This is a genomic window from Porphyromonas uenonis DSM 23387 = JCM 13868, assembly GCF_000482365.1.
GTDB classification, from domain to species: Bacteria; Bacteroidota; Bacteroidia; order Bacteroidales; family Porphyromonadaceae; genus Porphyromonas; species Porphyromonas uenonis.
Genome location: NZ_KI535308.1, coordinates 179,494 through 284,322, shown reverse-complemented (window position 1 = coordinate 284,322; position 104,829 = coordinate 179,494). Strand labels below are relative to the sequence as shown.

Genomic DNA, 104,829 nt, shown 5'->3' with positions numbered 1-104,829 from the left:
CAGGAGGCTACTCGTCTCGCTTTGACGGGAACGGGTGCTGTAACCTTTGACACAACGGGCGCTCTTCTGCTAGACACGAGCCGTGCGTCCCTACAGGTGGCTACTCGTCTCGCTTTAACGGGAACGGACGCACGGATCGTGCGTCCCTACAGCGGTTACACGTCGGAGCTTCGCTACAGGTCTCGCTTTGACGGGAACGGGTGCTGTGTAACCTTTGATACAACGGACGCACTCCCGCTAGACACGAGCCGTGCGTCCCTACAGGTGGCTACTCGTCTCGCTTTAACGGGAACGGACGCACGGATCGTGCGTCCCTACATTTCGCTATTCGTCTCATCATCCTATTCGTCTCATCATCCTATTCGTCTCATCGGGTTACTCGTGAGATTTTCGGAGTTGAATTTACGGGTCTCAGTGTTGGCTTGCGCATCTAAAAAAAAAGTACCTTTGCGACAAGCAGCGCAGTAACATACAGACAAACAGACAAAAAGAGCTATGATGTTAGGAAGAACGAGCGGACTTCTCGCGATATTGGTTGTAGTTAGCTTGATGCTCACCCATAGCCTCAGCGGAGAGACGCTTCAAGAGAGCCTTAGCGGAAAGATGCTTCAAGAGAGCCTCAGCGGAGAGACGCTTCAAGAGAGCCTTAGCGGAAAGATGCTTCAAGAGAGCCTCAGCGGACAAACCGTCAAAGAGCAAGCTCAGCAATCACTGCGATCTCAAAACGCACAGCTCCAATCTCAGGATGCACAGCTCCAATCTCAGGATGCACAGCTCCAGTCTCCGAGCGCACAGTCCCAGACGCAGCGCACGCAGCAGGGAGAGATTTACCGCGGGCAGCTCAGAGATAGGATGACCCAGGAGCCTATCTCTATGGCGACTGTCATATTGCTTTCGGCAGATTCGACGGTGGTCTCCACGACGCTTTCGAGCGATGGGGGAACCTTCGAGCTTTCGGGAGCGGGGGCGCATTGGCTTCAGGTTAACCATCTCGCGTATCAGACCCTTCGCGTGAGCCTTGACGCTCCGCTGCCTGACGTGCTCTATATGGATCAAGCGACTGGTGAACTGGGCGAAGTGGTGGTCAAGGCGGAGCGTCCGCTTATGAAGCTCGTCGATGGAACCACTCCGAGCTACGATATTGATCAGCTCTTTGCGCATAGCTCCGTCACGACCGCTTATGAGATGCTGGGTCAGCTCCCTGGGATGTCGATGCAGGGCGATGTCCCGACGCTCGTGGGGACCAATGGGTATACCTTGGTCTTCAATGGTCAGCCCTCGAATGTTCCTCAGGATATGCTGCTGGAGCGCCTCAAGAGCATTCCCCGAGAGATGGTCGCTAGTGTGGAGATCTCCTATACTCCCATTGCCCGTTATCGGGCTAAGGGTGCTTCGATCAATGTGGTCTTCAAGGGGCAAGCTGCGGGCAGCTCTCTGGGTGGCACCTCTGGTCAGCTCTTTACCGAGTATAGCAATAAGTACTACAGCAACTACGCTGCGGGTGGTAGTGTCAACTACTCCGCTCCCAATGGCTTCTCCGTCACTGCCAATTATAGGGCTAGTCTAGGTAAAATCCGAAGCGACTTAATCTACGACATAGCCCCCTTTGGTCGCTATACCAAGGGGCTTGAGATAGAAAACAGCGGCTACACGAACTATAACAAGCACACCCTCTTTGCCGAGCTGGGGTATAAGTTCGGGCGGCATGCGCTATCCGTTGACTACTACGGGAGCTTGACCCCTCCCGAGGGTACGAACCGATACCAAGTCAACCAAAAGGAGCGTGAACCTCTAGAGTCGCTCAATAAAGGCAATGATAATACGCATCACGTCGCCATAAACTATAGGTTGGGTGGCAACTTGCTGGCGGGTCTCTTCTACACGCACTATCGGGATCACAGAGAGGTGCTCTATGGTATGGAGCAGTCTCCTCGCTCACCTTATGCTACGAGCTATACGAGCGATCAGCTCTCGCAGGTGTGGGGCGGGCATATCGACAATAGTCATAGCTGGGATGGTGGCTGGGGTCTGTCGTACGGCTCCAAGGTCTCCTACTCCAAGACGATCAATGGACAAACCTACCTTTGGCGAAATGGTCGGGAGGTGCCAAACGACGCAGTGTCAGGAACCAGTAAAGAGCTACTGGCGGACCTCTATATAGGCGGTAAAAAGCAGTTTAAGAATGGGCTAAGCCTCGGGCTAACTTTAATCGGAGACTACGCCAACTATATAGGTGCGGATGAGACCTTTCAGATTATACCGCAGGCGAGTCTCAGCTATGCACGCAATCCCAATCATGTCCTACAGGTGAATATTCAGTCCAGCAAGAGGGATCCGAGCTATTGGGAGCGTGAACCCTTCTCACGGGCGGATGATCGCTATCAGCTCTGGGAGGGTAATCCACAGATTAGGCCTTACGTGACGTACAGTGGACAGGTGAACTACATCTTCAAGCAGCGGTATGTCTTCTTCTTGAGCGGTTACTATCAGCCTCATCGCTTCGAGCAGCAGATGTACCTAGACCCCTATAGGAGTCGTATAGTCTACAAAACGTGGAACTGGCACTATGCCAGTAATGCTAGTATCGGAGCTGTCGTGCCACTGCCTCAGACCAAGTGGTGGAACGCGCGCCTGACCCTCAATGGTCAGCTTAACTCGGTCAAGCTAGAGATCCCCTACGAGCCGACCTATCAGTGCACCAAGCCTATGTACTATGTCGCCCTCTCTAATGAGTTTAGGCTCAGCCAAAAGCACAATATCACCATCGGGCTAGACGGAAGCTATCTGCATGGAGCCATACAGGGCTACTATAGTCTAGGCGATATATACAACATCGCTTGTCGTGCTAAGTGGACCAGCCAGGATAAGAAGTGGAGCCTCACCCTGCGAGGGGACGACCTCCTCAATGCGGGTGTGCCTCGGGTGCGAGTCAACTACGGCATCCATCAGGTGGACTTCCGACCCTCACGCTACAATACCCGCTTCTCAGTTCATCTGAGCTACACCTTCGGTAGCTTTGACAAGGTGCAGACGAAGGAACCCACACAGCTCTCGACCGACCGCTTCGGCATCTGATACCCTGCTCTAGCGAAATGGACACTAGGGATCCATAAGATCCCTGCATAAAAGCAAGAGGAGACGGCCACACTGGTTGGTCGTCTCCTCTCTTTACGTGGGTTAGTGTAGTCGCTTAGCGATTCTGGAGTACGATGCGATGCAACTCTCCTGAGATCTGGAGTAGGTAGATCCCTGCTGGCAGATGGCTCAAGTCCATCTCAGCCACGCCCTGCGAGTCTGACCTAGCGACTGCCGAAGCCTCGCCCCCTACATTGTATAGCGTCAGTGGCAAATGTGGCGCAACACCTGCGATGTGTAGCTCCTGAGCCGTGGGATTGGGATAAATCTGCAACTGTGTACTAGCTACGTCAGTGATGGCAGTGCTCTTCTTGAAAAAGACTTGGACCTCGGTAGCTTGCTTGACGACAAATTGCTTGCTCGTCGTGATGTCCTCGCTTCCCGCCATGATCTTGTCCAGCTCAAAGCCCGTCTGCGGGGTAGCGATGATCGTTAGCTTGAGACCTTCGGGCACCTTGGAGAGTTCCACATCTTCCTGCACCTTTGCTGTACCCCCATCGCCAGTGACGAGTGTTACTGCGTAGGCATCAACACCCTTGTAGTCATCTTGCTGGTCATCTATCACCTTCCATCTGCGCGTGATCGCAGTAGCTACATCCTCCTTTGTGGCGATGTTGTCTTCGTCATCCTTACTGTTTGTCACTAGGGTTAGCCAACCGCCATCTTTAGGTGCTGGTAGCCTATTCATCAACTGTGTCATAGCCTTCCCTCTTATCTGATTGCCAGCACAGTTGACATCATTTAGGTGGCTCAGGTTGGATAGGTCTAAAGCCGTCAACTTATTGGCAGAGCAATCTAAAAAAGCTAGTTGCTTCGTCTGAGACAGATCTAGGGAGGTGATATTATTCTCAACACAGGTAAGGTTTTTTATAGCCGTCGCATTAGAGAGATCTAGCGAGGCGATGCGATTTTTTGAACAGTCAAGGTGCTCCAGCTTTGTCATTTGAGATAAATCTAGGGTACTAAGAGCATTCTCCTGGCAGAGGAGCGTCTTAATCTGTTGAGCTGATGCGAGACCCTTGAGCTCCGTGATATTATTGTGTAAGCAGTGGAGCTCCTTTAGAGCCACACTACGAGACAAGTCTAGAGAGGTGAGCCTGTTGCGAGCGCAGTTGAGCGTTTCTAGCGAAGGCATGTGTGTGATGTCTAGCTGAGTCAGCATGGCATCTGATACGAAGAGTAGAGTGAGCTCACCTTGTATCGTCAGCGTCTGCTTAGTTAGCGTGTATTTAACAGGAGTACTAGAGCCTGACCTAGAGGGCTGCTCCTTGATGCCGTCAATAGACACCTTGTTGATGTCCTTGGCAAGGAACCCGATTTCAATCATTTCGCCCTCCTTATGAGAGGTTGTCAGCGTAATGTAAGTATCCGTCTGCTGAGCAGACAGAGTCAGTGATGACCAGAGCATCACGAGAAAGAAAGACACCCCGAGGGCGTGGAGAAAGATCTGTTGATTACTTTGCTTCATATTATAAGTTTGAGATTATAGATTTACGAGTCCACACACCGGTGAGCGTGCACGCGAGCCCGCTCACAAAGGTTACGGTTGTAGACGACCAGCGCCTGCCTCAGAGTGATAGCAGAGAGCTGAGGGTCAAACCACCCACACAAACACATGACTAGTCATTCCCGAGTGCAAAAGTACAAAAAGCTTCGAATTCTATATGCCTTGGCAGATCCCAACGTAGGGCTGACGTATGATAAAAATGAGTTCGTTTCATTTCCTACCTAGGAATTGCCCAAATTCCTCCGTAGATATTTTTGATTTGCTACCTAGGAAATGGGCAATTCTTCGGACTTATTTTTTGATTCCTCCGAAGTTTCATTTGATTCCTCCGAAGAATTTTTTATTTCCTAGGTAGGAATTGGGCAAATTCCTAGGTAGCTATTGGGCAAATTCTTAGGTAGGAATTCCATTCTTCGGGAGGAAGGCGTGATCAGAGAGGTTCCGTAGCCACTTTGTAGTGATAATCGAACGGTCTATCCCTAGCTATCGTCATGCGCCGCTCCTAGACGGCTGGTTATACTGCGTCAGCCCTGGCGTGAAGTCAGCGTTGTGAGTCGCTATCCACGAATTGTTGTATTTTTGTCCAGACACTTACTACAATCTAATCTCTGAACGTATGAAGATAGCAGTCGCAGGCATGGGCTATGTGGGACTCTCGGTGGCGGTGCTCCTGGCGCAGCACCACGAGGTGGTGGGCGTGGACGTCCTGCCCGAGCGGGTGGACCTGATCAATCAGCGTCAGTCACCGATACAGGATGACTACCTCGAGGAGTACTTGGCGACACGACAGCTTCGGCTGCGTGCTACGCTAGATGCCGAGGAGGCTTATCGAGGGGCGGACTTTGTCGTGGTGGCCACGCCGACTAACTATGACTCAGTGCAGAACTTCTTCAACACCTCTGCTGTCGAGGTGGTGGTCACTACCGTACGAGCCTGCAACCCTGCAGCGACGATTGTGATTAAGTCAACGGTGCCCGTGGGCTACACGGCTCACCTGCGCGAGTTGATGGGGTACGAGGATATACTCTTTGCGCCAGAGTTCCTTCGTGAGAGCAAGGCGCTCTACGACAACCTTTACCCTTCGCGCATTATCGTGGGTTATGACAAGCAAAGTAGCCATCAGCGAGAGCGTGCTGAGCGCTTTGCCGAGCTGATACGTGAGGGGGCCATTCGCCAAGATATGCCTGTGCTGCTGATGGGTACGACGGAGGCTGAGGCGGTCAAGCTTTTTGCCAATACTTACTTAGCGCTGCGGGTCTCCTACTTCAACGAGCTAGACACCTATGCCGAGCTCAAGGAGTTGGATAGCAAGAGCATCATTGAGGGCGTCTGCCTAGATCCTCGCATTGGCGATCATTACAACAATCCCTCCTTTGGCTATGGAGGCTACTGCCTGCCTAAGGATACGAAGCAGCTCCTTGCTAATTACGATGCTGTGCCACAAAATATCATCGGCGCGATCGTGGCGAGCAATCGTACGCGCAAGGACTTCATCGCTGATCAGGTCCTCAAGATGGCGGGCTACTATAGTTATATGGAGGAGAATCAGTACGACCCGACGCAAGAGCGTGAGTGCGTCATCGGCATCTACCGCCTGACGATGAAGAGCCACAGCGACAACTTCCGCCACTCCTCGATCCAGGGGGTGATGAAGCGCATCAAGGCAAAGGGGGCTAAGGTGATCATCTACGAGCCTACGCTGGCTCAGCATACGACCTTCTTCGGGAGCCTTGTGGAGAATGACTTAGCGACCTTTAAGGCTCGCTCTCAGGCGATTATTACGAACCGCTACCACGCTGATCTTGACGATGTCGCCGAGCGGGTCTACACACGAGACATCTTCCGCCGTGATTAGAGCGGGGGGTACACTGTTTCTTAACAGATCCTCAACATACAAGTAGTACATTTGCCTCAATACCATTGTATCGCAACTTATGGGCAAAACAACGAAACGCAAAGTGAACAAATTCCCCTACATAGATCGAGATGTAAGCTGGATGTCCTTCAATCGGCGCATCCTCCTAGAGAGTGCTCGAGAGGATGTCCCGCTGATGGAGCGACTAAACTTCCTAGGCATCTACTCAAACAATCTGGACGAGTTCTTTCGTGTGCGTGTGGCTTCGCTACGTCGTATCGCAGAGGACGAGGACTTATCAGCACCGCAACGTAAGGAGGCGGAGCGGACGCTGCGTAAGATCTACAAGCTCAATAAGGAGTACGCTGAGACCTTTGAGGAGAACTTTCAGCAGGCTCTGGATGATCTCGAAGAGGCTGGTATACGAGTGGTCAATGAGCTGGAACTGACGCCCCGACAGAAGGAGCAGGTCTTTGACTTCTACATTAGGAAACTGGGAGCGAGTACCAATCCGCTCTCGCTGCGCAAGATGGACTTTTCGGCAGATCAGATAGAGGAGTCTATCTACCTAGCTGTGCAGATGAAAGAGCTAGAGCCGGGGTGTGACAAACCACTGCGTCAGAGCGTCGGCATCATCAAGGCTCCCGTAGAGAAGTTCGGCCGATTCATCCGCATCGCTGACGACGAGGAGGGGAGGGTCTGCATCATGTTTCTCGATGATGTGATTCGCTTCAACCTTAAGTATATCTTTGCGGGCACGCGGTGCAATGACTTTGAGGCTTACACCTTCAAGTTTACCAAGGATGCGGAGATGGACATCCGTGAGGAGGATGTCGATGTAGGGGTGGTGCAGCGTGTCTCCAAGGGGCTGCGTCGTCGTCGCAAGGGCGAGATGCTCCGTGTGGTCTACGATGCCGATATGCCTGGCTCACTGCGCAATAAGATCTTTCGTAAGGCGGGACTAGACAGCAACGATGCCAAAGTGGCTGGCGGGCGCTACCACAACTTGCGTGACCTGATGGACTTCCCCAAGTGCGGTCGCCAAGACTTGTGCAATCCGCCACAGACGCCGATCCTAGGCGATGGCATCGACTTCACGGAGAGTATGATCGATCAGGTGCTGCATCAAGACCGGCACTTGCACTTCCCCTATCACAGCTTTAACCGCTTCCTGCGCCTCCTCCGTGAGGCAGCTATTAGCGATGAGGTGCGGGAGATCAAGTGTACGCTCTACCGTGTCGCTAAGGACTCGAACGTGATCAACGCCCTGATTGCTGCGGCTAAGAACGGTAAGAAGGTGACGGTCGTCGTGGAGCTACTGGCGCGCTTTGACGAGGAGAGCAACATAGCCTGGGCTAAGGAGATGATCGAGGCGGGTATCAATGTGCTCTTTGGTCCTGAGACGCTGAAGATACACAGCAAGCTGGTCCATATCACGACCCGACATGGAGATATAGCCTGCATCGGTACGGGCAATATGCACGAGGGCACAGCGCGTGTCTACACTGACGTGATGCTTATGACGGCCAATAAGAATGTAGCGAAAGAGGTGGCGGATGTCTTTAAGTACATCGAGAAGCCTTACTTGGATACTCGCTTTAAGGAGTTACTGGTTTCGCCAAATGATATGCGCCGTCGCTTTATCGCTCTGATCAATCGGGAGATCAAAAATAAGCTTGCTGGCAAGCCTGCGTACATTATGATAAAGGTGAATCACATCGTCGACCCCGCCCTCATCAAGCGTCTCTACGCCGCCTCTCAGGCGGGTGTGGACATTGATCTCTTGGTGCGTGGCAACTGTTCGCTAGTGCCGGGTGTCAAGGGAGTGAGCGAAAACATTCGCGTCTACGGCATCATAGATCGTTATCTGGAGCACTCGCGCATCTTTATCTTTTGCAATAATGACGATCCGCTCTACTTCATCGGCTCGGCCGACTGGATGCAGCGCAACCTAGATCGTCGTATCGAGGTGGTCGCTCCTGTCTACGATAAGGAGATACAGCGAGACCTGCATCACATCGTGGCATGCGGACTGCAAGATGTATCGCAGGGACACTACGTCAATAGTCACGACGGGCGTCCTCGGCGTGAGGATGCTCCGACGCCATGGTACCGCTCGCAGACTGATCTCTACGCTTACTACCTACAACAAGACATAGACACTGATACGAAGATATGAGAAAGCTTAACCTCGCCGCCATTGACATCGGCTCAAATGCCGTGCGGCTCCTCATCAAGTGCGTCAATAGTGACCTCTCCGAGCAACCGCTCAGCAAGGTGCAGCTCTTGCGTGTGCCACTCCGACTGGGCGAAGATGCTTTTATCTCTGGGCAGATATCTAAGAGGAAGCAGCGTGATATACTCTCTCTCATGAAGGTCTACAAGCATCTGATGAAGATCTACGACGTGGCTCACTACCGCGCTTGTGCTACCTCAGCGATGCGCGAGGCGAGCAATGCTCAGGAGATCGTGGACAAGGTGCTCCGTAAGACAGGCATAGAGATAGAGGTGATCTCTGGCGAGGAGGAAGCAGCTCTCGTGGCGCAAAGTAAGGTACATCGTGTCATCACGACAGATCGCAACTACCTCTTTGTGGATGTGGGCGGAGGTAGTACAGAGTTGAACCTCTATGTGGGTGGAGAGCCTGTCGCGACTCGCTCCTTTGACATCGGCACGGTGCGTATGCTGAGCGGGGTGGTGCGGGATGCAACCTTCGAGGCTTTTGACCAGTACCTCGCGGATCTGTACAGTCAGTATGGAGCTGCAACCATCGTTGGTACGGGTGGCAACATCAATCGGCTTGCTCGGCTCAATGGCACGACTGACCTTGCCAAGCCTGATACCCGCTTTATCTCTGCTGAAGCGCTACAGGAGATCTACGAGACGCTTGCGGCGCTGACAGATGAGCAGCGGATGACCCGCTTTAATCTGAAGCCCGACCGCTCCGATGTGATCGTCCCGGCGGGCGAGCTTTTCACCAGAGTTGTTGCTGCCCTGCACGCCGATCAGGTGATCGTGCCAACGATTGGCGTGGCGGACGGCATCATCGATCAGCTTTACCTGCAGGTCACAGACTAAACTTGTATATTTGCTCTAGGCAAGGCTACGAAGCTAATCTTTTAATTCACACTTTAATCTACCAAGAAGCATGATACAACCCTTCACATACTACAATCCCACGAAGCTTGTCTTCGGCGAGGGACGCATTGTCGAGCTTCCTCGGCTCATTGATCCACACTACCGCGTTCTCCTTGTGATGGGCGGTGGCAGTATACGCAGCAATGGCGTCTACGATGCCGTGTGCCAAGCACTGGAGGGACGCTCGGTGACGGAGTTCTGGGGCATCGAGTCCAATCCTACGGTCGAGACGATCCGTAAGGCTGTCGAGCTGGGTCGTCAGGAGCAGTGCGACTTTGTCCTAGCCGTGGGTGGCGGCTCAGTCATCGACGCGAGCAAGCTGATCATCGCTGCGATGTGTAGTGACCAGGACCCCTGGGATATAGTCCGTGCTGGCAAGCATAGGGGCGAGCATCTACCTCTTGGGGTCGTACTCACGATCCCTGCTACGGGGTCGGAGATGAATAGTGGAGGTGTCATCTCTTGTCGTGAGACGCAGGAGAAGTATTCATTCTCGAGTAAGCATCCATGCTTTGCTATTCTAGACCCTCATGTGCCGACCTCGCTACCGCCTTACCAGGTGGCGTGCGGACTGGCTGATACCTTCGTCCATGTTATGGAGCAATACATGACGACGATGCGGAGTCCGCTCCTGATGGATCGTATGGCTGAGGGAGTGCTACAGACGCTCATTGAGATAGCCCCAGGGCTGACGCACAATCATCAGGATGTCGACCTGATGGGCGAGTTCATGCTCTGCGCTACCGTGGGGCTCAATGGCTACCTCTCGTGGGGCGTAGACCAAGACTGGAGCACGCACTACATAGGTCACGAGGTGACCGCCCTGACGGGACTAACGCACGGCCATACGCTCGCCATCATCCTGCCCGCTACGCTGCAGGTGATGCGCCATCTAGGCAAGCAGGACAAGCTCTTACAATATGCGGCTCGCATATGGGGCTTGACCCCTCAGGCGTGCCAAGGCGAGGATCATGCTATCACGGCGGCTATCGAGGCGACGAAGCAGTTCTTTGCTAAGCTCGGTCTTTCGGTCACGCTACGCGATGCGGAGGTTCCTCATGAGGTGATCGACGAAGTGGTACGTCGCTTCACGGAGCGTGGTACCGTGCTCGGAGAGCATCAGAATATGACGCCCGAGATCGTACGACAGATCCTGGAGTTGGCTTACGAGTAAGTCGCTTCCGTAAGAATGTGTATCTTTGTATCCGATAAAGCTTGAGGCGCTCCTCGCTCTAAGTTCATATGGGCGGGGCTGCACCTCCAAGAGTTAAGTGTAGACATCATTTCAAACAACAGATAAGCAAGATACACTATGCAAAAGAATCAGGACTGGAAGTCCTATTATCAATCTCACCTGACCACCCCCCTAGCAGCCCTCAAGAAGGAGCTCACAGAGGGGTGTAACATTGTCGTAGGTCATGCGGCTGCCGCCCCAGACACAACTCTCAAGAGTATGATGGAGCATGTCGCAGAGCTACCCACAGGTAATATCTTTCACGTCCTGTATTATGGCGCTGGCTACCAGTTTACACCTGAGATAGCGCAGCACTTCAATCTCAAGATCAACTTCCTGGAGGCTAACGCTCGTAAGGCGTGCCGTGCGGGGTTAGTGGACTTCTTCCCCTGCCACTTTCACGAGGTGCCAGGGCTTTTTACCGATGGTTTCTACCCTGTGGATGTAGCTATCGTGCAGTTGACTAGACCCAATGAAGAGGGCTACTGCTCCTTCAGTCTCTCGTGCGACTACACCAAACCCGCTACGGAGGCTGCTCGTGTTGTGATCGCAGAGGTCAATGATCAGCTCCCCTTCATCGGTGGCGACAACCTGATCCATGTGACGAAGCTGGATCATATCATCGAGGTGAGCACGGCTGTGCCCGAGGTTCCACCCGCTGTGCCTGGTGAGATCGAGCGCAAGATCGGTGAGATCTGTGCTTCGATGATCAAGGATGGCGACACGCTACAGCTAGGCATTGGTGCTATCCCAGATGCAGTCCTGAGCAACCTTAAGGATCGCAAGGATCTAGGTATCCACTCTGAGATGATTACCGATGGTGTCATGAAGCTGATGCGTGAGGGTGTCATCACGGGCAAGCGTAAGACGCGCAACCCCAACAAGGTGGTTACGGCCTTTGCGATGGGTACGAAGGAGCTGTACGACTTCTTCGACCACAATGAGGAGGTCGAGATGTATCCTGTGAGCTATACGAATGATCCCTTTGTCGTGGCAAGCATCGACAACATGGTTTCGATCAATTCTTGCCTAGAGATCGACCTGCTCGGTCAGGTCAATGCCGAGAGCATCGGCTACAATATGCTGAGTGGCTCTGGCGGTCAGGTAGACTTCATGCGTGGAGCCAGACGCTCCAAGGGTGGCCGCAGTATCCTCGCCTTCGCCTCTACAGCCAAGGGTGGTGAGATCAGCCGTATCGTGCCTACTCTAGCAGAGGGCGCAGCGGTGACCACTGGTCGCAACGATGTGGACTATGTCATCACGGAGTATGGCATAGCGCGCCTCCGTGGCAAGACGGCTCGTGAGCGCGCTGAGGCGCTGATCGGCATCGCACATCCTAAGTTTAGGGAGATGCTACAAGAGGCTGTCATCAAGCGCTGGGGCAAGTAGTCCTAGCTTACCGACCATCATATGCGAGTCTTCTCAAGTAGCGACACCAGTACCGTTGCTCAGAGGAGACTCGCTTAGCTTTTTGATAAAACTAAAGAGCCGTATCGTATGAATGTTCGCATAGAGCCTAGCTGGCATCGGGTGCTAGAGGAGGAGTTCGGAAAGTTTTACTTTGAGACCTTGACCACCTTTGTGCGCTCGGAGTACCAGACGAAGAGGATCTACCCGCCTGGGAGACAGATCTTTCGAGCCTTTGACCTTTGTCCCTTCGAAGATGTACGGGTCGTCATCCTCGGGCAGGATCCTTACCACGGCGTGGGGCAAGCCGAGGGGCTAGCCTTCTCCGTGCCAGAGGGTGTCGAGGTGCCACCCAGTCTGCGCAACATATTGACCGAGATCGCCTCTGACCTAGGGCATCCCTCGCAGATCGTCGGGGGGCATCTAACCCCCTGGTGTAGTCAGGGAGTCCTCTTGCTAAACGCTACGCTCACGGTTGTGGCACACGAAGCTGGCTCGCATCAGGGGCACGGGTGGGAGACCTTCACCGATGAGGTCATCTCGCTCTTGAGTAGCCAGAGAGAGCACCTCGTCTTCATGCTGTGGGGCAACTATGCGCGCTGCAAGCGAGCGCTGATCGACCGTCAGAAGCACCTCATCCTCGAGGCGCCTCATCCTAGTCCGCTGTCGGCTCATCGGGGCTTCTTCGGCTGTCGGCACTTTTCCAAGGCCAATGCTTACCTACAGCGATACGGCTACGAGCCGATTCGCTGGTGATAAGACCGTAGACAAAAGGAGACTGTTGCATAAAGGCGAATCGCTGTGTTGCTTTCGGGATTCGGCTTCGGTCACATACGGAGGTATGCTCCCTTCAGACCTCACCCTCAGCGCCTTGCGCTTCATCCTTTCTGCAAAGTCTAGACAATCTTGCAAGCAAGATTGTGAGACTGTTGACTTTTGCAACAGTCTCATAAGATAGAGAGAGGGTCGCTATTCGTATGAGTAGCGACCCTCTCTAATGAAAAGGCAAACAAATAAGGTATAAGCTATAGCCTAGCTGACACGCATACGTGTGTAGCTAGGCTATTGTGCTGTATATCTGTTTTAGCAGACGCCCTGACCAACCATTGCCTTAGCGACCTTCATGAAGCCGGCAATGTTAGCACCCTTGACGTAGTTGATGTAGCCGTCTGGCTCCTTACCGTACTCTACGCACTGAGTGTGGATGTCCTTCATGATCTGGTGTAGACGCTCGTCTACCTCAGCCTCAGACCAGTAGATGTGAGCTGCGTTCTGTGACATCTCTAGGCAAGAGCAAGAGACACCACCGCAGTTGACAGCCTTACCAGGAGCGAAGATGATGCGCTTCTCAACGAAGTACTCAGCAGCCTCTGCTGTACAACCCATGTTAGAAACCTCAGCAACGATCGTTACACCGTTCTCGACGAGTTTCTTAGCATCGTCACCGTTGAGCTCGTTCTGGATAGCGCAGGGGAGAGCGATATCTACCTTGTGCTCCCAGGGCTTCTTGCCTGCGAAGAACTTAGCGCCAAACTTCTTAGCGTATGGCTCTACGACGTCGTTACCGCTGTTGCGGAGCTCGCACATGTAGTCAAACTTCTCCTGAGTGCTGACACCGTTCTCATCGTAGATGTAACCATCAGAACCAGAGATGCAGACAACCTTAGCACCTAGCTCAGTAGCCTTCATGGTAGCACCCCAAGCGACGTTACCGAAGCCTGATACAGCGACCGTCTTGCCCTTGAAGTCAATGTTGTGCTGCTTGCAGATATCATTGACCATGTAGATAGCGCCGTAGCCCGTTGACTCTGGACGGAGGCGTGATCCACCGAACTCATGACCCTTGCCTGTGAAGGTACCTGTGCACTCACGAGTGAGCTTCTTGTACATACCGTACATAAAGCCTACCTCACGACCACCGACACCTACGTCGCCTGCAGGGATATCCATGTCCGGGCCAATATACTTGTAGAGCTCAGTGACATAAGCCTGGCAGAAGCGCATGATCTCGCGCTCGCTCTTACCCTTTGGAGAGAAGTCAGAGCCACCCTTACCACCACCCATAGGAAGTGTAGAGAGGGCGTTCTTGAAGGTCTGCTCGAAGCCGAGGAACTTGAGGGTAGAGAGGTTCACCGTGTGGTGGAAGCGTGTACCACCCTTGTACGGGCCAATGGCGTTGTTGAACTGTACGCGGTAACCGAGGTTGATCTGGACCTCACCCTTGTCGTCCACCCAGGGGATACGGAAGGTGAAGATACGGTCGGGCTCGACGAGGCGCTCGACGATCTTGTTCTTCTCAAACTCTGGATGCTGGTTGTAAATGTCCTCGATAGAAAGGAGGACCTCACGGACAGCCTGGATGAACTCCGGCTCGCCGGGATGCTTTGCCTCTAGCTGGGCAATGATCTCACTTGTCTTCATTTGATTTAATGATTAGGATTATCGGATATGTACCACAAAGTTACGCCTAATTTCCCAATGAAGCAAGCCCTCAGCACACCAAAGTTCAAAAAGCTGAGTCAAGTCCCTCCATTCCTACTTGGGGCGCAGGAAAAAAGCCGTCTGGAGCTGACGCGCTGTGCCGACAACTTTGGGGTCATACGAGCTATTTGCCAAATAACTCATCAAGAAATCTCAAATCTCTACCGAGAAAAGCCGAAATAGATCGGAAGTTCGAAATAAAACTTCGGAAGAATGAAATGAAACTTCGGAAGAATGAAATGAAAGTCCGGAGGAATTTGCCGATTGCTCCCTGGAGAATTTCAATTTCCTCGTGAGAAAGCAGTATCTGGGCGCATCTCTCTACTTATAGTATTCAGAATTTAACCAATCGAAGGGAGGAGGTATGACAGGCTTCGAACGATAGATGCTGAACGTTCACATCGTTTTGATATACAACAGATTACCGACTATTTGGTATTGCTGTTTTAAGGATTACGCTCTACCTTTGCACGGTGTAAGGGTGTCCATAGGGCGATGCTTTTTCACCTCCTCGCTGAATGCTCTTGCGCATAGGATCTATTTTAAGTAAAACGGCTCCAAGTATATAACAACAGATCAATATGAGACAATCAAACAATCAATCCCTAGGCGCATTGGGACGCCTAGGACGCTCCATGGGGAGCAAGCGACCGCTCGCTTATCTAGGGCTGGTCTGCTCTGCTGTGGCGCACGTGGTGGCACTGGTGCCATTCATCTTTATTTGGCTTATCCTGCGGGAGTTGCTCGGTGGCTCTGTGGACTCAGGTGCCATCACGCGATGGGCTTGGTGGGCAGTCGGGGCGGGACTGCTCCATATACTCCTCTATGCGGTGGCGTTGGTGCTGACGCATGTGGCAGCCTTTAGGGTAGAGCGGACTTTGCGAGGGGATGCTATGAGGCGTATGCTGGAGATGCCCTTGGGCTTCTTCGATCAGCAGAACCTAGGCAAGCTCAAGAACGTCATCGACGACAATGTTGGTCTGACCCACACTTTCTGCGCTCACCTCTTGCCAGACCTCGTTGGGACGCTGGTCTGTTTTGCGACGCTCTGCGTGATGATGTTTGTCCTGGAGTGGCGCATGGCTCTGCTCTGTCTCATACCAGTCTTGATACAGCTCCTAGCGATGGGCTCGATGATGACCAACAAAGCGTACCGTGAGAGTATGGGTGCCTATATGAATCACCAGCAAAGGATGAGTAGCGAGGCGGTTGAGTATGTGCGTGGTATGCCTGTGGTAAAAGCTTTCCAGCAGTCGATCTACTCCTTCAATGCTTTTCACCAGACGCTACTGGACTATGCCAAGTGGGCGAAGGTGTATGCTCGTAGTTGTCGGCGTATGTTTAGCATCTACACGGTAGCTTCCTTTGGCTATGCCTTTATCTTGGTACCCTTTGCCTATTATCTCTTGAGCCGAGGCGAAGATATGGTCGGTGTGGTGAGTAGCTTGGTCTTCTTTATCCTCGTGACGCCCTTCATCGGGGAGTGTACGATGCGACTCATGTATGTGGTCAGTGGTAAGCGTGAGGCTGTGCAGGCTTTGGATAGGCTGGATGCCCTCTGCGATGCCTCTTTGGGGGCAAAGGACAGTACGCCTCTCAAGCTTTCTAGTCATACGATCCAGCTGGAGGGGGTATCCTTTAGATATACTCCAGAGGCTCCTCTGGCGGTGAGTGATGTGACGCTCACAATCCCTGAAGGTGCCTGCGTGGCTCTCGTAGGAGCTAGCGGTAGTGGCAAGACAACGCTGGCTCGTCTCGTGGCTCGCTTTTGGGATGTGGAGACAGGGCGGATTACTATCGGGGGAGAAGATATAAGTCAGGTTGCTGTCGAGGAGGTGCTACGGCATATCTCCTTCGTCTTCCAGAGTGAAAGGCTCTTTAAGAAGTCCATCCGTGACAATGTAGCCTACGGATCTGCTAAGGCTACGGACGAAGAGATCTATGCGGCCCTCGACAAAGCGCACTGCCTAGAGCTGGTGCGTAGTCTGCCACAAGGGTTGGACACGGTCATCGGCTCTAAGGGTGTCTACCTCAGTGGGGGAGAGCAGCAGCGGATCGCTCTGGCGAGAGCCTTCCTCAAGGATGCGCCTATACTGCTCCTTGACGAGGCTACCTCCTTTGCCGATCCTGAGAGTGAGCATGCGATCCAGGAGAGCCTGCATCGTCTGATGGCGCACAAGACCGTCCTGATGATAGCGCATCGTCTCTCCTCGGTGGTCAATGCGGATCTTATTGTGGTGATGCAGCAGGGACGCATCGTAGAGCAAGGCACCCACACGGAGCTACTGGCTCGTACTAATGGACTCTACGCCTCTATGTGGCAAGAGTATCAAGAATCTATCAAATGGACTATATAAGCTATGAAGCATCTAAATCTAATCAACTGGATGGAGCGCAAGATGGCGCTCTCGCCTAGAGGAGCGCACAACTTCCTCTCGGCTTGTCTCTGGACTGGTGTGCAAAACCTCTCCTTCATGCTCCCCGTGATGCTCGTTTACCTCCTAATGATGGAGCTATTTGGCGAGAGCAGAGACCTCACCCTCTGGGCACTGGTAGGGATTGCACTCTTATCTATAATAGGTATGTATGTCATCACTCGCAGACAGTACAACAGCACTTTCCTAGCTGTCTACAGCGAGAGTGCTACGATGCGCATACGACTAGCGGAGAAGATGAGACGACTCCCGCTCTCCTTCTTTGACCGTCACGATGCAAGCGATCTGACAAGTCGTGTGATGTCTGATGTCTCATTTCTTGAAAACGCATATTCGCATACTCTGCCACAGATGGTAGCTTCCTTTATCGTCCTCATCTTGGCGGGATGTGGATTAGCCTTCTTAGATTGGCGGTTAGCCTTGGCACTCTTTTGGGCAGCACCCGTGTCGCTTCTGATCCTATGGGGATGTCTGGCTTCGCAAAAGCGCTCCTTCGTCAAGCTCTCCAAGTCGCAGCTCTCTGTGAGCGAAAAGGTCGAGGAGGGGCTACAGCTGCATCAGACGATCAAGGCATACGGTGGCGAAACGCTCTATATGACAGAGCTGGATGCCGTCTTGGCTAGTTATGAGCGCACCAGCCTTAACTCCGAGATAGCTAGCTTCGTCGTGGTCAATGGACTACGCTCTTTGCTACAGCTGGCGATACCGACGCTGGTCATCGTGGGGAGCCACCTTTACCTAGCGGGAGAGGTGTCGCTCGGCATCCTCCTCTTCTTCCTGCTCATCTCTGTGTCGGTCTATACACCGCTGACTATGCTGATGGGGAATGCGCTCGTAACGCTCTTTGCCTCTGTGCGGATAGATCGTATGAATGAAATCTACAATATGCCGACACAGGAGGGACGGACAGACTTTGCGCCTAAGAGCTTCGACCTAACGTTTGAGGATGTATCCTTTTCCTACAATGAGGGTGCGCAGGTGCTGAATCATGTCTCCTTTACCGCCAAGCAGGGCGAGGTAACGGCTCTCGTCGGTCCGAGCGGTGGTGGCAAGAGCACCTGTGCACGACTAGCCTCCCGCTTCTGGAACTGTCAGAGTGGGGTCGTATCGCTCGGGGGCGAAGACTTAACAGCAGTCGATCCAGAGACACTCCTTAAGTACTACGCCATCGTCTTCCAAGATGTGGTACTCTTTAATAATACGGTGCTGGAAAACATTCGCATCGGACGCAAAGAGGCGACAGATGTCGAGGTCCTCGAGGCGGCTCGGCTGGCGCAGTGTGACGACTTTGTAGCGCGGTTGCCCGAGGGGTACCAGACGCAGATAGGGGAGAATGGCAGTCGCCTCTCTGGTGGTGAGCGGCAGCGCATATCGATAGCTCGAGCTATCCTCAAGAATGCTCCGATCATCATCCTCGATGAGGCGACAGCAAGTCAAGACGCGGAGAGTGAGACGCATATACAGCGGGCTCTCTCACAGCTTACGACTGATAAGACGGTGCTAATCATTGCTCACCGTATGCGCACGATACGCAATGCGGACCGCATCGTAGTACTCTCTGGGGGCGCGGTCGCTGCCTCTGGCACGCCTGACGAACTGTACGATGTGCCGGGCTACTACCGCACCGCTTGTGACCTGCAACGGGTAGAGAGCTAGGCGAAGGCAACTTAGCGGTAGCTCGTACTGCCCCCTTTGGCGAAAGCGGTGGGGCGGACTTAGAATCTCTTTGTATTGTGCTGGCTTAGTAGTACATACGAGTTCCAAAATCAGTTCCCCTCTTGGAACTTTTTAGTTCCAAGGGAGGAACTTTTCAGTTCCAGCGGAGGAACTTTTTAGTTCCAGCGGAGGAACTGGGTAGCAAAGAGACAAGAAAAGAGGAGACGACCAGCTTGTGTGCCGTCTCCTCTTGCGTTGATTGGGGATGTTGTGTCTAGAAGTGTGGGTAGACTCGATCGACGAGTGTCTGGCAGACCCGCTCGATGAAGTCTCTCTCGCCTAGCTCGGAAGACATGATGTAGAGCGGTACACCCTGCTCCTCACGGTGATACGGGGGTTGCAGGTAGTCTCGCTTGACCACTTGAAAACCGTTGCGCTCGTAGTAGTTGATGCGTCGTCCTGCGATCTCGGAGAGTGTCTCAGGCTCCACTTCGAAGTAAAGGGGGGCACGCCCGATGTACTCCTTGACCGTTTGCAACGTCTGCTCGCCTAGGCGATGGTTGCGTAGCTGTGGTAGGATGGCAAAGTGCTCTCCGTAGTAGAAGTCGTCAAAGTGCCACAGCGTGACGAAGCCCACGACCCCTAGCTCGGGATGCTCTAAGAGGAAGAAGTGGTAAGCATCCTGCTCCCCGATGAGCTGCTCCAAGTCACTCCAAGGACGACGCTCACTGAGGGGAAAGGCCTCCTCGTAGAGCTGTCTGAGCGTAGGCAGATGGCTCTGGTGCGTCTCATTGCAGAGATCACACCGCGTCATGCGAACGAGCGAGACGAGTGGGGTAGCGGATGCGTCTTGTCTCATATTACTTGCCATAGTTTGGGTCGATGGCTACGATGCCGGGGAGAGCTTTTCCCTCGATAGCCTCTAGGAGCGCACCGCCACCGGTAGATACGTAAGACACTTCGTCGCCTAGCCCGAGTTTGTTGATGCAGGCGACACTATCCCCGCCACCGACGAGCGAGTAGGCGCCCTGTCGTGTAGCCTCGGCGACTGCCTGAGCTATAGCTTCGGAGCCACGAGCGAAGTTGTCAAACTCAAAGACTCCCGCAGGTCCGTTCCACAGGATCGTCTTGCTGGTCAAGATAACCTCACGGTAGTCGGCACAAGCCTGAGCGCCTATGTCCATACCCATGCGGTCGGCAGGAATCTGATTGGTCGGGTAGGTCTCGGCAGGCGCATCGTTGGCAAAGTCGCACGTGGCGACCGTATCTACGGGTAGGAGGAGTCGTACGCCCTTAGCCTTAGCGCGCTCCATGATGTCTCGTGCCACGTCGATCTTGTCCTCCTCACAGAGGGAGCGACCGATCTCGCCACCCTGCGCCTTGACAAAAGTGTAGGCCATACCGCCTCCGATGATGAGGTTGTCTACTTTGTCCATCAGGTTGAGGATGATGTCGATCTTGGAGGAGACCTTAGAACCTCCTAAGATAGCGGTAAAGGGGTGCTTAGCACCATGCAGTACACGCTGTACAGCCTCGACCTCTTGTAGCATGAGCATGCCAAACATCTTCTTGTCTGCTGCAAAGTACTGAGCGATGAGAGCCGTCGTGGCGTGTGCTCGGTGTGCTGCACCAAAAGCATCGTTGACATAGACGTCTGCTAATGTAGACATCTCCTTAGCGTAAGCTTTCTGACGCTCCTTGAGATCAGCCTTAGCAGCTTTGAGCGCTGCCTCATCGGTGTACTGGTCGGGATTGTTTAGTTTACCTTGCTCCTCCTCCTCGAAGCGTACGTTTTCTAGGACTAGTATCTCGCCTGGCTGGAGTGCTTGCGCCATCTCTTTTGCCTGTGCACCACGGCTCACGGGGCAGTGGATGACGGGTACGTGGGTGAGTTCCTTGAGGTGGGGCACGATGAGCGCGGTAGAGAGCTTGGGATCACGGCCTTTGGGGCGACCGAGGTGCGTGGCGATGATGACGCTACCGCCGTCGGATAGGATCTTGCGTAGCGTAGGCAGGGCGGCACGCATGCGGGTATCGTCGGTGATCTGCCCCTTGTCGTCAAAAGGTACGTTGAAGTCTACGCGTACGAGAGCACGGAGACCCGAGAAGTCGAACTGATGAATGTTTGTCATGAATAGAGCTGTGTATTTTGTCTGTGTGAATAAACTTAGAAAGTATTGATGCGCTGATGGAGCCAGGTCTGTATCAACTCCAGCAGATGGCTCGGTACGCCTAGCTGCCTCAGGTCGTACATGCACTCGCCGTAGGCGGAGATGAACCGCTTCTGTTGCTGTTCGTCAGCCGATGCGAGGAGCTTGCCCAGAGCTTGTAGGGTGCCCTGCAGATCTCCGCCGACGAGCGTAAAGAGAGCGGGCAGTAGAGGTACAAACTCTTTATATTGAAGCTCCAGAGAGTCTTTATCGAGCTGATCGTACGAGGTGACGGGGCGACTGGCGTAAGCCTTTGCCTCCTCCCAGCGCTGTGTCATCATGAGGCACCAAGCGATGAGTGGATAGAGCGTGTCGGGGTGCTCGTCCTCAAATTCGCACTGCAGGAGCAGCGGGAGTGCCTTGTCGTAGATGCGGAGCTTCACATAGAGCACGCCGAGTAGTCGCAAGATAGCGAGCGAAGGCCGCTCAGGCTCTGCTTGCTGGCGCACCTGCTCTAGTAATGAGATAGCGAGCATAGGCTGCTCCATGCGGTAGAGGATCTGCGCGATAAAGAGCGGGCTCGTGTCTCCCGAGAGTAGCTGCGGAGGGATCTGCTGCATGACGAAGTAAGCCTGCATGTACTTCTGCTCCTCGTAGTAGGTCTGCGCAAGGCGGTACATAAGCTGCGCACGAGCCTCAGGCTCTGAGGTGCGTCCCAGCTGAAACTGTATGGCTGCCTGCTCGCCCGCGTACCCCTTCGTCTGAACGCAGTAAGCGCGCAGTAGGTCGAGATGCTTGTCGCAGAGCTTCTCCGATTGTTCCTGCGCAAAGGGATTGGGCTGGCCAAAGTGCATCATAAAGGGTGTCTTAGCAGCCACCTTTGCCTCAATAAAGGTGAAGATGCGTGCCAGCTGGCAGATGTAGCCTTGTAGCGCTTTCGTATAGTCGTCCGCCTCCAGCGTCCGTCGCTCCTGTGGACGGATGTAAGGGGTGCGGTTGATCACGTTTTCCATAGCTAGGACGCCCTGAGAGATGCCTTGTAGCACCTGTCCAGGCAGTTGGCTAATCCTAAAGATGGAGCCGTAGAAGTCTATGTCTACCTGCTGGAAGATGGACTCACGCAAGAGCGTCATAATCTGATCCTCGCCGAGCTGGTACTCATTGCTAAACTGCGCCATCACGGCTGCTAGCGAACTGTGCTGCAGGTCAAAGGGAACTAACCAATGCGCCTCATCTTCAAAGAAAGGTCCCTGCAGGAGCGAGTTCGTTGCAAAAGCATTGACATCGAAGCCTCGAGCCACGAGACGCTTCAGCGCTTCGTAGCCCTCCTGCACATCGCCCACGAGAGGGAGGAGCTCCTCCTCATCCCCAAAGACACTCTCGAAGGTGGCTGGCTCCTCACTGTCGCCCGTCGAGGAGATGATCTCCTGAAAGCGCTGCTGAAACTCTGGGCTGTTGAAGCGCCCGAAGAGCTTCTGCACATACTCCACAACTTGTGGCGTGTACTTCATGCGGAGGCGATGGCTCCAGATCATGTCGTATTCCTCGAGGGTGATCGCCTCGCCGATCTGCTGAGGCTTGTAGGGGAGCTGCTCCTCATAGAGTGCCAGACGGCTACTGTATAGTTCGCCGACGAGGAGCACCCCGACGACGGCACGAATGCGCACCATCGTCTGTTCGCCCCGTGTCTCCATCAGCTTAGCGAGTAGCCAGCAGAGCTTGCCCCAGTGCCACGACCTGAGCAAGGCTAGGGTGACAGCTGTGAGTGCTGCCTGCTGTATGTAGTCGTCTAGCTGGTCCAGCGCGGTGCCCACCTCGTCGCTCCACTCCTGTGTGTAGAGGAGGCCCATCGTGAGGCGCTTGACCAGTTCGTCGTAGCGTGGCCGGTCAACCGTTGCGAGGTTCGACTGGAGCGTCAGTTGCTCGACAACCATTGCGAGTCCTCCATTGTCTAGCAGTAGCGCGTAGTAGTTTGATTGCTTCTCGTATTGAGGCGACTGAGCCACCCACTCCGTATCTCGTAGCGCATCGGTCACCTCGTAGAGCGTCCGGAGCAGGTAGCTGTAGTTCGTCACCAGCTCAGGGTCTTGTATCGGAGACTCTAGGTATTGTAGCATCGTCTCTAGGATACGCTTTGCCGAGTGGTAGCGGTCGCGTTGCTCCACAGGGATACGCACGTGAGACTGCATCTGCTCGCCTAGTAGCTTGACCGCTTGGGCGATCTGATGCTCAGAGATGAGCTGGTAGATGTCGTCTGTAACCATATATAATGTATACCTGCTCTTAGATGCTTAGCTGCTCACGTATCGCCTGGATACGGTCACGGAGTAGTTGCTCGGGATTGTCGCAGGCAGGTTCAGTGCCACGCTTGTAGGTGACCCCAATGTAGTACTTAATCTTAGGCTCCGTACCTGAGGGACGTATCGAGAGGACCGTCCCGTCCGCCGTGTGGTACTGTAGCACATTGCTGGTCGCAGGCATCTTGATCGGGAAGATTTCGCCACTCTTGAGGCACTTACCCTCGAGAGATTGATAGTCTAGTATCTTTACCACGGGACTGCCCGCCAGCTCCTTCATCGGGTTGGAGCGGTAGTCAACCATCATCTGGCTAATCTCCTGAGCGCCCTTGATGCCCTTGCGCACTACGCTAATGCCCTTTTCGAGGAAGTAACCATGCTCGTAGTAGATCTTCTCTAGGAGCATATCAATGGTCAAACCCTTGTCCAGTGCCCAAGCGGTCAGCTCTGCAAAAATGGCGCAAGCCGACACCGAACTCTTGTCTCGTACGAAAGTCTCCCAGAGGTAGCCGTAGCTCTCCTCGCCACCACCTATGTAGCGGCGCTTGCCCTCCTGCTCACGGATCTCGTTGGCGATCCACTTAAAGCCCGTGTAGCAGTCCATATAGTCCACTCCGTAGTCCTTCGCAATGGCGGGGATCAGCTCCGTGGTCACAATCGTCTTGACCACAAAGTCATCGGGACGCAGGTCGCCCATCTCTTTGCGGCGGGCTATCGTGTAGTAGGTCAGGAGCGCGCAGATCTGATTACCATTGATCAGGTGTAGCTCGCCCTGCTCGTTGCGTACAGCGACACCGATGCGGTCACCGTCGGGGTCACTCGCTAGGACGAGATCAGCGCCTGTAGCCTCGGCACGCTCCATTGCCAGCTTCATTGCTGCTGGCTCCTCGGGATTTGGCGAGACGACCGTTGGGAAGTTGCCATCGATCACATCTTGCTCCGGCACATGGATGATATTCTTAAAGCCAAAAGCTTCTAGTGCACGAGGTACGATACGTACGCCAGTACCGTGAATAGGTGTATACACGATCGCCATATCACGATGACGCTGCACCGACTCAGGCGAGAGCGATAGGGTACAGACATCATGGATGAAGCGGTCGTCCATCTCGGCTCCGATCATCTCGACGAGCGCTGGATTGCCCTGCCACTTCACTTGGTCAATGTCTGTGATGCTCTTCACCTCATTGACGATTGCCTTGTCGTGCGGGGCGATGATCTGAGCACCGTCGCTCCAGAAGACCTTGTAACCGTTGTACTCCTTGGGATTGTGCGAGGCAGTCACCATGACGCCACTCTTGCAGCCCAGCTGACGGATCGCATAGGAGACCATCGGGGTAGGGCGCAGCGCATCGTAGAGGTAGACCTTGATGCTGTTTGCCGTAAGCACGTCGGCCGTCGTCTGAGCGAAGAAGGGGCTGTTGTTGCGCCCATCGTAGCCGATAGCTACGGAGATCTCTTCGCCAGCGAAGCACTGCAGGAGGTAGTTCGCCAAGCCCTGCGTAGCCATGCCGACGGTGTATTTATTCATACGGTTGGTACCAGCGCCCATGATGCCTCGTAGGCCGCCCGTACCAAACTCTAGTACTTGGTAGAAAGCCTCCACGAGAGGCGTCTTGTCCTCAGCCGCGAGAAGAGCCTCTACTTGCTGACGTGTCTCACTGTCGAAGGCGGGTGCGAGCCACTGCTTGGCACGCTCTTGTGCCTGCTGTATAAGTTCGGGTGATAAAGTTGCCATAGTTTGTTGTGTTGTTAGATCTTTTGAAAGTACTGTTGGCAGGTTGGGTAGACCAAATCGTAGCGCCACCCGTGCTGCCGTTGTGGATTTGTAGCGAGTGGTCGGAAGGCGCACCATATACCGAAAATGGCTTGCACTAGCTTACCTCTCGCAGTAGGAGCAAAGTTAGCAAAATAAGCGATATGTCCTCTCTGATTACCCCTTCCTCCCGAAGAATAGAATTCCTACCTAGGAATTTGCCAAATAAGTACCTAGTAATTTGCCCAATTCCTATCTAGGAAATCAAAAATACTTCGGAGGAATCAAATGAAACTTCGGAAGAATCAAAAAATAAGTCCGAAGAATTTGCCCATTTCCTAGGTAGCTATTTCCCAAATTCCTAGGTAGGAAATGAAACGAGCTCATTTTTATCATGCGTCACCCCTGCGGGTAGGAGAGCCCCCGTACCAAGCAGTAGCCCCACCCGGCACGAGTACCGAGTGGGGCTACAAAGCGTGTGGAGCTGAGGCTCCGTGTATAGTCTATTGCTAGAGGATCAGTCGGAAGGTACGTACCTCGCCTGCCTTGTGAGCTGCGACGATGTAGATGCCAGACTGAAGCTGCTCAGCGATGAGCTGCTCAGGCTCAGTGATCTGGTAGCGACCTACCTGAGCACCGCTAGCTGTGTACAGCTCGATTGTCGCACCCTGTAGACCCATCACGAGGATACCCTCGGGAGTGGCTACGACACGTGCGGTCTCACCGTCGATACCGTCGATAGCCGTAGCCTGTGGGGTGACGATGATGAGCTGCTCAGAGCAGAGTCTCGTCTCGCCCTGACGCGCTGTGACGGTCACACGGTAAGCGGTCTGCTCGCTGAGGTCAACGAACGGTAGCGTGATGCGACCATCTTGTAGCGTGGGCGGAGCCTGGAGCGGGGAGAGTTCGCCTAGAGGCGAGCCGTCAGCAGCGATGCTGATGATATCTACAGCGGTAGTATTACCCTCCTTGTCCACCTTAGCCAGCTCAACCATATAGCTCTCAGCCTTGGCAATCGTAGCAAAGGAGATGGCGAAGCTCTGAGCCTGCAGTGAGCCTGCGACGAGCTTAGCATCTAGCTTACCATCGATAGCCTGAGTCGTGAAGGTGGTCTTACCCTGAGCGACCGTCTGCAGAGCGGGCATGATGGTCGCCTCGACGGTGACCTCATAGCGTGTACCCATCTGTAGCCCCTCGAGGGTGGTGTAGACGTAGCCGTCACGAAGCTCTAGCGAGCGGAGCTGCTGCGTAGGATCGAGGCGCATCGTCTGCGTCGCACTAGCGTCAGCACCTATAGGACGATAGCTTACGGTGTAGCTCACCTGCGTGGGGAGTGCCTGCCAGCGTACCTGCGCTGTCGTTTCGGTTGTTGCCATCACCTCAAGCGCTATCTGCTCCTTGGCGGGCTTTGCAGAGGCATCCTGCTTGATGTGCAGATTGTCCATAGCAAAGTAGCTAGGCGCATTGGTGTCGCTCGACTGGATGGAGAACTTGAGCGTCTTGACCTCACCGAGAGAGGAGAGATCGACCCACTTCCAGTCATTGACCACTTCGCGCTTCTTATTGCGATAGTCGATGAGTGGTACCTCGACCTTCTTACCATTGTCAGCCGTGATGGTCACGATAAAGAAGCTACCCTCCTTAAAGGCGGGACTTCCGAAGTTTTTATCGCCTTGGGTGGCAAAGCTCTTGACCCACGCTGTGTTGGTCAGATAGACACCCTCGAGCTGCACCTTGCGGTCGCTACCAGGCATGACCGTGACGACGGGATTGTAAGTACCCCATTTAGGATTGTCGCCTGGACAGTAAGCCACGACATACTGCTTGGACTTACCCTCCTGCTCCTGACCACCACCGACGACGTTGTTGTACTGTTGCGTCGCAAAGTCGCCCGTGTAGGTCGTATCGGCACTAGCTGCTAGGGCAAAGCCACTCCAGCTCTTCCACTCAGCATTGTAGCTGTTGGAGAAAGCAAACGAACCGCTGCCGAATGGCGCCTTCTGATTGTAAGGCTCCTCGCTAGAGAGTGGCTGCTCCTCAAAGGTTGCCACCATCGCCTCGCCGTGTAGTCCATTGACGTAGACGTAGACGCTCTCGGTGACTTGGCTACCAGCAGCATCGGTCACAGTGACACTGTAGCGTGTCGTCTGCGTAGGAGCTACGGAGACAGTCTGTAGCGAGTCGCCTTGTGACCACTTATAGCTATAAGGCGCTACGCCTCGGATCACCTCAGCCGTCAGCTGAGCCTGCTGCCCGAGATTGATGCTCACGGGAGCAATAGCGAGCTGCATGGCAAGGGCATCGCCGTTGTAATCGTCGATCCATAGCTTGCCACGGCTCTCGAGGGTCACCTCACGGATGTCGCCTCTCTGAGCGAGGTCTACGTATGCCCACTCCTGCTCAGTAGCGGGGAGCGTGATACGCGTACCGCCATCGATGCGCATATAGACAGAGCGGTCTGCCATGAGCGAGAAGCCTCGCTGTGGTATCTTGCCCTTGGAGTTGGTCACGGTGATGGTCACCTTGTCGCCCGCCATCTCAGCAATCTGATTGCGTGAGCGGGTGAAGTCCTCGACGACCTTGACTCCTGCGAAGCTATTGGTCCCTGAGTAGACGACATCGCCCTCTATGGTGCGGTTGTCCTTCTCAAAGGTAGCCACTCGTGTAGGCATATAAGTAGTAGTAAAGGTAAAGAGGAGCTCAGGCTCAGCGTCCTTATTATTGAGTGTGCCGTGGAGGAGTCCGTAGACCTCATAAGTGGTCTCAGGCTCTAGACCCATGATGGTAAACTCAGTCGTACGCTTGCCAAGAGCGGTGAAGTGTCTGCCCTTCTCTCGTATCGTAGCGGCATCTGGAGCTGTCGTAGCCTCCTCGCCCTTTACGATCGTCATCAGGTAGACGTCGGTCATCTGGTCCGGCTCGACAGAGATCGTAGCGGACTGATGTAGCGCACGAACCACCTGCTTGTTGGTTAGCTTAGGAGCCTCGTCGGTTACATTAGGATCATGCTCGTAAGCACCAACGGTCGGATGCTCTTTGTCACGAGCTGTGCCAATGAGGTCCATCGTAACAGCAGCGTGCGGAGCACCCTGTGGCAGTACGGTCATATCCTTCGGGTAGAGCACCTTGTCAGAGACGAAGGCTACCTCTACGACCTTGGATGCTGTGCTCTTTGTCGCCTCCTGATAGTTGGTCGCGTCGTACTTCTTACCCTTAGCGGTGATCAGTACGCCCTTGCTGTCAGAGGTGTAGAGCGCATTGCGGTCGCAGGTGAGCTGCTCGTTGGGGAGAGCTTGATTGCTAAAGAGGATGCCTCCACCGTCTCGGTTCTGTAGGATATTGTCTGAGAGCTGAGACGAAGAGATATCGCCGTTGAGCATAAGGAGTGCTGTGCACTTGCCGTCACGAGCTATAGCGGTGTTGAAGACAAAGTTCAGTCCTGTCACCTTGCTAGCTGTAAAAGCTCGGCTAGTAGCAGAGCCACGTGTGATGCGTATCACATTGTTGGCGACGAGTAGCCCCTCGCCCTGCACCTCACGGACATTGATACCGACGAGGTTGCTGAGTTTATAAGCTTTGGGCTGTGTTATGTCAAAGTCATTGCCGATGATCTTAGCATCCGTGTGGAAGGTAGCGTCGATACCGCTGTAATCCCTCTGAGGAGCGATCTGCTGTACCATCTCGTTGCCCTCGATAAGCACTTCGGAGGCACGCGTGACGTAGATAGCCTTACCACTATGATCTACGAAGCGGTTGTTGCGCACCGTATAGCCCTTACCCACGGGGTTGGCAACGGTCGTCGTACCACCGATCTGTAGCGCAATGTGTCCACCCTCAAAGAGCGAGTTCTCAACCAAGACATCACAGCTCTGTGCGTGTGGGTTGCTAGCTCCCTCTACCTTAACAAGGCTAGGGGACATGTTGTAGTTAGAGTTGCTCGTGTTCTTGGTGTAGACATGGCAATTGTCCATCGTGAAGTGCGATGAGTTCTCCTGAACGTAGACCATCGTTGGAAAACCCAGGTCTGTCGAGTGGATCGTCATATTGCGCAGCGTCACGTAGGGGGTATTGCGTACGGTCATCACACCATAATACTCACGATAAGCATTTGGTCCCGTAGGCTTATTGTAGCCATTGGCAGAGATAACGACCTCGTCACGAGAGTTGCCGAGACCAACGATGGTGATGCTGTTCTTGGCAGAGGCTCCGGGGACACGCTCTAGGAGAACTGTCTCAGGATACTCACCTGGCTCGACCTCTACGGTGACGGCGCCAGAGACACCTTGCTTGGTTAGATCCTTAGCGGCAGCAGCTAGACTCTTGTAGGAGGCAGCACTGCTAGAGCCAACACGGAGCGTGCCTTGGAGTCCACCCTGGCGCGTCTTCGTGTCAAAGGGCTTCTCCTGCTTCACCTCGTGCTTGGTACCTCCGACGGTCACACTCTTGGCGGTCACCGAGATTGGTGTGCCTGCCTTGAGGTCGCCAGCGAGCTGAGCCTTGACCCAGTAGTACTGCGTGCGTGCTAGCGTCAGTGTATCGGCGGGGTCAAGCTTAAAGATGACCTCCGTCTGCGTAGCTTGTGGCTTGGAAGTAGCGATCAGATGAGCTTCGTCAAACTCATTGATGGCTCCCGTAGCGTAGAGTGCAAGCTCCTCGATGCCTTCGCTAGAGATCTCTAGCTGTAGCTTCTCAAGGGTCGTTTTGCCTCTTTCACCAGCGGTGGTTAGGTCTATACGTACTGCGGGAAGTGAGCTACCCGAGAGTACGCCCTGCTTGTCTGCGGGGAGAGCCGTGGCAGTGACCTTCTCGACGAAGAGGTCGCGAGGCTTGACACTCTCTACACGAGCAGCCCACCCGTAAGCGTATTCGTTCGAACTCTTGTAGTAGACCGTCAGCGAGCCGTCCTGCTCTTGCGAGGTGAAGGTTCTGACACCAGTCTGCTTGAGTATATTGTTATCTCCTGTGGAGAGCAACTTGCTCTTGACCGTGTGGTCACGTCCAGAGTAGATGCCGAAGGTGGCACTTCTTAGAGCTATTGAGTCGATCGTGAGGGTTACCACCTCGCCCTCATGGGCTGGGAGGAAGGTCACGTACGATCCAGTGTTCTTGAGCACCTTGCCATCGGGGCCGCCCTCGTCGTAGTACGATAGGGGCGTGGTGACGGTCACCTCTTTGTTGTCGCCCGATGATGGGTGGTTGAAGATGTTGACCAGCTTGTACGATCCCTTAGGATCAGCGTTGCGAACGTCAATAAGCTTACCAGCAACAGTTAGCTTGGCGATAGCCACGTCTATGCTGTCAGCTGCTGGAGCATCCTTGCGAATGTCTATTGCGAGGATGTAGTTATTGGCAAACTCCTTCAGCGTGCCGTTTTGCTTTAGAGCATCGGTTGGGAGGTCGACGCTTTGCATCGTTGGCTCCACCTGAGCAGCTGCGATGAGCTTGTTCGTATCGAGTGTCCCCTCAGCCGTAGCGGCGTAGAGAGCTACGCGCTCGATCTGAGGAGCGCCACCCTTGAGGTCTACCGTGAGACCGTCCATGAGGATCGGCTTGCGGTCACCGATCGTATGTATGTTAAGAGCTAAGACGGGGTTCTGCTCAGATCCGACAGCAATGAAGGGTAGCTCGAGTTGCTTTGCAGCGGCTGAGTCAACCTTCATATCCTGTGGTAGGTACTGCTTGATCTGACCACGCCAGCCTATATAGCCCTCTCCACCTCTTGCATCAAAGACGAAGGTCAGATACTTTTGGGTAGAGCGCAGGTAGTCGGCAGGCTTCGTCTTGAAGGCTTCTCGATCGGGCTTTAGCTCAAAGAGCAGGGGAGCTGTGGCATCCTTGCCGTCATAAATCTTGAGCGTAGGCTTGCTACCCCAAGAGGAGTAGTAGAAGCCCCACTCATTGATGTCTAGCTGGATGACGTTGTCTGGCGCGGTAGCCTCAAAGGTGACGCTACGCTCGCCTGCATCGGTGTCATAGCTAGAAGTGCGGTAGTGATTGGGCTGAGGCATGAAGTTCCAAGGCTCGTACACCTTGATATGATGCTTACCGAGGGTGAGCACCATCTTATTCATTACCTCTAGAGCTTCCGTGCGGGTGCGCTCCTTCTCGGGTAGCGTCTTCTCGCCTGCTGAGAGGTGAAGCTTGTCAATGGAGAGGTTGACCTTATTACCCTTGTGAGCAGTCTCCTGGAGGTCTACAGCTAGGTAGAAGTGGTTAGCCCCCTCACGCAGTGCTTGAGGCGTGGGGAGCGTGGCGGTGAGTGCCTCGGCAAAGTCCCAGCGAGCGATCTCCTTAGCCTTCGTAAAGTCATCTACGATCGGGCTGTAGTAGAGAGCCACCTGCGCTACGTCTGTCGTCTTGCTAGTAGAGCTTAGGTCTAGACGCTGCAGTGTGACAGGGTCTTTGGTTCCCTGAGCAACGAGCGTGAAGGCAACCATGCCGATCTGCTTGACGCTTGCATTGATAGGCATTGCAAAAGTGTCGACTTCGATGGTTCTACCCGAGAGCGAGTCAACCGCCATCGGCGCTGGATCGATCTGAGAGACCAGAGCCTCAAAGCCATCCTTGGGAGTCCCCGTATTCGTCACGAGACGGATCGTCAGACTACCGTCAGGAGCTGTCGAAGTTGCCTTGTAAGCTTTCTCCTTGTTGAGCTTGATGATGAGGTTGTCTGCATTGACCTCTGAACCATTGTACACCTCAACGAGATCGGCACGACTGATCGAAGAGTAGCTAAAGAGATCTAGCTTCGTAAAGTCTACCTGGATCACCTTGCCAGCAGTCTCAGGCTTGAAGACAGCGTATCCGTCAAACTTCTCGCTGATCGGCTCATACTTACCGCCATCATCGTATAGCGTCAGAGACTTGTCGCCTACGGTGTAGGTTTTCGGAGTCTTAGCGAGTGCGTAAGCATCCTCTACGGTGAGCGTCTTAGGCTCTTGGAGCGTTACCTCGTGATCGCCCAGAGTTGTCGTGAGCTTCGTCGTCGCGACATCGATACGGCTACCAGCCGCCACGTCGCTCTTGAGGTCAACGACCAGAACTAGATCATAGTTAGGCTCAGAGAGCGTGTACTCCTTAGAGAGTGTGATGGTCCCCTCGGCAGAGACTTCGGTCGTCTTGCCGAGTAGCTTGCTTGCGTCTAGTTGTTTGGGCTTACGGCGGTTCACCTCGTAGAGGTATATCGCCGTGATATCGCTCGGCTTTGTGTTGCTGAGCTTGTAGTGCAGAGCCGTCAGCTTGGGAGCCTTGGCTAGTCCCTCGGTTGTAATCTTGAGGTTAGAGACGATGAGCGACTGCTCACCGATGTAGGGATCGTGGCTAGCGCTCTTGTCCTCTAGGATAGAGGCAACCTTGATCGCAGGCTGATCGACCGTGCGTACGATGATCTTAAAGCCGGCACCTGGATTAGCCTTCGTCTTGCTACCGATTGTTATCTGACCGGACTTGCCACTGGAGCGAAGCTTAAGGGGTAGCGTTGGTCTATCCACCTTAGTAAACTTCCTGATAATGGCTCTCTCGTTAGGAGTTCTATAAGGACTGTAGTCTACATAGCCCTCGAGGATGTAGAGTTCGTCTTGATTGGCTAAGGCAAGCTCCTGTATCTCTATTTCAATACATTTGCCAGCTTGCTCTGGCGTGAAGACGATCTTACCTCCTTTGTTTGCCTGGGCATTGCCATCGGCTCCTCCACTATCGTAGAGGATCAGCGGGGTGTCTCCCACTTTATGCTCGTTATTGTCCCAAGTCGACGTGGGCATCAAGAGCGTGTTGTCCTCTTGTCCCCACACGATCGGTGGCAGGAGTAACCAGCAGAGTAGTAGGAGCGTTGTCGTTACTGTTCTTTGCATAGTAATTGAGTGAATATATAGTTTGTTATTGTCTGCATATACGATAAGTCGCAAAGGCTCCGCCCTCTAGGCGTAAGAGTGCGACGTAGCAATCGTTCATAGCGGGCAGAGCGACCGTCGCACGACCTACAGAGATCGGATGCGTCAGGACGAGTTGCCCGTCTATATTATATAGGTATAGTGTACCCGTCACTTCGCTCTCGATCTGTAGCATGTTGTCGCTACTGGAAAAACGCACGGCTGGCGTCGCTGTAGGGGGGGAAGTGATGCTGGTGCCTTTGGCGAGGGGCTTGATGCCCGCAAACTCGGTCGAGACTTCGCCCGTCTCATCGGTCTGCTGGTGGACGCCCGTCTGCACCTTGAGGAAGTCGATACGATCTAGCTGTACCAGTTCTCCCTTAGCACTGACCGCACTGTCTATATCAATGTAGCTACCCGGGGAACCGTTAGGGTGATTGTCCGCATAGCCATAAGCGTAAGGCTGAGACTGCCAAAGCCCTCCCTCATGCTCTTGCTTCATACAGTCCGGTAGGCGGACCCCCGAGAAGGTTACTTTGTTACCCTCCCAGAGCGGGTAGTAGCTATTGGTCGTGTGGTACTTATTGCGTGGTATGAGTCCCGACTCACCCTCCGAGTCGCTCCAGGCGATCGGGTCTTTGTACGGGTCTTTTGGCTTGTAGTAGGTGATCGTGTAGTCTAGGTTGCTCCGATAGTCCTCGCTGCCACGGATGCGGTACCACGGGTCGTCCGCCAGTCCGTTACCATTGGCATCTTGGCTCACATAGATGATGCCAGGCTCGGCATTACCGATGAAAGCATTGCCCAGTATCGCAAAGTCCGCTTGGTTGGGCTGATTGACTAATGCGGGCTGTATACGAACGATGATGTAGCCGCCCCATCCGCCGAGAGAGAGGAAGCTCCCATCCTGGACGAGGATGCGCTGTGCCTGCTGGAGTAGCTCTTGATAAGTTGATACGCCCTTGCTCGCCATCACTTCGCTCCCCATAAATTGTCCAGGAGCTGGGTGGTAGGCAATCACCTCCGTGATGCGGCTCTCCTGCGCAGAGAGCGTCGCCACACCGAGGAGGAGACCGGTGAGGATGTGAAGTATAACGGGGTAGATATGTCTCATATCGTAGAGTCTAGAGGATTCAAGATACTGTCTCAGTACCGCATGGTAGACTCTACGACTCAACGACTTTACGGCTCAACGAGCCATGAACTAGGAGTACCTGTCCTAGTATCTAGTGCTAGAGAGCATACGAGCGCCCTCCTTGCCAGAAGCGTATCGTGCTGCAAAGTCCACGTTGCAGACTGATAGAAAAAAGGATCGTGGCAGGTCTTCTGGCTTAGCTCGCTAAGGTGTATCCTTCCCACCCCTGAGTGACGTTTGCGGGGCAGTGGCTTCATCAAGTCGATGACACATTAGCCTTTGGTGAGCTTTACAGCAACGGGTTTGCTCAGGAATTGCACCTGATTCCCTCTTCGAGTGGAGTGGCGCGCCTCTCCACTAACCAAGATCGCTGGCAAAGGTACTAAAAGCAATCAACAATACAGTTACGCAAAAGAAGCCCCGCAAGTCAACTCGTGACGTGGGGCTCCTCTAACCTCTAATGTCTAACCTCTAATGTCTAACCTCTAATCTCTATCCCTTATCCTTTGTCTCGAGAATGTTTGAGGTGAACTCGAGCCAGCTCTCGCTCTTTTTGTAGAGCTTGCTACTTCCCTTCGGTACAATGAGTTTGCGGGGCGTGCCAGCTACGCTAAACAGGGTCATCAACCCCACCTCCACCTGCGCGGGGTCAGCCACACGGATCTCCACCTTGCGAAGCTGATCGCAGAAGGCAAACGCCATATCTCCGATCTTGCGCACGCTCTCGGGTATCACTAGGACCTCAAGTTTTTGGGCATCGTAACCAGCATTCTCAGCGATCTCTTGCACCGTGTCGGGGATTCTATAGACATCATCATACAGCCCCGCAGGATACTGGATTAGCTGCGTCTGCTCCTTATTATATAGTACCCCGTCGATAGAGGAGTAGCTTGGATTGTTCGGATCCACCTCAATCTCGAGGAGCATGATGCAGTCGTGGAAGGGGGAGACCCCGAGACGAGTCGTCTGTGCAGGCAGAGACATAAAGCTGAGACTCGAGCAGCGGGCGAAAGCATACGACCCCACCTCCTCTAGATGATCTCCGAGCATGACCTCCATTAGGAAGTAGTTGCTTGCGAAGGCTAGCCCCGCAATCTTACGCACCTCCTCAGGTATCGTAAACTCCTGCTCCTCTTTAGACGCAGGGTAGTGTATCAAGACACTCAGATCCTTACTGTATAGGATGTTATCCCGCACAACGTAGTGCTCACTCTCTGGGGCTACGGAGATCTGCTCCATAGCTAGACAGTCCGCAAAGACCCCATCGCCTAGACGCTCTACCGAGGCGGGGATCAGCACCTTCGTGAGGTCACTACAATTGCTAAAAGCCATCTCCTCAATCACCCGAATGCCCTCCGAGAGCGTGAGACTGCTGAGCTGGATGCAACCATTGAAAGCGTTGTCCCCGATCTCCTGCACATTGCCCGGGATGACCAGTTCGTGGAGCGCCATAGTACCCGCAAAAGCACTGCGCTCGATCCGCTCCACCGTGTCAGGGAGGACGAGCTCCCTGAGAGCGACACACTCGCTAAAGGCAAAAGCCCCCACACACTTCAGTCCCGAGGCAAGCTCTAGTGCGAGCATACTGTCACAAGACTCAAAAGCCCCCTCGCCAATCTCCGTGACGCTCCCAGGGATCGTCACAGACTCCAGGCTCTGACAGCAGGCGAAGGCGCTCTCTCCGATATGGGTCACCCCCTCGGGTATCTCAACGCTTGTGAGCGCCGTGCAGTCATAGAAGGCGTAGTCACCGATACGGGTCACGCCCTCCTTCAGGATGACCGTATCGATCTGCTCTCTGAACTCATGCCATGGGTTCTCCGCAATAGGGTAGTCGGGTAGAGCTCCCGTACCTGATAGCGTGAGAGAGCTATCCTTGGGGTCATATCGCCACAAGAGTTGCCCCGTCTCACCGCTCTTTGGCATCTTAATCTTACTCATTGATTTACTCCTTATTTAGTTAGTTTGGTGAGCCACTCGGCGATCAGCTCCAGTACCTCGGGAGCGATCGTCTCACTGATCTGATAGTACTCGCTCACGGCTCCTGTCGTCGCATGCTGGAAGAGGTGGTTCAGCCCCTCCAGCTGGCGCACTTGCCGTGGTGTCCCCGTCGGGAGACTCTGCTCGATGACGGGCAGATGCTTGTCCGCTAGCACCTGTTGGTCTAGCGAACCGTTGAGCGCCAGCACTGGGCAGTGCGTCTGCGCTATATCCCCCTTCGGATCATACTGTGTGAAGTAGATAAGCCAAGGGTTCAGCCCGTCGGCAACCTTCTTGAGATCCAAAACCAACCCAATAGGGAGCTGGTAATGTCCCTCCGAAAGAACCTTGGTGACCAAAGCTTCGCCACGCAAGTCGCTCTGAGTCGCTTGGTCAAAGGTCGCCACAGCAGCTCGCAGATACTCTGCGCGAAGCTCTTTTGGTACCTCCGCCCGAGTTAGGCCCAGGTCCATCTGGTCTTGTAAAACCTCCTTGCCAGGCAGCGTGCTACCCGCTAAGCTGATGATGAAGTCAGGGACGCCGCGAGCTGCCAGCATGAAGGCGATAGTACCTCCCTCGCTATGTCCCAGCACGCCCACCTTGTCGAAAGCCTTCCGACCACGTAGGTAGTGAACTGCAGCCTGAGCATCGTCCGCTAGCGTTGCGGTGGTCGCCTCGGCAACAGTGGCCGAGTCTATATCGTCGTGATAGCCACGGTCGTCGTAGCGTAGCGTCGCTACGCCCTGCCGAGCCAAGTAGTCCGCCAGCACAGCAAAGGGCTTATGCTCCGCAAGGGTCTCATCACGATCCTGTATACCCGATCCAGAGACAAAGAGAACGATCTGCTCCACACGGCTCTCCACCTGATGTCCGACAGGGTAGGTGAGCGTGCCGTGGAGCGGTGCCGTGCCATTGTAAAAGGTCACCTCCTCTGTCTCGTAGGGGTAGGGGGGCTGTGGTGTCTGCGGACGATCAGCCTTGGCGGGCTGGCTGGCTCGTACGAGTGTGAGCGGTAGTGACATACCGCCCTGCGCAAAGGTCCCTACGATGGTATCGCTACTCACGAGCTTGCCCTCGTAGCGAACGTATAGGTTCGGGATGGTGATGACGATGCCATCGGCAAGCTCGATTGTTGCTTCGATACCAGTCGCCATCTGCGACGGACTATCCATTGTGCAGCAAATACGCTCTTGCTGATCCTTGCCGATGTTGAAGCGGAGGGGTAGCTCCGATCCAGAGATTTGCAGGGTGCCCTCCCAGATGCCGAGGGGAGGTGCCTGCTTTGTCCCTTGTTGCGCCGATAGGAGCAGTGCGCCACAGAGGTAGCAGCAGAGGAGAGCGAGTAGTTTGCGGGCTGAGGTCATAGGTTCTGTTATATATATTATTGTGTTTCGCTTAGAGTCCGTGCACTTTGTTGGGGTTGGCTTTGATAAACTCCTTCCAGCTCTTGGCACTCTCATTGGACGTAGCCACCGCATTAGAGGTTTGCAGGAAGTGACAGTAGGCGACCGCCAAGCCATCGGTCGCATCGAGCTTCTCGGGCATCAGTTCAGCGGGAATGCGTAGCACCCGCTGGAGCATCGTCGCCACCTGCTCTTTGGAAGCTTGCCCCGTACCCGTGATCGCCTGCTTGACACGCATCGGCACATACTCCGCAATGGGTATATCTCGGCTGAGGGCCGCCGCCATAGCGACCCCCTGTGCCCGCCCCAGCTTGAGCATCGACTGCACATTCTTACCATAGAACGGTGCCTCCAGAGCCATCTCGTCAGGTAGGAACTCATCGATCAGCCCCGCCACACGCTTGTAGATGCGCCCCAGACGGGTGTAGTGGTCCTCGTAACGGCTCAGCTCGATCACCCCCATGGTGAGCATCTCGGCATGCTGCCCCCGCACGGAGAGCAGCCCGTAGCCCATCACAATGGTGCCGGGGTCAATGCCTATCAGTATGCGCTCGCCACGTGACTTGCTCATAGTGCGATCTGTCTCATCGGTGTGACATGATATAGGACGCGCTCGCCGAAGGTCTTGCCCAGCAGCTCCAGTCGTTCGCCTAGTACCTCAGAGAGATAGTGCTCTAGATCTCGTTCCTGCTCTAGAGAAATGAGTAGAGCTAGGACCATATCGTCCACCGGTTGCGCCATCTCCACGACAGGCGCTTGCGCCATCACCTCGAGGAGATCCACCTGCGCCACGCCCTCATCGTCACGGAGCAGTGGCACCAGCCTAGTGCGTAGGAACTCGTCAAGGAGCGCATACTCCTGAGCTTTGAGAAAGAAAGAGACATTCACTCGGTACATAAGAAGCAGTAGTTAACTAAAGAGTATCGTGCGACTAATCAGCCACACGCCACAAAGATACCAAAAAAGCCCCTCCGCTCCGCGTCGCCTTGCCGGCCAGGGCTGATCCATGGTAAAAACAAGCTCGTTTCATTTCCTACCTAGGAATTGGCCCAATTCCTCCGTAGATATTTCTGATTTGCTACCTAGGAAATGGGCAAATTCTTCGGACTTATTTTTTGATTCCTCCGAAGTTTCATTTGATTCCTCCGAAGAATTTTTTATTCCCTAGGTAGGAATTGGGGCAATTCCTAGGTAGCTATTTGGCAAATTTCTAGGTAGGAATTCAATTCTTCGGGAGGAAGGTGTAATCAGAGGGAATCCGTAGCGACTCTGTAGGGATACTTGGACCGTGTATTCCCAAGTATCTTCATGCGTCAGCCCTGCTTTGCCGGCTGCTCTCTCCTTGCGCTTTTTATGACTGACATCGTGCTAATCGACTTGCGAAATTTAGGTCGTCCTCAACTTAACAACATGAGGCTGCCACTCCACAAGGAGTAACAGCCTCACTAGCTCAACCAAGTAATAGAGCCCCCCTCTTAAGTTACTTAGTTGGCCTTAATTCACTACGATACGCTGTGTGTCAAAGAGATTCTCTAGAGATACCACCTCTATGGTCTCTGCGCAGGCACTCTTGTTCGAGAGGAAGGTGCATCTGAGTGTCCGATTAGCCGGCAGTGTAGAGATGATCGTCGTATAGCATGAGCGACCCTCTGGATTTGGATCATTTTTGGCAAGGCCGAAGGAGAACTTGCCCATACTGCCATTCTCCGTTGTTACATCTGGATAGAAGTGCTCCGTAAAGAAGCGCAGGCGCATCGGGAGCTGCTGCGCTCTAAAGTCTTCTGGTAGGGTTATGACGAAAGAGAGCGCACCCTGCTGCTTATTAACAGTAGCTGTAACCGTATTGCTAACCGCAGACTGCCCATTCACCTGAAAGAGCTCGTAGCTGTAAGGCTCTCTCACCTCAACCCGTACGATGCGCATGAGGTCGGGGTCTCTCGTTACACCTACGATAATGTCGGAGATACGTCTCTCTCCAGGCTGAACGGGTTGAAGCGTCGCCGTGATGACTCCTGCTGGCGTGATAGTGACCTGACTGTCATCTGTTATGGCGGGGTAGTTGGTCTCATTGCGCACGGCAACGATCTGGAGCTTATCATTTTGAGCTGTGGCACTGCCCTCAGGGTAATAGTTTGCCTTAAAGGTGAGTGTCCCCTCTCCATGTATCAAGATATAGCTGCTCGCCTCGACCTCTAGTCGTCCCTTACCGTCGGAGTACGAGGGGTAGGCTTGCAGCTCCTCAGAGAGTGCGAGGTTATTGACCGCTGGCCCTGCGAGTGCCTCGTCTAGTGAGGGTGCCCCAGTGGCTAAGGCATCATTGATGGTCACCTTGTACCAGTAGTTGCGCAGCAGGTCGTAACGCTCTAGACGATTAGCACTCTTGACGAAGTCGAGCTTGTAGTAAGAGTAGTCTGCAGCTCCATCATACTTAGCGCGGAGGACGATACAAGAGATAGGCTTTGCCGCCTTATTCCTTCGCTCGAAGCCGTAGACAGGAGTACCATCCGTATACCAGCCTAGACCTGCATCCCCATTGGCTAAGAAGCTCTCTCTCGGCACGGTCGGCACTCGATCCACTATGCTAAATGCTTCGTCAAGGTCTGGCAACGCTGCTCGCTTAAAGGGCGCCACGGTACCGCAGTCGTAACTATTACATAGTGTGTAGGAGACGTCGGCGAGCTTAGTGGTGTGGCTCTCTAGCGTAAACTTGGCCATGGAGCGTAGGAGCTGGATCTCTCCAAGGTTGCTATTCTCCTGCACCTCATTATACTTATAGCGAGCCCACATCGGGATGCTCTTAGCTTGGCTTACCTCGGTCATAGTCACGAGGTCTGAGAGGAGCACATCGCTCTCCTTACGTCCTAGGTACTGTCGGCCAGAGTCGCTACCCCCGTAGTTGCGGTTGGCAACAAAGTGAATGACGCAGGGGGAGCTCTGGGGCTTCAGCCTGGCGGTGAAGGTGTACTTGCCATCGTTTTGCTTGGTCAGATCCTTAGCAAGGGCGTAGTCTGCCATCAGCCCCTCCGTATTGAAGACTAGTAGCTCTAGCGTCTTAATCTCATTCTCATTGATGCCCTCTTGGTGCACAGCGCGCATGGGGGCATAGTGCGGTACATCTACTGAGAGGGATACAGTGACCCGCTCTCCATCCTGATCTACAGGAGCTGTACGCTGCTCCTGCTGGCACGCAGATAGCGCCATAAAGGCTACCAGCAGGAGGGAGTATAGAAATATCTTCGTTCTAGTCATAACTTTCTATCGGTCTAATCTGTATGGTATATGTGACTGAATCGTTGGATCCTTGACATCGCGTACGCAACGGGTGTAAGCTCGAGTAGCGGAGCCTCCGTCTTCAGGGTCTTCCGGGGAGTCCATCTTTCTAGCTCCATTTTCGTTTCGAGCGTCCCAGTAGTAGCTTCCCGTCATAATGGATTTGACAGCACTATTGGAGTTATGCTGTAGCTGATCTATCAGTTTGATCTCAGCCTCTGTCGGTAGTCGCCAGTCATCGAGGGTCACCTCCACGCCATTGACTATACGCGTCTCTGTATAGGTTGCACAGTTGCACAGGGCGGTCTCCTTATAGGCTCCTATCTTGCTAGTCTCACTCCATTTACCACTGCTATAATACCAACCATACTCTAGGTAGGGATAAGGATTGGTAGCTCCAAGCTGAGAGGCTAGCTCAAAGCTGGGAGAAACCATCCGAGCGGTCTCAGCATCACGCTTCGTGGTAAGCTTAGAGATCTTCTCTCCATCGTTTAGCTCCCAACGCTCAACAATAGTTCCCCAAAAACCTGTATTTTGTACGAACCAGGATCCTGGCCAAAAGTCTGTCGTCTCTCTCGGCGGGAAGCCTAGGATCATACCTTCGGGTGGGTTCTGCACGGTGATACGGTAGATGGCTTTGTTGTTCAGCCCACTATGAGCTAAAGTTCCGTCAGGTCTTCGTGAAGACTTCGTACCCTGCGTATTGGTGATAAAGAGGGAGGGGTACTGATACACCGTGACCTCTTTGTCTAGCTCTGTGATGCCATTGCTGACCTTAAAGCGGATCTTCTTGGGGATATTGTTGATCGGCAGCTTAGACTGAATCTCGATCTGATTGCCCACCACGGTAACCGTCGGGTACTGATTACTGGAGTTGGGGATAGCTTCTGTTATTGCCTCTCCCGTAGCTCCATTGACATAGCTGAAGCTAACCTCCACGATCTGGATCGTAACTGGCTTTTTAGAGGACTCATAAGATATGGTATGAGTCTCCACATTGTAGATATGAGCCTCTCTCTCTGACACCTCTAGATAGTTAGCTGCGGGTAGATCATACTGATCATCGCAGAGAGTCCAGGGGAGGATAGAGAGCGTGCCAGTGATTGATACAGGCTCTTCGGGAGTTGTGGAGCCGAGCTTATGGATGCCGAGCTTCAGGTCGTAGAGTTTGTTGGCCGTAAGATGTGGCTCCGCAGGCGTGAGAGCTACGCGATAGTAGTAATCTGCTACGGTCGTTGCGCCCGCCTTCTTGAGGGGCACAGTGAGAAGGTAGTAAGGTGCCTCATCGTTGCTACTCCACTTATTATAATAGGAGTAGAAGAGCTGTGGCTCCTTGTTCGAAGTAGCTCGGTAGGCGTAGGCGATGGAGTTAGCTCCAGCAGCCACCTCTTCAGCTGTGAGGTAGCCTTGGCTGACGGCTCCGACGAACTTGACCTGTATCTCGCCACCTAGCTCATATCCTGTGACCTGCACGGTAGGCGTGATGCGTAGCTTGCTGGCTACACGACGTAGCTTAACGGTGCCGAGTTGCTTGCCCTCAGGGGTCTTTAGGTTAATCTGCTTAGAGGTCTTGCCCTGCATGACAAACTTAGCGTTAGGCTTGTCCGCTACCGACTCGGTGACTACAATCTTCGCTAGCTCGCTCTCTTGTTGTGGTGCCGTGAAGGCCATATTGGTCACGACGTAAACATTGTACGTAGAGTTACCATCGAAGCCCTTCTGCTGAGCTTCTGGTATTGGAATGCTATAGTTACCGTCAGCAGCAGGTGCTGGAGAGACTGACCAGTAGAGCGTCCCTCCCTTGTAAAAGAGGACCTGAAGACGCTCGATCTTGTTCTCATTGAGCGCATCGTCCCCTGCCTCCGTAGCACGTAGTGAGCGGATCTCCTGCACGGCTAGTCGTAGTGATAGCTGCGCTGAGGAGGCGTCATCAGGACATGCCACGGGTCTCTCCGCTATACATCCTGATACCATCAGCAGTATCAAGGCATACCCGACCAAACGGGTGGATATATCTATAAGTCTATTCATAATCTATGATGCTTCTAATGGTTTGCTAAGCATGACGCTGACAGATCTTGATACCCTCCTCAGGCATCCCTGCCCCTACTAGGTCTAGATACTCCGAGGTGAAGAGTAGCTGCGTGCAGCGTAGGTTAACGCCTGCGGGCTTCGTAGCGATCACCCGAATGGTGTACTCGGTAGTGCCATCGGCTAATCCCTCTCGTACGGCGCCCCCTGTGATGTCAAAGCGGAAGTCAAGCGCATTGGTCAGTGTGGCTCGCCACTTAGAGGGATCGCTGCTGGAGCTTATCTTGACCTTGAACTCGGCAGCCTCTGTATCGGTCACGTAGTAAGTCGCTGTAGGATCGGGAGAGAGACTCACGATCTTAGGCACCTCGAGCTTCTTCTCACTCGTCTCTACATCCCAGGGCAAGACTTCCGTCTTCAGCAGTAATGCGTTGTGCACTCCGATCTTAGTGATCGTACCTGTCAGCTGGTAGTGATGATTGCGATGCAGTGCGTAGTGATGATCCGCGTTACTCGTCTCATCATTGACATAGGCCGTATAGGTCGTAGGAACTCCATTATAAAGAGCCTCAACGGTCAGGATGGGCGCATGACCTGTCGTATCGCTATCGAGACTCTCGTAGGTGTAAAGTGCCTTGTCAGGGATATAAGTGGTCGTTGCGTTGTTGACTAGCGTAACCTTCTCGGCTTTGCTGTAGATCCAGGTCTCGCCTAGGTGATAAGAGGCGGGTGTCAAAAGCATACTGGTCTTAGGCAAGCGACTGATCGACACGCTACGGATGATCACCTGATCGTCGGCCTTCGTCTTTTGGAGTAAGTCGAGGGTGATCTTGGCTCTCGTCTTGGTCAAGTTGATCTCTGCCTTTACGTTTTGATCCTTAAAGAGGGTAGCCGTGCCCTGACCTATCATCAGGATTGGCTTCGGCTTCGTCGCACTGCTGGGATCCTCGTCAGGGATAGCTATGCGGAGTAAGTCTTGCTTGAAGACGACCTTATTAAGGGCAATGCTCATGACTGGGCTCTCGTTGGCAATGACGTAGATCTCCTTGGCTCCTTCGTGAGCCTCTACACGTAGCCAGTCACTGAGGTCGGTCGGATTGCTAAAGATCTTCTGCACATCCAGTGCTCCTCCAGCCTGATTGAAGACTAGGATGCGGATCGTCTGCACGGGTAGATCCTCTACGAGAAGCTCCCCACTGCGCAGGGTCATCGACGGGATAGAGAGCTGTACGGTAGCAGGCTCTAAAGTCTCTCTCAGCTCACTGCGCCGACACCCTGACAGCGCTGTCAGGAGGAGTGCCGATAGTGCGAGTAGCAATGTAAGTGTATGTCTATAGGGTTTCATAGGATTTCAAACTTTGCATGTGAATGAGACTTTAGTAGATGACGAACTGGTGTACGACATTCCATGGCGTCACAACAATCTGCACGGATATCTTGCCAGATCGCATGTCAATGAGGATATTGAGCATCTTGCCTATCTCTGGTAGTAGGAGCGCGTCTTGGGAGTCTCTCGTAAAGCTCTCCAAGCACTTGTCTCCGACGTAAAAGTCTAGCTGGAAAGGTTTGTCATCGATAGGCGGATAGACCCTAAAAGGTGCTATGTGATAGTCGCCTGTGGAGCTATCTAGAGAGCCCGTTAGACGGTAGGTCGTGGGATCACCATTGTAGGTGTCAACTATAGCGTAGTTGTCTAGGGACTTGCCAAAAAGGATCTGGGCTGCAGCGTAGTTCGTCGGGTCAAAAGCTTGTCGCTTATATCCTTGGCGACCGAGCCACTGCTCATAGCCTAGGACTGTTACATTGACCTGACAAGTGCGTCTGTAAATGTCTATAGTAGCAGGCTCGCCTAGCTTGAGCTTGCCGTACTGTTGCTGACGATCTAATCGGCCGGAGAAGAGGTCTGTGGGACAGTGTCCGAAGCCGTCTGTACGTAGCAGAGGCATCTGTACATCCTCGATACGCTGTACCGACTCTAGTCTTGTTACTTCTTCTGGAGTCACATTGCCCCATGCCACAAAAGTGAGGGCCTTAGGGCCATAGTGCTCGATGTGTATGGGCTTGCGCGACTTGACCTCTTCGGCTGTCAAGAGGATCTTGTCTATGCGCTTGCCTGTCTCGTCAAATGTGAATAGGATCACATTCTCTACATCCCCATCAGAAGTTATATCCTTGTTGGAGATATCTACAGCTCGTACGGTCAGCTCGAATGGTTGAGGACAATCCTCGAGATTCTCTGCGATACAGCCAGACAAGAGAACTACCATCGACGCGATCCAAGCCGTGGTCGCTGTCTTATTGATCCATCTCTGTACGATATTCATATTAGTGTCTCAATGGGGTGCTTAAATAAAGAGAGATAAGAGGGAGAGTCTGCCGTCAAGCATCAGGGATCTGTATGTTGACTATGAAGTATGTGTGATCTTGCGCTTGACGCAGACTCTCCGACTGGGAGGAGATGGCTCTAGAGCCACCACAACTAGACGGTGGCTCTAAAGCTATCTGTGAGGGCGTGGTCTACCAGACTACGTTTTGCTTGACGATGACCCAAGGTAGGACGGTGCACTTGACGTCTAGGTTGGCTGTCTCTACGGTTGGATCCTCAGGTGAGTTCGTGCCAGGGCCAGTGATTGTGAGTGCAATCTCGTACTTGTTGTTGCGCTCGATAGCGTTCTTAGCCGTATGGCCGCCCTCGTAGGTATAGCCATCCTTTGCCCAGTTGACAAGGACTGGGTAGTAGGTTGAGTGATCTGTCGTAGATACGATCCAGCCAGCCTCTACAGCTTGCTGAGCTTGATCAGCTGTTAGGTCTGAGCCGTTAGCCTGTGTGAGCGTAGCCTTGAGGCAGAGGATGGTGGGGTGCTCTGCAGAGTTGTTCTCTAGGATATAGAAGCCCTTGCGTTCCTGTTCACCTGTCTCTGTGAGATCCATCTTGAGCTCGGCCATCTCCTTGTAGTTAGCCTCTGCTGGAGTGTACTTGCCGGCAGTCTTACCAAAGAGCTCGACACCATAGAAGTAATTAGCATCAGTGTTGACGAGAGACTCGCCAAAGACGTTAGACTGAGCCTTAGCAACAAGACCGATCAGCTGACCCTTGTCAAACTTGACATTGTAGAGTGTCTTGTAAGAGTCTGCGAAGGCCACCGTAACGCTCGTCAGAGACATACCCGCGTGGATGTGCTTGAGCTCGATAGGCTTATCTATAGAAAGACGATTACCGTCACCAGCTGCGTAGCCGTAGTAGTTATTGCCCTTCTGGAGGTTAACGGAGACAGGCTCTGCTGTGAGCATGAAGGTCCCCTTGGTGGGGTCTTGGTCATCTGCAGAGAGTGTGTGCGTGAGTGCCTTGACCTTAGTTAGAGAGAGTCCCTTGAGATTCTCGTTAGCATAGTTAGCTACGACTACAAGCGTCTTAGCACCAGATGTCGTCTGGATCTTAGTGACCTCGAGAGAGCCGGCTTGGTCAGCCTCCTTGTAGGCGACCTGAGCATCTCCCTGATAGACCATGACGGCCAGCTTCTGGACCTTCTTGTCCTCATTGCCTGCGCCATCCTCATAAGCTCTGAGGTCGGCCGACTTAACTGCGACGCTGATGGTAGCGTCTGTCTCGGACTGTTGTGGTTCGTCCTGATTCTTGTTGCACGCCGTGAAGGCGAGTGTGAGAGCCACGAGGCTCAGTAGGAAAAGCTTACTTTTCATAATAGTTGATCTGATTAGTGGTGAATATAAAGTGTTTGTTCTCTGCTTAGAAGTTGTCCTGCATATAGTGTAGGTACTCATCCAGGTTGTACTGAGCATCGGGTAGTCCGAGCTGGGCAGCCTTGGTTAGATAGGTACGAGCATTGTCATACTGCTCGTTGTAGGCATAGGCGATGCCTAGGAGGGTGTAGAGCTTTGTATTCTTCTTGTAGCGCTCTAGTAACTTGACGGCCTGCGCATAGCGACCCGCCTCAAAGTCCATGATCGCCGCATTGGTCGCTGGCTCGACAGCATTGGGGAAGGCATCTGCTGCGATCGCCCAGGTCTCGTACCGCTCGGCACTGCCAGCAGGATAGCTGTTGGCTACCAGATTGACCTCCGCTAGGCTCAGGTGCGTCGGGTGCGTCTTGATCACCTCCCTGGCCTCCTCCAGGTCAAAGCCCTTGACCACAAAGGAGAAGGTTATGACCGTGCGACGTAGTGGCGGGTAGTAAGTCTGTAGCAAGTGCGCGTAGGTCTTGCCATTGTCTATAGCGCGTAGAGCAGCTGTGCGCTCGCTAGCAGCCCGCTCCTGAATGATCTGAATGATCTGCTCTTTGTAGTCTACGCTGCTCTCCTCGATGGCGGCTCTTAGTCCGTCCCAGTCAGCACCCATAGCGCGTGAGGTGTAGTGATCCTTGAAGCGTGGATAGGTGCGTACTAGGTAAGCAGCGATGCTCTTGACACGACCCTCAGAGAGTCTCTGGTTGAGATCAGCATTACCCTCTGGCGAGGCATATCCAGTCAATGAGAGGGCATCGACAGTCAGCGAGATATTGGTCGTCAGCTCCTGAACCTTATCGTTGATACGCTTGATCTCAGAGCGGTTATTGCCTAGGTTTAGATTAAGATTCGTCTTATTGACAGGGAAGGTGATCATCGCCGTGAGGCTCTCCTCACGTCTCTTGGTCTCTTCTCCCTCAGGGACGAGCATCGCATAGCGATACTGAGGCTGGTACAGCGGAGCTAGTGCATTGGGTGTCAGTAGGGTGGTGTAGTCTCCCAGCTCGCACTCAGCGCAGCCGTAGCCCTTGGCACGAAATATCAGTGAAGCATCTTTCATCCATAAGGCAAAGGGCACCTCTGCTGTGTAGTGGTAGTGCTGCTCACCGCTTTTGTTACGGATTATGTCCACCTGCTTGCCCATGCGACGTAGCATGATAGCGCGGGTACGACCTGATATGGAGATGGCTGGCAGGTCGAGCTGCTCAGAGCCATCGTTAGCTTGGAGCGTCGGAACGATCTGTAGTACCGTATTGCTCTTCAGATGCTTCATATTGGTGAGGTCTAGGTCAAAGTCCACGACAGCCTTTGCCCCCTGTCTGGTTGCAACCGTCTGAGAAGTGGCTCTGAGCCCATCTAGTAGATTGACAGCCTCCTGAGCGATAATCTCTGAGGGGAGCCATAGCATCACTAGAGCTACTAGTGTGAGCGTAGTGAGATGTAATATAGAGTGTTTCATGTCTGCTACTACTTTTGGAGGGTTGTACGATTAGAAGATGTAAATCAGTGAGAGCGTTGCCTTGGTCGGGCCTAGGTAGTTCTGCTTCTCCTGGGCGACCTCTTTACCACAATGCTCGCATTGGTACTTCGTATAGTCGAAGAGTATGTAACCAGCGCTTAGGGAGGCCTCTAGATTCCAGTGCTTACCGAGCACCCACTCATATCCGTAGGTGATACCAGCACCGTAGGCCCACCCCTGCAGGCGGTAATCTTTGAGTTGCTTGAAACGACCTATGGGTACATTGAGCCTATTGACATTGTAAAAGCTCACAAGCCCGTGTAGACCAAAGAAGTGTCCGTCGAACGCCTCGCAGAGGAAGTAACGAGCCTCGGGTAGGACGGAGAAGTGCAGCCACTTCATCCCTGTCTCCTTATTGATCGGATTGATGAAGTTGTACCCACCCGATAGGTCTATGGTCCAGCGTGGTGCGACCCGAACTTCGATGCCTAGATTAGGTGTAGCAGTGCCCCAATAGAGGAGATTGCTCTTGATCCCAACATCCTGCGCCGTACACCATGTTATGGCGGCAAGCAGGGAGAGAAGGAGTGAGATAAGTCTATTTTTCATACGGTTTGAAATAACGATTTCATGACTAATCTGGAAGGGAGGCATCTCCTGTACCTAATGTTCATCTCGTGATCGAGGTAGTTGATCTGTCTCCTAGGTTTCTGCTGCAAAATTAGAGCTCGAAGGTGTTAAATATCTTATCAATTGCGGACGAAAACTTATCATATTCAGACAAGATTACATGGTGCGACTTATCATTTCCGGACATGGAGACCACTTTAATGCGTTGATGTATAGCGTGTTGCTGGTGATAAGTGCATGAGCGCTGACTAGATCTTGTACAGATTCTGATGTCTCAACGAAACATTGAATAATCGCTCATCTCGTACTCAAAGTACCTCTATGAACGTGTGATATTTAAGAGGAGGAGTACCGTAGTTAGGAACTAAAGCTACTATCGGAGGGTACAGAGAGTACGAGTAGCCCGCTGTAGGGGGAGGAGCTTGTTCTGGAAGCCTTACCTGCCAAGCGTATCCTCTACGGAAGCAAGCAATGAAACTTCGGAAGAATCAAATCACAAGTCCGAAGAGTTTCGCCTTTCCTCACTAGGAATCGAAAAGTTCCTCCGCTGGAACTGAAAAGTTCCTCCGTTGGAACTAAGAAGTTCCTCCGTTGGAACTAAAAAGTTCCAAGAGGGGAACTTTTTTTGGAACTCGTATGTGGTTCGAATACAGCAGGATGCAACTGCTACACGTCTCGCTTTGACGGGAATGGACGTCCTCCCGCTATACACCGAGCCGTGCCTCCCTGCTGATCGGGGGCGGCACGGCTCGTGGCTCTTTGGCGTAAAGGTCAAAAACGGGTCTCTGAGACGAACCCTTTTTAGTCGTGGACTGTCATGATGCTTTTCTGATCTCTATACTTGGAGGGAGATATCTCGCAGATGCTCTTGAATGAGCGAGAGAAGTTGGGGTAAGTATCGAAGCCACTCTGGCAGGCGATGTCTGTGAGGCTCATCTCAGTGTCTTGATCCATCAGCTCACACGCCTTGCGTATCTTGAGCCGTAGTATATAAGCTGAGGGGGCGTAGCCTGTGAGAGCTTTCAACTTGCGGTATAGCTGGCGGCTACTCATGTAGAGGCTGGCGGCGATTTCCTCCACGTTCGTATCCTTGTTTTTGCTGATCTGCTGATTAACTATCGTAGATACTTTGGTCAGGAAGGTGATATCTGCCTCTTCTAGTTTGCTGGTCTCTGACTTGTCCTCTTCTTGCCTCTTGATGACTGTCTGAGCGAACTTCTGGCGTAGGGTCCTCCTACTGTCGAGTAGCTTCTCTACCTGCATGCGCAGCTCGGTAGTGTTAAAGGGCTTAGTGAGATAGGCGTCAGCTCCTGCCTCTATGCCCCTGATGCGCTCCTCCTCGGAGACTTTTGCTGTGACGACGATGATCGGTATATGGTTTACGATCTCGTTACTACGTATCTGTCGGCATAGGTCTAGCCCATTGAGCCCAGGCATCATGAGGTCAGTGATGATGATGTCGGGCACTAGCTCTACGGCTCTCTTGAAGCCCTCCGCTCCGTCTGTCGCATAGAATACACTATAGTGATCCTCAAACTGGGAGCCAATATAGTGGGCTATGTCGTGGTTGTCCTCTATGATGAGCAGACGACAGGGCTCGTCCTGCTCACACTCGCTATCCTGCAGATCGGCCTCTAGATGTGGTAGCAGAGGCGTATTGGTTACCTTTGGGATGACTTGCTGAGAAACGGTTTGATCATCAATGATCGGGACAATGATGTGAAAGGTGGTCCCTTCGCCTAGCTTGCTCTCGAGGGTAATCTGCCCTTTGGAAGCTTTGACAATCTGATGGACTAAAGCCAGTCCTATGCCCGTGCCAATGTACTTGGAGTCACCCTCAGCTTGATAAAATGGCTCGAAGGCATGCTCCACGGTCTCGCTATCCATACCATGACCTGTGTCGGTTACATCGATGTGTAAGGAGTCGTCAACACGCCATAAGGTGATGCTTATTTTGCCTTGCGGGGGCGTGAACTTGAAGGCGTTGGAGAGTAGATTGTTGAAAACCTTATTGACATAGTCTGGTACGAAGGTCATCTCTACCTGATCTTGGGGCAGGTAGGTGAGCTCTATGTATCGACTATGGGCGTAGTCACGATAGGAGTCGACGATCATAGCAATGTGTGCCGTGACATTGCCTCGACAACTGCGAGAATCGCCTACAGAAGACTTGATCTTAGAGATATCTAGTAGCTGATTGATGAGCGTAAGGAGTCCCTGCCCTTGTCGCTCGATGTTCTTCGCACGCTCTCTGATCTGCTCAGACTCCTCTTGCTGTAGCTCTTGACTCACTCCTAGGATGATGGTCAGAGGGGTGCGAAACTCGTGGGTGATATTGGTAAAGAAGTTTTCCCGCATAGAGGACATCCTCTTGAGCTTCTTATGGCTACGACGCAGTATTCGCTGAATATAAAGGAAGAAGCCTAGCGACCCAAGGAGCAGTAGCGCTATGACGGTAAAGGTGATGTTCTCTACACGTCGCTCTGCTCGCTCGTGCTCTAGCTTGATCTTCGCTTCATTCATCTTCTTGTTTTGTATGTTTCGCTCGATGTTGAGGCTGGTATTTTGCATCCTATTGAATTTGTCCATGTCTAGGATGCTTTGCTTCATTTCAGTAGCCTGCTCATAGGCCTCTAGCGCTGCGTGCCAGTCTCCTAGGCGCTTGTAGTACTGGTAGTAGAGGGTGTAGATGTCTGCTAGATGCTCCGTGTCTTCTATCTTCTCGGCACTGCTCCGTGCCTGATCAAGGTATTGTAGCATCTTAGCGTCATCCCGTGTGGCATTGTGGACGCTAGCTAGCGCTACGAGCAGGTTGAGCTTGTGCCACTCATCTTTAGAGTCGCGCATCAGTTGATAGCCAGCCTCATACTCCTGAGCAGCCTTGTCATACTGATGGGCTTGCTCATAGAGGGAGCCAAAGTAAGAGTGACACAGCGCTATGCCTAGGGAACTCCCAGCCTTTTGGTTGGCATCCATGGAGTACCTATAATATGTCCAAGCCGAGTCGATCTCACCACGATGCTCGAAGATAGACCCGAGGTTGGCATAGTTGATAGCTACTCCCACCATACTGCCTAGTTGCTGCTCTACGAGTAGTGCTTTGCGTAGAGCGCTGTCGGCACGCTCATAGTTGCCGAGCGTGAGGTAGATGTTGCCTAGTCCGTTGAGAGACTTAGCCTGATTCTTGATAGCGACAAAAGAGGTGTCGGTGGTGACTTTGCACAGGCTCCACGCCTGGTAGTGATACTCCTGAGCAATGTCTAGGATGCCCATCCGTCGGTAGTCTGTACCTACATTATTTAGTGCCCGTACCCACTCCAGTGTGTCTAGGATCGTCTCCGCCTGCTTCAATCCCTCGCTATGTGTGGTTAGTGCCTTGTCAAAGTTACTCTCATTGCGAAACTTATCTCCTAGCACTCTCAGTGCAACGATGCTCCCGAGGATGTCGCCTTCACGCTCCAATCGTGTCTGCAGTCTGGCCAGAGAGTCGATGTTTTGGGTAGCGCGCACTAGGCTATCAGCAGCCTGACGCTCTGCTACGGTAAATGTAACAGTGTCTCTTTGCTGGCAAGATGAGACAAGCAGACAAGCCACAATGAGGAGAGAGGATAGTATGACTAGGGGCTTCCTGCTCATCTCTATGGTATTTAGTAGGGGGGCGTATAGTCTCATCATGACTACGTTTAGGTTGTGTGACTAGGACGTGACTTATCTGCATACAAAGGTAAACAAAAAGGTGTATACAGAAACACTCCTACGGAGCAATGACCTATAAGTGTAGATGAGGCATAAGAGATAAACCTCGAGATCGTAGCGTAGCTAAGCCGTCTCAAGGAAGATCGGGAGGCAAAAGAACAACAAACCGCGAGCTTCTTTTGCCTATGAAGTGATGGTCTACAGGCGGCGGGTGAGGGCGGGTAGGACGCTGCGCATCCAGTCGGTATAGTCGCCTGCGACGATGTGGTCGTGCGCTTGATTGACCAGGTCGAGGTAGAAGGCGATATTGTGGATGCTGGCCAGTGTGAGCCCCGTAATCTCCTGCGCCTTAAAGAGATGGTAGAGGTAAGCGCGGGTGTAGCGGTGGTCGGTCGTGGCGGTGCCCTCGGGGTCTATCGGCTCGTGACAGGTGCGCCACTTGGCATTGCGTATGTTGATGGTACCTTGCCAGGTGAAGAGCTGACCATTGCGGGCATTGCGTGTGGGCATGATACAGTCAAACATGTCGACGCCTCGTGCGATGCCCTCTAGTATGTTGGCGGGTGTGCCGACACCCATCAGGTAGCGAGGCTTATCCTTGGGGAGGATGCTATTAGTCAGCTCGATCATCTCGTACATCTTGTCGGTAGGCTCGCCGACGGCTAGTCCGCCGATGGCATTGCCTGGGGCGCCTAGCGAAGCGATATGCTCGGCAGCTCGACGTCTGAGGTCGGGGTAGACGCATCCCTGCACGATCGGGAAGAGTGCCTGCTCATAGCCATAGAGTGGCGGGGTCTGCTCGAGGTGCTTGAGGCAGCGGTCGAGCCACTGCTCGGTGGTGTCTAGTGACTGCTTGGCATAGGTGTAGCTGGCATCGCCTGGACAGCACTCGTCGAAGGCCATCATAATGTCCGCTCCGATGGCGCGCTCTATCTCCATAACCCGCTCGGGGGTGAAGAGGTGTTTGGAGCCATCGATGTGCGAGGCGAAGGTGACTCCCTCGGGGGTGATGCGTCGCATGGCAGCTAACGAGAAGACTTGGTAGCCTCCACTATCGGTCAGGATAGGCTTGCTCCAGGTGCCGAAGCGGTGGAGCCCACCGACCTCTTTGAGTATCTCAATGCCGGGACGCAGGTAGAGGTGGTAAGTATTGCCGAGGATGATCCGCGCATCGGTCTCCTGCTCCATCTGCTCCATCGTGACCGCCTTGATGGCTCCAGCGGTACCCACAGGCATGAAGACGGGGGTCTGTATATCTCCGTGGGCGGTCTTGATGACACCAGTGCGTGCGTCGCTATGGGGGCAGGTGTGGTCTATGGTAAACTGCATAGTGCCAGTGTGGGGGAAGGATTAAATCTTCAAGTCAAAGCCGACAGTCAGCATCTGGTAGATCTGTAGGCGAGATCTATTCTCTGGGGTGAGCGGTACCGCATCGTCGTAGCGAAGCAGGACGTTGACACGGGTGGAGAAGTAGCGACTGAAGGCGAAGATGAGTGAATTCTCAAATTCCGTCTCGATGCGCTTGTAGCTGGTATTGTAGTAGAGTCGCGACTCCCAAGCAAAGGTGTCGGTGAAGTCCCAAATCATATTGGCGCGCAGCATGGAGCCGATGGCGCTGTAGATGTTTTTACCCTCCTTAAAGCCATGTCGGGTCATATCTATATCCTTGCGTGCGGACCACTTGAAGTCATAGGCGAGGGGAGCGATGTTGAGATCGAGTCGGAAGCGACGACCGTAGTGGGTCTTGGACTTGTTGTCTACGACCCACTTCATACCGAGACCAGCAGTGAGCGTGAGTGGTGAGGCAAAGGCCGAGTAAAGCACCTTCTTGTCTTCTGAGCGCTGCTCAAAAGCCTGTGTGCGTGCCTCTACATCGAGTGAGTAGTACCACCCCTTGAAGGCTTTGATGCCTAGGTTGCTACGCAGGCGGAGGAGGTCGTCGGAGATGTTGTACCCCTGGAGTGAGTCACGTATCTCGGCGTTGAGACCGATACGCCACTCTAGTTCGTTGAGCCAGTTGACCTTGTCCCGCTCGTAGCTGAGGCGGAGGAGCTGCTTGCTGTGGAGTGCCAGGGCGCTATTACCTCCCTTGTGCCAGTTTGGAGAGATGTAGGTCTGGCTAAACTGTATGCTGCTTTCTAACCCAGGGAACCAATACTTCCTGGCTAGCGTGACGCCGTGGAGCTGGTCTGACGCATCAACGCCTGCAAAGGGCGTATTGACGGTTGCTGCGACGATGGGCTTTGACCCCCCGACGGTGGTTATGTCGATACGGTGCGCCAGTAGGTCTCCCTCCTGACGAGAGATCAGTGCTGGGCTGGCGAGCTTGAGCTGGTTGACGCTTTGCAAGCTACGCTCGTAGTATTGCTGTAGTGCGGGGAGCTGTAGTTCCTCTCCGTGCAGTGCTGTAGCGAGTGGGTCGCTTTTGCTGACCAAGGTGGTAGGTAAGTCTAGGGATAGTTCGTTGCTTTTGTCACTGGTGATGACGCTCACGGCTGACGAGAGGGGAGCTTGCACCAGGAGCGTCGTGGGGAGTACCTCTTTGGGTAGTGGCGCTACGGGATTGGTGCGGTTGAGGAGGTACTGCACCTTGAGCGTGGTGAGCTCGACGGAGGGTGCCGTGACGCTGTCTGCCATGCTGTGTCTCTCTGCTGAGTGGGGTGTCTGTGCTACCAGTGGAGGCAATCCGAGGAGGGTGATGAGTAGTAATAAGGTAAAGCGATAGTGATACATGGATACTATTCAGGGGACTATAATGGGTTATAAGACTTCACGATCAAGTTGAGGAGCTGGCTCGTCAGGACGCTAGAGAGGATCTACATCGCAGTAGATCTGTACTCGTCGCGCTTGGATAGCGCTCTTCTGTACCGTGGAGATAATATGACAAATCTGCGTACGCACCTCCCGCCAGGAACTGGAGGGACGTATTCTCATGCAAATATAGCGAATATGGCGCATACGCACCCAAGACACGTAGGGTGCAATGGGTGCCGAGGCTTGCCATAGTGACTGAAACGGCTCTGCCTGCATCAGACGTGATAGGGTCGCTACGGTATAGCAGACGTCACCCTCGGAGGCTCCTCGTACATAGATGTAGATGAGGCGTACGTAGGGGGGGAAGTGGAGATACTTCCGCTCAGCTAGCTCGCCTACGCCATAAGGCTCTGCCGTGGCTCCGTCCTGCAGACTGTCCAGTAGTGGGGTGTCGGTCTGGTAACTCTGTATGTAAAGCTGTGCCGTGGGGTAGTTACTTCCGAATCGGCTGAGCGCAGCATAGGCTCGCTCGTTAGCTCTAAAGTCATCGCCTACGATCAGTTGGTCTAGGTTTGCCAAACCAATAAGCCCCACATTGCGGATGGCATCTAGATAGATAAGGCTCGAGGTGCCGACCAGGATGGCTGGCTCATCGCTACGTATCAGTTGACGCATCCGTTGCTGCGACTCCTTATTATAATATTGCGAAGCGCTGAGCTCCAGGATGGGAATCTCAGACGGAATGAAGAGCGTGAGCTCCTCGGCGATACGCTCCACGCCGTAGCCCTGTATGCTGAAGGCGCCAAGGTTGCTATCTGTCGGAGCTTCGCTCTTGCCTAGAGTTGGCGTATCACTCTGATGGCAATGAGGACAGGCACGAGGAGCGGGCGCGGAGAAGTTGCAGTAGCTACAGCTGACGCTCTGCGTGGACTTATGGTAGACCAGTCCGACATCACAATTGGGACACTGGAGGGTCTTCTGGCAATGTCTACAGACGAGATGCGGGGCATAGCCACGACGATTGAGGAGGAGGATGCTTTTGTGTCCCGCCTGGCACTGGTCGAGGAGAGCTTTGCGTAGCTCTATGGAGAGCATCTGTCCCCACGGAAGCTTGCCCTGCTTACGCTGTAGGGATAGGTCGATGAGCTCGAAGGGGCGTGGCGCCTTCGGAGTGGTCGGAGTGGTTGGAGTGGTCGGTTCGCTTAGCTGATTGAGCGAGCAGTAGTATCCTCGCTCTACGTTGTACAGAGCTTCAGCAGAAGGCGCAACGGTAGTCAGTAGGAGCGGTGTCTGGCTGTTCTTGCAGGCGACAACTGTCAGGTCACGAGCATGATAGCGAGGCGCTGGCTCGGACTGCTTGTAGCGACTGCTCTCTTCGTCGGTCACGATGACTAGATCACAGTGCGAGAGCGGAAGAAGGCTGCCCATACGAGAGGTGAGGACGATGAGACCACGCTCTCGGTGCGTCAGCCCGAGGAGTCTAGCACGGAGTGCCATCCGCTCAGCGTCTGTCGTGGAGGAGCTGTACAGGACTAGGTCAAATGGAGTCGTCCGTCGTGCCGCTCTGCCCCCTCTAGCTAGTTGCTGCAGGGCACTGTAGAGGAGGCTTTGGTCAAAGAGAAAGAGCTGGGGCACGTAGATAGCTACCTGTGCCGAAGGGCTTCGCTGTAGCATCTGCTCAACCATTGAGACGACTAGCTCTATTTGCTCTTCATTGCTGGTAGCTTGGTAGAGTACGGGGCGGGAGATTTCGCCAATGAGACACTTGAAGAGTTGGCTCTGTCGGCTATCTTCGTTTGCCGAGGCTGTGCGCTGTACCGTGGGGCGTATGAGCGGATCGGAGAGTGTCGCAGTCTCTCGCAGGACGTCCCGCTTGATGAGTGCGCGGAGGGTCGCCTGCCTATTGGTGTCCCGACCAACGAGTGTCTCTCGGAGTAGGGGTGTGTCGAGCGGTAACTCATGCTGATAGAGGAGGTCGATCATTTGCTCTACCATAGCTCTCTGTGCTTTGGCTCGCGAGAGGCTCTCAACAAGCTCGGAGAGGGACTCCTCGGAGCATAGCTCCTCAGCAAACTGCACGGCTGGCGAGCCGACCTGTACGGATCGACTGTAGCGTGGTATGGACTCGCTGCCGATGAGTACGCCAGCATGAAGGAGTCGGTCTATCTCGGGATAGATACGATCGCCGAGTATCTTCGCCAGCTTGCTTACTTTCGCCTGATGCCCTCGCATGGAGAGGAGCTCACGACGTATCTCTTCCGATAGCTCGGTCGCTTTGTAGTCGGTCGCTTGATCGCCTTCGGGCGTTTCGTCAGGCTCTCGCCACGCCACCTGCGTCTCGCTAGAGGGTAGGTAGCTACTCGGTATAGCAGCCGTGAGCCAAGCGCCCAGCGAACAGATATAATAGGTAGCGCCCCAGCGCCAGAGGTCGATCTCACTTTGAGTCACTATCGCCTCTCGGTCGGGTAGGGCTATAATAGACTTCAGCTGACCGAGAGGTCTGTCCGACTCCTCGATCAGCTGAGATATGATAGCGTAGTAGTAGCGCTTACTGCCAAACTGTACTAGAGCACGCATACCCACCCTCGCCTGTTCACACAGGGCCTCGGGTACACGATAGGTGTACTCCTCCTCGAGGGCTAGAGGTAAGATGATGCGCGCCAGCATAGGCAGGACTACTGGCTATGCTGAGTTACTGCTGGCTCAGAGCTGCGTGCATATTGGCAGCAGCCTTGCGCCCGTCACCCATAGCGAGGATGACTGTCGCGCCACCACGGACGATGTCGCCACCAGCGTAGACCTCTTTGATAGAGCTTTGATTCTGTTCGTTGACGATGACGGTCCCCTTAGGTGAAACTTCCAGACCTTGGAAAGAGCGTGGAATGAGCGGGTTCGGCGAAACGCCGATGCTCACGACGACGACATCTACGTCTACCTCATCGATAGCTCCAGGGATGGGGACAGGCTTGCGACGTCCATCAGGTGTAGGATCGCCAAGCTCCATGCGCTGTAGCTTCATACGGCACACCTTGCCCTTTTCGTTGCCTTCGTACTCGATGGGATTGTGTAGCGTGAGGAACTCAACGCCCTCTGCCTTAGCATGCAGGATCTCCTCATGACGTGCGGGCATCTCCTCTTCGCTACGACGGTAGACGATCATGGCGCGTTTAGCACCCAGGCGGAGTGCCGTGCGGACTGAGTCCATAGCGGTGTTACCACCTCCGATGACAGCGACCACGTCTCCCTTATAGATCGGCGTCTCAGCACCCTCGGTGCCAGCACCCATTAGGTTGACACGGGTGAGGTACTCGTTGGAGCTCATGACACCAGCGAGGTTTTCGCCAGGGATATTCATGAAGTTGGGCAAGCCAGCTCCACTACCTACGAAGATGCCTGCGAAGCCCATCTCCTCTAATTGCTCGTGAGAGAGCGTACGACCTACGACGACGTTTGTCTCAAAGTGTACGCCCATCTGCTCCAAGATCTTGAGCTCAGCATTGACCACTCGTAGAGGAAGACGGAACTCGGGGATACCATACTTCAGTACGCCACCGACCTCGTGTAGAGCCTCGAAGACAGTCACATCGTACCCCCAGCGAGCCATATCTCCAGCGAAGGAGAGTCCTGCAGGACCACTACCGATGACGGCAATCTTCTTCCCATTCTTTGGTGTCATCTCGGGTAGCTCGTATAGTCCATTCTCTCGCTCATAGTCTGCGACAAAGCGCTCTAGATAACCGATAGCAACGGCGTCACGCTTCATTTTCTCCGTGTAGATACAGTGCTTCTCACACTGCTTCTCCTGAGGGCATACACGACCGCATACAGCGGGTAGCGAGCTACTCTCACGGATGATGTGCACTGCAGCGGCAAAGTCACCACGCTCTACATTCTTGATAAAAGAGGGAATGTTGATAGATACGGGGCAACCCTCCATACAAGAGGGATTGGCACAGTCCAGACAGCGAATAGCCTCCCGGCGAGCCTCCTCTTCGGTGAGACCGCAGTTGACCTCTTTCGTTAGACTGTGAGCACGCTCATGTGGATCCACCTCGGTCATCTTGACGCGAGGTATAGCCATGCGCTCCTTACCTGTATGTGCCTTGCGAAGCTCCTCGCGCCAAGGTTCGTTGCGACGAGCGGTGACCAGATCCTTTTGTTCTGTCATTGTAATATTGTGGTTAGCTCAGTGTGATACTTACTTTCTATAGGTATTGAGACGCATCAGTAGCTCGTCAAAGTCTACCTGGTGAGCGTCAAACTCAGGTCCATCAACACAGACAAATCGTGTCTTGCCTCCGACGGTGATACGACAAGCACCGCACATGCCAGTGCCGTCGACCATGATGGTATTGAGTGAGGCGGTGGTGGGAATGTTGTACTTCTTCGTAAGAAGAGCGACAAACTTCATCATGATAGCGGGCCCGATCGTTACGCAGAGGTCTACCTTCTCACGCTTGATGACTGACTCGACACCATCAGTCACGAGACCCTTAGTGCCATAGGAGCCATCGTCGGTCATGATGATGACCTCGTCAGCAAACTCTCTGAACTCCTTCTCCAGTATGATGAGCTCCTTAGTACGAGCTGCAGCTACGACGATGACCTTATTGCCAGCAGCTTTGAGTGCACGGGCGATAGGGTAGAGCGGCGCCATACCGACACCACCACCAGCACAGACTACGGTGCCAAAGTTCTCAATGTGGGTGGCTTGCCCTAGTGGTCCCACGATGTCGTGGATCATGTCCCCAGCGTTCAGAGCGACAAGCCGCTGAGAGGACTCGCCGACAGCCTGGACGATCAGTGTGATCGTGCCGGCATCTACATCTGCATCGGCAATAGTGTAGGGTACGCGCTCACTGTGGTCGGTGACACGTACGATGACAAAGTGTCCAGCACGGCGTGACTTGGCAATCAGAGGTGCCTCGACAACCAGCTTGGCTACTTTTTCGGAGAGAAAAGTCTTACTGACTATACGATTCATAGCGTTGTGTGAAATGATATAAGCTAATCAAGAATGGTCTCGATAGGGTACCTATAGATAGGTATTGCCAAAGGTACGACTTTTTTACCACCTAGCCACCAATTCGACTGGAATTTGTCAGCGCGTACATTCCACCCGCTAATGCAATTTCTCAAGAATGATGTTTTTGATGACTTCATTGGGTGTCTTATAGTTTAGGTTTTTACGAGGTCTGTTGTTTAGCAGGTTCTGGAAACGTCTAATGTCTTCGTCAGTTAAGTCTTCGAAAGTAGAGGACTTAGGAATAAACTGGCGTAGCAGTTTGTTTAGGTACTCAATATGAGGCTTATCCCAGGATTGATAGGGGTGGGCAAAGTAGACGTGCGTTTTGAGAGACCTCTCTATGGTCTTAAACTTGGTAAACTCACTCCCATTGTCGGTTGTGATCGAGTGTAACAGTCCCATCTTCTTGTAGTACCTCAGGGCTTTATTCACCTCTCTGGCTAGGGCTTTGGCATCCTTGCCATGCTCCAGAAGTCGTATGATAGTAAAGCCTGTAACACGCTCTACAAGCGTTAGGATTGCTCCTTTCTGCTCTTTGCCTATAATGGTATCCATCTCAAAATCTCCTACTCGCTCCTTCTGGTCAATGCACTTAGGACGAGTCTCTATGGACTTTCGCTTAGGCCAGTCTGTTTTTATTGGTACGGCCAGGCGTCGCTTGCGATAAGCTAGCCCATGCCTTGTGTGTTTGTAAAGATCGCCTCCAGCTTTCTTGTTTTGATGCAGGAACTTGTAAATGGAGGTCTTACCGACCATCGGCTTGCCCTCCAGCTTTCGCCTTCCAGCAATTTGCTCTGGAGACCATTTATGCTCTACAATGCACTGGACAATATCAGCTTTCATAGCGTTCGTCAATTTAGCTCTTGCTTTGTTCTTCCAGTCTTGTCGCTCTTTGGCAAACATATGAGCCTGAGTAGGGCTATAGTTGCCAGCGGGTGTCAAGTTCCTCTTAATCTCTCTACAGATGGTGCTAGGGTGTACTCCTATGACCTCTGCGATCTTTTTTTGAGGCGTGTTAGTCTTCAGAAGAGCAGCAATTTCGTATCTTTGCGCTTGGGTTAGATGCATACTTGTATATAGCTAAGTTTTTGTTTCCACAGCAAATATACTGCATTAACCTTAAAGGGACGGTGAGCGCATCGTCCCTTTTTTCGTCTCGGCAGCTCGCTACCTGCTCCTCCCGCCCTCCTTGGAGAGGAGGGGGCGTCCGGAGCAGGGCGAGCTCCACTCCAAATTGCATTTTGGAGTGGAAAATACGGCGATGCATGACAAAAATGAGCTCGATTCATTTCCTACCTGAGACTGTTGTCTAGACTTTGCAGAAAGGATGAAGCGCAAGGCGCTGAGGGTGAGGTCTGAAGGGAGCATACCTCCGTATGTGACCGAAGCCGAATCCCGAAAGCAACACAGCGATTCGCCTTTATGCAACAGTCTCCACCTAGGAATTTGCCAAATTCCTCCGTAGATATTTCTGATTTGCTACCTAGGAAATGGGCAAATTCTTCGGACTTATGATTTGATTCTTCCGAAGTTTCATTTGATTCCTCCGAAGAATTTTTTCTTTCCTACGTAGGAATTGGGCCAATTCCTAGGTAGCTATTGGGGAAATTCCTAGGTAGGAAATTATAAGTTGGCGTTATCGATGCTTCGTAGCTCGACAATCTGTACGCTGAAGGGGGCTAGCTCGATGACGAGCGGAGCCCACGGTTGGAAGGCGTAGAGTTGCTCGTGAGGCTTTTCTAGTGGCGTGTGGCGTGTCACACGAAGAAGACGCTGCCGCTCAGAAGCCTTCTCTAGAGAGGGTAGGAAGAGCGGGTAGCGCTGCGGGTCGGCCGTAAAGTTGCCTAGGACAGCGATTCCGATAGTATCGCCTGCTTGTTGCTCTGCGGGATCTAGTAGTCTTAGGTAGCCGTAGGTGCGCTCAGCATTGAAGCCCCCCCACTGACGAGCTTGCTCCTGTGTCGAGTGAAAGGCACCCCTGAGGATGACTGGGTGCTGCGCCCACTGCATCAGCCACAGGTAGCTCTGATAGGTCGGGTCGGCAGGGTCACGATGACCTAGAGCGGGGATGCTCCAGTAGTCAAAGATCGTGGTACGCCCGTCAGGGCCGCTATACCCCTCGGCATCGATGCCTCTCTCTCCATACTCCTGACCGGCGTAGAGGAGTAGGGGGCTAGCGGTAGCGAGTGCGAGCAGCGTCATAGCGGTGAGACCTCGCTGAGCCGTGTCGGCAAAGTAAGGTGAGGCAAGGCGTACCTCATCGTGGTTCTCTAGGAAGTAGAGCAGCGTGTCGGGAGCGTACTCCTTATTATATATGAGTCGCTCTTCGATAGCAGAGACCGAGCGCTCCTGGGTAACCACTTGGTAGAGCGTATCGTAGAGTCCGCTCTTGTCGTAGAGTAGGTCGAAGGACCCCTCCTCTAAGTACTTGTGGTAATTGTCTATCTGGTAGATCTCTGCGATAAAGATGACGGGATACTTCTCCTGCACCTGCGGTATGACCCAGTGCCAAAACGCTACGGGTACCATCTCGACCATATCACAGCGAAAGCCGTCCACCCCCTCGGCAGCCCAGTAGCAGAGGATGTCTCGCATCTGGAGCCACGTGGCGGGTATAGGGTCAAAGTGTGAGACTCGAGACCCATCGGAGCGGTAGTCCACGCCGTAGTTGAGCTTGATCGTCTCGTACCAGTCATTGGCAGAGGGGGTAGCAGACCAGCAGTCATTGCCCGTCACACGGGCAGGCTCCTCGTGATAGCTAGAGGAGCGGTTGGGTAGCTGGAGCGAGGAGCCAGGTAGGTAGTAGAAGTTATTATCTGGGTCAAACGCTTTGCTCCTGTCATCCTGAGCGCCTAGCGGTGTAGCCCCTTCAGGCGTGTGAGTACCGTCATATTGACGTGATACATGGTTTGGCACAAAGTCTATGATCACCTTCAACCCATGACGATGGCAACGGTCTACGAAAGAGCGAAAAGTCTCTCTTCGCTTCATCGGGTCCCGCACGATGGTGGGGTGTACGTCGTAATAATCGGTGATAGCGTAGGGCGATCCCGCCTGCCCCTTGACAATGTCGGGGTGCTGATCAGGACAGTCCGTCCAGCTATGCAAAGGTGTCTGGGTGGCGTGGCGTATGATCCCTATCGGCCACAGGTGAGAGACGCCTAGCGAAGTGAGGTAATCAAGAGCCGCGTCGTCAAAGTCCTCAAGCGTGCCGGTGCCGTTTTGCGCTAGTGTACCATGAGGCGTCAGCTGAGCGTGAGGCTTCTGATTGCCCCATAGACGAACCAGCGTGGAGTAGATGACGGTGCGCATAGCCTACGCTTTGCCCTTCTGAGAGAGTAGATCGATGATCTCTCTAAACGGCTCCTCCTCTTCGTACGCCTTGCTGATGAGCTGATAGCCGATGTCTGAGATGATGTCTACGGGAGACACATCGTAGGCGCCAAAGTGTGAGAGTAGGGGCGACTGGATTACGACATCGCATAGCTCTAGGTCAATAGTCACGTTGGCACGCATCATAATACGTATGAGACGGTCAGAGAGACGGAGTATGTTTTTCGTAGGCGTATTGTCCACCTCTGGGCTGAGGTTGATCCCTAGGAGGAAGTCGCACGACTCACGGATAGGCCGTGCGGGGAGATTCATAAAGACCCCTCCATCGACATACTGCTCGCCATCGATGACGACTGGCTCGAAGAGGATCGGTATCGAGCAGGAGGCCACCACGGCAGAGGCTAGATCGCCCTCGGTGAAGTCATGCGCCTCAGCTTTGTTGAGATTGGTAGCGATGATGTGCATGGGTATCGGTAGCTCCTCGATGCGCTGGTGGCGTAGCGTGCTCCGGAGAAACTCTTGATACTTATGGGTCTTCAGCAGAGAGAGCCGAGGCGTGGTCAGCGAGGTCATATTCATGAAGCCAAACTGAGACGACAGCTCATAGATCTCCTCGCTACTGTAGCCATCCGCATAGAGTGCGCCCATGAGCGATCCGACACTCGTCCCAGCGATGATGTCAGGGCGTACGTTATGCTCTTCTAGAAAGCGAAAGACCCCGATGTAAGCTAGCCCGCGTGCAGCTCCGCCACAGAGAGCTAGTCCGAAAGTGGGGCGACTGCCGTGGGTCCATGTGCGTATACGCTCTACTAGCTTATCGAGCGAAGTGGATATGAGGGCAGAGCTGCGCTCGATGAGACGCTCTCCTTGAGCTTTTAGATCGGAAGTGTTGAGTGCCATGACAGATTCATCTAGATAGTTAAAGCTTTCTGCCTAGAGGTAGGTCTGAGAGCAGTGTCGTCAGTGGTGGCTCGGTAAAGGCGTGTCGCGAGGCAACTACCAGCTCCCACTCCTCGGCAAACTGCTGCTGCGTGAGCATATGACTGCGATGTCCCGAGCGATCCATACGGTCGAGGAGATATCCCACGGTCAGCATGTCGGGGTCTACCGCAAGGTTGTAGTGCTGCTCCTTGTCGCGAGAGCTATAGACCGCCTCAATGATTAGATCCTCCTCTAGGAGCTGAGCGATGATTTCGCCAGTCTGGTTGATTGGCAGGTGACAAGCCTCCGAGAGAGAGGGTATGTTGTGCGGCTTAGGCTCCGTATGGTCCAGAAAGCGCTGTACGATATGCGCCATCACGATCACCGTCATGAAGTCTTTGTAGCGGTGAGAGATGTTGGTCGCATCCTTGGCATAGGTGAAGTTGACCACGTTTTGTATTGAGAAGCAGAGCTTAGCACTAAAGAGTGTGATCGTCCACACCACTTGTAGCCACAAGAGCAAGAGCGGTATAGCTGCAAATCCACCATAGATGGCATTGTACTTAGAGATCCACAAGATACCGCTCACATAGAGCGCTTGCAACACTTGAAAGGCGCTACCCGCTATGACTCCTGAGATGAGGGCTGGGACAAACTTGACATGCGTATTCGGCAATGCGATGAAGATCCCCACAAACATAAAGATGAGGATGACGTATGGAAACAACTTCAGCATAAACTCCCACAGGGGTGTGAAGAAGATGTAGTCGTTGAACCAAGTATTCTTTATCGTCGCCATCATGACCGTCAGTCCCGAGGAGAGCGTCATCAGGATAGGCAGTAGCACCACCATCGTGATGTAATCGGTCAGCTTGCGTCCTAGTGCGCGCCCACGAGGTACGCCCCAGATAACGTTGAAGGTCTGCTCTACGGTGTCCAAGAGCTGGAAGATGGTGTAGAGTAAAAGCACCAAACCCACTCCGAGGAAGAGCCCTCCCTGCACCTGCCCGAGGTAGTTCTCCACAAAGCCCATGATCGTCTCCACCTCGCTCTGGTGTCCTGGCATATAGGTCATCAGGAAGTCGTAGATAGTCCCCTGTAGCCCAAAGCCCTTGGCAAGAGCTACGATGATAGCTAGCATAGGCACGATCGAGAGGAGCGTGCGGTAGGTGAGCGCAGAGGCGTGGCTGCTCAGTCTCTGATCGATAAAGCCCTTGATGGCCATGTAGAGAGCCTTGAGCGTATTGATATAGAGACGTCTGAATCCACCCACCTCATCTGGCTGTATGTGCCACATGTCGCTCGTGAGGAAGCGGACCACCTTGTAGGCTCTCACATTGAGTTTGCGTAACCATATCGATGGCTTACGAGAGGCGTGCTCTACGGACGACTGCTTAGAGTCTTCGTGCTTATGTATGGAGTTTGACTTGTCTGGCATATATTTATAGTGTTAGGTGGATAGGAGAGAGTTGCAAAGCGTGTCGCATCAACTTGAGACTGTTGCATAAAGGCGAATCGCTGTGTTGCTTTCGGGATTCGGCTTTGGTCACATACGGAGGTATGCTCCCTTCAGACCTCACCCTCAGCGCCTTGCGCTTCATCCTTTCTGCAAAGTCTAAACAATCTTGCAAGCAAGATTGTGAGACTGTTGACTTTTGCAACAGTCTCAACTTGCGAGTATGAGACGAGTCACGGAGAGGACAGCAGGTCTATAAGCCGGGTTCTGTGCCACTCACGAGGAGTGGCGCTTGTCATTTATCTACGACACCCGTTGCCGAGTGTCTCTAGCAATCTACCCTCCGACTAGGACGAGTAGCCCTCATAGCGTCGGTATACTTGATCTTGCAACCCATAGTGTGTACAGCCAGTGGGTCACCCACACCGCTGGTGAGCTCTTACCTCACCTTCTCACCCTTACCTAGCGTGGCAGAGCCAGCTAGGCGGTTCTTCTCTTCTACACGTCACCTACCCTTGCGGATAGCTCTCTGTTAGGGAGTATGGTACTCTGCGTTGCCCGGACTTTCCTCTCTCGCTCGAGTGGCCGGAGCCGAGGCCCCCTCCACCCTTACGACAGCGACAAGCCGACCTACTGTCATATCCATGATACGTCACCGGGAGGCGCTCACCCTAGAGCGGTAGCCTCCACGTGTGCAAAGATACAAAATGAAGCGATTAGCGTGACGCTCTCCTCCTAGATCCCGTAAATCTGGGATTGGACTACCAAAACTTTATGCTATTCATCAGATGTATCGCATGCACCTCGCTACAATTTGAGAAAAGCGACCGTATAGTCATCTAGCTCCAGCAACCCCGCATCGAGCCAAGCGTGCATCTGCTGAGCAAAGGTCTCCGCACTAGAGGCGCTATCGATCAGCCGCTTCAAGACATCCTCGTAGAAGTCAAACTTCATCGCTCGAGCCAGTTGTACCCTATGGCTACCAGAGCTATGCTCGGCTATCAGTACTTCCAGTTCGTCCGCATACTCCGTCCATCGAGAGACTTGATACATCATGAGGACAAAGCAAGAGAGCGCATCACTCGCAGCAAATAGCACACTACTCTCCGTGAGTGCTAGGCTTCCCTCGCTAAAGCCTGCTGGCGTCAACGGATCCTTGCAACTTATCAAGTGGGGCGGATTGTCGAAGTCTGCAACGCTCGTAAAGGAATGCCATAGCTCACCAGTAGCTCTATTGTAGTGAAAGAGGACACTATCCCCGTAGGCTATCCATCGGCACTCTCTATTATCACCGATCCAAGCTGCTACCAGCGTAGCACAAGATCCCTCACTGTAAAACTTATTCAGGAGCATCGCATCCCCCTCCTTTGCCATAGCCTCACAGTCGTTGTAAAATGGCTGCCAAATCTGCTCCACCCAACTATCTAAAGCCTCATAGCCCATGAGCGGAGTCTGCTTATCCAGCTGGCTCACGAGATAGTGAGACCATCTATCCGCATAGAGCCCACACCCGCCAGCACCATCAGACAGTGCTAGGCAGGAGGCGTCTATATAGGCAGAATCCTCATTAGGAGTCTCCTCGCCAGGTTTAGCTATTGAGGCCAGACGATAGTTAAGCTTAGTCATCTTAGGGGGCTGAGCAAGGGATGCTTTTCGTCGTGCTCGTCTACGTAGCCTTGTGCGCCTCTTACGCCTTATCTGTCTCTCTCTATTCATATAGACTGCTGTACTAAGGCACTTGACAGCGTGCCTATCTTCATCATTTTCACCAGTTGCTCCATGCCAGCGTTTACACCCATCGCACGGTAGCGTATGTCTTGATCTCTATCGTGAAAGAGCATACGAATCTGCTCATTGTAGTTTAGAGGTAGCAAGCTAGACATCTCAAAGAGTGACTCTCCATACCCATTACCACGCATCTCTCCAATGGTCGCAGGGAATAGGATCGCCTCCATCTCTCCAGAGACGATATGGATGTTGAAGAGGAGCACATTTCCATCATTCGTAAACTTCGACTTCAGCTGATTGGCTAGCTGCTGCATCTCGTCACGAGAGGCTCCATTGTACTCGCCGTCCGTTATGTTGATGACAATAGGAGGATAGCAGTCCTGCGTCTGATGGCGAGAAAGCCAATCGTCTAGTAGCCCCTCAGCATGCTTAAACGCCTTGTCCATACGCGTCCAGTGACCATCATGACGAGCCTCCATCCACTGCTTCTTCTCGACCTCGATCTCCTTCACACCAGCTCTAGTCCGCACCTGCTCCTTGACCTTGATCTTCTTGTACTCATTAAATCGGATCTCCTCAGGCGTCACGAAGCCTCGACCAGCCAAGGCTCCATTCCAACCACTGTACGCCTCCTCGCCATAGCCCACGACGGCTATGTCAAAGTAGTGACGCGTCTCGTTAGCACGTACGCAGCGCTCTACCAACTCATCAATCTGATTATTGACAATGCGAGCCACAGCCTCCGAGAGGGTCATACGCTCCCCGTTGAGGGTAGTAATGCTACGCATGGAGACGCTATGATCCACTAGGAATATAAAGGCAGAGGGGTGCTCGCGTGTGATGCGAGCTGTGTAGGCATTTTTGCTTTGAAGCTGTGTAGGCTGTGAGGGGATTGGGATGCCAAAGTTAGAGATATTGGTGATGTACTGTAGCGGGATGAAGTTCTTCACCAACACCTCTGCCTGATAGTATGGCTGCTCATCAGCATCTAGGTCGAAGTGCTTTCGTGCCTTGACAGACGTGAAGTGAATCTGTTTGAAGTTACTCAGATCTCCTCCACACTGCACCCCATTACTCGTAGCATTGCGATCAGCATATAGGCTATTCGTGTCATAGATTACCTCAGGGTCTATCTCCAGCACTACTGGGTTAGAGATACGTCCGTCATTCATTGACACATACATCATCGGGTGCTCCTTAGTAAAGCTCACACGCACATAGTGCTCTAGCCCGCTACGCTCATCTAGTGACCAGGATAGGGAACCTGGGCCACCACCTCCAGGCTTCGGGATCTGTATCCCTCGCTCCTTGCAGTCTTGCCATGAGTAGAGTCCCCTATGCTGTATGATCTGCTCTAGATTATCTCGATCGGTAAAGTGGTATAGCTTCGTAATGCCGTGGCTATCCAGCACCGCCTTAAACTCTTGCCAGTTTGCTCTCTTATTCATAGTCTCTTATATTCTTCTAGGTTATAGCTCCTCTCCAAAAAGTGTCGTCTGTATGATACCCCGCTCTTCATCGCTAGGCACTACCTGCTTCATAGAAATCTTAGAGATAGGCTCCTCCAGGCCGATAGCATCCTCGTAGGGGTAGAGCCCCTCAGCATAAGCCTTCACAAGGTAAGCATGCGAGAGTGGCTTCTTCGGGTCGTCCACATCGGTACTACTATTATAGTCTAGTAAGATGATCGTCTTGCCAGCACGGTCAGCAGCCCGCAGGCGCTCTATGATCCATAGTACCTTGTGCTCTAACACCCAGCGATAGGTCGGTAGGTAGATCTCACGCCGAGCTGTCATGTAGTCGAGTAGCTCCGAGCTGTTCAGCCCACGCTGATGCCCCCGTGGCGGTCCGAAGCGACGCACGCTCCGCTTCAGCCCCTTCATAGAGCTCTTCTGGATCACCTCACGGTCTATACCGACCGACTCAAAGACCTTGAGTCCCTGCCAAATTCCCTCTACGGAAGCACCCGTGGCAGGCGATGAGAAGGGTATCGGGATCCCCCCATGTGGATAAAACGGACTCAGCTTCACCAACGGCTCCTCCGCCTTGCTCGTTATGTCCACGATAATCGCTCCTGGGTACTCTTGCAGCAGCTTCTCTTGCTTCCTGCGCCTATTCGCTACAATAATCATGTCGCTGTAATTTGTTGGTCACCACCCGCGCCAAAAGATTTGATCCCCAAATCTATCTTTCAGCTCCTCTTTAGTGGACAGGTTAAGATTATCGCATCCATGCAAAGCTCCTCTGCTAATGGAGGTGACGGAGTCTGGGATCGTCAACGAGGAAAGACTAGAGCAATACTTAAATGCGGAGCTTCCAATGGCGGTGACGGAGTCAGGAATCGTCAACGAGGTGAGACTAGAGCATTCTGAGAACGCATAGTCTCCGATGGAGGTGACAGAGTTGGGAATCGTTAACGAGGTAAGGCTGGAGCAACCATTGAATGCCCAATCTCCAAGGGAAGTAACAGAGTCTGGAATCGTCAACGAGGTAAGACTTTTGCAATTATAGAATGTACAACCTTCAATGGAGGTAACAGAGTTGGGAATCGTCAACGAGATAAGACTAGAGCATCCTGAGAACGCATAGTTTTCGATGGAAGTGACAGAGTTGGGAATCGTTAATGAGGTAAGACCCTTACAATCACCAAATGCTCTGTATCCAATGGAGGTGACAGAGTTGGGAATTGTCAACGAAGTAAGACTAGAGCAATACTCAAATGCGGAGCCTCCAATGGAGGTGACAGAGTTGAGGATTGTCAACGAGGTAAGACTCTTGCATTCATAGAATGCATAATCTTCAATGGTTGTGACAGAGTTGGAAATCGTTAACGAGGTAAGACTAGAGCAGCCCCAGAATGCGCTATTTCCAATGAATGTGACAGAGTCAGGAATCGTCAACGAGGTGAGACTAGAGCAACCCTTAAATGCATTGTTTCCAATGACGGTGACGGAGTCAGGAATCGTCAACGAGGTGAGACTAGAGCAACCCTTAAATGCATTGTTTCCAATGACGGTGACGGAGTCAGGAATCGTCAACGAGGTGAGACTAGAGCAACCCTTAAATGCATTGTTTCCAATGACGGTGACGGAGTCAGGAATCGTCAGCGAGGTGAGATTAGAGCAACCATCAAATGCATCGTCTCCAATGGAGGTGACAAAGTTGGGAATCGTCAACGAGGTAAGACTAGAGCAATTCTTAAAAGCACTATCTCCAATGGAGGTGACTGAGTCAGGAATCGTCAACGAGGTAAGACTATAACACCAAGAGAATGCTCCGTAACCAATGGAAGTGACAGAGTTAGGAATCGTCAATGAGGTAAGACTAGAGCAACCTGCGAATGCACGATCTCCGATGGAGGTGACAAAGTTGGGAATCGTCAATGAGGTAAGACTAGAGCAACTGGAGAAAGCACTATCTCCAATGGAGATGACTGAGTCAGGAATCGTCAACGAGGTAAGACTAGAGCAAAGCACAAATGTACTGTCTTCAATGGAGGTGACAGAGTCGGGAATCGTCAACGAGGTAAGACTAGAACAATTCTCAAATGCCCTGTAACCAATGGAGGTGACAGAGTTGGGAATTGTCAACGAGGTAAGGCTTTTGCACCAAGAGAATGCGCTATCACCAATGGAGGTGACAGAGTTGGGAATCGTTAACGTGGTAAGGCTAGAGCAACCTGAGAATGAACGGTTTCCAATGGATGAGACAGAGGCGGGTATCGTCAACGAGGTAAGACTAGAGCAACTGGAGAATGCACTATCACCAATGGATGAGACAGAGGCGGGAATCGTCAGCGAGGTAAGACGCTTGCACCAAAAGAATGCTTCGTTTCCAATGGTGGTGACTGAGTCAGGAATCGTCAACGAGGTAAGACTCAAGCATTGATAGAATGCACTATCTCCAATGGAGATGACAGAATTGGGGATGCTATAAGAAGTTTGGGTAGAGCAATAAGCTATGAGTTGCTTCTTGTTAGCTGTAAAGAGTACATTATCCTCTACGTAAAAGTGTGGAGATCGATTATCTAACTGAAGAGTTAGCGCTCTAAATGGATTAGATCCAACTGTTGTAACGGACTTGGGAATTGTCAACGAGGTAAGACTCTTGCACCAATAGAATGCTTCGTTGCCAATGGAGGTGACAGAGTCGGGAATCATCAACGAGGTAAGACTATCGCAATCCGCAAATGCTCTATCGCAGATGGTTGTAACAGTGTCAGGTATCGTATAGGAGAATAGATCGCTAGGGGCTTCTAGTAGGCGCTTGCGATCTGAGTTAAACCCAACGCCATACTCGTCGATGTAAGCTTCGATGAGGTCTTCGTCTGTGACTTTGGTGGAGAGTGCCACGACGACGGGCTTCTCGGGGCGGGTCATGGAGAAGAGCTGGAAGGAGGTGCTGGCGAGGCTTTGCTCTGCGTGCGCTAAGACGAAGAGTCCCACAAGTTTGCAGAGATCTTTGTCCCCGACGAGTCGCCAGATGGCTTGCATCGCCTTGCTCTGGGCTAAGTCACGGTAGTCGCTGACACTGAAGAGAAGACGGTCGGGAGCACCGTACTGGTCGAGCAACTGCGAGTCTAAGGCGATGGCTCGTAGTGAGAGCGCGATGGAGGCTAGCGCAAAGTCATCGATCGTAGCGTCAAACAGCTCAGGCGTGCGAAGCGGATGACGAAACTCCTCCGTGCCTAGCGTTGGCGAACTTTCGCCCTGCATGCTGGGCACAAACATTCCATCGTAATCAATCAGCGTGAGCGTACCCGTGTCGGAGACCATAATGTTGTCCGGCTTCACATCGCCATGGGCGAAGGGCTGACTGCGCAGGTAAGCTGCTAGTCGGCAGAAGCGGTAGCAGAGCATCTCCATAGCGTACGAGTCCCGATAATGCTCACGGATGTACAGCTCCATCGTACTCCCCTCGACCCAATCCATCAGCAGAACAGGGAACTCCGACTCGCTACTCACGTTGCTATCTACAAAGAGCTCACGCTCATAGTAGCGTATCGAGGTGAAGTAGGTCGTGCCAGCCACCTCCAGTTCCTCCTCGATCTTGCGATAAGCTTCTGCACGTCCCTCCTGCTCCTCGGTAAAGCATTTGAGCGCATAGAGTTGCCCCGTGCGAGGATCGCGCATCTTAAAGACCACGGCAAAGGCTCCGCTACTGCGGTACGGCTCACCATGCTCGTCCTGCACCACCTCTAGATGCTTCAACTGGTCTAGATTTTCACTCGCATGCGTGATCGCACTGACATACTCCGACAATAATGGGTACTGCATCTCTTTAGATTATCTCTCTATATGACACCTTCAATCGTTGCGCAAAGCGAAGAGGAAGGGGGTACATCCCGCTGAAACGCAATAGCTGTCGTCCCTCTCCGCCCTCTCCTCACAAAGGTAACACATTTAGCCTATAAGAGGGGTTGTGTTCGATACATGCCTTTCCGTCTTGCGTTTTATACCCTCAATAATCGCTCCTGGGTACTCCTGCAGTAGCTTCTCTTGCTTCCTGCGCCTATTCGCTACGATAATCATATTGTTGTAATTCGTTGGTCACCACAGCCCAAAGATTCGTATCCCAAATCTATCCTTTAGTTCCTCTCTAGTGGGCTGGTTAAGATTATCGCATCCATACAAAGCTCCTTTTCCTATGGAGGTAACAGAGTCAGGAATCGTCAACGTGGTAAGACGAGAGCAATGTATGAATGCGCTCTTTCCAATAGAGGTGACAGAGTCGGGTATCGTCAACGAGGTAAGATTAGAACAGCCCTCAAATGCACTGTCTCCAATGGAGGTGACAGAGTTGGGGATACTATAAGAAGCTTGGGTAGAGCAATAGGCTATGAGTTGACTCTTATCAGCTGTAAAGAGGACATTGTCCTCCACATAAAAGTGTGGAGATCGATTATCTAACTGAAGAGTTAGCCTTCTAAATGGATTAGATCCAACTGTTGTAATAGAGTTAGGAATCGTCAATGAGGTTAGATTAGAGCAGTTCTTAAACGCACTATCACCAATGGATGTGACTGAGTTGGGGATCGTCAACGATATAAGACTAGAGCAATCCTCAAATGCACCTTTTCCAATGGAAGTGACTGAGTTAGGGATCGTCAACGAGGTAAGACTAGAGCAGTTTTCAAATGCATAGTCGCCAATGGAGGTGACAGTGTCGGGAATCGTCAACGAGGTAAGACTAGAGCAACCATCAAATGCACTATTGCCAATGGATGAGACTGAGTCGGGTATCGTCAACGAGGTAAGGCTGGAGCAACCTGAGAATGAACTGTTTCCAATGAATGAGATAGAGGCGGGTATCGTCAACGAGGTTAGACTCGAGCAACCCAAGAATGCACAATCGCCAATGGCGGAGACAGAGTTGGGAATCGTTAACGAGGTAAGACTCGAGCATCCCCTAAATGTGCTATCTCCAATGGAGGTGACAGAGTTAGAAATCGTCAACGAAGTAAGACTATAACAACCCCAAAACGCACAGCCTCCAATGGAGGTGACAGAGTTAGGAATCGTCAACGAGATAAGATTAGAACACCAATAAAATGCACTATCACCAATGGAAGTGACAGAGTTGGGAATTGTCAACGAGGTTAGACTCGAGCAACCCAAGAATGCACAATCGCTAATGGCGGTGACAGAGTTGGGAATCGTTAACGAGGTAAGACCCGAGAATGCACAATCACCAATGGCGGTGACAGAGTTGGGAATCGTTAACGAGGTAAGACTCGAGCATCCCCTAAATGTGCTATCTCCAATGGAGGTGACAGAGTTAGGAATCGTCAACGAAGTAAGACTAGAACAATGCCAAAACACACAGTCTCCAATGGAGGTGACTGAATCTGGGATCGTCAACGAAGTTAGACTCGAACAACCCAAGAATGCACAATCGCCAATTGAGGTGACAGAATTGGGAATACTATAAAAAGCTTGGGTAGAGCAATAGGCTATGAGTTGACTCTTATCAGCTGTAAAAAGAACATTATCCTCCACGTAAAAGTGTGTGGATCGATTACACAACTTAAACTTTGAAACACTAAAGGGATTGGCTCCAATGGTAGTGACGGAGCTTGGAATCGTCAACGAGGTAAGACTCTTGCAATCCCAAAATGCACTATCTCCAATGGATGAGACAGAGTTGGGAATTGTCAACGAGGTAAGGCTATAGCAACCTGAGAATGCACTGTCTCCAATGGAGGTGACTGAGTTAGAAATCGTCAACGAGGTAAGACTTTTGCAATGAAAGAACGCTCTATCACAGAGGACTATAACTGTATTTGGTATCGTATAGGAGACTAGATCGTCAGGGGCTCTTAGTAAGCGCTTGCGATCAGGACTGAATTTGACGCCATACTCATCGATGTAGACTTCGGCGAGGTCTTCGTCTGTGACTTCGGTAGAGAGTGGCACAACGACGGGCTTCTCGGGGCGGGTCGTGGAGAAGAGCTGGAAGGAGGTGGAAGCGAGGCTTTGCTCTGCGTGCGCTAAGACGAAGAGCCCTACAAGTTTGCAGAGATCCTTGTCCCCGACGAGCTTCCAGATAGCTTGCATCACCTTGCTCTGAGCTAAGTCGCGGTAGTCGCTGGCACTGAAGAGGAGACGGTCGGGAGCACCGTACTGGTCGAGCAACTGCGAGTCCAAAGCGATGGCTCGTAGCGAGAGCGCAATGGAGGCTAGCGCAAAGTCATCGATCGTAGCGTCAAATAGCTCAGGGGTGCGAAGCGGATGACGAAACTCCTCCGTGCCTAGCGTTGGCGAACTTTCACCCTGCATGCTGGGTACAAACATACCATCATAGTCAATCAGCGTGAGCGTACCCGTGTCGGAGACCATAATGTTGTCCGGCTTCACATCGCCATGGGCAAAGGGCTGACTGCGCAGGTAGGCTGCTAGTCGGCAGAAGCGGTAGCAGAGCATCTCCATAGCGTACGAGTCCCGATAATGCTCACGAATGTACAGCTCCATCGTACTCCCCTCGACCCAATCCATCAGTAGTACAGGGAACTCCGACTCGCTACTCACACTGCTATCTACAAAGAGCTCACGCTCGTAGTAGCGCATCGAGGTGAAGTAGGTCGTGCCAGCCACCTCCAGCTTCTCCTCGATCTTGCGATAAGCCTTGTGTTTTGGCTCACCATGCTCGTCCTGCACCACCTCTAGATGCTTCAACTGGTCTAGATTTTCACTCGCATGCGTGATTGCACTGACATACTCCGACAATAATGGGTACTGCATCTCTTTACATTATCTCTCTATATGACACCTTCAGTCGTTGCACAAAGCAAAGAGGAAGGGGCTACATCCTGCTGAAGCGCAATAGCTGTCGTCCCTCCACGCCCTCGCCTCACAAAGGTAACACTATTCAATAATATAGCTGTCGGATACTCTTCTGCTTCGCGAATCGCACGAGTAAGCGTCAGTCGGAGGAGCAAAGCCGCTGAGCTATACGGAGTCTAGTCCGACCCACAAGGGGTCGATCTTCTACTACATTTGCCTATCCATCGGTCGTTCGGGGCTTTGCCCCTCCGACCGACGGCTACGAAGCGTCGGACCTCTACGAGGTCCTTTTTTGAGACTGTCGCAAAGTCAACAGTCTCATCTCATCTGATTCCCAATTTGCGGAAGGCGCACAACTGACAACTCTGATTACTCTTATGAGACTGTTGCAAAAGTCAACAGTCTCACAATCTTGCTTGCAAGATTGTCCTGACTTTGCAGAAAGGATGAAGCGCAAGGCTCTGAGGGTGAGGTCTGAAGGGAGCATACCTCCGTATGTGACCGAAGCCGAAGCCCGAGAGCAACACAGCGATTCGCCTTTATGCAACAGTCTCCTGATGGCTCCGATGCGATTTGGATCCCTCGGGAGGAAATACGCGATAGCTTACGAGGAAACGAAAATTCGTCACGGAGGGGCGAAATAAAAGTTCGGAAGAAAGAAATCAAAGTTCGGAAGATTTTTTCCGTTTCTCGCTGGAAAATCCAAGATCTCCACGGAGGAATTGTTCGGTTTCCTTGACACTTGCTCTATTTAGTATGGTCGAGTGCGCATACTTTCCATTCCAAAACCGCAACTTCAAGCGACAGGGCTGACGCATTATATATAGTTATTGCTGTCTAGTGAAAGCTTTTTGAGGGGGCATCGAGTAGATCGTTCTGCGGAAATGAGCTAACTATCAGTACCACTTGGGTGAAACTAAAGTTTCATACGGTATGAAACTAAAGTTCCATACGGTATGAAACGAAAGTTTCCTAGGTATGAAACTAGAGTTTCCTAGGTATGAAACTAAAGTTTCCCAGGTATGAAACTAGAGTTTCCTAGGTATGAAACTAGAGTTTCCTACGAAGAAAACTGTAGATTGGTCGAAGTTGAGTAGTCGGACAGCAATAATATATAATGAACTCATCCAAGTCTCGCTTGTCGCTAATGTGTAGCTCCTAACGGAGCAATTATCATGCGTCAGCCCTGCTTCAAGCGAAGCGTGAGTGGGCTATGTGACTTATTTTTATTACCTTTGAGGAGTTTATGGCAGAGACGGTGGCGGATGGGTCGCGTCTCGGACTTCTCCCAGGAGGAGAGCTAAGCGATTGATAAGCGTCTAACTTACTTTTTACACAATATGAATCAGAAGCAATTAGAACAGATGAAAAGTGGTCGTGGCTTCATCGGAGCTCTCGACCAGAGTGGTGGCTCTACGCCTAAGGCATTGAAGGCTTATGGTATCACTGAGGATGCCTGGAAGACTGAGGATGAGATGTTTGACCTGATCCACCAAATGCGTACTCGTATGATCAAGAGCCCAGCTTTTGCTACGGGCAAGCTCGTGGGTGTGATCCTCTTCGAGCGCACGATGCGTGGTCAGATCGATGGCATGAACACGGCTGACTATCTCTGGGAGAAGCTGCATATCGTCCCCTTCCTTAAGGTCGACAAGGGACTGCAGGAGCTACAGGATGGTGTACAGCTGATGAAGCCATTCCCAGGACTCAATGATCTGCTCAAGGATGCTACGAAGTACCATATCTTCGGCACCAAGATGCGTAGTGTCATCAAGGAGGCTAATGAGAAGGGTATCAAGGCTATCGTCGATCAGCAGTTTGAGTGGGGCAAGCAGATTCTAGCTCATGATCTCGTGCCTATCCTAGAGCCTGAGGTGGACATCCACTGCCCAGATAAGGCTAAGGCTGAGGAGATCCTCAAGCGTGAGCTACTAGCACACCTAGACAAGCTGGATCGTCCTGTCATGCTCAAGATCACGCTCCCCACGGAGGACAATCTCTACAAGGAGGTCATCGAGCATCCTAATATGCTTCGTGTAGTGGCTCTGTCAGGCGGTTATAGCCGTGAGCACGCTAACGAGCTACTCGCTCGCAATAAGGGCGTTATCGCTTCCTTCTCTCGTGCACTGGCTGAGGGCCTGACGGCACAGCAGAGCGATGAGGAGTTCAACGCTACGATCGAGAAGTCGGTCGATGACGTCTATCAGGCTTCGATCAAGTAAACCTACTATAGATACACAAAAAGAGGAGCTATCGCCCGTATGGGTGGTAACTCCTCTTTTTAATGGGATTGGCGTAAACCGTGCCGAGAGTTGGAGATGTCTAGTCTCGCTTCACTACGGCTTGACTTTGCTCAGAATGCTCTTTAGAACTTTCTTTCACGGCGAGGACGATCCTCAGCCTCACGAATGAGGAGACGACGCCCCTCAAACTCCTGCTCGCTAAGAGCTTCGATAGCACGACGAGCATCCTCGTCAGCCATATCGGCAAAGCCGAATCCGCGTGAACGCCCAGTGGCGCGATCCATGACGACACGAGCGTTGGAGACCTCTCCGTACTCGCCGAGTAGTTGCTCCAAGTCGTTCTCACGAACTCGGTAGCTTAAGTTGCCTAAATATAGGGTCATAAAGGGAAAAAGGGAAAAAGGGAAAATAATTAGTGAAGCATTGGGGAGAGAGACATCACACGAATGTGATACAGATCTCAAACTGTCTGAATTGCTACCATACTGCCATCTACTGTCACGGCGATATTTGTCGTCATTATATAGCGGGCGAGAGAGGGCGACTATCTAAATTCTTAATGTGTGCCATAGCCGTCGATGCTTTCCTCCGTTTGCTGGGTGCAAATGTAAGTATAATTATTGACGTGGCAACCTATTCGACACTGCTCGAAGGCTACAGTCTCTAATTTGTATTACCTTTGTAACGCTTCACCTGAGGCTGTAGTACTTGTGCGACAGCCATCGTTTACCATATAGAGGAGATAGATATGCCGATACCTTTTGACCCTTATGCTGACTACAGTCCGTACCTGCGCCATCCAGTCTTTGCGCTGGTGGGGCGTGTGGCTGATACGCTTGATCTGGAGACCTATGTGGTCGGTGGATGGGTGCGTGACCTTTTCCTACAGCGCCCGAGCAATGATATAGACATCGTCTGCGTGGGCAGTGGCATTACCTTGGCTAAAGCGGTGGCTCGGGAGATAGGGCCAAAGTGCCAGGTGCATGTCTTTGCGAACTTTGGTACGGCGCAGCTGCGCTACAAGGGCGTGGAGGTGGAGTTCGTCGGAGCGCGTCGTGAGAGCTACCAGCGAGATAGTCGCAAGCCGATCGTCGAGGATGGAACGCTCGAAGATGATCAGGAGCGACGCGACTTCACGATCAATGCGATGGCTATCTCGCTCAACGAACGTACTTATGGCGAGCTGGTAGACCCCTTCTACGGGCTGGAGGATCTGCAGGACTATATGATCCGCACGCCGGTCGATCCGCAGGTTACCTTCGATGATGATCCGCTGCGGATGATGCGTGCGGTGCGCTTTGCCTCGCAGCTGGGCTTCTTCATCGATGATGCCGTCTTTGACGCTATTGTGAAGCTCCGAGAGCGCATTAAGATAGTTTCAGCGGAGCGTATCATCGTGGAGCTCAACAAGATCATGCTCTCGCCGCGTCCCAGTGTGGGGCTATCCCTGATGGAGCAGACGGGGCTACTGGAGCTGATCCTGCCCGAGGTGCAGCTACTGCGTGGCACCGAGACGGTCGTCGGTGTGGGGCACAAGGACAATCTCGCGCATACCTATCAAGTGGTTGACCAGTTGGCGGCAAAGAGTGACAACCTCTACCTTCGCTGGGCAGCTCTGCTACATGACATTGCGAAGCCTAAGACGAAGCGCTGGGATGCACAGCAGGGGTGGACCTTTCACAATCATAACTATATAGGGGCTAAGATGGTGCCGCGAATGTTTCGTCGGCTTAAGCTCCCGCTGGACAGCCACATGCAGTATGTTGCCAAGCTGGTAGACCTACACATGCGTCCCTCTTCGCTCGTTGATGAGGGGGTGACCGACTCGGCGATACGTCGTCTGCTCTTTGATGCGGGCGATGATATAGAGGACTTGATGACGCTGGTGGAGAGCGACGTGACGAGCAAGAATCCGAAGCGCGTACAGCAGGTCCTGGACAACTACCAGATGATACGACGCAAGCTCCAAGAGGTGGAGGAGAAGGATCGCATTCGCAACTTTGCTCCGCCGATCGATGGCGCCGAGATCATGCGTCTCTTTGGGATTCCGCCTTCGCAGATCGTGGGGACGCTCAAGGAGCGGATCAAGAATGCGATCCTAGACGGTGAGATACCCAATGAATATGAGCCTGCTCGTGAGCTGCTCCTCAAGGAAGCTGCCGAGCGTGGGCTCAAGCCACAAGAGGGTGAGCCCGCACAACCTACTAATGACTGAAAGACAGACAGAACTATGACAGATCAGACGAAGATAGCCGAAGAGCTAGCTGAGCCACATCACTTTGGTTCACACAATATCTATATGCCCACGGCTCCTGTGGGTCACTTCCTCCCTTATTACCCGTGGCACACGCTCTACGAGCAGCTGCCCTTCGAGGGGGCTTATCCGCAGCTCCTTTACACAAACAGCCAGGCAGATGCCCTCTTTGACGCTCTCTCGCTACGCCTTGCCGAGTTGGTGGCAGACGAAGACTTTCACATGGAGGTGTCGCTGCAGTACCCTATGGGCATACCTGTAGAGGAGGTGCGTGAGGGCTACCTGACACTCATCGTGACAGACCCCAGCCTGGCGCAAAGGCTCGAGGGCTTGCCCGTGGAGGTGCCCAGAGAGCTGTGGCTCGACATGCTCGCTATGAGCTTGATACAGTACATCCTGCAGACGGAGATAGCTCCCGAGGAGCAGGTAGAGGTCGCCCTAGTGGAGATGCCCCACGAGGGTGCCGAGGAGGATAGCGAAGAGGTGCGTCCTCTCTGGGTCAAGCAGTGGGAGCAGACGCAAGAGATGATCCACAAGAGCGACGGTGCTCACCGCTATCGCTACGGCTTTAGCCTCACCTTAGCGGGCCGCACCCCCAGCGACGTCGAGTAGCGTGCTTTTTTTATCTACCTTTGTACTCAGATAGATAACCGAGGGAGGCTACTTCACGGCGCAAGGGTCTCCGATAAGATATAGATGCAATGAACAAGACTCCACTAGAGGATGCTGCAAGCAATGGCGCAGAGAGCACGGGACTAAACTTTATAGAGCAGGTTGTCGTAGCGGACATCCAGAGCGGTAAGTACGATGGACGTGTGCAGACACGCTTCCCACCAGAGCCTAACGGCTACCTACACATAGGTCACGCTAAGGCTATCTGCATTGACTTCGGCATCGCTCAGAAGTATGGTGGTGTGTGCAATCTACGCTTTGACGATACCAACCCGATCAAAGAGGATGTGGAGTACGTGGACGCTATCCGTGAGGACATCCACTGGCTCGGCTTTGAGTGGGGTAAGGAGTGCTACGCTTCGGACTACTTTCCACAGCTCTACGCCTTTGCCGAGCGTCTCATCATGACGGGCCATGCTTACGTCGATGAGCAGAGCGCCGAGGAGATTGCCCAGCAGAAGGGTACGCCCACGACCCCTGGCATCAATAGCCCTTACCGTGATCGTTCCGCTGAGGAGAGCTTGGATCTCTTCCACCGTATGAATGCGGGCGAATTCCCCGAGGGCGCTATGACGCTCCGTGCTAAGATCGATATGGCTTCGGACGATATGCACTTCCGCGACCCGATTATCTACCGTATCATCAAGCGCCCGCATCACCGCACTGGTACAGAGTGGCAGGTCTATCCTATGTACGACTTTGCGCATGGACAGAGCGACTACTTCGAGGGGGTGACCCACTCGATCTGTACCTTGGAGTTCGTGCCGCATCGTCCGCTCTACAACTATCTTGTGGAGCTCCTGATGCCCGAGGGCACCACTTACAGACCGTATCAGTTTGAGTTTAACCGCCTCAACCTCACCTACACGATGATGAGCAAGCGCAAGCTCCTCAGTCTCGTGCAGCAGGGGCTAGTCACTGGTTGGAACGACCCACGTATGCCGACCCTCTGCGGTCTGCGTCGTAGGGGCTACACGCCACAGTCCATCCGTGACTTCGTCAGCATGATTGGCTATACCCGCTATGAGGGCACCATTGATCTCTCGCTCCTAGAGCATGCTGTGCGCAACGATCTCAACAAGCACGCAGCACGTGTCTCGGCTGTCCTAGATCCTGTCAAGCTCATCCTGACCAATCTCCCAGAGGGTCACGACGAAGCGCTAGAGATGGTCAATAACCCTGAGGATCTATCGGAGGGCACGCATATTCAGCACCTTACGCGTGAGCTCTGGATCGATCGGAGCGACTTTATGGAGGAGGCTCCGAAGAAGTATTATCGCCTTACACCTGGTGGCTTGGACGTGCGCCTACGTGGTGGCTACATCATTAAGTGTACTGGCTGCGAAAAGGATGCCGAGGGCAATGTGACCGCTGTCCTTGCCGAAGTTTACCTGGACAGCAAAACAGGCATGGAAGGTAGCAATCGTAAGGTCAAGGCTACGATACACTGGGTCTCTACGGCCTATGCGCTAGATGCTGAGGTACGTCTCTATGACCGCCTCTTCCTAGAGGAAGACCCCTCAGGTATTCCTGCTGAGGAGCTCAAGGACCATCTCAATCCCGACTCACTCATCGTGCAGCATGCTTATGTCGAGGAGTGTTTACGAGACGCTCAGGTAGGGGATCACTTGCAGTTCCAGAGAGTTGGTTACTTTACGGTCGATCCCGACAGCCGTCCAGGCGCACTGGTTTTCAACCGTACCGTATCGCTCAAAGATCGTCGCTAGAGAAGCTACCTCCTTAGAAAAGTATGCTGGAACAACTGACGCTTTGGTTCTTTGAGCATCTGAACTACTGGACGGTCTTCCTCTTGATGACCATCGAGAGTTCGTTTATCCCCTTTCCTAGTGAAGTGGTTGTGCCACCCGCAGCCTTTCTAGCCGCCACGGATGGGCAGATGAGCGTCGTCGGCGTACTCTTCTTTGCCACCTGTGGAGCGATTGTAGGGGCACTCATCAACTATTACTTAGCCATGTGGCTCGGGCGTCCTATCGTCTACCGCTTTGCTGGCAGTAGAGTAGGGCGTATGCTCCTGCTGAGTCCCGAGAAGCTCGACCGTGCCAACGAATACTTCGTTCGCAAGGGGGCTGTCTCCACTTTCGTAGGTCGTCTGGTGCCTGCTATTCGTCAGCTCATCTCCATTCCCGCAGGCTTAGCCCGCATGCCACTAGGCGTTTTTGTGGGCTACACGGCTCTAGGTGCTGGCGTCTGGAATGCGGTGCTCACCCTCATTGGCGTCCTCCTCTCGCGTGTCCCAGGCATCGAGACGAAGGAGCAAGTGGTCGCTAAGGCGAGCGAATACAGCCACATCATCGGTTACTCCATATTGGCGATTGTGCTATTGCTGCTGACGATCTATATCGTCAAGCAGGTCCAGCGTAAGCGTCGCCGCAATCTGATCACAGACTAAAAGCTCTTAATCGTCTCCTTTTAGGTACCTTTGCACAGCAAAATAAGCTCAACTATATAAAGACATGAAGAATATATTGATCATTGGCTCGACCGGTCAGATAGGCTCCGAGCTGACAATGAAACTACGTCGTGAGTACCAAAATGGTTCAGTCGTAGCCGGTTACATCGCTGCAATGCCTCCTAAGGGCGAGCTCCTCGAGAGTGGTCCCGCAGAGCTTGCCGACATTACCGACTCAGCTCAGCTAGCAGCTATCGTCGACAAGTACAAGATCGATACTATCTATAACCTAGCAGCCCTCCTGAGCGCTACCGCAGAGGCTAAGCCTCAGCTGGCGTGGCATATCGGACTGGGTGGACTCTTTAACGTCCTAGAGATAGCTCGTGAGAAGGGTTGTGCCGTCTTCACCCCCAGCTCTATCGGAGCTTTTGGCGATGAGACCCCCAAGGATAAAACTCCTCAGGATACGATCCAGCGCCCCAAGACTATGTACGGTGTGACCAAGGTGGCTGGTGAGCTCCTCAGCGACTACTACCACAAGCGCTTTGGCGTAGACACCCGCTCGGTGCGCTTCCCAGGGCTTATCTCCAATGTGACGCTACCCGGCGGTGGCACCACGGACTATGCTGTAGAGATCTACTACGCAGCCGTCAAGGAGGGCAAGTTCGTCTGCCCCATCAAGGAGGGTACCTACATGGATATGATGTATATGCCAGACGCACTGCACGCTATGGTCCAGCTCATGGAGGCTGATCCTACGAGACTGGTACATCGCAACTCCTTCAACATTGCCTCGATGAGCTTCGAGCCAGGCCAGATCGCTGCCGCCGTCAAGCGTATCATCCCCGACTTCGAGATGAGCTACGACGTCGATCCGCTGCGCCAAGCTATCGCTGAGTCGTGGCCTAACTCGCTCGACGACAGCTGTGCTCGTCGTGAGTGGGACTGGCAGCCACACTACGACCTCGACACCATGAGTCAGGATATGATTCAGGTGCTACGCGCTCGCTACGGCAAGTAAGCATCCGCACAGATCCCCAGAGACTGACACCGTCTCATCCATATGCGCCACTCTTGAGTTCGTTCAGGGGTGGCGCTTTTCATTTGTGCCTCTAGAAGAAAGCTCCGCTAGTGCGAACGCATGGCCACCTTCTGTGGGGCGGCAACTGCTTTTGTAAAAGTTCCATAATGGTTCCAGCCTTGGAACTTTTTAGTTCCAGCGGTGGAACTTTTCAGTTCCAAGGGAGGAACTTTTTAGTTCCAAGGGAGGAACTGTTCGATCCCTAGGGAGGGACGAAGAAATCCCTAGGGAGGGATTTGAGTTTTCCAACGGTGGAAAGTTAGTTTTCCAACGGTGGAAAGTTTGACCGGGTAGAGGAGATAAAGAAAGAAGGTCGAGGAGCGACGGATGCTTCTCGACCTTCTCTGGTCGTGGCGTATGCTACGGGAGCATCCGCCGATCTATTTGAGACTGTTGCATAAAGGCGAACCGCTGTGTTGCTTTCGGGATTCGGCTTCGGTCACATACGGAGGTATGCTCCCTTCAGACCTCACCCTCAGCGCCTTGCGCTTCATCCTTTCTGCAAAGTCTAGACAATCTTGCAAGCAAGATTGTGAGACTGTTGACTTTTGCAACAGTCTCTATTTGTGAGCTGCCACCTCTTAGTAGGCTAGACCCTCACGGGCTAGCTGCTCCTCCTGCTTGTAAAAGCGGAAGGTCTTCACCTGTAGCTCTACGGCAGCATCGTCATCGCAGACGATGATGCTGTCGGAGTGGAGCTGCAGCGCAGAGATAGGACACATCTGGGTGATATGCCCCTCGACTGCCTTGCAGAGAGCGCGTGCCTTGTTCGAACCGTTGATAAGAATCATCACCTCACGAGCGTCTGTCACGGTACCGACACCTACAGTGAGGGCGCGTGTGGGAACCTTCGAGAGGTCGTTGTCAAAGAAACGGCTGTTGTCACGGATGGTCTCGGGCATCAGACGCACCTCACGAGTGCGAGAGGCTAGCGAGGAGCCTGGCTCGTTGAAGGCGATATGTCCGTCAGAGCCGATACCTCCGATGAAGAGGTCGATACCTCCGAGTGACTGAATCATCTCTTCGTAAGCTTGGCACTCGGCAGCGGTGTCCTCAGCCAAACCATTGAGGAGGTGGGTATTCTTAGGGTCGATGTCGATGTGGTCGAAGAAGTTGCTCTTCATAAAGTAGTGATAGCTCTCGGGATGTGAGGGCTCTAGACCGACATACTCGTCCATATTGACTGTAATTACGTTCTTGAAGCTGACACGACCAGCCTGACAGGCTTTGGCCAGCTCTTGATACATACCAATAGGGGTAGAGCCTGTGGGCAGACCGATCACAAAGGGGCGGTCAGCTGTGGGTGCAAACTCATTGATGCGTTTGATCACATGCTCTGCTGCCCATGTAGACATGGCAGCATAATCTTGCTCGATAACAAGTCTCATAGATTATTTGTTGGTTGTTGGTATTTAGGTATTAACGGTAAAGTTCTAATAGTCTCTTGGCAATAGCAGCTCCTAGGTCACGTCCCTGAGCGAGCTGCTCGTCGGTGGCGGCTCCCTTGATCTCTACGGGGTCGGTCACCTGCTCGAAGGCTAGCTTCTCTAGGATCTCAGGCATGATCTTGACAGCTTTGCCTGCCCAAGTGCATCCGCCGAAGTAGCCGATGAGATGATGCTTGACCTCGCGGAGGGCTACCTTGTTGAGGATCTCACGCATCGGGGGAAAGAGGTCGTTGCTATAGGTCGGAGCGCCGACGATAAGGGCGCGATACTTGAAGATGTCACGGAGCATATGGGAGGGATCGGCCGTGCTAACGTTGTGGACGACGATCTCCTTGATGCCGCTCTGCGCTAGTCCCTGAGCGACCGCCTCGGCCATCTGCTCGGTGTGGCCATACATACTGCCGTAGAGGATGACCGCACCGCAGCTTGTGTCGTACTTGCTGAGCTGATCGTAGATGGCGAGTGCCTGGGGGAAGCCGTGCTCCGTCCATACGGGACCATGGGTCGGACAGATGTACTGTGGCGACAGACCTAGTGAGCTGTACTTCTCCAGAGCTTTCTGGACAAACATACCGAACTTACCCACGATGCAGGCGTAGTAGCGGTACATCTCCTCGTAGTAAAGGTCGAGATTCATATCTCGGTCTATTATAGCTCCATTGAGCGTGCCAAAGGTGCCGAAGGCGTCGGCCGTGAAGAGGACGTTGTTTGAGCTCTCGTAGGTAAACATGACCTCGGGCCAGTGTACCATCGGTGCCATGACGAACTGGAAGGAGAAGTCGCCCACCTCTAGAGGCTCTTTCTCCGAAACGACTACGCGCTGCTCCTGAGGGATTGGCGCAAAGTAAGAGTCGAGCATGCCGAAGGTTTTGGCATTGCCCACCACCTTCATCTCAGGATAGAGGGTGCGTAGGAGACCGATAGAGCCACTGTGGTCAGGCTCCATATGGTCTACGATGAGGTAGTCGATGGGACGATCGCCGATGATCGCTTTGATCTCGCCAAGATGCTTCTCAGCGGTGCCTATCTCGACACCATCGATGAGGACGACCTGCTCACCCACGAGCAGATAAGAGTTGTAGCTGACGCCATGGGGTAGTGACCAGGAGCCCTCGAAGAGGGGCTTCGTGCGGTCATTGACTCCGATATAGTATATTGAATCGGTAATTTGATTACGATACTCCATAATAGAATGGTTGCTTTATAGTAGTGAATAGATTTAGTGCTTGTTGGGATGAGCGGCTTGCTCCTTGCGCTTTGTTTCCTCTGCGAGTAGACGCTCCACCTCTGCCTGAGGCACTGGGTGGCGCAGGGCGTAGATGATCATGCCGACTCCGATGATGATGAAGGGGATGCTGAGTAGCTGCCCCTGGTTGAGCCCGATGGCCTCGACCAACTTGTGCTCCCACGGCTCCTGGACGAATTTGACGGTCTCGATGAGGAGACGTGCTATGAAGGTGAGCGTGAGGAGCGTCCCGACGATGAGCCCATGATACTTGTAGCCCGCATTGCGACGCCAGTAGAGCCACATGCAGATGGCGAAGACGAGCAAGTAGGCGAGCGCCTCGTAGATGGCTGTCGGGTGGCAAGGCATACCACCAGCCAAGGTCTGCCACTCGGCAGAGCGTACGAAGCGAAAGCCCCAGGCGACATCGGTAGGGTAGCCGAAGATCTCGCTGTTCATCAGGTTGCCGAGACGTATCATGGCTGCCACGAGTCCTACGGGTACGCAGAGGCGATCCATGCCCCAGAGGATTGGTTTGTGCGACACCTTGCGTGCGTAGATCCACATGACGATGATGAGACCGATCACACCGCCGTGGCTCGCTAGTCCGCCCTCCCACGTTTTCAGGATTTCAACGGGATTGGCGAGGTAGTATAGGGGATCGTAAAAGAGGCAGTGCCCTAGTCGAGCGCCTACGATCGTACCGATGGCTACGTACCAAAAGAGCTTGTCAAACCATGGCTCGGGCAAGCCTTCTTTCCGCCAGATGCGATGCACGATCCACGGACCGAAGACGAAGAGCCCTACGGCAAAGAGTATGGCGTACCAGCGCAACTCAAAGGTGCCGATGGTAAAGATGGCGGGGCTGACGTCCCACGTGATGGCTAGTAGGGGTAGTGTGCTGGACATGTCATTAGAGGTTAGAGATTAGACCTTAGAGGTTAGAGGTTAGACCTTAGAAGTTAGACTAGTTGGGCGATCCAGTCGGAGCGGTCGCCAGCGAGTAGGTCTATAACTGGCACCTCGGGGAGTGTGTAGGCTCCTGGGGTGAGGCGCTGCGTAGCACGAGCCGAGGCGACCATCATCTGGGCGGTCAGGGCGGGGTTGTTGATCTGCATCTCGAAGGTGATACGCTGGTTGTGCGTTACACCCGAGACCCCTTTGCGCATCATATGCACGCCATGGCCTACGTCCTCTAGAGCTGCGACAGAAGGGACGAAAGTGACGATCGTTTCGTCATGAGCGAAGTAATCATCAGCGAGGATGGCTTGGCGTACCTGCTCTTCGTTGGCTCCTGACTCTAGCTCTACATAGACCTGTCTGCGGTGCTGTCCATAACCTATGGGCAGGGTCATAGAGAGCGCATCTCGGACACCAGCTATGGCACGTGCCGCTACGGAGTGTCCCATGCTCATGCCTGGCCCAAAGTCTGTGTAGGTGATTCCCTCGGGAGCCATCGCCTGCATCAAGGTACGAACGATCGAGTCGCTTCCGGGATCCCAGCCAGCGCTGATGATGGAGACTGCTTGGTGCTCCTGAGCTACCGCCATCAAGTCGTGGCGTAGCGTAGCTATCTGGGTATGGATGTCAAAGCTGTCTACGGTGCAAAGACCCTGAGCGAGGTAACGCTTGGCGTAGTCGGGCACGGAGCGTGTCGGCACGGCCAGGATGGCGACATCTGCCTTGGGGAGGGCTTCATCCTCTCCGTAAACGGCAATGCCATGAGCGGTCAATACTTGGCTTTGAGGATCATTCTTGGAGCGACGGACTACACCGACCAGCTCCATGTCGGGAGCGGTGCGTACGGTGGTTACGACCTGCTTGCCTACGTGTCCGTAGCCTACGACGAGTACTTTTATCTTTTGGTTCATCTGAAATCTGCTATAGAATTGGTTGTTGCTTACAAGCGGTAACGGCTCGCGCCATCCAAGCTGCCTGTCTCAAAGCCAGAGCGAAAGGCTTGCATGCGCTGTGCTGAGGTACCGTGTGTGAATGAGTCTGGGACGGCGTAGCCCTGCGCCTCTTTTTGCAAAGTATCATCACCGATAGCGTTGGCGGCTGTGAGCGCATCCTCGAGGTCTCCGGACTCAATGAGTATGATACCGAGTCGCTGTGCGTGGTATGCCCATACGCCAGCAAGGTAGTCGGCTTGCAGTTCTAGCTGTACACTAGCGCGGTTGTACGCTTCCTGCGAGACACGCCCTTGCTGCTGGTGTAGCTTGTCAGAGATACCGAGGAGGTTCTGCACGTGATGCCCTACCTCGTGAGCGGTGACGTAAGCCATAGCTAAGTCTCCTGGCGCTTTGAAGCGAGAGGCGAGTAGATTGAAGAAGTCTAAGTCAATGTAGACTGTCTGGTCGGCCGGACAGTAGAAGGGCCCTACCTCGCTGGTGGCTCCTCCGCAACGGCTCTGCACCTGATCGGTGAAGGTCACCAGTGTCGGTGCCGCATAGGAGCGTTGTAATTCGGAATTGAAGAGGTCTGTCCACACGTCGTTGCAACTGTTGAAGACGCGCAGCGTGAAGACCTTGAACTCTTCGTTTTCGTTGACACGTGAGGGGTCTACCTGCTCCTTCTGTGAGCTGGGCAAGACATTGTTTGCCACCTGCATCAGTCCCGAGAGGTCTACACCAAAGAAGAGGCTGGCGAGGACGATGACGATACCACCGATGCCACCTCCGAGGGCTAGCCCTTTGCCTGAGATGCGTCCGCGTCTGTCTTGGTAGTTTGCCGAACTGTCGTTGGGTCTAAGCCATTTCATAGTATGTTGTCGTTAGGTAGGTGGTACATAAGGTGCGTGAAGTGCTTGCGAAAGAGCCCCTCCAGCTGATGCTTGACTAGTGGAAAGTAGACCTCCCCTCGTCCTATCTCTTGCTCCATCGAGGTGACCCCCTTGTCGGTAAAGCCACACGGATTGATGAGCTGGAAGTAGCTTAGGTCGGTATTGACATTGAGTGCGAAGCCGTGCATCGTTACATAGCGAGAGGTATGCACGCCGATAGCGCAGATCTTACGAGCTTGCGGTGTGTGCGCATCGATCCAGACGCCCGTAGCGCCCTCGAGACGCTCCGCACGAATGCCGTAGAGGTAGAGAAGATCGATGATGCACTGCTCCATCGTGTGGATGTACTCCTTGATCCCTACGCCGTAATGCTCTAGGTCAAAGATTGGGTATCCCGTGATCTGCCCAGGACCATGGTAAGTAATGTCGCCACCACGCTCTATCTGGACAAGCTGAATGCCTTTAGAGTTGAGCAAAGCCTCCGAGACGAGCAGATTTGTCTGCTGCCCATGCTTGCCAATGGTCAGCACAGGCTCATGCTCGCAAAAGAGTAGCACGTCCTCAGGCACCGTCTGATGTGCTACCTTGGCATCGATACGCTCGTGCCAAAGCTTCTGTTGCATCTCCAAAGCCTCTTGGTAATCAATCCTACCACAATCCCGATAGGTAAAAGGCTCGGCACCACTCTTCACTAGCTTGTCTGGCGTGGGCTGCGGGATATAACCAGACTCCTCCGTGTAGCGTAGGGTCAATCCGTCGTAGCCCACGTACACTCCCCCGGGCAGTCGCTCTTGTAGCTCCGCAGTAGGTGGCGCATGGTGCGAAAGGTGAATGATGTAGCTGCGCTGTGGCTGAACCTGGGCGGTCAGCTCAATAGCCTCCTCGATCGTTTGATGTGTCGGGTGAGGCTTGGTGTAGCGCAGTCCATTGACAAAGAGTAGCTCCACGCCTCGGAGCTTCTCTAGCTCCTCTGGGGCGATGCTCTTGAGGTCGGTTAGGAAGCCAAAGCTCCCTATGCGATAGCCTAGTATCGGCTGCTTGCCGTGCATCACCCGTATCGGCTCTATCGTTAGGTCGTACAGTGTAAACGGCTCTAGCGACGAGATGGGGTGCAGCGTCAAGTGTGGCGTGCCGGGATAGCGATGCGGTCCGAAGTAGTAGTGTAGTCGAGCCTTGATCGCCTCCAGCACGTTAGGCTCTGCGTAGATGGGTAGCTCCGTACGCCACGAGATAGTACGCAGATCGTCTAGCCCTCCGATATGGTCGTAGTGCTGGTGCGTTAGGATGATCGCATCTAGATGATCAATGCCTGCTAGGAGCGCTTGCTGTCTGAAGTCTGCGCTACAGTCTATCAAGATTCGTCGCCCCGAAGGTGAGACCACTAGAGCCGATGTGCGGGTGCGCTGGTCGCGTGGGTCTAGGCTTAGACAGGTACGACAGTAGCAACCCACCTCAGGTACGCCTGTGCTGGTACCTGAGCCTAGTAGCTCGACGATCTGTGGCGAGGGATGACTGTGGCGAGAGGGCATAGGCGTCAGTCTATATAGCGCACCTCGGGGTGTAGTGAGATGCCGAACTTACGGCTCACCTCCTGCTGCACGTGCTCTGCCAGTGCGACCACCTCTTGACCGGTTGCCCCGCCGTAGTTGACGAGGACGAGCGGTTGCTTTTCGTAGACCCCTACGGCACCTGTGCGGTAGCCTTTGAGTCCCGTTTGGTCTATGAGCCAGGCCGCTGAGAGCTTGACTTCCCCTTCGTGGTGAGTAGGGTAGTGAGGCACGGGCGTGTCATATTGCTTCGCCAGCTCCTCGTACTGCGCTAGCGGCACGATGGGGTTCATGAAGAAGCTTCCACCATTCGGTATCTCCTCAGGGTCGGGTAGCTTAGCACGGCGAATGCTGATCACCTCTTGGCGAATCTCCTCGGGCGTAGGCATCGTGTCGCGGCCTTCGAAAGCTTTTGCCAGGGAGGCGTAGCTCAGATTGCAGGTCGGCTCGGTGCTTAGTATGAAGTGCACATGCGTGACGATGTAGGAGTGGTACTGCGGATCTTTGAAGATGCTATACCTATATCTGTAGTCGCACAGAGCGCTCGGTATGCGGAGCTTCATTCCTGTCGCTAGGTCGACCACATCGACCGCTACGATGTACTGAGAGACCTCGCTCCCGTAGGCACCTATATTTTGGATAGCAGCAGCGCCCACGGTGCCTGGGATGAGCGATAGATTTTCTATACCATAGAGACCACGGCTGAGCATCAGCTCCACAAAGTGATCCCACACGATGCCACTACCCGCCCGTACATGCTGCTGCCCTGGGTGAGTCAGCGCACTCTCGGTCTCATCGTAGTAGTGGAGGTCGTCGATCTGCGAGTAGAGGATGACGCCACGATACTTATCGTGCGTAAAGAGTAGGTTGCTCCCAGCACCTATCGGTAGGTAGGGCTGCGAGACAAAGTACTCATCACGTGCCAGCGTCTGAAGATCCTCAGCACTGCTGTAGTTGATCCACCAGTCGGCGGTAGCCTCTGTGGCAAATGTGTGGTACTCCCGAAGCGGTTGATGCTGTATGATCTCCATAGCTATAGTGTCCGAAGAAGGAGTCTTAGAGTCTATCTATGTAAACTCTAAGACTCCTATTTTATTATGGCTTCGAAGTAAGGAAGCTACTAGCGGATCTTCTCCAGAATCCAAGCATCCTGAAACTCAGGAGCGAAGCGTCCCTTGACCTGCTCTCTAGAAGCCTCAGCCTCACGGCGGTTGTCAAAGCTGGAGATGATGACACGGAGCATACCAGCCTCGTTCTGACCTAGCACGGGGGTGTAGCCCTGAGCCTGTAGGCGCTCCTTGAGGGAGTATGCGTTGGTGTGGTTTTGGAATGAGCCGACGACCACGTTGTAGGTCTTGAGCATGTTTGCGTCCTCACCTTTGACCGCCTCTAGGCGCTCACGACGTAGCTGGATGTCAGCGGCTGGCTCACGAGCGACGACAACACTAGCGGGGGGAGTCTGCACAGGCTCTTGTTGCTGTGTGGCCACTTCACGCTGCTTTGCCTTCTCATACACCTGACGATAAGCACTTTGCTTAGGCCCACATGCGCTCACTGAGAGCAGAACAAGGGCTGAGGATAGGATGATTAATGCCTTTTTCATATCTGTATGTTGTTTGAACTTGTTGATTCGTTGTATTCTACGTTGCTTCGTTGTATTCTACGTCACAAAGGTAGTAGTTTTTGCGCAAATACCACCACCCTCATGCCTGATGAGTGACTAATTCTTATTTTGAGGTGCTGGGAAAGGGAAAAATAGACACGATTTCAATTCCTAGGTAGGAAATCAGAGATTGACCGACAAGTCAAAGGAGACTGTTGCATAAAGGCGAATCGCTGTGTTACTTTCGGGATTCGGCTTCGGTCACATACGGAGGTATGCTCCCTTCAGACCTCACCCTCAGCGCCTTGCGCTTCATCCTTTCTGCAAAGTCAGGACAATCTTGCAAGCAAGATTGTGAGACTGTTGACTTTTGCAACAGTCTCCAAAGAGAGCTGGAAACATTTCGTACTGTAGGCACTAATAAAACAAGTCCCCGACAGAGCAATCTCTGCCGAGGACTGGTCCTATAGTTTGTCAGGGCTAGTTACTAGCCCACGTCCGTAGAGCTTGCTAGCATAGCGAAGGCTCTAGCTGGGTGTCTCTATGCGGCGAGGAATAGACCTCTGACGACACCGAAGGTTAGGATCGATACAAGTAGCGCTAGGATGGCGTATAGCTCAGGGAAGACGGCCATGACCATGGTCGCACCAAAGAGGTTGTTGCCAGCACCGATACCCTTGATACCATTGGCGCAGACCTGAGCCTGACGGATGGCTGAGTAGAGACCGACGAGACCGAGGCTGAGCCCAGCAGCGAAGATAGCCCACGCAGCACCAGCACCAAGTACGCCAGCGGTGAGGAGATCCTTGATAAGACCGTTAGCCATAAAGAAGCCGACGAAGCCGTACAGACCCTGTGAAGAGGGAAGCGCGGAGAGTCCGATGTACTGACCGAGGGCATCGGGGTTCTTTTTCATAGATCCGATGGTCGCATTACCTGCGATGGTGACACCGATTGAGGAGCCGATACCCGTTAGGATGACCATGAGGGCTACGCCTCCGTATGCAATTAGTTCGTTCATGTTATGTATATCTGTTATTTGATTTGATTATTGCTTGTTTAGTTGACCTTAAAGGGGGTGTATGGCTTACCGCCACCCTCGAACTCGCTGTTCTTGTAGTACTCCACAAAGGTGAGACGCAGCGGGTGTACGAGCGAGCTGATGATAGCTAGTCCGAAGTTGAGCCCATGCCCGAAGAGTAGGATGAAGACCATTACGAGCCAGTTGACCCCGACGGGTAGACCCTCAGACATGGAGACCGCTAGGTTGTTGAAGACACCTCCCAGCACGCCACTCGTCAGACCGATCGCAAAGAGACGGATGTAGGAGAGGGTGTCTCCGAGTAGTCCCGAGGCGGTGTTGTAGGTTGCCCAGAGTGAGGAGCCGATGTTGAGGAAGATGTTTTTGCCAGGGCTGTTGTAGAAGACCACAACGAGTCCTGCAGCTATCGCCAGTCCGTAGAATATGTAGGTGACGTAGCTCGGTATCCCAGTCGTAGCCATAGGCAGTGCCACTGCCATGATGAGGGCAAAGATGACGATGACCCAGGCGTACGAAGAGAGGGCATACTTGAGTCCTCGCTGCTTCTGTATCTTGACGGCTGCCACGGTCTTGGCAAAGAGGATCTGAATGATACCCAGCACGACCGAGAGGAGCATGAGGTTGTCCTGATTGAGGAAGTAGTCATTGCGCACACTGCCCAGCAGGGAACCATCATTGGCCCATGGCATGACCATACCGAAGACGGTCCCGAGTAGCGAACCGACCACGACGGTGGTGCCGCCGAGCCACTGCGCTAGAGAGCAAATGTCTTTCGTTGATTGCCCCTTGACCTTGCGCTTAAAGATCGTCGCCAATAGGAAGATGACGAGTCCATAGCCTGCATCTCCAAAGCATAAGCTGAAGAAGAGCATGAAGAAGGGGGCAAAGAGGGGTGTCGAGTCGAGCTCCGAGTAGTTCGGCAGAGAGTACATTCGCGTAATCGGCTCGAAGAGTCGACTGAAGCGATTGTTCTGGAGCTTGATGGGGATCTTGTCCTCATCAAGTATCTCCTGCTCAGCATAGTAGCAGGGGAGCTGGTCTAGCTCTTGTCGCACCTCGGGTACGATCTTGCTCGGTATCCACCCCTCGAGGAGTATCACCTTGTCATCCGCCTCGCCAGTAGCCTGTAGGAAGGCGTTGCTCATCTGATACTTGTCCTGGAGAAGGAGGTCGTAGCCCTGCAAGTCCTCTAGGTGCTGATCGATAAACTCCTGTATCTCGGTGTCTATCTGCTCGGCACGCTGCTCGAAAGAGGCGAGTCGCTCAGCTAGTTCGCTGGCGGTGTGGGTCGGAGCTTTGATCTGCTCCGCCTCGATGCGCTCAGTGCTCTTGTCGCCGACGGTGATGAAGTAGTGATGCGAGCGTCGGGTGTCGATGATGATAGCATTGTGCTCCTCCTCCCAGCGCTCTTGGTACTGAGCTGTAGGGATGATGTAGAAGCGGACTGGGTAACCCGCTTGCTGGAGCCGCTCTAGCTGCTGGACGTCATAGTCGCCCCACGGCTCCCAGTAATCGTTTTCCCTCTGTTGGCTCTCGATCTGAGAGGCTATCTGGCGACGATCCTCTAGGAGCGTCTCGATCTGCTGTAGCAGAGCCTCGCCCTCCTCTGTGCTAGCTGGCTTGCGGGGAGCGCCGATGGGCTGCTCCTCGGAGCGCTTGCGAGAGAGGGTGCGGATGAGGTCTGACAGATGACGACGCGCCACAACGATCTCCTTGATCTGTTCGCTCTCACTGGTCGACTTGTTCTCCTTAATATGCACGACCCCTAGGTCGCGTAGCTTGAGGAGGAAGCTGTCGTAGTCTTGGTGATAGACTAGGAAGAGGTACTTATCTATTTTCTCTATCATTGTGCTAGTCGCTCTTTTTGTTTGGCAGCACGAATCTCTAGATTGGTGCGCATGATCTTTTGCGAAGCCTTGGAGAGACTCTCCTCATCCTCTAGATAACGCTTGATCTTGAGGATAGCGTCTTTGTAGCCAGGTATCTGAACCTTCTCAAAGAGGTTGACCTTTTGCGTAGTCTTACGACGAGCATACTCGAGATACTCTAGCTTGAGATTGAGAAACTCTGCCTCGATGCCCAGTGTGGCTAGCGCCTTGAGTAGCTCGACACCCTGAGCAAACCACGAGGGACGGCTAAAGAGGCTGAAAGGCTTCACCTCGTAGTCGATATTGTCTAGCACAGGGACGACGACACCAGCTATCTTCTTCGTCGAGAGCTGTACGTCGGTGACGCTGACCAGCGTAGGGTCAAACTCGTCCCACAGAGCCACCATATCCTGGTAGCCCTGTATGCCCTGCTCTAGCTGCTCATTGAGAGTATCTATCTCACGGCGAGCCTTCTTGACCTCTAGACGGAGGGCACTCTCCTTGCTCTTGATCGTGGGCAGGGTGCGCTCTCGCATCTTAAGCTGCTTTTGTTGCTGCTGTAGCGAGGTCTTATTGTACTGAAACTTGATCGCCATCTCTCTTTCTAAGCTTTGTCGACCTTACTATCTGTAGGCCAATACTTGTCCACGAGACTCTGGCGGATGCTCACCTCGGCGGGGGTGAAGTACTTGGCAAAGAGGCTCCACGCATGATCGAGCATCTCGGTCGTATTGAGGTTGACGTCGATAGCTAGGAGATCGTTGGCATAGTCCTTAGCGAAGTCTAGCGTACGCTGGTCGTAGTCTGTCAGGTCAAAGCCGTTTTCCAGCTTAGTCTGAGCATTGGCCGCATCGGCATAGAGACGTACACCAGCATTCATCACCTGCGGGTGGTCTTCGCGTGTCTTCTTACCGATGACTAGCTGCTTCAGACGAGAGAGCGAGCGGAAGGGGTCTACGATAACCTTACCGATGGAAGAGTCACGACGTAGATAGAGCTGACCCTCGGTGATGTAACCCGTATTATCAGGCACAGCGTGCGTGATGTCGCCTCCCGAGAGGGTCGTCACAGCGATGATCGTGATGGAGCCACCGTCGGGGAACTGTACCGCCTTCTCGTAGATCTTAGCCAAGTCGGAGTAGAGGGAGCCTGGCATTGAGTCCTTAGAGGGGATCTGGTCCATACGGTTCGAGACGATGGAGAGCGCATCGGCGTAGTTGGTCATATCGGTCAGGAGGACCAGCACCTTCTCATGCTTCTGCACAGCAAAGTACTCAGCTGCCGACAGCGCCATATCGGGGATCAGCAGACGCTCCACGGAGGGGTCTTCGGTCGTATTGATAAAGCTCACGATACGATCCAGTGCTCCCGCATTGCTAAAGGTCTTCTTGTAGTAAAGGTAGTCATCGTTCGTCAGACCCATACCACCGAGGATGATCTTGTCGCTCTCGGCACGGAGAGCTACGAGTGCCATCACCTCGTTAAAGGGTTGGTCTGGGTCCGCAAAGAACGGAATCTTCTGTCCCGTCACGAGCGTGTTGTTGAGGTCGATACCAGCGATACCTGTAGCGATCAGCTCGGAGGGCTGATCACGACGTACAGGATTGACCGAGGGACCGCCGATCTCTACATCCTCGCCCTCTAGCTGTGGACCGCCATCGATAGGCTCTCCGTAAGCGTTGAAGAAGCGTCCAGCCAATTGGTCGCTCACCTTGAGAGCTGGCGCCTCACCGAGGAAGATAACCTCAGCATTGGTTGGGATGCCCTCAGTGCCTGCGAAGACCTGTAGAGTTACCTCGTCTTCATTGATTCTAACCACCTGAGCGAGCTTGCCATTGATTGTAGCTAGCTCGTCATTACCTACACCCGTAGCGTGGAGCATACAGGTGGCTTTGGTAATGTTGGTGATGCGTGTATATATCTTTTGAAAAGCTTGTGTAGCCATTGTGAGACGTTAGATACTAGAGGTTAGATATTAGAGGAGGCGTGCGTAGACTGCTGCTCGATCAGCTGCTCGTACTGCTGCTGGTACTTCTTGAAGTCTTCACTCTGAAACTCCGAGTAGTTCATCTGCTTGAGGTGGTTGATAAGCGTCTTGAAGAATTTGCTCACCTCGTTGAAGTCCTCAAAGTTGAAGTCCGTGTGACAGATCTTGATCACTCTGTCGAGCATATACTTCTGGCGCTCTAGAGGCGTGTTGCAGTCGATATCGTCAAAGGCATCCTGCTGTAGGATCACAAAGTCTATCAGCTCAGACTTCCAGAAAGTCACGTGATACTCTACGGGGACGCCGTCATCACCGAGGATGTTGATCTGCTCTGCGATCTCCTTGCCACGCTGCATGCGAGTCTTGATCTCGTTTACCTTGTCTAGCCAGTCGGAGCCGAGGTCTGCCGTGATGTACTCCTTGAGCTCGGGGTATTCTATATATTTAGAGTAACTGTCGATTGGGTTGACAGCGGGGTAACGCTTGCTATCAGCGCGCTCCTGCTCTAGAGCGTAGAAGCATCGAGCCACCTTCTTCGTATTCTCCGTGACAGGCTCCTTAAGGTTACCACCTGCTGGAGAGACCGTACCGATAAAAGTCACAGAGCCCGTCTCGCCATTGTTGAGATAGACGAAGCCCGCACGAGCGTAGAAGTTTGCCACGATAGCCGACAAGTCCATCGGGAATGCGTCTGGTCCAGGGAGCTCCTCTAGACGGTTCGACATCTCACGCAGTGCCTGCGCCCAGCGAGAGGTCGAGTCCGCCATGAGTAGTACTCGGAGCCCCATCGAGCGGTAGTACTCAGCGATAGTCATAGCGGTGTAGACCGAAGCCTCACGAGCAGCCACTGGCATGTTACTCGTATTAGCGATGATGATCGTACGCTCCATCAGCTTGCGTCCCGTGTGTGGGTCTTCGAGCTCAGGGAACTCGGCAAAGATCTCCACCACCTCGTTAGCACGCTCACCGCAGGCAGCCATGATGACGATGTCCGCCTCCGCCTGCTTAGAGATAGCGTGCTGGAGGACCGTCTTGCCCGTACCGAAAGGCCCAGGGATAAAGCCCGTACCACCCTCTACGATTGGGTTTAGCGTGTCAATGGTTCGTACGCCCGTCTCTAGGAGCTTGAAGGGACGAGGCTTCTCGCTGTAGACCTGGATAGGCACCTTGACAGGCCAACGCTGGATCATCGTGATATCATGCTTCTTGCCCTCAGCGTCAACGATGACAGCGATCGTCTCCTCGACAGTGTACTGACCCGCAGGCTTGACACTCTCGACCGTGTAGCTCCCCTCCATGACGAAGGGTACCATGATGCGGTGTGGCTGGTGATTCTCGTCCACCTGCCCCAGCCACGAGCCAGCCTGTACCGTGTCGCCCGCCTTAGCAATAGGCGTAAAGTCCCACTTCCTAGTCGTGTCTAGTGGATGGGTGTAGTCACCTCTCTTGAGGAAGACACCATCCATCTTGTCTAGGTCGTGCTGCAGACCGTCATAGTTCTTGGAGAGCATACCTGGTCCCAGAGTCACCTCGAGCATGTGCCCAGTGAAAGAGACCTTGTCGCCCACCTTCATACCACGAGTACTCTCAAAGACCTGTACATATACATTTGCACCGATCACCTTGATCACCTCGCTCATCAGCTCCACCCCGCGTACGGTGATGTAGCATATTTCATTTTGCGATACGGGACCATCGACCTCTACCGTGACGAGGTTAGAGACGATTCCTTTTACCACACCGTTTGTCATTGTATCTATTATTTCTTTTGTTTGCGTTTGAACTCCTCTAGCGAGGTGGTGCTCTCATGCTTGAGCTGAGAGACTATCTGACGGAAGACTTGCTCGCCTGTCTCTTCGTTGAGTGATACCCAGCGCTCTAGGATCTCTAGCTCTAGGTAGTAGGCTAGGAGATACTCTATGTCAAAGGGCTTGGAGAAGGTATGCTCCTCCAGCCAATCCCAGCGAAGCCGATCTATCAGCTGTTCGCGACGAGCGATGTCCTCCTCGCGACTGATATTGACCAACTGCTGTATCTGAGGAAAGAGCTCCTCCGTAATGCTAAAGTCCGCAGCCTGCGAAGTGCGCAGATGATGCTGCAGCGTGCCCCCTCCGATGATATACTCCTTAGGGTCAAAGCCCAGCTGCCGACTCGTGTAGGCGGCCAGGATATTCTTGATGTTAAGGTTGAACTCCGCCCACTCGGCTACGAAACTATTCTTCTGATGCATCAGATAGTCGTAGTACATCGCCATGAGCTTATCCTGCTCTAGGCGTAGCTGCCAGATCGTGTAGGGTTCCTCCGCTTGCTGTAGCTCCTCGCGCATCTCAGCTCGCTCCTCGGCAAGCTCCTCCTCCAGCTCGGGGTCGGGGAGACGCATCTCGATGTACTCCTTGATGAAGTCAGGTAACTGCTTCGTGCGGGGACGCTTCGTGCGCTGCTGTACAGCTATGATATAGTCAGCCAGCTCCTTGGCGTCGATTGTCTCTAGGGGCTCCTTAGGCTCCAGCTCAATCTCTGAGGGGTCATCCTCCCAGTGGATAGAGTCGTCCGAGAGCCACGCATTGATCGTCTTCAAGATCTGCGGTAGCTCCTGCTCCATGAGGAGTAGGTCTAGGAGACGTCTGTCACGCTTGGTGAGCTCCTGTCGTAGCTCCGCCTGCAGCGCATCCGTCTGTATCGGTAGCTTGCGGTCGTCTACACCAATGTTTGGCAGACCTGCGATGGTAGCGTAGTACTTTGCCATAATGTCTTCGCTATAGCACAGCAAGTGGTGTGCAGAGAGACTCTGTAGACACCCTTAACTATACCTTATACATAGCTTACTTAGAAAAGCTCCTCCACAAGACGAGGACGTAGGAAGCTCTTGAAGAAGTTGACAAACTCCTCCTCACCGAAGTTGACCTTGTACGAGCCATCAGCAGGTGCTACGGAGAAGCCTGCACCTTGAGCTGATCCTGTACGGATCGTTACCTGACCGCTATCTAGTAGCGCCTTAGCGTTGCCGAGCATATACTTCTCCAGCGCCTCAGCGTTGGCCGTCTCGATGACCATCGGCTCACCGACCGTCCACTGCTGTACGATGGCGAGCATCAACTTCTGCATAAAGTCTGCATCAGTCGTCATCGCCTTGACATTGTCACGTACGATGCGATCGGTCAGACTATCTGCGATGGTACTCTGCGTAGAGCTAACCACCTGCTCAGCGTATAGCTTGAGCTCTGCTTGGGTGTTTTTTGTTAGATCCGCTGCCTGACGCTGAGCATCACTCACGATGCGCTGTGCCTCGGCCTGTGCGGTAGCGACCATTTCGTCGCTCTGCTGCTTAGCCTTGGCTAAGATCTGAGCAGCCTCTTGATTTCCCTTTTCTACCCCTTCGTGGTAGATTTTGTCGGTGAGTTCCTTAATCTTGGAGTCCATCTATCTTGTTTAGTAGTCTATGTATTAGCATGGCTTGTAGAGCGTACTAGCAGTGAGCATCTGCGTGGGTGTACGCTCTTAACAGTGGCAAAGGTAATAATTTGCTCCAATAATTACAACGCTTCAAGCCCCAGAAGCGAAAAATCTTTGTAGAAGTAAGGGTAGGAAGCGACTAAAGTTGTCACTTCGTGGTGGCGAATGATGATCCCTACGGAGGAATCTGCAAATAGCTGGCTGGAAAACGAACATTCTTCAGGGAGGCGGGATATAAAAGTTCGGAAGAATGAAATGAAACTTCGAAAGAAAGATTTCGAAGTTCCGAAGAGTTTGTCCGTTCCTCGGTGGGGATTTTCGATTTCCTCCGACGAAACTGGATTTTCCTCCGCATGAAACTGGATTTTCCTCCGCATGAAACTGGATTTTCATGGGCATGAAAATACTTGGTCATGAGAGGAGCCGAATCAATGATCCCGTAATTACCTTACAGTTGGGACTGAATTTGCCATCGGATGTGTCCCTCCTCTCGTGCGTGTCTCACTCCATCTATTTAGCTATCCCAGAGGCTGTAAAATACCTAAAGATAGGGATGTAGAGCGCCTGTAGGCTCTCTAACTTTGCAAAGAATTTCGGCGGGGGATGACTTAACTTGAGCGCATGCTCGCTGAATCTAGAAGTTTATAAAGCATCAAATAAATCAATCCTAAGACAATGAGAATACCTAAGGTTACATCAATCACACTAGTGCTGATCGCACTATCCGCCCTCATACTGGGTGGCTGTAATGAAGATCCGAATAACCCAGAGCCCAATAAAGGCACACAGTGCAAAGTGACTGTGCAGCTGGGGCTAGACAAGGAGGTCGAGCTCGCCAAGCTCATGCTCACCGTCACCGATAGTCGCACGCTCAAGAAGAGCGAGGCGGAGGTCGACAAGAAGAGCCGTACCGTAGAGCTAACCCTTGATAAGGGTACCTATAGCTTTGCCGTATCGGGTGAGACTACAGATCACCGCACACTCGTGGGGGCTAAGGAAAACGTCGTCGTCAGCGATGCTATGACTCTCTCCATACCTGTCCAGATAGGTGAGGCTCCTACGCCAGAAAAGCCTCAGCTCATCTTTGGTGACATCTTCTTCAATGGCGAGACCAATGGTCGTATGATGCACCCAGATCAGTACTTTATGATAGTCAACAATGGGGAGAAGACCGAGTACCTCGACGGTGTCTGCTACGCAGTGACTGCTCATGGTAACCCAATGCCAGAGACTCCCTGGACTAACTATCTAGCAGACAAAGGGGAGCTACCCGTGGGTGGTATCTATCAGTTCCCTGGTAGTGGTAAGGAGTATCCAATCAAGCCTGGAGAGTTCAAGATTGTGGCTGCGACGGCTATCAATCATCATACCGAGGATAAGCCAAACTCTGTAGACCTCTCAGGAGCTGACTTTGAGTTCCTCTTCCCAGAGGTAGAGCTTCCTGCTGGAGATGGCAAGACAATCAAGATTACAGACACGGACAACCCCGATGTGCCTAATATGAATATCATCGTAGACTGCTTCTCTAGTACGGGTATCGCACATCCCAGAGGCTTTTGGCCACCACTCCTCTTTAAGGTGGAGGGCGATCTGAGTGCATTCCTTAAGGATCATGTCATGCAGGTGACTAATAAAAAGGGCGAAACGGAGAACTACTACACCATCCCTGTAGACCTTATCCTAGATGGCGTGGAGACGGGTTGCGAAGGGCAGTTCAAGACGCGTGCGCTACCGATTACAGTAGACAAGGGAAACTTCTACGTGACGGGTTGCCACCGTCAGCAGCTAGCACACCGCAAGACGGAGATGCGTAATGGTCGCACCTATTGGATCGACACCAACGACTCGACCAACGACTATGAGCGTGTACAGGGGCAAAACGCTTATCCTAAGAAGTAAGAGACTACCTAAGTCTACCATATCGTAATTATCTACCGTAGGGGGGCGTGCATAGATACGTCCCCCTACCTTACCTCACTGACCGCACACACACTATGGCTATGCTACACAGACATACGCTACTGACGCTCATCACGCTTTGGCTCTTGCTCCTACCCGAGCTCAGCCTAGCCATGTCGTATACGACTCCTCCGCCAGCATTCGGCATCACAGGACGTGTACGCAATGCTAAGGACCATGCTCCTATCGGATGGGCTACAGTAGGGATTAGCGAGACCAATCAGGGCGTAGTCTGTGATGCTGATGGTCGCTTTACCCTGCCTCTCCGACAGGGCGGTACCTACACGCTGGTGGTGCGCTGTGTCGGCTTCGCATCGTATAGTCGCACGCTATCGGTCCAGGGGCTAGAGCAGGTTGACATCTCCCTACGTAGGCTGAGCATTGAGCTACCTGAGGTGGAGGTGCTGGGTGCCTACCGCAAGGACAAGAGCGAGGTGGTCATCGGTCAGGAGGCTATGCAAAACATACAGCCCGTCTCGATAAAAGATATCTTGCTCCTACTCCCAGGCGCTGTGACCACGACGCCTGGCATAGGAGACTTCAAGGGGGTGACCAATCGTCAGGTAGGACAGGACGATAACAGCTCCCTCGGCACCTCAATCATGATAGATGGTGCTCCTATTACCAACGATGCCTCTCGTGTGCAGATGCAGGGGCTGACCGGTATGAGTCGCTTCTCGACCTACCTGCCAGATCGGGTGGTCACGAAGCGTAGCTCGCTCAACTCGGGGATAGATCTGCGTACGCTCTCGACCAATCACTACGACCGTGTCGAGGTAGAGCAGGGTATCAGCCCCGCCTCTGAGGGTAATCTAAGTAGTGGAGCGATCAAGCTACACCCTAAGCGTGGAGTGACGCCATGGGAGGGGCGTGCTAAGGTAGACCCGCTCTTCAAGTTAGCTTATATAGGCAAGGGTATAGCTCTCGGCTCTACGGGTTACAACAGCCTACACATTGGCGGCGATGTGGTAGACTACCGAAGTGATCCTAGAGAGCGCCTAGAGCGCTATACAAGAGCTACAGCGCAGCTCTCCTATGCCTATCATAGAGACCTCGGAGATACTGGAGGTGTGCTAGATGTGACCGCTACGCTACACCAGACCGCCTCTATACAAAACAGCCGCACGGACGAGCTGGTAGAGCAGCAAGATGAGCGATACAATACAGAGTACTACCGCACAACACTGGTGGCTAATGCTCGCTGGTCGCCTCAGCTCTCGTGGCTCAGGACTTTGTCGTGGAGATCGACGGTGGACTATACCTATGACCTCCTCAGTCGTAAGTATCTCTATCTATCTGGGCGAGGTCCCGCTGTCATGCCTATCAGTAGGGAGATGGGACTGCAAGAGGGCGAGTTCCTCCCCACCTCTTACTACGCTTACTACAAGATGGATAATCAGCCCTTGGCGCTCCAGACCACACTATCGTGTGAGAGTCCTATGGCTTGGCTGGCTCCTCTACAGCAGACACTACTATATGGTGTCGACTACT

General features: G+C 53.1%; 68 protein-coding genes, 1 other RNA gene and 1 riboswitch (1 of these 70 only partly in view). Of the genes, 17 read left to right on the top strand and 52 right to left on the bottom strand.

Annotation, left to right across the window (positions count from 1 at the left end; all coding sequences use genetic code 11):
* Positions 1–501: 501 nt before the first annotated feature.
* Positions 502–666, bottom strand: coding sequence for a hypothetical protein (locus L215_RS10355; protein WP_238296708.1), 165 nt, complete (start codon positions 664–666; stop codon positions 502–504).
* Here L215_RS10355 and L215_RS0107670 point away from each other — a divergent pair.
* Complete coding sequence (locus tag L215_RS0107670; RefSeq protein WP_238296709.1) at positions 658–3,075, top strand: outer membrane beta-barrel protein; 2,418 nt, start codon at positions 658–660, stop codon at positions 3,073–3,075. The two genes, L215_RS10355 and L215_RS0107670, sit on opposite strands and share 9 nt — an antisense overlap.
* Before the next feature lie 115 nt (positions 3,076–3,190).
* Here L215_RS0107670 and L215_RS09660 read toward each other — a convergent pair whose 3' ends face one another.
* Positions 3,191–4,603, bottom strand: a complete 1,413-nt coding sequence (locus L215_RS09660; protein WP_025884374.1) for a leucine-rich repeat domain-containing protein — start codon at positions 4,601–4,603, stop codon at positions 3,191–3,193.
* 655 nt (positions 4,604–5,258) lie between these two features.
* Here L215_RS09660 and L215_RS0107660 point away from each other — a divergent pair.
* From L215_RS0107660 to ung, 6 genes are all read left to right on the top strand, one after another.
* Positions 5,259–6,497, top strand: coding sequence for a nucleotide sugar dehydrogenase (locus L215_RS0107660; protein WP_027451590.1), 1,239 nt, complete (start codon positions 5,259–5,261; stop codon positions 6,495–6,497).
* A 79-nt stretch (positions 6,498–6,576) separates the two neighbouring features.
* Positions 6,577–8,676, top strand: a complete 2,100-nt coding sequence (locus tag L215_RS0107655) for an RNA degradosome polyphosphate kinase (RefSeq protein ID WP_025884326.1) — start codon at positions 6,577–6,579, stop codon at positions 8,674–8,676.
* The gene (locus L215_RS0107650; protein WP_025884324.1) at positions 8,673–9,575 is read left to right on the top strand and encodes a Ppx/GppA phosphatase family protein; all 903 of its coding nucleotides are present in this window, start codon (positions 8,673–8,675) and stop codon (positions 9,573–9,575) included. Before L215_RS0107655 ends, L215_RS0107650 begins: the two co-directional genes overlap by 4 nt.
* 73 nt (positions 9,576–9,648) lie before the next feature.
* Positions 9,649–10,809 carry an iron-containing alcohol dehydrogenase gene (locus L215_RS0107645; protein ID WP_025884323.1) on the top strand — a complete coding sequence of 387 codons (1,161 nt, stop codon included), beginning with the start codon at positions 9,649–9,651 and terminating at the stop codon, positions 10,807–10,809.
* A 138-nt stretch (positions 10,810–10,947) separates the two neighbouring features.
* The gene (locus L215_RS0107640; protein ID WP_027451589.1) at positions 10,948–12,258 is read left to right on the top strand and encodes an acetyl-CoA hydrolase/transferase family protein; all 1,311 of its coding nucleotides are present in this window, start codon (positions 10,948–10,950) and stop codon (positions 12,256–12,258) included.
* Positions 12,259–12,366: 108 nt separating this feature from the next.
* Positions 12,367–13,032: a uracil-DNA glycosylase gene (gene ung, locus L215_RS0107635; RefSeq protein WP_027451588.1), complete on the top strand. Its 666-nt coding sequence runs from the start codon at positions 12,367–12,369 to the stop codon at positions 13,030–13,032.
* 327 nt (positions 13,033–13,359) lie between these two features.
* Here ung and gdhA read toward each other — a convergent pair whose 3' ends face one another.
* A complete protein-coding gene (gdhA, locus tag L215_RS0107630) occupies positions 13,360–14,697 on the bottom strand; it encodes an NADP-specific glutamate dehydrogenase (protein WP_027451587.1) in 1,338 nt (445 codons plus the stop codon).
* Between the two features lie 641 nt (positions 14,698–15,338).
* Here gdhA and L215_RS0107620 point away from each other — a divergent pair.
* Positions 15,339–17,114 carry an ABC transporter ATP-binding protein gene (locus L215_RS0107620; protein ID WP_027451585.1) on the top strand — a complete coding sequence of 592 codons (1,776 nt, stop codon included), beginning with the start codon at positions 15,339–15,341 and terminating at the stop codon, positions 17,112–17,114.
* A gap of 3 nt (positions 17,115–17,117) precedes the next feature.
* Complete coding sequence (locus L215_RS0107615; RefSeq protein WP_025883025.1) at positions 17,118–18,848, top strand: ABC transporter ATP-binding protein; 1,731 nt, start codon at positions 17,118–17,120, stop codon at positions 18,846–18,848.
* A 274-nt stretch (positions 18,849–19,122) separates the two neighbouring features.
* On the opposite strand, the gene L215_RS0107610 is transcribed toward L215_RS0107615, so the two are convergent.
* The 33 genes from L215_RS0107610 to L215_RS09940 all read right to left on the bottom strand — a co-directional run bounded on the left by L215_RS0107610 (position 19,123) and on the right by L215_RS09940 (position 75,722).
* Positions 19,123–19,707: a GNAT family N-acetyltransferase gene (locus L215_RS0107610; RefSeq protein WP_082239933.1), complete on the bottom strand. Its 585-nt coding sequence runs from the start codon at positions 19,705–19,707 to the stop codon at positions 19,123–19,125.
* A gap of 1 nt (position 19,708) precedes the next feature.
* Entirely contained in the window at positions 19,709–20,980 is a 1,272-nt protein-coding gene (locus L215_RS0107605) for a phosphoglycerate kinase (RefSeq protein WP_025883024.1), read from the bottom strand.
* A 35-nt stretch (positions 20,981–21,015) separates the two neighbouring features.
* The gene (locus L215_RS0107600) at positions 21,016–23,262 is read right to left on the bottom strand and encodes a tetratricopeptide repeat protein (RefSeq protein ID WP_025883022.1); all 2,247 of its coding nucleotides are present in this window, start codon (positions 23,260–23,262) and stop codon (positions 21,016–21,018) included.
* 19 nt (positions 23,263–23,281) lie between these two features.
* The gene (locus L215_RS0107595) at positions 23,282–25,033 is read right to left on the bottom strand and encodes a phospho-sugar mutase (RefSeq protein ID WP_025883021.1); all 1,752 of its coding nucleotides are present in this window, start codon (positions 25,031–25,033) and stop codon (positions 23,282–23,284) included.
* 527 nt (positions 25,034–25,560) lie between these two features.
* Positions 25,561–32,901, bottom strand: coding sequence for a DUF4465 domain-containing protein (locus L215_RS0107590; protein ID WP_027451583.1), 7,341 nt, complete (start codon positions 32,899–32,901; stop codon positions 25,561–25,563).
* Positions 32,902–32,926: 25 nt separating this feature from the next.
* The gene (locus L215_RS0107585) at positions 32,927–34,033 is read right to left on the bottom strand and encodes a hypothetical protein (RefSeq protein ID WP_025883020.1); all 1,107 of its coding nucleotides are present in this window, start codon (positions 34,031–34,033) and stop codon (positions 32,927–32,929) included.
* A gap of 185 nt (positions 34,034–34,218) precedes the next feature.
* A riboswitch (cobalamin riboswitch) is annotated at positions 34,219–34,435 on the bottom strand.
* A 111-nt stretch (positions 34,436–34,546) separates the two neighbouring features.
* A complete protein-coding gene (locus L215_RS0107580) occupies positions 34,547–35,995 on the bottom strand; it encodes a leucine-rich repeat domain-containing protein (protein WP_025883018.1) in 1,449 nt (482 codons plus the stop codon).
* An 11-nt stretch (positions 35,996–36,006) separates the two neighbouring features.
* Complete coding sequence (locus L215_RS0107575) at positions 36,007–37,398, bottom strand: alpha/beta hydrolase family protein (RefSeq protein ID WP_025883016.1); 1,392 nt, start codon at positions 37,396–37,398, stop codon at positions 36,007–36,009.
* A gap of 31 nt (positions 37,399–37,429) precedes the next feature.
* A complete protein-coding gene (gene ruvC, locus L215_RS0107570) occupies positions 37,430–38,008 on the bottom strand; it encodes a crossover junction endodeoxyribonuclease RuvC (RefSeq protein WP_004331386.1) in 579 nt (192 codons plus the stop codon).
* Positions 38,005–38,334: a hypothetical protein gene (locus L215_RS0107565; protein WP_025883014.1), complete on the bottom strand. Its 330-nt coding sequence runs from the start codon at positions 38,332–38,334 to the stop codon at positions 38,005–38,007. The genes ruvC and L215_RS0107565 overlap by 4 nt, the downstream gene beginning before the upstream one ends.
* 597 nt (positions 38,335–38,931) lie before the next feature.
* The gene (locus L215_RS0107560; protein ID WP_027451582.1) at positions 38,932–40,686 is read right to left on the bottom strand and encodes a hypothetical protein; all 1,755 of its coding nucleotides are present in this window, start codon (positions 40,684–40,686) and stop codon (positions 38,932–38,934) included.
* Positions 40,687–40,692: 6 nt separating this feature from the next.
* Positions 40,693–42,738, bottom strand: a complete 2,046-nt coding sequence (fimD, locus tag L215_RS09470; RefSeq protein WP_025883012.1) for a fimbrial tip adhesin FimD — start codon at positions 42,736–42,738, stop codon at positions 40,693–40,695.
* Between the two features lie 25 nt (positions 42,739–42,763).
* Positions 42,764–44,083: a fimbrial assembly protein gene (locus L215_RS09465; RefSeq protein WP_154657865.1), complete on the bottom strand. Its 1,320-nt coding sequence runs from the start codon at positions 44,081–44,083 to the stop codon at positions 42,764–42,766.
* A gap of 31 nt (positions 44,084–44,114) precedes the next feature.
* Positions 44,115–45,062 carry a FimB/Mfa2 family fimbrial subunit gene (locus L215_RS0107545; protein ID WP_025883010.1) on the bottom strand — a complete coding sequence of 316 codons (948 nt, stop codon included), beginning with the start codon at positions 45,060–45,062 and terminating at the stop codon, positions 44,115–44,117.
* A gap of 193 nt (positions 45,063–45,255) precedes the next feature.
* Complete coding sequence (locus L215_RS0107540; protein ID WP_052343482.1) at positions 45,256–46,437, bottom strand: fimbrial protein; 1,182 nt, start codon at positions 46,435–46,437, stop codon at positions 45,256–45,258.
* A gap of 46 nt (positions 46,438–46,483) precedes the next feature.
* A complete protein-coding gene (locus tag L215_RS0107535) occupies positions 46,484–47,938 on the bottom strand; it encodes a DUF3868 domain-containing protein (protein ID WP_081780304.1) in 1,455 nt (484 codons plus the stop codon).
* 30 nt (positions 47,939–47,968) lie between these two features.
* Positions 47,969–48,547, bottom strand: coding sequence for a DUF3575 domain-containing protein (locus tag L215_RS0107530; protein WP_025883007.1), 579 nt, complete (start codon positions 48,545–48,547; stop codon positions 47,969–47,971).
* 822 nt (positions 48,548–49,369) lie between these two features.
* Positions 49,370–52,204, bottom strand: a complete 2,835-nt coding sequence (locus L215_RS0107525) for a hybrid sensor histidine kinase/response regulator transcription factor (protein ID WP_238296301.1) — start codon at positions 52,202–52,204, stop codon at positions 49,370–49,372.
* Positions 52,205–52,462: 258 nt separating this feature from the next.
* The gene (gene tgt / locus L215_RS0107520) at positions 52,463–53,593 is read right to left on the bottom strand and encodes a tRNA guanosine(34) transglycosylase Tgt (RefSeq protein ID WP_025883005.1); all 1,131 of its coding nucleotides are present in this window, start codon (positions 53,591–53,593) and stop codon (positions 52,463–52,465) included.
* A gap of 21 nt (positions 53,594–53,614) precedes the next feature.
* Entirely contained in the window at positions 53,615–54,997 is a 1,383-nt protein-coding gene (locus L215_RS0107515) for a DUF3078 domain-containing protein (RefSeq protein WP_027451579.1), read from the bottom strand.
* Between the two features lie 72 nt (positions 54,998–55,069).
* Positions 55,070–57,685: a primosomal protein N' family DNA-binding protein gene (locus L215_RS0107510; protein WP_025883003.1), complete on the bottom strand. Its 2,616-nt coding sequence runs from the start codon at positions 57,683–57,685 to the stop codon at positions 55,070–55,072.
* Between the two features lie 25 nt (positions 57,686–57,710).
* Positions 57,711–59,186, bottom strand: a complete 1,476-nt coding sequence (gene gltA / locus L215_RS0107505; protein ID WP_025883002.1) for an NADPH-dependent glutamate synthase — start codon at positions 59,184–59,186, stop codon at positions 57,711–57,713.
* A 30-nt stretch (positions 59,187–59,216) separates the two neighbouring features.
* Positions 59,217–60,002 carry a sulfide/dihydroorotate dehydrogenase-like FAD/NAD-binding protein gene (locus tag L215_RS0107500; protein ID WP_025883000.1) on the bottom strand — a complete coding sequence of 262 codons (786 nt, stop codon included), beginning with the start codon at positions 60,000–60,002 and terminating at the stop codon, positions 59,217–59,219.
* 138 nt (positions 60,003–60,140) lie between these two features.
* Entirely contained in the window at positions 60,141–61,112 is a 972-nt protein-coding gene (locus tag L215_RS0107495) for an IS30 family transposase (protein ID WP_027451578.1), read from the bottom strand.
* Positions 61,113–61,667: 555 nt separating this feature from the next.
* Complete coding sequence (locus L215_RS0107490) at positions 61,668–63,356, bottom strand: alpha-amylase family protein (protein WP_025884177.1); 1,689 nt, start codon at positions 63,354–63,356, stop codon at positions 61,668–61,670.
* Positions 63,357–63,359: 3 nt separating this feature from the next.
* Complete coding sequence (locus tag L215_RS0107485) at positions 63,360–64,277, bottom strand: patatin-like phospholipase family protein (protein WP_025884176.1); 918 nt, start codon at positions 64,275–64,277, stop codon at positions 63,360–63,362.
* Positions 64,278–64,296: 19 nt separating this feature from the next.
* Positions 64,297–65,736: a YihY/virulence factor BrkB family protein gene (locus L215_RS0107480; protein ID WP_025884175.1), complete on the bottom strand. Its 1,440-nt coding sequence runs from the start codon at positions 65,734–65,736 to the stop codon at positions 64,297–64,299.
* Positions 65,737–65,994: 258 nt separating this feature from the next.
* Positions 65,995–66,391, bottom strand: an RNA gene (gene rnpB, locus L215_RS09665) — RNase P RNA component class A.
* Between the two features lie 170 nt (positions 66,392–66,561).
* Positions 66,562–67,380, bottom strand: coding sequence for a hypothetical protein (locus tag L215_RS0107475; RefSeq protein WP_025884174.1), 819 nt, complete (start codon positions 67,378–67,380; stop codon positions 66,562–66,564).
* Positions 67,381–67,466: 86 nt separating this feature from the next.
* Entirely contained in the window at positions 67,467–68,930 is a 1,464-nt protein-coding gene (locus L215_RS09655) for a DarT ssDNA thymidine ADP-ribosyltransferase family protein (protein ID WP_052343481.1), read from the bottom strand.
* A 21-nt stretch (positions 68,931–68,951) separates the two neighbouring features.
* Complete coding sequence (locus L215_RS09455; protein WP_025884170.1) at positions 68,952–69,614, bottom strand: DUF6939 family protein; 663 nt, start codon at positions 69,612–69,614, stop codon at positions 68,952–68,954.
* Between the two features lie 18 nt (positions 69,615–69,632).
* Positions 69,633–72,758 (bottom strand): leucine-rich repeat protein, encoded by a 3,126-nt coding sequence (locus L215_RS09945; RefSeq protein WP_082239931.1) that lies wholly within the window; start codon positions 72,756–72,758, stop codon positions 69,633–69,635.
* 273 nt (positions 72,759–73,031) lie between these two features.
* Complete coding sequence (locus L215_RS09940; RefSeq protein ID WP_082239930.1) at positions 73,032–75,722, bottom strand: leucine-rich repeat protein; 2,691 nt, start codon at positions 75,720–75,722, stop codon at positions 73,032–73,034.
* 1,382 nt (positions 75,723–77,104) lie between these two features.
* Here L215_RS09940 and L215_RS0107405 point away from each other — a divergent pair.
* Positions 77,105–77,986, top strand: coding sequence for a fructose bisphosphate aldolase (locus L215_RS0107405; protein ID WP_027451573.1), 882 nt, complete (start codon positions 77,105–77,107; stop codon positions 77,984–77,986).
* Positions 77,987–78,129: 143 nt separating this feature from the next.
* On the opposite strand, the gene L215_RS0107400 is transcribed toward L215_RS0107405, so the two are convergent.
* On the bottom strand, positions 78,130–78,390 hold the full coding sequence (locus L215_RS0107400) for an RNA recognition motif domain-containing protein (protein ID WP_025884302.1): 261 nt from the start codon (positions 78,388–78,390) through the stop codon (positions 78,130–78,132).
* Positions 78,391–78,755: 365 nt separating this feature from the next.
* Between L215_RS0107400 and L215_RS0107395 the strand changes: the two genes are divergently transcribed.
* From L215_RS0107395 to L215_RS0107375, 5 genes are all read left to right on the top strand, one after another.
* Complete coding sequence (locus tag L215_RS0107395) at positions 78,756–80,222, top strand: CCA tRNA nucleotidyltransferase (RefSeq protein WP_025884301.1); 1,467 nt, start codon at positions 78,756–78,758, stop codon at positions 80,220–80,222.
* Between the two features lie 15 nt (positions 80,223–80,237).
* Positions 80,238–80,873, top strand: coding sequence for a hypothetical protein (locus tag L215_RS0107390; RefSeq protein ID WP_027451571.1), 636 nt, complete (start codon positions 80,238–80,240; stop codon positions 80,871–80,873).
* A gap of 89 nt (positions 80,874–80,962) precedes the next feature.
* Complete coding sequence (locus tag L215_RS0107385; RefSeq protein ID WP_027451570.1) at positions 80,963–82,660, top strand: glutamine--tRNA ligase/YqeY domain fusion protein; 1,698 nt, start codon at positions 80,963–80,965, stop codon at positions 82,658–82,660.
* Positions 82,661–82,683: 23 nt separating this feature from the next.
* On the top strand, positions 82,684–83,343 hold the full coding sequence (locus L215_RS0107380) for a DedA family protein (RefSeq protein ID WP_025884299.1): 660 nt from the start codon (positions 82,684–82,686) through the stop codon (positions 83,341–83,343).
* A 64-nt stretch (positions 83,344–83,407) separates the two neighbouring features.
* Positions 83,408–84,364, top strand: a complete 957-nt coding sequence (locus L215_RS0107375; protein ID WP_025884297.1) for an NAD-dependent epimerase/dehydratase family protein — start codon at positions 83,408–83,410, stop codon at positions 84,362–84,364.
* A gap of 641 nt (positions 84,365–85,005) precedes the next feature.
* On the opposite strand, the gene nagB is transcribed toward L215_RS0107375, so the two are convergent.
* The 15 genes from nagB to L215_RS0107300 all read right to left on the bottom strand — a co-directional run bounded on the left by nagB (position 85,006) and on the right by L215_RS0107300 (position 101,346).
* The gene (gene nagB, locus L215_RS0107370) at positions 85,006–85,812 is read right to left on the bottom strand and encodes a glucosamine-6-phosphate deaminase (RefSeq protein WP_025884314.1); all 807 of its coding nucleotides are present in this window, start codon (positions 85,810–85,812) and stop codon (positions 85,006–85,008) included.
* A gap of 31 nt (positions 85,813–85,843) precedes the next feature.
* Positions 85,844–87,058 (bottom strand): FprA family A-type flavoprotein, encoded by a 1,215-nt coding sequence (locus tag L215_RS0107365; RefSeq protein WP_025884315.1) that lies wholly within the window; start codon positions 87,056–87,058, stop codon positions 85,844–85,846.
* A 33-nt stretch (positions 87,059–87,091) separates the two neighbouring features.
* Positions 87,092–88,006, bottom strand: coding sequence for a prolipoprotein diacylglyceryl transferase (gene lgt, locus L215_RS0107360; protein WP_025884316.1), 915 nt, complete (start codon positions 88,004–88,006; stop codon positions 87,092–87,094).
* A gap of 53 nt (positions 88,007–88,059) precedes the next feature.
* A complete protein-coding gene (locus tag L215_RS0107355) occupies positions 88,060–88,968 on the bottom strand; it encodes a diaminopimelate dehydrogenase (protein ID WP_025884317.1) in 909 nt (302 codons plus the stop codon).
* A 29-nt stretch (positions 88,969–88,997) separates the two neighbouring features.
* Positions 88,998–89,858, bottom strand: a complete 861-nt coding sequence (ypfJ, locus tag L215_RS0107350; protein ID WP_027451569.1) for a KPN_02809 family neutral zinc metallopeptidase — start codon at positions 89,856–89,858, stop codon at positions 88,998–89,000.
* Positions 89,855–91,408, bottom strand: a complete 1,554-nt coding sequence (lipB, locus tag L215_RS10415; protein ID WP_025884318.1) for a lipoyl(octanoyl) transferase LipB — start codon at positions 91,406–91,408, stop codon at positions 89,855–89,857. The genes ypfJ and lipB overlap by 4 nt, the downstream gene beginning before the upstream one ends.
* A 5-nt stretch (positions 91,409–91,413) precedes the next feature.
* Entirely contained in the window at positions 91,414–92,463 is a 1,050-nt protein-coding gene (murB, locus tag L215_RS0107340; RefSeq protein ID WP_262499050.1) for a UDP-N-acetylmuramate dehydrogenase, read from the bottom strand.
* Positions 92,464–92,546: 83 nt separating this feature from the next.
* Complete coding sequence (locus L215_RS0107335) at positions 92,547–93,029, bottom strand: SPOR domain-containing protein (RefSeq protein WP_027451568.1); 483 nt, start codon at positions 93,027–93,029, stop codon at positions 92,547–92,549.
* 541 nt (positions 93,030–93,570) lie between these two features.
* Positions 93,571–94,050, bottom strand: a complete 480-nt coding sequence (locus L215_RS0107330; RefSeq protein ID WP_007365942.1) for a V-type ATPase subunit K — start codon at positions 94,048–94,050, stop codon at positions 93,571–93,573.
* Positions 94,051–94,088: 38 nt separating this feature from the next.
* On the bottom strand, positions 94,089–95,918 hold the full coding sequence (locus L215_RS0107325; RefSeq protein WP_027451567.1) for a V-type ATP synthase subunit I: 1,830 nt from the start codon (positions 95,916–95,918) through the stop codon (positions 94,089–94,091).
* A complete protein-coding gene (locus L215_RS0107320; protein WP_025883637.1) occupies positions 95,915–96,535 on the bottom strand; it encodes a V-type ATP synthase subunit D in 621 nt (206 codons plus the stop codon). The genes L215_RS0107325 and L215_RS0107320 overlap by 4 nt, the downstream gene beginning before the upstream one ends.
* Before the next feature lie 8 nt (positions 96,536–96,543).
* Positions 96,544–97,884, bottom strand: coding sequence for a V-type ATP synthase subunit B (locus tag L215_RS0107315; protein ID WP_025883638.1), 1,341 nt, complete (start codon positions 97,882–97,884; stop codon positions 96,544–96,546).
* A gap of 23 nt (positions 97,885–97,907) precedes the next feature.
* On the bottom strand, positions 97,908–99,677 hold the full coding sequence (locus tag L215_RS0107310) for a V-type ATP synthase subunit A (protein WP_025883639.1): 1,770 nt from the start codon (positions 99,675–99,677) through the stop codon (positions 97,908–97,910).
* A gap of 8 nt (positions 99,678–99,685) precedes the next feature.
* Complete coding sequence (locus L215_RS0107305) at positions 99,686–100,672, bottom strand: DUF2764 family protein (protein ID WP_025883640.1); 987 nt, start codon at positions 100,670–100,672, stop codon at positions 99,686–99,688.
* 80 nt (positions 100,673–100,752) lie between these two features.
* The gene (locus L215_RS0107300; RefSeq protein WP_025883641.1) at positions 100,753–101,346 is read right to left on the bottom strand and encodes an ATP synthase subunit E; all 594 of its coding nucleotides are present in this window, start codon (positions 101,344–101,346) and stop codon (positions 100,753–100,755) included.
* A 708-nt stretch (positions 101,347–102,054) separates the two neighbouring features.
* Between L215_RS0107300 and L215_RS0107295 the strand changes: the two genes are divergently transcribed.
* Together L215_RS0107295 and L215_RS0107290 are read left to right on the top strand one after the other, a co-directional pair.
* A complete protein-coding gene (locus tag L215_RS0107295) occupies positions 102,055–103,278 on the top strand; it encodes a DUF4876 domain-containing protein (RefSeq protein ID WP_044111893.1) in 1,224 nt (407 codons plus the stop codon).
* Between the two features lie 95 nt (positions 103,279–103,373).
* Positions 103,374–104,829, top strand: the 5' portion of a protein-coding gene (locus L215_RS0107290; protein WP_027451565.1) for a TonB-dependent receptor. 1,364 nt of this gene lie beyond the right edge of the window; 1,456 of the gene's 2,820 nt are visible here — the first part of the coding sequence; it begins with the start codon at positions 103,374–103,376; its stop codon lies off the right edge, out of view.

What these genes read in the sequence shown, in the direction of transcription:
- L215_RS0107670 (WP_238296709.1), top strand. Translation starts at nt 658, where the DNA reads ATGCTTCAAGAGAGCCTCAGCGGACAAACCGTCAAAGAGCAAGCTCAG.
- L215_RS09660 (WP_025884374.1), bottom strand. Translation starts at nt 4,603, where the DNA reads ATGAAGCAAAGTAATCAACAGATCTTTCTCCACGCCCTCGGGGTGTCT.
- L215_RS0107660 (WP_027451590.1), top strand. Translation starts at nt 5,259, where the DNA reads ATGAAGATAGCAGTCGCAGGCATGGGCTATGTGGGACTCTCGGTGGCG.
- L215_RS0107655 (WP_025884326.1), top strand. Translation starts at nt 6,577, where the DNA reads ATGGGCAAAACAACGAAACGCAAAGTGAACAAATTCCCCTACATAGAT.
- L215_RS0107650 (WP_025884324.1), top strand. Translation starts at nt 8,673, where the DNA reads ATGAGAAAGCTTAACCTCGCCGCCATTGACATCGGCTCAAATGCCGTG.
- L215_RS0107640 (WP_027451589.1), top strand. Translation starts at nt 10,948, where the DNA reads ATGCAAAAGAATCAGGACTGGAAGTCCTATTATCAATCTCACCTGACC.
- ung (WP_027451588.1), top strand. Translation starts at nt 12,367, where the DNA reads ATGAATGTTCGCATAGAGCCTAGCTGGCATCGGGTGCTAGAGGAGGAG.
- gdhA (WP_027451587.1), bottom strand. Translation starts at nt 14,697, where the DNA reads ATGAAGACAAGTGAGATCATTGCCCAGCTAGAGGCAAAGCATCCCGGC.
- L215_RS0107620 (WP_027451585.1), top strand. Translation starts at nt 15,339, where the DNA reads ATGAGACAATCAAACAATCAATCCCTAGGCGCATTGGGACGCCTAGGA.
- L215_RS0107615 (WP_025883025.1), top strand. Translation starts at nt 17,118, where the DNA reads ATGAAGCATCTAAATCTAATCAACTGGATGGAGCGCAAGATGGCGCTC.
- L215_RS0107610 (WP_082239933.1), bottom strand. Translation starts at nt 19,707, where the DNA reads ATGAGACAAGACGCATCCGCTACCCCACTCGTCTCGCTCGTTCGCATG.
- L215_RS0107605 (WP_025883024.1), bottom strand. Translation starts at nt 20,980, where the DNA reads ATGACAAACATTCATCAGTTCGACTTCTCGGGTCTCCGTGCTCTCGTA.
- L215_RS0107600 (WP_025883022.1), bottom strand. Translation starts at nt 23,262, where the DNA reads ATGGTTACAGACGACATCTACCAGCTCATCTCTGAGCATCAGATCGCC.
- L215_RS0107595 (WP_025883021.1), bottom strand. Translation starts at nt 25,033, where the DNA reads ATGGCAACTTTATCACCCGAACTTATACAGCAGGCACAAGAGCGTGCC.
- L215_RS0107590 (WP_027451583.1), bottom strand. Translation starts at nt 32,901, where the DNA reads ATGCAAAGAACAGTAACGACAACGCTCCTACTACTCTGCTGGTTACTC.
- L215_RS0107585 (WP_025883020.1), bottom strand. Translation starts at nt 34,033, where the DNA reads ATGAGACATATCTACCCCGTTATACTTCACATCCTCACCGGTCTCCTC.
- L215_RS0107580 (WP_025883018.1), bottom strand. Translation starts at nt 35,995, where the DNA reads ATGAGTAAGATTAAGATGCCAAAGAGCGGTGAGACGGGGCAACTCTTG.
- L215_RS0107575 (WP_025883016.1), bottom strand. Translation starts at nt 37,398, where the DNA reads ATGACCTCAGCCCGCAAACTACTCGCTCTCCTCTGCTGCTACCTCTGT.
- ruvC (WP_004331386.1), bottom strand. Translation starts at nt 38,008, where the DNA reads ATGAGCAAGTCACGTGGCGAGCGCATACTGATAGGCATTGACCCCGGC.
- L215_RS0107565 (WP_025883014.1), bottom strand. Translation starts at nt 38,334, where the DNA reads ATGTACCGAGTGAATGTCTCTTTCTTTCTCAAAGCTCAGGAGTATGCG.
- L215_RS0107560 (WP_027451582.1), bottom strand. Translation starts at nt 40,686, where the DNA reads ATGACTAGAACGAAGATATTTCTATACTCCCTCCTGCTGGTAGCCTTT.
- fimD (WP_025883012.1), bottom strand. Translation starts at nt 42,738, where the DNA reads ATGAATAGACTTATAGATATATCCACCCGTTTGGTCGGGTATGCCTTG.
- L215_RS09465 (WP_154657865.1), bottom strand. Translation starts at nt 44,083, where the DNA reads ATGAAACCCTATAGACATACACTTACATTGCTACTCGCACTATCGGCA.
- L215_RS0107545 (WP_025883010.1), bottom strand. Translation starts at nt 45,062, where the DNA reads ATGAATATCGTACAGAGATGGATCAATAAGACAGCGACCACGGCTTGG.
- L215_RS0107540 (WP_052343482.1), bottom strand. Translation starts at nt 46,437, where the DNA reads ATGAAAAGTAAGCTTTTCCTACTGAGCCTCGTGGCTCTCACACTCGCC.
- L215_RS0107535 (WP_081780304.1), bottom strand. Translation starts at nt 47,938, where the DNA reads ATGAAACACTCTATATTACATCTCACTACGCTCACACTAGTAGCTCTA.
- L215_RS0107530 (WP_025883007.1), bottom strand. Translation starts at nt 48,547, where the DNA reads ATGAAAAATAGACTTATCTCACTCCTTCTCTCCCTGCTTGCCGCCATA.
- L215_RS0107525 (WP_238296301.1), bottom strand. Translation starts at nt 52,204, where the DNA reads ATGAGCAGGAAGCCCCTAGTCATACTATCCTCTCTCCTCATTGTGGCT.
- tgt (WP_025883005.1), bottom strand. Translation starts at nt 53,593, where the DNA reads ATGCAGTTTACCATAGACCACACCTGCCCCCATAGCGACGCACGCACT.
- L215_RS0107515 (WP_027451579.1), bottom strand. Translation starts at nt 54,997, where the DNA reads ATGTATCACTATCGCTTTACCTTATTACTACTCATCACCCTCCTCGGA.
- L215_RS0107510 (WP_025883003.1), bottom strand. Translation starts at nt 57,685, where the DNA reads ATGCTGGCGCGCATCATCTTACCTCTAGCCCTCGAGGAGGAGTACACC.
- gltA (WP_025883002.1), bottom strand. Translation starts at nt 59,186, where the DNA reads ATGACAGAACAAAAGGATCTGGTCACCGCTCGTCGCAACGAACCTTGG.
- L215_RS0107500 (WP_025883000.1), bottom strand. Translation starts at nt 60,002, where the DNA reads ATGAATCGTATAGTCAGTAAGACTTTTCTCTCCGAAAAAGTAGCCAAG.
- L215_RS0107495 (WP_027451578.1), bottom strand. Translation starts at nt 61,112, where the DNA reads ATGCATCTAACCCAAGCGCAAAGATACGAAATTGCTGCTCTTCTGAAG.
- L215_RS0107490 (WP_025884177.1), bottom strand. Translation starts at nt 63,356, where the DNA reads ATGCGCACCGTCATCTACTCCACGCTGGTTCGTCTATGGGGCAATCAG.
- L215_RS0107485 (WP_025884176.1), bottom strand. Translation starts at nt 64,277, where the DNA reads ATGGCACTCAACACTTCCGATCTAAAAGCTCAAGGAGAGCGTCTCATC.
- L215_RS0107480 (WP_025884175.1), bottom strand. Translation starts at nt 65,736, where the DNA reads ATGCCAGACAAGTCAAACTCCATACATAAGCACGAAGACTCTAAGCAG.
- L215_RS0107475 (WP_025884174.1), bottom strand. Translation starts at nt 67,380, where the DNA reads ATGACTAAGCTTAACTATCGTCTGGCCTCAATAGCTAAACCTGGCGAG.
- L215_RS09655 (WP_052343481.1), bottom strand. Translation starts at nt 68,930, where the DNA reads ATGAATAAGAGAGCAAACTGGCAAGAGTTTAAGGCGGTGCTGGATAGC.
- L215_RS09455 (WP_025884170.1), bottom strand. Translation starts at nt 69,614, where the DNA reads ATGATTATTGTAGCGAATAGGCGCAGGAAGCAAGAGAAGCTGCTGCAA.
- L215_RS09945 (WP_082239931.1), bottom strand. Translation starts at nt 72,758, where the DNA reads ATGCAGTACCCATTATTGTCGGAGTATGTCAGTGCGATCACGCATGCG.
- L215_RS09940 (WP_082239930.1), bottom strand. Translation starts at nt 75,722, where the DNA reads ATGCAGTACCCATTATTGTCGGAGTATGTCAGTGCAATCACGCATGCG.
- L215_RS0107405 (WP_027451573.1), top strand. Translation starts at nt 77,105, where the DNA reads ATGAATCAGAAGCAATTAGAACAGATGAAAAGTGGTCGTGGCTTCATC.
- L215_RS0107400 (WP_025884302.1), bottom strand. Translation starts at nt 78,390, where the DNA reads ATGACCCTATATTTAGGCAACTTAAGCTACCGAGTTCGTGAGAACGAC.
- L215_RS0107395 (WP_025884301.1), top strand. Translation starts at nt 78,756, where the DNA reads ATGCCGATACCTTTTGACCCTTATGCTGACTACAGTCCGTACCTGCGC.
- L215_RS0107390 (WP_027451571.1), top strand. Translation starts at nt 80,238, where the DNA reads ATGACAGATCAGACGAAGATAGCCGAAGAGCTAGCTGAGCCACATCAC.
- L215_RS0107385 (WP_027451570.1), top strand. Translation starts at nt 80,963, where the DNA reads ATGAACAAGACTCCACTAGAGGATGCTGCAAGCAATGGCGCAGAGAGC.
- L215_RS0107380 (WP_025884299.1), top strand. Translation starts at nt 82,684, where the DNA reads ATGCTGGAACAACTGACGCTTTGGTTCTTTGAGCATCTGAACTACTGG.
- L215_RS0107375 (WP_025884297.1), top strand. Translation starts at nt 83,408, where the DNA reads ATGAAGAATATATTGATCATTGGCTCGACCGGTCAGATAGGCTCCGAG.
- nagB (WP_025884314.1), bottom strand. Translation starts at nt 85,812, where the DNA reads ATGAGACTTGTTATCGAGCAAGATTATGCTGCCATGTCTACATGGGCA.
- L215_RS0107365 (WP_025884315.1), bottom strand. Translation starts at nt 87,058, where the DNA reads ATGGAGTATCGTAATCAAATTACCGATTCAATATACTATATCGGAGTC.
- lgt (WP_025884316.1), bottom strand. Translation starts at nt 88,006, where the DNA reads ATGTCCAGCACACTACCCCTACTAGCCATCACGTGGGACGTCAGCCCC.
- L215_RS0107355 (WP_025884317.1), bottom strand. Translation starts at nt 88,968, where the DNA reads ATGAACCAAAAGATAAAAGTACTCGTCGTAGGCTACGGACACGTAGGC.
- ypfJ (WP_027451569.1), bottom strand. Translation starts at nt 89,858, where the DNA reads ATGAAATGGCTTAGACCCAACGACAGTTCGGCAAACTACCAAGACAGA.
- lipB (WP_025884318.1), bottom strand. Translation starts at nt 91,408, where the DNA reads ATGCCCTCTCGCCACAGTCATCCCTCGCCACAGATCGTCGAGCTACTA.
- L215_RS0107335 (WP_027451568.1), bottom strand. Translation starts at nt 93,029, where the DNA reads ATGAAAAAGGCATTAATCATCCTATCCTCAGCCCTTGTTCTGCTCTCA.
- L215_RS0107330 (WP_007365942.1), bottom strand. Translation starts at nt 94,050, where the DNA reads ATGAACGAACTAATTGCATACGGAGGCGTAGCCCTCATGGTCATCCTA.
- L215_RS0107325 (WP_027451567.1), bottom strand. Translation starts at nt 95,918, where the DNA reads ATGATAGAGAAAATAGATAAGTACCTCTTCCTAGTCTATCACCAAGAC.
- L215_RS0107320 (WP_025883637.1), bottom strand. Translation starts at nt 96,535, where the DNA reads ATGGCGATCAAGTTTCAGTACAATAAGACCTCGCTACAGCAGCAACAA.
- L215_RS0107315 (WP_025883638.1), bottom strand. Translation starts at nt 97,884, where the DNA reads ATGGCTACACAAGCTTTTCAAAAGATATATACACGCATCACCAACATT.
- L215_RS0107310 (WP_025883639.1), bottom strand. Translation starts at nt 99,677, where the DNA reads ATGACAAACGGTGTGGTAAAAGGAATCGTCTCTAACCTCGTCACGGTA.
- L215_RS0107305 (WP_025883640.1), bottom strand. Translation starts at nt 100,672, where the DNA reads ATGGCAAAGTACTACGCTACCATCGCAGGTCTGCCAAACATTGGTGTA.
- L215_RS0107300 (WP_025883641.1), bottom strand. Translation starts at nt 101,346, where the DNA reads ATGGACTCCAAGATTAAGGAACTCACCGACAAAATCTACCACGAAGGG.
- L215_RS0107295 (WP_044111893.1), top strand. Translation starts at nt 102,055, where the DNA reads ATGAGAATACCTAAGGTTACATCAATCACACTAGTGCTGATCGCACTA.